The sequence below is a fragment of the Marinobacter halodurans genome, assembly GCF_004327985.1.
GTDB lineage: Bacteria > Pseudomonadota > Gammaproteobacteria > Pseudomonadales > Oleiphilaceae > Marinobacter_A > Marinobacter_A halodurans.
This window is the reverse complement of sequence record NZ_SJDL01000006.1, coordinates 57,672-170,336: the sequence shown is the minus strand read 5'-3', so window position 1 is coordinate 170,336 and position 112,665 is coordinate 57,672. Positions and strand designations below refer to the sequence as shown.

Annotated in this window: 105 protein-coding genes (2 of these 105 running past the window's edge); 41 read left to right on the top strand and 64 right to left on the bottom strand. The window is 63.4% G+C overall.

Features of this window, described 5'->3' with window-relative positions:
- The 5 genes from EZI54_RS05845 to EZI54_RS05825 form a co-directional block, all read right to left on the bottom strand.
- On the bottom strand, window positions 1-2,643 hold the 5' portion of the coding sequence (locus tag EZI54_RS05845) for an efflux RND transporter permease subunit (protein ID WP_131479982.1). 480 nt of this gene lie to the left of the window's left edge; the window shows 2,643 of its 3,123 coding nt (coding positions 1-2,643); it begins with the start codon at window positions 2,641-2,643; the stop codon falls past the left edge of the window.
- Between the two features lie 7 nt (window positions 2,644-2,650).
- On the bottom strand, window positions 2,651-3,814 hold the full coding sequence (locus EZI54_RS05840) for an efflux RND transporter periplasmic adaptor subunit (RefSeq protein WP_131479980.1): 1,164 nt from the start codon (window positions 3,812-3,814) through the stop codon (window positions 2,651-2,653).
- A 226-nt stretch (window positions 3,815-4,040) separates the two neighbouring features.
- Window positions 4,041-4,463, bottom strand: coding sequence for a VOC family protein (locus EZI54_RS05835; protein ID WP_131479979.1), 423 nt, complete (start codon window positions 4,461-4,463; stop codon window positions 4,041-4,043).
- Window positions 4,464-4,519: 56 nt separating this feature from the next.
- Window positions 4,520-5,443, bottom strand: coding sequence for a cation diffusion facilitator family transporter (locus EZI54_RS05830; RefSeq protein WP_131479977.1), 924 nt, complete (start codon window positions 5,441-5,443; stop codon window positions 4,520-4,522).
- A 97-nt stretch (window positions 5,444-5,540) separates the two neighbouring features.
- Entirely contained in the window at window positions 5,541-5,870 is a 330-nt protein-coding gene (locus tag EZI54_RS05825; RefSeq protein ID WP_131479975.1) for a TraR/DksA family transcriptional regulator, read from the bottom strand.
- Window positions 5,871-6,102: 232 nt separating this feature from the next.
- Here EZI54_RS05825 and EZI54_RS05820 point away from each other — a divergent pair, with 232 nt between their 5' ends.
- Window positions 6,103-7,098 carry a ChaN family lipoprotein gene (locus EZI54_RS05820; RefSeq protein ID WP_242674351.1) on the top strand — a complete coding sequence of 332 codons (996 nt, stop codon included), beginning with the start codon at window positions 6,103-6,105 and terminating at the stop codon, window positions 7,096-7,098.
- A gap of 28 nt (window positions 7,099-7,126) precedes the next feature.
- Here EZI54_RS05820 and EZI54_RS05815 read toward each other — a convergent pair whose 3' ends face one another.
- Window positions 7,127-7,795, bottom strand: a complete 669-nt coding sequence (locus EZI54_RS05815) for a glutathione S-transferase family protein (RefSeq protein WP_131479973.1) — start codon at window positions 7,793-7,795, stop codon at window positions 7,127-7,129.
- A gap of 224 nt (window positions 7,796-8,019) precedes the next feature.
- Between EZI54_RS05815 and EZI54_RS05810 the strand changes: the two genes are divergently transcribed.
- Complete coding sequence (locus EZI54_RS05810; protein ID WP_131479971.1) at window positions 8,020-8,442, top strand: DUF4399 domain-containing protein; 423 nt, start codon at window positions 8,020-8,022, stop codon at window positions 8,440-8,442.
- Window positions 8,443-8,464: 22 nt separating this feature from the next.
- On the opposite strand, the gene EZI54_RS05805 is transcribed toward EZI54_RS05810, so the two are convergent.
- Complete coding sequence (locus tag EZI54_RS05805; RefSeq protein ID WP_131479970.1) at window positions 8,465-10,219, bottom strand: alkaline phosphatase D family protein; 1,755 nt, start codon at window positions 10,217-10,219, stop codon at window positions 8,465-8,467.
- Window positions 10,220-10,765: 546 nt separating this feature from the next.
- Between EZI54_RS05805 and EZI54_RS05800 the strand changes: the two genes are divergently transcribed.
- Both EZI54_RS05800 and EZI54_RS05795 read left to right on the top strand, forming a co-directional pair.
- Entirely contained in the window at window positions 10,766-11,647 is an 882-nt protein-coding gene (locus tag EZI54_RS05800) for a substrate-binding periplasmic protein (RefSeq protein ID WP_131479968.1), read from the top strand.
- Between the two features lie 102 nt (window positions 11,648-11,749).
- A complete protein-coding gene (locus tag EZI54_RS05795; protein ID WP_242674350.1) occupies window positions 11,750-14,605 on the top strand; it encodes an HD domain-containing phosphohydrolase in 2,856 nt (951 codons plus the stop codon).
- A 3-nt stretch (window positions 14,606-14,608) separates the two neighbouring features.
- Here the strand turns inward: EZI54_RS05795 and EZI54_RS05790 are convergent, their stop codons facing one another.
- On the bottom strand, window positions 14,609-14,788 hold the full coding sequence (locus EZI54_RS05790; RefSeq protein ID WP_131479966.1) for a hypothetical protein: 180 nt from the start codon (window positions 14,786-14,788) through the stop codon (window positions 14,609-14,611).
- 213 nt (window positions 14,789-15,001) lie between these two features.
- On the opposite strand from EZI54_RS05790, the gene EZI54_RS05785 reads away from it, so the two are divergent.
- Together EZI54_RS05785 and EZI54_RS05780 are read left to right on the top strand one after the other, a co-directional pair.
- Window positions 15,002-15,847 (top strand): substrate-binding periplasmic protein, encoded by an 846-nt coding sequence (locus EZI54_RS05785; protein WP_131479964.1) that lies wholly within the window; start codon window positions 15,002-15,004, stop codon window positions 15,845-15,847.
- 46 nt (window positions 15,848-15,893) lie between these two features.
- Window positions 15,894-16,457, top strand: coding sequence for a gamma-glutamylcyclotransferase (locus tag EZI54_RS05780; RefSeq protein WP_131479962.1), 564 nt, complete (start codon window positions 15,894-15,896; stop codon window positions 16,455-16,457).
- Between the two features lie 41 nt (window positions 16,458-16,498).
- On the opposite strand, the gene EZI54_RS05775 is transcribed toward EZI54_RS05780, so the two are convergent.
- Window positions 16,499-16,954 (bottom strand): DUF4124 domain-containing protein, encoded by a 456-nt coding sequence (locus EZI54_RS05775; protein WP_165495685.1) that lies wholly within the window; start codon window positions 16,952-16,954, stop codon window positions 16,499-16,501.
- 161 nt (window positions 16,955-17,115) lie between these two features.
- Here EZI54_RS05775 and djlA point away from each other — a divergent pair, with 161 nt between their 5' ends.
- Window positions 17,116-17,895, top strand: a complete 780-nt coding sequence (gene djlA, locus EZI54_RS05770) for a co-chaperone DjlA (protein WP_131479958.1) — start codon at window positions 17,116-17,118, stop codon at window positions 17,893-17,895.
- A gap of 33 nt (window positions 17,896-17,928) precedes the next feature.
- Here djlA and EZI54_RS05765 read toward each other — a convergent pair whose 3' ends face one another.
- The 4 genes from EZI54_RS05765 to EZI54_RS05750 all read right to left on the bottom strand — a co-directional run bounded on the left by EZI54_RS05765 (window position 17,929) and on the right by EZI54_RS05750 (window position 20,504).
- Complete coding sequence (locus EZI54_RS05765) at window positions 17,929-18,240, bottom strand: AzlD family protein (protein WP_131479956.1); 312 nt, start codon at window positions 18,238-18,240, stop codon at window positions 17,929-17,931.
- Entirely contained in the window at window positions 18,230-18,952 is a 723-nt protein-coding gene (locus EZI54_RS05760; protein ID WP_131479954.1) for an AzlC family ABC transporter permease, read from the bottom strand. The genes EZI54_RS05765 and EZI54_RS05760 overlap by 11 nt, the downstream gene beginning before the upstream one ends.
- 71 nt (window positions 18,953-19,023) lie before the next feature.
- Window positions 19,024-19,902, bottom strand: a complete 879-nt coding sequence (locus tag EZI54_RS05755) for an Nmad3 family putative nucleotide modification protein (RefSeq protein WP_131479952.1) — start codon at window positions 19,900-19,902, stop codon at window positions 19,024-19,026.
- Window positions 19,899-20,504, bottom strand: a complete 606-nt coding sequence (locus EZI54_RS05750; protein ID WP_131479950.1) for a methyltransferase family protein — start codon at window positions 20,502-20,504, stop codon at window positions 19,899-19,901. The genes EZI54_RS05755 and EZI54_RS05750 overlap by 4 nt, the downstream gene beginning before the upstream one ends.
- Window positions 20,505-20,674: 170 nt before the next feature.
- Between EZI54_RS05750 and EZI54_RS05745 the strand changes: the two genes are divergently transcribed.
- Both EZI54_RS05745 and EZI54_RS05740 read left to right on the top strand, forming a co-directional pair.
- Window positions 20,675-22,141, top strand: a complete 1,467-nt coding sequence (locus EZI54_RS05745; RefSeq protein WP_131479948.1) for an amidase — start codon at window positions 20,675-20,677, stop codon at window positions 22,139-22,141.
- Between the two features lie 199 nt (window positions 22,142-22,340).
- Window positions 22,341-25,325 carry a DUF3857 domain-containing protein gene (locus tag EZI54_RS05740; RefSeq protein ID WP_131479946.1) on the top strand — a complete coding sequence of 995 codons (2,985 nt, stop codon included), beginning with the start codon at window positions 22,341-22,343 and terminating at the stop codon, window positions 25,323-25,325.
- A gap of 20 nt (window positions 25,326-25,345) precedes the next feature.
- Here the strand turns inward: EZI54_RS05740 and EZI54_RS05735 are convergent, their stop codons facing one another.
- Both EZI54_RS05735 and EZI54_RS05730 read right to left on the bottom strand, forming a co-directional pair.
- Window positions 25,346-27,208, bottom strand: coding sequence for a sensor domain-containing diguanylate cyclase (locus EZI54_RS05735; RefSeq protein WP_131479943.1), 1,863 nt, complete (start codon window positions 27,206-27,208; stop codon window positions 25,346-25,348).
- Window positions 27,209-27,372: 164 nt separating this feature from the next.
- A complete protein-coding gene (locus EZI54_RS05730) occupies window positions 27,373-27,795 on the bottom strand; it encodes a secondary thiamine-phosphate synthase enzyme YjbQ (RefSeq protein ID WP_131479942.1) in 423 nt (140 codons plus the stop codon).
- A 118-nt stretch (window positions 27,796-27,913) separates the two neighbouring features.
- Here EZI54_RS05730 and EZI54_RS05725 point away from each other — a divergent pair, with 118 nt between their 5' ends.
- The 5 genes from EZI54_RS05725 (at window position 27,914) to EZI54_RS05705 (ending at window position 32,469) form a co-directional block, all read left to right on the top strand.
- The gene (locus EZI54_RS05725; RefSeq protein ID WP_242674349.1) at window positions 27,914-29,803 is read left to right on the top strand and encodes a putative bifunctional diguanylate cyclase/phosphodiesterase; all 1,890 of its coding nucleotides are present in this window, start codon (window positions 27,914-27,916) and stop codon (window positions 29,801-29,803) included.
- A 121-nt stretch (window positions 29,804-29,924) separates the two neighbouring features.
- A complete protein-coding gene (locus EZI54_RS05720) occupies window positions 29,925-30,521 on the top strand; it encodes a GNAT family N-acetyltransferase (protein ID WP_131479940.1) in 597 nt (198 codons plus the stop codon).
- Window positions 30,522-30,584: 63 nt separating this feature from the next.
- Window positions 30,585-31,037, top strand: a complete 453-nt coding sequence (locus EZI54_RS05715; protein WP_242674348.1) for a transporter substrate-binding domain-containing protein — start codon at window positions 30,585-30,587, stop codon at window positions 31,035-31,037.
- 14 nt (window positions 31,038-31,051) lie between these two features.
- Window positions 31,052-31,726 (top strand): amino acid ABC transporter permease, encoded by a 675-nt coding sequence (locus EZI54_RS05710; RefSeq protein ID WP_131479938.1) that lies wholly within the window; start codon window positions 31,052-31,054, stop codon window positions 31,724-31,726.
- Complete coding sequence (locus EZI54_RS05705; RefSeq protein WP_131479936.1) at window positions 31,723-32,469, top strand: amino acid ABC transporter ATP-binding protein; 747 nt, start codon at window positions 31,723-31,725, stop codon at window positions 32,467-32,469. The genes EZI54_RS05710 and EZI54_RS05705 overlap by 4 nt, the downstream gene beginning before the upstream one ends.
- On the opposite strand, the gene EZI54_RS05700 is transcribed toward EZI54_RS05705, so the two are convergent.
- From EZI54_RS05700 to EZI54_RS05685, 4 genes are all read right to left on the bottom strand, one after another.
- Window positions 32,457-32,912 (bottom strand): hypothetical protein, encoded by a 456-nt coding sequence (locus EZI54_RS05700; RefSeq protein WP_131479934.1) that lies wholly within the window; start codon window positions 32,910-32,912, stop codon window positions 32,457-32,459. The genes EZI54_RS05705 and EZI54_RS05700 overlap by 13 nt on opposite strands.
- Window positions 32,913-32,982: 70 nt before the next feature.
- On the bottom strand, window positions 32,983-33,807 hold the full coding sequence (locus EZI54_RS05695; protein ID WP_131479932.1) for an acyl-CoA thioesterase: 825 nt from the start codon (window positions 33,805-33,807) through the stop codon (window positions 32,983-32,985).
- Window positions 33,808-33,818: 11 nt separating this feature from the next.
- The gene (locus EZI54_RS05690) at window positions 33,819-34,412 is read right to left on the bottom strand and encodes a 2-hydroxychromene-2-carboxylate isomerase (protein WP_131479930.1); all 594 of its coding nucleotides are present in this window, start codon (window positions 34,410-34,412) and stop codon (window positions 33,819-33,821) included.
- 11 nt (window positions 34,413-34,423) lie between these two features.
- The gene (locus EZI54_RS05685) at window positions 34,424-35,176 is read right to left on the bottom strand and encodes an SDR family oxidoreductase (protein ID WP_131479929.1); all 753 of its coding nucleotides are present in this window, start codon (window positions 35,174-35,176) and stop codon (window positions 34,424-34,426) included.
- 129 nt (window positions 35,177-35,305) lie between these two features.
- Here EZI54_RS05685 and EZI54_RS05680 point away from each other — a divergent pair, with 129 nt between their 5' ends.
- Window positions 35,306-35,791, top strand: coding sequence for a winged helix-turn-helix transcriptional regulator (locus EZI54_RS05680; protein ID WP_131479927.1), 486 nt, complete (start codon window positions 35,306-35,308; stop codon window positions 35,789-35,791).
- A 207-nt stretch (window positions 35,792-35,998) separates the two neighbouring features.
- Here the strand turns inward: EZI54_RS05680 and EZI54_RS05675 are convergent, their stop codons facing one another.
- A complete protein-coding gene (locus EZI54_RS05675) occupies window positions 35,999-36,772 on the bottom strand; it encodes a pseudouridine synthase (protein ID WP_131479925.1) in 774 nt (257 codons plus the stop codon).
- Window positions 36,773-36,875: 103 nt separating this feature from the next.
- Between EZI54_RS05675 and EZI54_RS05670 the strand changes: the two genes are divergently transcribed.
- Both EZI54_RS05670 and EZI54_RS05665 read left to right on the top strand, forming a co-directional pair.
- Window positions 36,876-38,780, top strand: a complete 1,905-nt coding sequence (locus EZI54_RS05670; protein ID WP_131479923.1) for a putative nucleotidyltransferase substrate binding domain-containing protein — start codon at window positions 36,876-36,878, stop codon at window positions 38,778-38,780.
- Window positions 38,781-38,794: 14 nt separating this feature from the next.
- Window positions 38,795-39,514 carry a 3'-5' exonuclease gene (locus EZI54_RS05665; protein WP_131479921.1) on the top strand — a complete coding sequence of 240 codons (720 nt, stop codon included), beginning with the start codon at window positions 38,795-38,797 and terminating at the stop codon, window positions 39,512-39,514.
- Window positions 39,515-39,521: 7 nt separating this feature from the next.
- Here the strand turns inward: EZI54_RS05665 and EZI54_RS05660 are convergent, their stop codons facing one another.
- Window positions 39,522-39,929 (bottom strand): thiol-disulfide oxidoreductase DCC family protein, encoded by a 408-nt coding sequence (locus EZI54_RS05660; protein WP_131479919.1) that lies wholly within the window; start codon window positions 39,927-39,929, stop codon window positions 39,522-39,524.
- A 129-nt stretch (window positions 39,930-40,058) separates the two neighbouring features.
- On the opposite strand from EZI54_RS05660, the gene EZI54_RS05655 reads away from it, so the two are divergent.
- Window positions 40,059-41,018, top strand: a complete 960-nt coding sequence (locus EZI54_RS05655) for an alpha/beta fold hydrolase (RefSeq protein WP_131479918.1) — start codon at window positions 40,059-40,061, stop codon at window positions 41,016-41,018.
- 90 nt (window positions 41,019-41,108) lie between these two features.
- Here the strand turns inward: EZI54_RS05655 and EZI54_RS24370 are convergent, their stop codons facing one another.
- The 8 genes from EZI54_RS24370 to EZI54_RS05620 form a co-directional block, all read right to left on the bottom strand.
- Window positions 41,109-41,276: a hypothetical protein gene (locus tag EZI54_RS24370; RefSeq protein ID WP_165495684.1), complete on the bottom strand. Its 168-nt coding sequence runs from the start codon at window positions 41,274-41,276 to the stop codon at window positions 41,109-41,111.
- Window positions 41,277-41,532: 256 nt separating this feature from the next.
- On the bottom strand, window positions 41,533-42,591 hold the full coding sequence (locus tag EZI54_RS05650; protein ID WP_242674347.1) for a proline racemase family protein: 1,059 nt from the start codon (window positions 42,589-42,591) through the stop codon (window positions 41,533-41,535).
- A 324-nt stretch (window positions 42,592-42,915) separates the two neighbouring features.
- Window positions 42,916-44,043, bottom strand: a complete 1,128-nt coding sequence (locus EZI54_RS05645) for an AI-2E family transporter (RefSeq protein ID WP_131479917.1) — start codon at window positions 44,041-44,043, stop codon at window positions 42,916-42,918.
- A 109-nt stretch (window positions 44,044-44,152) separates the two neighbouring features.
- The gene (mmsB, locus tag EZI54_RS05640; RefSeq protein WP_131479916.1) at window positions 44,153-45,043 is read right to left on the bottom strand and encodes a 3-hydroxyisobutyrate dehydrogenase; all 891 of its coding nucleotides are present in this window, start codon (window positions 45,041-45,043) and stop codon (window positions 44,153-44,155) included.
- 184 nt (window positions 45,044-45,227) lie between these two features.
- Window positions 45,228-46,301, bottom strand: a complete 1,074-nt coding sequence (locus tag EZI54_RS05635; RefSeq protein ID WP_131479915.1) for an enoyl-CoA hydratase/isomerase family protein — start codon at window positions 46,299-46,301, stop codon at window positions 45,228-45,230.
- Window positions 46,302-46,315: 14 nt separating this feature from the next.
- Window positions 46,316-47,095, bottom strand: coding sequence for an enoyl-CoA hydratase (locus EZI54_RS05630; protein WP_131479914.1), 780 nt, complete (start codon window positions 47,093-47,095; stop codon window positions 46,316-46,318).
- A gap of 13 nt (window positions 47,096-47,108) precedes the next feature.
- Window positions 47,109-48,275: an acyl-CoA dehydrogenase family protein gene (locus EZI54_RS05625; protein WP_131479913.1), complete on the bottom strand. Its 1,167-nt coding sequence runs from the start codon at window positions 48,273-48,275 to the stop codon at window positions 47,109-47,111.
- A 12-nt stretch (window positions 48,276-48,287) separates the two neighbouring features.
- Window positions 48,288-49,778: a CoA-acylating methylmalonate-semialdehyde dehydrogenase gene (locus EZI54_RS05620; RefSeq protein WP_131479912.1), complete on the bottom strand. Its 1,491-nt coding sequence runs from the start codon at window positions 49,776-49,778 to the stop codon at window positions 48,288-48,290.
- 174 nt (window positions 49,779-49,952) lie between these two features.
- Between EZI54_RS05620 and EZI54_RS05615 the strand changes: the two genes are divergently transcribed.
- The 7 genes from EZI54_RS05615 (at window position 49,953) to EZI54_RS05585 (ending at window position 56,495) form a co-directional block, all read left to right on the top strand.
- The gene (locus EZI54_RS05615) at window positions 49,953-50,828 is read left to right on the top strand and encodes an AraC family transcriptional regulator (RefSeq protein ID WP_131479911.1); all 876 of its coding nucleotides are present in this window, start codon (window positions 49,953-49,955) and stop codon (window positions 50,826-50,828) included.
- Window positions 50,829-50,920: 92 nt separating this feature from the next.
- Window positions 50,921-51,346: an SRPBCC family protein gene (locus tag EZI54_RS05610; protein ID WP_131479909.1), complete on the top strand. Its 426-nt coding sequence runs from the start codon at window positions 50,921-50,923 to the stop codon at window positions 51,344-51,346.
- A 198-nt stretch (window positions 51,347-51,544) separates the two neighbouring features.
- Entirely contained in the window at window positions 51,545-52,462 is a 918-nt protein-coding gene (gene pcaQ, locus EZI54_RS05605; RefSeq protein ID WP_131479907.1) for a pca operon transcription factor PcaQ, read from the top strand.
- 115 nt (window positions 52,463-52,577) lie between these two features.
- Window positions 52,578-53,765 (top strand): bifunctional 3-oxoadipate enol-lactonase/4-carboxymuconolactone decarboxylase PcaDC, encoded by a 1,188-nt coding sequence (pcaDC, locus tag EZI54_RS05600; protein WP_131479905.1) that lies wholly within the window; start codon window positions 52,578-52,580, stop codon window positions 53,763-53,765.
- Window positions 53,762-54,460 carry a protocatechuate 3,4-dioxygenase subunit beta gene (gene pcaH / locus EZI54_RS05595; RefSeq protein WP_131479903.1) on the top strand — a complete coding sequence of 233 codons (699 nt, stop codon included), beginning with the start codon at window positions 53,762-53,764 and terminating at the stop codon, window positions 54,458-54,460. The genes pcaDC and pcaH overlap by 4 nt, the downstream gene beginning before the upstream one ends.
- A 4-nt stretch (window positions 54,461-54,464) precedes the next feature.
- Window positions 54,465-55,064, top strand: a complete 600-nt coding sequence (gene pcaG / locus EZI54_RS05590) for a protocatechuate 3,4-dioxygenase subunit alpha (protein ID WP_131479901.1) — start codon at window positions 54,465-54,467, stop codon at window positions 55,062-55,064.
- Window positions 55,065-55,154: 90 nt separating this feature from the next.
- On the top strand, window positions 55,155-56,495 hold the full coding sequence (locus tag EZI54_RS05585) for a lyase family protein (RefSeq protein ID WP_131479899.1): 1,341 nt from the start codon (window positions 55,155-55,157) through the stop codon (window positions 56,493-56,495).
- A 129-nt stretch (window positions 56,496-56,624) separates the two neighbouring features.
- Here EZI54_RS05585 and EZI54_RS05580 read toward each other — a convergent pair whose 3' ends face one another.
- From EZI54_RS05580 to EZI54_RS05565, 4 genes are all read right to left on the bottom strand, one after another.
- A complete protein-coding gene (locus tag EZI54_RS05580) occupies window positions 56,625-57,290 on the bottom strand; it encodes a class I SAM-dependent methyltransferase (protein ID WP_131479897.1) in 666 nt (221 codons plus the stop codon).
- Between the two features lie 457 nt (window positions 57,291-57,747).
- Window positions 57,748-58,857 (bottom strand): dihydrolipoamide acetyltransferase family protein, encoded by a 1,110-nt coding sequence (locus EZI54_RS05575; RefSeq protein WP_131479895.1) that lies wholly within the window; start codon window positions 58,855-58,857, stop codon window positions 57,748-57,750.
- On the bottom strand, window positions 58,854-59,831 hold the full coding sequence (locus tag EZI54_RS05570) for an alpha-ketoacid dehydrogenase subunit beta (protein WP_131479893.1): 978 nt from the start codon (window positions 59,829-59,831) through the stop codon (window positions 58,854-58,856). Before EZI54_RS05570 ends, EZI54_RS05575 begins: the two co-directional genes overlap by 4 nt.
- The gene (locus EZI54_RS05565) at window positions 59,824-60,900 is read right to left on the bottom strand and encodes a thiamine pyrophosphate-dependent dehydrogenase E1 component subunit alpha (protein WP_131479891.1); all 1,077 of its coding nucleotides are present in this window, start codon (window positions 60,898-60,900) and stop codon (window positions 59,824-59,826) included. The genes EZI54_RS05570 and EZI54_RS05565 overlap by 8 nt, the downstream gene beginning before the upstream one ends.
- Before the next feature lie 322 nt (window positions 60,901-61,222).
- Here EZI54_RS05565 and EZI54_RS05560 point away from each other — a divergent pair, with 322 nt between their 5' ends.
- The gene (locus EZI54_RS05560) at window positions 61,223-61,675 is read left to right on the top strand and encodes a YaiI/YqxD family protein (protein WP_131479889.1); all 453 of its coding nucleotides are present in this window, start codon (window positions 61,223-61,225) and stop codon (window positions 61,673-61,675) included.
- A gap of 127 nt (window positions 61,676-61,802) precedes the next feature.
- Window positions 61,803-63,596 carry an ABC transporter ATP-binding protein gene (locus EZI54_RS05555; protein WP_131479887.1) on the top strand — a complete coding sequence of 598 codons (1,794 nt, stop codon included), beginning with the start codon at window positions 61,803-61,805 and terminating at the stop codon, window positions 63,594-63,596.
- A gap of 61 nt (window positions 63,597-63,657) precedes the next feature.
- On the opposite strand, the gene EZI54_RS05550 is transcribed toward EZI54_RS05555, so the two are convergent.
- Entirely contained in the window at window positions 63,658-63,873 is a 216-nt protein-coding gene (locus EZI54_RS05550) for a dodecin (protein WP_131479885.1), read from the bottom strand.
- 172 nt (window positions 63,874-64,045) lie between these two features.
- On the opposite strand from EZI54_RS05550, the gene EZI54_RS05545 reads away from it, so the two are divergent.
- On the top strand, window positions 64,046-65,182 hold the full coding sequence (locus EZI54_RS05545; protein WP_207389154.1) for a PQQ-dependent sugar dehydrogenase: 1,137 nt from the start codon (window positions 64,046-64,048) through the stop codon (window positions 65,180-65,182).
- Here the strand turns inward: EZI54_RS05545 and EZI54_RS05540 are convergent.
- The 6 genes from EZI54_RS05540 to EZI54_RS05515 all read right to left on the bottom strand — a co-directional run bounded on the left by EZI54_RS05540 (window position 65,171) and on the right by EZI54_RS05515 (window position 71,862).
- Window positions 65,171-66,307, bottom strand: coding sequence for a glycerate kinase (locus EZI54_RS05540; protein ID WP_131479883.1), 1,137 nt, complete (start codon window positions 66,305-66,307; stop codon window positions 65,171-65,173). The genes EZI54_RS05545 and EZI54_RS05540 overlap by 12 nt on opposite strands.
- A gap of 75 nt (window positions 66,308-66,382) precedes the next feature.
- Complete coding sequence (locus EZI54_RS05535) at window positions 66,383-67,477, bottom strand: lipocalin-like domain-containing protein (protein ID WP_131479881.1); 1,095 nt, start codon at window positions 67,475-67,477, stop codon at window positions 66,383-66,385.
- Window positions 67,474-69,729: an ABC transporter permease gene (locus EZI54_RS05530; RefSeq protein ID WP_131479880.1), complete on the bottom strand. Its 2,256-nt coding sequence runs from the start codon at window positions 69,727-69,729 to the stop codon at window positions 67,474-67,476. The genes EZI54_RS05535 and EZI54_RS05530 overlap by 4 nt, the downstream gene beginning before the upstream one ends.
- 1 nt (window position 69,730) lies before the next feature.
- Window positions 69,731-70,438, bottom strand: coding sequence for an ABC transporter ATP-binding protein (locus EZI54_RS05525; protein WP_131479878.1), 708 nt, complete (start codon window positions 70,436-70,438; stop codon window positions 69,731-69,733).
- Window positions 70,404-70,817, bottom strand: a complete 414-nt coding sequence (locus EZI54_RS05520; RefSeq protein WP_131479876.1) for a GFA family protein — start codon at window positions 70,815-70,817, stop codon at window positions 70,404-70,406. The genes EZI54_RS05525 and EZI54_RS05520 overlap by 35 nt, the downstream gene beginning before the upstream one ends.
- A gap of 61 nt (window positions 70,818-70,878) precedes the next feature.
- On the bottom strand, window positions 70,879-71,862 hold the full coding sequence (locus EZI54_RS05515) for a zinc-dependent alcohol dehydrogenase family protein (protein ID WP_131479874.1): 984 nt from the start codon (window positions 71,860-71,862) through the stop codon (window positions 70,879-70,881).
- A 365-nt stretch (window positions 71,863-72,227) separates the two neighbouring features.
- Between EZI54_RS05515 and dkgB the strand changes: the two genes are divergently transcribed.
- A complete protein-coding gene (gene dkgB / locus EZI54_RS05510) occupies window positions 72,228-73,037 on the top strand; it encodes a 2,5-didehydrogluconate reductase DkgB (RefSeq protein WP_131479872.1) in 810 nt (269 codons plus the stop codon).
- Here dkgB and EZI54_RS05505 read toward each other — a convergent pair whose 3' ends face one another.
- The 3 genes from EZI54_RS05505 to EZI54_RS05495 all read right to left on the bottom strand — a co-directional run bounded on the left by EZI54_RS05505 (window position 73,038) and on the right by EZI54_RS05495 (window position 75,467).
- Window positions 73,038-73,691: a hypothetical protein gene (locus EZI54_RS05505; RefSeq protein ID WP_131479870.1), complete on the bottom strand. Its 654-nt coding sequence runs from the start codon at window positions 73,689-73,691 to the stop codon at window positions 73,038-73,040.
- Window positions 73,692-73,696: 5 nt separating this feature from the next.
- Window positions 73,697-74,608 (bottom strand): aldo/keto reductase, encoded by a 912-nt coding sequence (locus tag EZI54_RS05500; RefSeq protein WP_131479868.1) that lies wholly within the window; start codon window positions 74,606-74,608, stop codon window positions 73,697-73,699.
- Between the two features lie 79 nt (window positions 74,609-74,687).
- Entirely contained in the window at window positions 74,688-75,467 is a 780-nt protein-coding gene (locus tag EZI54_RS05495; protein WP_131479866.1) for a glutathione S-transferase N-terminal domain-containing protein, read from the bottom strand.
- Window positions 75,468-75,819: 352 nt separating this feature from the next.
- Here EZI54_RS05495 and dacB point away from each other — a divergent pair, with 352 nt between their 5' ends.
- Complete coding sequence (gene dacB, locus EZI54_RS05490; protein ID WP_131479864.1) at window positions 75,820-77,352, top strand: D-alanyl-D-alanine carboxypeptidase/D-alanyl-D-alanine endopeptidase; 1,533 nt, start codon at window positions 75,820-75,822, stop codon at window positions 77,350-77,352.
- A gap of 128 nt (window positions 77,353-77,480) precedes the next feature.
- On the opposite strand, the gene EZI54_RS05485 is transcribed toward dacB, so the two are convergent.
- From EZI54_RS05485 to EZI54_RS05465, 5 genes are all read right to left on the bottom strand, one after another.
- On the bottom strand, window positions 77,481-78,251 hold the full coding sequence (locus EZI54_RS05485; protein ID WP_131479862.1) for an SDR family oxidoreductase: 771 nt from the start codon (window positions 78,249-78,251) through the stop codon (window positions 77,481-77,483).
- Window positions 78,252-78,287: 36 nt separating this feature from the next.
- Window positions 78,288-78,977, bottom strand: a complete 690-nt coding sequence (locus EZI54_RS05480; protein WP_131479860.1) for a histidine phosphatase family protein — start codon at window positions 78,975-78,977, stop codon at window positions 78,288-78,290.
- On the bottom strand, window positions 78,977-80,041 hold the full coding sequence (locus EZI54_RS05475; protein ID WP_131479859.1) for a phosphotransferase family protein: 1,065 nt from the start codon (window positions 80,039-80,041) through the stop codon (window positions 78,977-78,979). The genes EZI54_RS05480 and EZI54_RS05475 overlap by 1 nt, the downstream gene beginning before the upstream one ends.
- 34 nt (window positions 80,042-80,075) lie before the next feature.
- Window positions 80,076-80,891 (bottom strand): SDR family oxidoreductase, encoded by an 816-nt coding sequence (locus tag EZI54_RS05470; protein ID WP_131479857.1) that lies wholly within the window; start codon window positions 80,889-80,891, stop codon window positions 80,076-80,078.
- An 85-nt stretch (window positions 80,892-80,976) separates the two neighbouring features.
- A complete protein-coding gene (locus tag EZI54_RS05465) occupies window positions 80,977-82,185 on the bottom strand; it encodes an acyl-CoA dehydrogenase family protein (RefSeq protein WP_131479855.1) in 1,209 nt (402 codons plus the stop codon).
- Between the two features lie 197 nt (window positions 82,186-82,382).
- On the opposite strand from EZI54_RS05465, the gene EZI54_RS05460 reads away from it, so the two are divergent.
- Window positions 82,383-83,297, top strand: a complete 915-nt coding sequence (locus EZI54_RS05460; protein ID WP_131479853.1) for a LysR family transcriptional regulator — start codon at window positions 82,383-82,385, stop codon at window positions 83,295-83,297.
- On the opposite strand, the gene EZI54_RS05455 is transcribed toward EZI54_RS05460, so the two are convergent.
- Window positions 83,274-83,630, bottom strand: coding sequence for a hypothetical protein (locus tag EZI54_RS05455; RefSeq protein ID WP_131479851.1), 357 nt, complete (start codon window positions 83,628-83,630; stop codon window positions 83,274-83,276). The two genes, EZI54_RS05460 and EZI54_RS05455, sit on opposite strands and share 24 nt — an antisense overlap.
- 37 nt (window positions 83,631-83,667) lie before the next feature.
- A complete protein-coding gene (locus EZI54_RS05450; RefSeq protein WP_131479850.1) occupies window positions 83,668-84,432 on the bottom strand; it encodes an EAL domain-containing protein in 765 nt (254 codons plus the stop codon).
- A 167-nt stretch (window positions 84,433-84,599) separates the two neighbouring features.
- Between EZI54_RS05450 and EZI54_RS05445 the strand changes: the two genes are divergently transcribed.
- Window positions 84,600-85,754 carry an isocitrate/isopropylmalate dehydrogenase family protein gene (locus EZI54_RS05445; RefSeq protein WP_131479848.1) on the top strand — a complete coding sequence of 385 codons (1,155 nt, stop codon included), beginning with the start codon at window positions 84,600-84,602 and terminating at the stop codon, window positions 85,752-85,754.
- Between the two features lie 28 nt (window positions 85,755-85,782).
- Here EZI54_RS05445 and EZI54_RS05440 read toward each other — a convergent pair whose 3' ends face one another.
- On the bottom strand, window positions 85,783-86,766 hold the full coding sequence (locus EZI54_RS05440; RefSeq protein WP_131479846.1) for a D-2-hydroxyacid dehydrogenase: 984 nt from the start codon (window positions 86,764-86,766) through the stop codon (window positions 85,783-85,785).
- A gap of 307 nt (window positions 86,767-87,073) precedes the next feature.
- Here EZI54_RS05440 and EZI54_RS05435 point away from each other — a divergent pair, with 307 nt between their 5' ends.
- Complete coding sequence (locus tag EZI54_RS05435) at window positions 87,074-88,303, top strand: pyridoxal phosphate-dependent aminotransferase (protein WP_131479844.1); 1,230 nt, start codon at window positions 87,074-87,076, stop codon at window positions 88,301-88,303.
- Window positions 88,304-88,354: 51 nt separating this feature from the next.
- Entirely contained in the window at window positions 88,355-88,540 is a 186-nt protein-coding gene (locus EZI54_RS05430) for a CPXCG motif-containing cysteine-rich protein (RefSeq protein ID WP_123635326.1), read from the top strand.
- 2 nt (window positions 88,541-88,542) lie between these two features.
- On the opposite strand, the gene EZI54_RS05425 is transcribed toward EZI54_RS05430, so the two are convergent.
- Window positions 88,543-89,133 (bottom strand): HAD family hydrolase, encoded by a 591-nt coding sequence (locus tag EZI54_RS05425; protein WP_242674346.1) that lies wholly within the window; start codon window positions 89,131-89,133, stop codon window positions 88,543-88,545.
- A gap of 105 nt (window positions 89,134-89,238) precedes the next feature.
- On the opposite strand from EZI54_RS05425, the gene EZI54_RS05420 reads away from it, so the two are divergent.
- Window positions 89,239-89,808, top strand: a complete 570-nt coding sequence (locus tag EZI54_RS05420; RefSeq protein ID WP_131479841.1) for a YceB family lipoprotein — start codon at window positions 89,239-89,241, stop codon at window positions 89,806-89,808.
- On the top strand, window positions 89,805-90,542 hold the full coding sequence (locus EZI54_RS05415) for a sulfite exporter TauE/SafE family protein (protein ID WP_131479839.1): 738 nt from the start codon (window positions 89,805-89,807) through the stop codon (window positions 90,540-90,542). Before EZI54_RS05420 ends, EZI54_RS05415 begins: the two co-directional genes overlap by 4 nt.
- On the opposite strand, the gene EZI54_RS05410 is transcribed toward EZI54_RS05415, so the two are convergent.
- The 5 genes from EZI54_RS05410 to EZI54_RS05390 form a co-directional block, all read right to left on the bottom strand.
- Entirely contained in the window at window positions 90,528-91,631 is a 1,104-nt protein-coding gene (locus EZI54_RS05410; RefSeq protein ID WP_131479837.1) for a fatty acid desaturase family protein, read from the bottom strand. The genes EZI54_RS05415 and EZI54_RS05410 overlap by 15 nt on opposite strands.
- 727 nt (window positions 91,632-92,358) lie before the next feature.
- Window positions 92,359-93,024, bottom strand: coding sequence for a LuxR C-terminal-related transcriptional regulator (locus EZI54_RS05405; protein ID WP_131479835.1), 666 nt, complete (start codon window positions 93,022-93,024; stop codon window positions 92,359-92,361).
- 205 nt (window positions 93,025-93,229) lie between these two features.
- Window positions 93,230-95,182, bottom strand: coding sequence for an acetate--CoA ligase (acs, locus tag EZI54_RS05400; protein WP_131479833.1), 1,953 nt, complete (start codon window positions 95,180-95,182; stop codon window positions 93,230-93,232).
- A gap of 372 nt (window positions 95,183-95,554) precedes the next feature.
- The gene (locus EZI54_RS05395) at window positions 95,555-97,081 is read right to left on the bottom strand and encodes a fatty acyl-CoA reductase (protein WP_131479831.1); all 1,527 of its coding nucleotides are present in this window, start codon (window positions 97,079-97,081) and stop codon (window positions 95,555-95,557) included.
- 357 nt (window positions 97,082-97,438) lie between these two features.
- Window positions 97,439-98,737: a MinD/ParA family ATP-binding protein gene (locus EZI54_RS05390; protein WP_131479829.1), complete on the bottom strand. Its 1,299-nt coding sequence runs from the start codon at window positions 98,735-98,737 to the stop codon at window positions 97,439-97,441.
- 265 nt (window positions 98,738-99,002) lie between these two features.
- Here EZI54_RS05390 and EZI54_RS05385 point away from each other — a divergent pair, with 265 nt between their 5' ends.
- A complete protein-coding gene (locus tag EZI54_RS05385; RefSeq protein ID WP_207389153.1) occupies window positions 99,003-101,039 on the top strand; it encodes an HDOD domain-containing protein in 2,037 nt (678 codons plus the stop codon).
- A 42-nt stretch (window positions 101,040-101,081) separates the two neighbouring features.
- The gene (locus EZI54_RS05380; protein WP_131479828.1) at window positions 101,082-103,250 is read left to right on the top strand and encodes a putative bifunctional diguanylate cyclase/phosphodiesterase; all 2,169 of its coding nucleotides are present in this window, start codon (window positions 101,082-101,084) and stop codon (window positions 103,248-103,250) included.
- On the opposite strand, the gene EZI54_RS05375 is transcribed toward EZI54_RS05380, so the two are convergent.
- Window positions 103,212-103,961 (bottom strand): substrate-binding periplasmic protein, encoded by a 750-nt coding sequence (locus EZI54_RS05375; RefSeq protein ID WP_165495683.1) that lies wholly within the window; start codon window positions 103,959-103,961, stop codon window positions 103,212-103,214. The two genes, EZI54_RS05380 and EZI54_RS05375, sit on opposite strands and share 39 nt — an antisense overlap.
- Window positions 103,962-104,443: 482 nt before the next feature.
- On the opposite strand from EZI54_RS05375, the gene EZI54_RS05370 reads away from it, so the two are divergent.
- Complete coding sequence (locus tag EZI54_RS05370) at window positions 104,444-105,100, top strand: class I SAM-dependent methyltransferase (RefSeq protein ID WP_131479824.1); 657 nt, start codon at window positions 104,444-104,446, stop codon at window positions 105,098-105,100.
- Window positions 105,101-105,178: 78 nt separating this feature from the next.
- Entirely contained in the window at window positions 105,179-106,189 is a 1,011-nt protein-coding gene (locus EZI54_RS05365; RefSeq protein ID WP_131479822.1) for a DUF2156 domain-containing protein, read from the top strand.
- A gap of 11 nt (window positions 106,190-106,200) precedes the next feature.
- Here EZI54_RS05365 and murI read toward each other — a convergent pair whose 3' ends face one another.
- Window positions 106,201-107,025, bottom strand: a complete 825-nt coding sequence (gene murI / locus EZI54_RS05360; protein ID WP_131479820.1) for a glutamate racemase — start codon at window positions 107,023-107,025, stop codon at window positions 106,201-106,203.
- Window positions 107,022-107,822, bottom strand: coding sequence for an NAD(+) diphosphatase (gene nudC / locus EZI54_RS05355; protein ID WP_131479818.1), 801 nt, complete (start codon window positions 107,820-107,822; stop codon window positions 107,022-107,024). The genes murI and nudC overlap by 4 nt, the downstream gene beginning before the upstream one ends.
- Window positions 107,823-107,977: 155 nt before the next feature.
- On the opposite strand from nudC, the gene plsB reads away from it, so the two are divergent.
- On the top strand, window positions 107,978-110,443 hold the full coding sequence (gene plsB, locus EZI54_RS05350) for a glycerol-3-phosphate 1-O-acyltransferase PlsB (protein ID WP_131479816.1): 2,466 nt from the start codon (window positions 107,978-107,980) through the stop codon (window positions 110,441-110,443).
- A 15-nt stretch (window positions 110,444-110,458) separates the two neighbouring features.
- Here plsB and EZI54_RS05345 read toward each other — a convergent pair whose 3' ends face one another.
- The 4 genes from EZI54_RS05345 to tsaB all read right to left on the bottom strand — a co-directional run.
- The gene (locus EZI54_RS05345) at window positions 110,459-111,250 is read right to left on the bottom strand and encodes a class I SAM-dependent methyltransferase (RefSeq protein ID WP_131479814.1); all 792 of its coding nucleotides are present in this window, start codon (window positions 111,248-111,250) and stop codon (window positions 110,459-110,461) included.
- Window positions 111,251-111,258: 8 nt separating this feature from the next.
- A complete protein-coding gene (locus EZI54_RS05340) occupies window positions 111,259-111,579 on the bottom strand; it encodes a UDP pyrophosphate phosphatase (protein WP_131479812.1) in 321 nt (106 codons plus the stop codon).
- A 40-nt stretch (window positions 111,580-111,619) separates the two neighbouring features.
- Window positions 111,620-112,417 carry an undecaprenyl-diphosphate phosphatase gene (locus EZI54_RS05335; RefSeq protein WP_131479810.1) on the bottom strand — a complete coding sequence of 266 codons (798 nt, stop codon included), beginning with the start codon at window positions 112,415-112,417 and terminating at the stop codon, window positions 111,620-111,622.
- A 96-nt stretch (window positions 112,418-112,513) separates the two neighbouring features.
- On the bottom strand, window positions 112,514-112,665 hold the 3' portion of the coding sequence (tsaB, locus tag EZI54_RS05330) for a tRNA (adenosine(37)-N6)-threonylcarbamoyltransferase complex dimerization subunit type 1 TsaB (protein WP_131479809.1). The gene runs 544 nt beyond the window's last position; only the last 152 of its 696 coding nucleotides appear in the window; its start codon lies off the right edge, out of view; it ends in the stop codon at window positions 112,514-112,516.

Here is a 112,665-nt window from a genome sequence, read left to right as displayed (position 1 = left end):
GATAAAGATCAGCCCCAGGCACACCGGCAGGTTGGCCTGGAGCGCCGCCTGCCCCTCGGCGGACTGCTTGACCACGCCGTCGAACTCGATCCAGTGGCCGGGTGGCAGCTTCGCTTCGATGTCATCCAGCGCAGGCTTCACCCTGGGCACCATGTCCTCCGCGGTCAGGCCGGCATTGCGGCCTTCGATGGTGATGGTGCGCACCAGGTTCTCCCGGTCGATCCGGTAATAGCCATTGCCGAGACTGACGTTGGCCACCTGGTTGAGCGGCACGCCCTGCCCCGGTTTGTCGAGCGGGTAGACGGTCAGCGACTTCAGCCGTTGCAGGCTGGTGCGCTCTTCCTCCTCGTACCGCAGCATGATGGGGATGATGTTGTCGCCCTCGCGATAGTCACTCAGGTGATAGCCGTCGATGGCGCCGCGCAGGGAGCGGGCAATGTCCTCGGACGTCACGCCGGCGCTGCGGGCCTGGGCCTGGTCCACCTGGATATTCAGTGTGGGGATGCGGGCTTCCCAGCTCTGGCGCACGTCGCGGGAACCGGGCAGCGATTTCAGCAGGTCCTCGACCTGCTGGGCGGTGCGGAACAGCACGTCACGGTCCGGCCCCTTGACCTGGATTTCCAGCAGCGTCGAGTCCGAGGGGCCAAGGAACATCTTGGTGATCTGCGGGTATACACCCGGGAATTGCCGGGCCAGCAGCGTGCGGGTCTGGTGGATGACCTGGTCCACGCGGTCGCGGTCCGCCACATTGAGCACCATGAAGCCCTTGTTCGGTGCCGGGTCGATGGGCGTCAGCGACAGCACGAAGCGCGGACCGCCGAAGCCGGCGTATGCCGCCACGCTGGTCACTTCGTGGCTGAGTGCGTCGTCCTTCTTCAAGGCGGCGCTCATGGCCTGGATTTTATCGTCCGCCGCCGACGGCGCAATGTCGGACGGAAAATCCACGTACACCAGTACCTGGTTACGGTCCGAGTCCGGGAAGAATTTCTTGGGCACCACCTGCATCAGGCCCACACCGGCCACCAGCGCCACGGCCATGCCGACCAGGAACAGCGGCCGGTGTTTCAGAACCCGGCGCAGCATGCCCTCGTAGCGTCCCGACATGAACCGGAACAGGCGGTCGGACAGGTTCGCCGCCGGTGGTTTGTTCTCGCCCGGTGCCGGTTCGGGCGGCAGTTTCAGGAAGCGGTAGCACAGCACCGGCGTCACGGTCAGCGACAGGAACCAGGACGCCAGCAGGGAAATGGCGATGACGATGGAAATCGAACGCGTGTACTCGCCGGACACGTGCTCCGCCAGCATCAGTGGCAGGAACACCAGGATGGTGGTGAGGGTCGAGGACAGCAGCGGCACCGCCAGCTCGCCGCCGGTCTGCTTCAACGCCTCGTCGCGGGTGGCTCCGCCCTCGAGCCGGGTCTTGAAGTCCTCGGCGATGACGATGGCGTTGTCCACCAGCAGGCCGAGCGCGATTACCAGCGTGGCCAGGCTCATGCGCTGCAGCGTCATGTCCATGAAGCCCATCACCGCCAGGGTCACCAGCATCACCGTGGGGATGATGGAGCCGACAATCAGTCCGGTACGCACACCCAGGAACAGGATCACCACCGCCAGCACAATCACCAGCGTCTGGATCACGTTGGTGGTGACGCCGTAGACCGCGTTGGCCACCTGGTCCGCCTGGAAGGTCATGATCTGCAGGTGATAGCCCGCCGGCAGTGTCTTGCGCACGTGGTCCAGGGTGCCTTTCACCGCCTGGCCGTAATCCAGCACGCTGTAGCCGTCCAGCATGGAGATGGCGAATACGATGGCCCGTTTGCCGTTGAAGTAGGCGGGCCGCTCGACGGGGTCGACGTAGCCCCGCTCCACCTGGCCCAGGTCGCCGAGGCGGATGGTGCCGCCGTCCGGCAGCTTGATCTCGGCGTCGCGCAGGCTGTCCAGATCCGGGTACTCACCGGAAACCTGGAGGGCAAACCGCTGCTGGCCGGATTCGATCACGCCCGCCGGCGGCATCACATTGCGCGACTGGAGCTGGCCGGCCAGCTCGTTCGGCGTCAGTCCCAGCTCCGCCATGCGGGTTTCCGGCAGGTTGATGAAGATGCGCTGGGGCTGCACCCCCAGCAGCTCCACCTTCTCGGTGCCCTCGATGCCGTAGATCGCCGCGCGGATGTGTTCGGCCATTTCCAGCTGTTCGGCCTGGGTGAAGCTGTCCGAAGTCAGCGCAGCGGTGACAACCGCCACGTCGCCGAAATCATCGTTGAGCGACGGCGTGCCGGTGCCGGCCGGCAGGTCCGCCCCGGCCTGGTCGATCTGCTCGCGCACCTCGTCCCAGATCTGGTCCAGGTTGAAGTAGCGGTCCTGGATTTCCACATGGATGATCGAGCGTCCGCGCATGGACGTGGAGCTGATCTTCTCCACTTCGCCCACCTTCCGCACGCTGGCTTCCAGGGGTTTGGTGATGTTCTCCTCCACCTGCTCCGCCGGCAGGCCGGGATAGGCGGTGGTGATCACCGCCTGGCGGATGGTGATTTCCGGGTCCTCACGGGTCGGCAGCGCGAAGTAGCTGAAGGCGCCGTAGACGACCGCGGCCACCGTCGCCAGGATCAGGACGGGGCGGTAACGATAGGCCAGTTGGGTCAGGTTCATAACCACCTCAGTTGTAGCGCTGGGGCCCCTGCCCCAGCTCCGCCACGACATCCCCCGGTGCCACGAATTCCGCCCCCCGTGCCACGATCCGGTCTCCCGGATCGAGGTTGCCGGTCACCGCCACCTGCTGGCCGCTGATGGCGCCGACGGTCAGGTCGACGGCCTCCAACCGGTTGTCCGCATCCAGGCGCAGTACGTGGGCGCTCCTGTCGCCGTCGTACAGCAGTGCGGTCAACGGGATGCGAACGGCCTTGGAGGCAGCCTCCGCGGCATCCCCCACCTGCAGGTGAACCTGGGCGGTCATGCCGGAGCGCAGGCCCTCCACCGGCTGCTGGAGGGTCAGCACCACCGGGTAGTTGTTGGACGACTGGGGCTGGGTGCCGACGTGCTTGATGGTTGCCGGCACCGGCTGGTTGTCCAGGGCCGGCAGGGTGATGGTCTGCTTGGAATGGGCGCGGAGCTGGCCGATCAGGGTTTCCGGGACGCTGGTCTCCACCTCAAAGCCGTCCCGGTCGGAGATCACGTCCAGCACCGTCTGGTTGGGGCTGACCCGCTCCGACGGCTCCACATAACGCTGGCTGACCGAGCCGGTAAACGGCGCCTTCAGGGCCGTCAGGCGCAGGTCCCGGGCCGCGATGCGCCGGGAGGCCACGGCGGATTCATACCGGGAGCGGGCCGAATCCAGTTGGGCCTGGGCGCTGTCGAGCTGGGACTGGCTGGTGTAGCCCTTCTCCCGCAGGCTGCTCTGGCGGTCGAAAGCGAGTCGGGCCTCGTCCAGTGCGGCCTTGGCTTCCTTCTCCGACGCCACGGCGCGGTCATAGACGAGCTGGTAGCGCGCATCCCCCAGCACGGCCAACGTGTCGCCTGCCTCGAAGCTGTCCCCCACATCCACGGACAGCCGCTCGATCTCGCCGGAAATCTCAAAACTCAGGGAGGTCTGCTCGGCCGCCTTGACCCGTCCGGACAGGGTGACCTGGGAGCCTCCGTCCGCCGGCTGGACCACGGCCGTGTCCACTACCTGGGGCGGGTCGGCCGCTTCCGCCGGTTCCGCCGACGACGAGCACCCGGCCTGCAACAACAGGCTGGCCACCGTCAGCAGTACCGCAACGGATCGCCAGCCAGATGACGTATAACACTCAACGCCCGGCACCAGGGGCTCTGAGAGGACCATATCGGTGTCTCCTGCGCTCGAATCAGGGCCGCCTTGTTGTAAGGCGCGCCGGCTTAATCAATTGATTAGATCATCATATAATCATTTGATTAAATTTCAAGCGCAGTTCCCGAGAACACGGTACCAATACCGATAATGCTGCTCAGGCCACGGCTGCGAGACAGGAAGCGAAGAGCGCCAACGTCCTGTTGGAAATGACTGCGCCGCGGCGCCCCCCCGGATCAAGTCAGCCGCTGGCGCTGTCCGGTGGGCCGATCCAGAAAAACGGGTTGTGGGCCAGTTCCCAGAGGTAGCCGTCCGGGTCCTCGAAGTACCCGGAATAGCCTCCCCAGAAGACTTTTTGCGGCGACTTGATCAGTGTTGCCCCGGCCGCCACTGCTTCCGCCATGACCCGGTCCACGTCGACTTCCGACGGCAGGTTGTGGGCAATGGTAAAACCGGGAAATCCGGCAGGTGTGCTGGCCGGAACACCGACATCCTCGGCCAGCGCATCGCGGCCGTACAGGCCCAGCCAGGTTCCATTCAGGGTAAAAAACGCAACGCTGGGCGGCGAATCCAGTTGCGGGAAGCCAAGGCCGTCGCGGTAGAACGCAATGGATAGCTGCAGGTTGGCCACGCCCAGGGTGACCATGCTCATTCTGGGGTTCATGGGATCGCATCCTTGTATCCGTTACCGGGCCCCCAGTTTCGCTCTCCAGACGCCATTCAGCAACGGTGGGACGCGGGGCAAGCTTCGGTATCCCGTTCCCACTGGATGGTCACGTGGCTGATGTTGAAGTCGTGGCGCAGCCTGTTTTCCATGGTTTCCAGCAGCGCGTCATCGGAGGTCGGATCCGGTTTGACCACATGGGCGGTCAACGCGTTCTCGGTGGTGCTCATCCCCCAGATATGCACGTGGTGCACCCCTTCCACCCCCGGCAGGTCGTTAAGCATGGCATGGACGTCGTCCGGGTCGATACCGGCGGGCACCGCGTCCAGGCTGAGGTTGAGGGATTCCTTGAGCAGGCCCCAGGTGCCGATCAGGATCACGGCAACGATCGCCAGACTGACCACCGGGTCGATCCAGGTCTGCCCGGTCCACAGGATCGCCAGGCCGGCCACGGCAACGCCCAGCGACACGCCGGCATCTGCCGCCATGTGCAGGAAGGCCCCGCGGATGTTCAGGTCCTCTTTCTGGCCGGCCATGAACAGCATCATGGTGGCGGCGTTAATGACCACCCCGATCAGGGCCACCACGATCACCGTCATGCCGGCGACGTCGGTCGGTTCGGAGAAGCGGCGTATGGACTCCCAGGCGATGCCGCCGATGGCAACCATCAACACCAGCGCGTTGATCAGGGCGGCCAGGATGGTCGTTTTCTTCAGGCCGTAGGTGCGCCATTTGGTGGCCTCGCGCTGGGCCAGCCAGGCGGCACCCCAGGCCAATACCAGCCCCAGCACGTCGCTGAGGTTGTGGCCGGCATCCGCCAGCAGGGCCATCGAGTCGGCGAGGATGCCGTACACCACCTCGACGACCACGAAGATCACGTTGAGCAGGATGCCAATCGCGAAGGCGCGGTTGTGTTCCATGCCGTGGGCGTGACCATGGGCGTGGTGGGAATGTCCGTGATGGTGGTGGGCATGTGACATGGGAAAGACGGCTCCTTGAAAAACGATCCCGGGATTAAAAACCCTGTAACCACTTCAAGGTCAAGCCATTCCTCTCACTCAACACCCAACCGGGGCGTCAGCCCGCTCTCTCTTCGGCACATTCGACACAAATGGTGGTCTGGGGAAGGATCTTGAGGCGCTCGGGGTTGATGAACTCACCGCACTGCTCGCAGATGTCGCCCTCCCCCTCCTCGATGCGGTGAAGTGCGCGATCCACCTGTCTCAGCTCTTCCCGGGCCTCGATATCCAGGCCGTCCACCACTTCGTCGTTCTGCCGCTGGATGGCCTGTTCGGCAAAGTCGGCCTCAAGGGGGCCGTTATCGCGGTGCTGATGGGCGGAATACTTGTCGATGCGCGCCTTGAGCTCACGACGCAGATCGGTCAGGAATTCGATGCGATCGGTCATAGGTGTACCTCGCTCAATCGAGAACCGTACTCTGGTAACTATAGGTGCTCAGGCCGGAATTGACCCATATCAGTCATTAGACCGTGATTCCCTCCATTTGTCCCGCAGAAAGCATTTTGACCTTCACGTTCACGCCTCCGGACCGCACCGGCCGAAACTGCGCTAAAGTCATCGTGTGGTCGTACCCATTTTTCACATTCATTGCGCACCCGGACGCCGAAGGAGCGTGACCGTGTTACACCGTTTATGGATGATGGCAGCGCTGGCTCCGCTCCTGCTGGCCGGATGTGCCGCCTGGAGTCCTTCGCCGGAGACACCGGCACCGATGCACTCGATCCTCAACACCCCGGTTATCGACAGCGGGACCGGGCGCCCCACTACCGTGGAAGCGCTGGCCGCACAGTGGCGGGACGTGGATGTGGTGATCATCGGCGAGCTGCACGGCCATAACGGCTCGCACCTGCTGGAAGCCCGCATGCAGGCAGCGCTGTATGCCGAACACCCGGATCAGGTCCTGTCACTGGAACCGTTCAATGTGGACCACCAGTCCGTGCTGGACCGGTATCTGGCTGGCAAGCTGGGTGAAGCCGAGATGATTGACGACGCCGAGGCCTGGAAGAACTACCGCGCCGGTTACCGGCCGTTGGTGGCGTTTGCCGCAGAACTGGGTTTGCCGGTGATCGCCGCCAACGCGCCCGCCCTGGCGGTTCGCTGCGTCGGTCGGGAGGGTCCCGACGCGCTGACCCGGCTAGATCCGGCCCTGCAGGCGCTACTGCCCGAGCAACCTTTCCTGAGTGATCCGGCGTACCGAGAGAGGTTCTTTGAGGCGATGGGCGGGCATGGCCGTGGCAGCGGTGACGACAATCCGCTGGAGAATCGCTACAGGGCGCAGCTGTTGCGCGACAACACCATGGCCAGTCGCATCCTGCACGCCCTGCAGGACCACCCCGGCGCCCAGGTGCTCCACATCACCGGCGTGTTCCACAGCGAGGACCGGCTGGGCACCGTGGCCCTGCTGAAGGCGCGGGACCCGGAGTTGGAGATACGGGTGCTGACACCGGTGACGGTCGACAACCCGACGCACCCGTCCTATAACGCGGACGACTTGAGCGGCGGCGACGCGATCTACCTGCTGGCACCCTTGCCACCGGAGTACCTGGATCAGGCGCGGATGATCGACGCTATTCGCCAGCAATTCTCCGATGCCCGGGACATGACGTGTCCCTGACGCCGGTGCGCCGGTTCCGGCGAATCGATCAGAACCGGGCGCCGGGGATGTCGATGCCGGCTTCGTCCTCAGGCACGATCTCCGTTTCCATCAGGGCGCCGGCCAGCCAACGCTCCATGGATTCGTGATGCCGCAGGCGCGCCGCGTACTGCTGGGCCCCGTCCGACAGCGGCGTGCCATAGGTCAGGAAGCGCCACGCCACCGGCGCATAGAAGCAGTCGGCGATGGAGAAGTCGCCGAACAGCCAGGGGCCATGCTCGCCATAACGGGTGGTGCAGTCGGTCCAGATCCGGTCAACCCGCTCGACGTCCGCCTTGGCGGCATCGGTCAGTTCGATGAGGCGCCGGGCCCGGCAGTTCATGGGCATTTCCGAACGCAGGGCCGACAGACCGGAATGGATTTCGGCGCAAACCGCACGGGCGTGTGCCCGGGCGCGCAGATCGGCCGGCCAGCCCCGACCGTCCAGGTAGGCTTCGGAGACGTATTCGCAAATGGCCAGCGAGTCCCACACGGTCAGACCGCCGTCGATCAGGACGGGCACCCGGCAGGTTGGGGAGTAGCGCCCGAGCCGGACTTTCAGGCCGTCCTGCTGGAGCGATTCCTGGATCTCCTCGAACTCGAGGCCGAAGGCCGACATCAGGAGCCAGGGCCGCAGGGACCAGGATGAATAGTTCTTGTTGCCGATGACCAGTTGCATCAGGTTCTCCTCTTGCTGATGTGCCGGGTGAGGCCCGACAACGACACGGCTCCGGTCCGGAACATCACGTCATCCCTGCTCGTTATCGGAATCGTTCGAATATAGCATCGATCGTCCCCCGAACACATCGCGTCCGGGCCGTCTGTCCATGGAAGCGACCTGTTCAAGGGGCCTGCCGCTCCCTATGCTGACGGTTCAACCCTCAGCGACAAGGAGATTGCATAATGGGCGTTCAATCCAAGTGGTTAGCCGGTCTGACGTTGGTGATGGCAACGGGACTGGCCCACGCCAGACCCGCTCCGGACGATGCGTCGGTTTATTTCATCACGCCCGAGGACGGGGCGACGGTCAGCTCGCCGGTGACGGTACGATTCGGTTTGAAAGGCATGGGCGTGGCGCCGGCCGGCACCGACAAGGCGAACACCGGCCACCACCACCTGCTGATTGACGTGGACAGCCTGCCACCCAAGGGCCAGCCGATCCCGTCCGACGACCATCACAAGCATTTCGGCGGCGGCCAGACCGAAACCGAACTGGACCTGGCCCCGGGCCAGCACACGCTGCAACTCCTGGTGGGGGACCAGAATCACATCCCCTTCGACCCACCGGTGGTCTCGAAGAAGATCACGATTACCGTAACGGAGTGATCCCGGCCCCCGATCCAGTCCGTCAGCTGACGGACTGGATGGTCCGATTCGACGGTGTGGTCTTCAGGGCCTGGTTACTGTCGGCATCGATGGTGTAGCTGCCGGCTTTCACCGTGTCGACAAAGCGCCAGTCGGAACGGGCTTCGTCCTGGGTCAGGGTCAGCTTGAGGTAGCCGCGCTGGCTGGCATTGCTGTATTGCAGGTCATCGATCAGGGTGACCAGCGCCTCTTCAACCTGGGCAATGCTGTCCGGGGGAACCTGCAGGTACGTCTCCAGCCCGGGTGAACTGACAGACGCCGTCGCGAACTCCACGCCCACGGCCGTGCCACCATTACCGGCGTCCAAGTGCAGGTTGTTGGCCCAGGCGTTGTGGGTGTCCCCGGCCAGGACGACCAGGTTTTTGTTGGCCTCATTGAATATCTTGAGCACCTGCTCCCGCTCGTAGTAGTAGCCGTCCCAGGCGTCGAGGTTGTAGGGGAGCACGTCCTTGATCCGCGTTTCTTCGTCGCTGCTCACCGACGAGGGATCGTTATCGTAGCGCTGCTTGATATCCACCAACTCCTGAATCGCCTCTATGATCGCCAGCGTATCGCCACTCTTGTAGGCCACCAGCAGCTCGGCCGGGAACAGCATCCGTCCCATCAGCACCTGCTGCCCGAGTACCTGCCAGCGTGCGGTGGACAGTTGCACCTTGTTGCTCAGCCAACTGAACTGCTCGGCGCCGATCATCTCCCGGTTCGTATCTTCGACGGCCGCTTCGAATGCAGCCTTATCAATGCCGCCGGAACCGTCCAGGTAGTTGTCGTAGTCGAGCTGCTCGTCCCGGGCAATCAGCCGGGTGTCGAGCATGTAGAGGCTGGCCAGGTTGCCGAACTCGAAACTGCGGTAGATGGTTTCGATGTTGTCTTCACTGGCCGGGCGCACCGGCATCCACTCGAAATACGCCTGCAACGCCTGCATCTTGCGTTCCTGGTAATCCCCTTCCGAAGATGGCTGGTGGTTCTCGGCGCCGTTTTCCCAGGCGTCGTTGGCCACTTCGTGGTCGTCCCACACCGCGATGAACGGCCACCGGGCGTGCACCGCCTGGCAATCGCCGTCCGTCCGGTAGAGTGCGTAGCGGGCCCGGTACTCGTCCAGCGTCAGCAGCTCGGTGTTGTTGTCGTCCGGCAGGGCCCGGCCAATGGCCTCGGCACCGTCGGTGCCGTACTGGCCCTCGCCGTATTCGTACAGGTAATCCCCCAGGTGCAGGACGGCGTCCAGATCCGTTTCCTTCGCGATCTCGGCATACACGTTGAAATAGCCGGCCGGGTAGTTGGCGCAGGATACGACGGCAAAGGCCGCCTGCTCCACCGAGCCTTTCGGCAGCGTCTTCGTTTGCCCGACGGGAGAGGTGCCCGCTTCATTGGATTTGAAGCGGTAGTAATAGGTGGTGCCGGCCGAGAGATTGAGCACGTCCACCTTCACGGTAAAGTCGTTGCCGGCCGTCGTGGTGGTGGTGCCGGAATGCACCAACTGGTTGAACCCCTCGTCTTCGGCCACTTCCCAGCCGACCGACATGGCACCGGTGTTGCCATCCATCGGCGTCAGCCGGGTCCAGAGAATCACCCGATCCTGGAGTGGATCGCCGCTGGCCACACCATGGTTGAAACCGATCGCCCGCTCCCGGTCTTCCGAGGTGGAACCGGACAGGCAGCCCGACAGGCCAGTGGATATCGCCAGTGCGCCGGCGCTCAGGGCCGATACGCGCAGGAATTCACGGCGGGTCAAACGCTTCATGACAAGTCCTTTTGCTGTGGAGTCTGTGATGAGGGCCCAGTGTTGCGCCCAACAATGACAATTCCATGGCGACAGCGCCCTGCCATGGTTTTACAAAGCCCAGAGAATACCCAAGGCATCCACCGCAAAAACAGTGCCGTATCCGGCGTCAGTCATCGAATCTGACAGGTTTGGCGCTGCACCAGTAGGGGGAGCCCAGTCACGAAACGCACATAATCAGTGCGGATTTCAGACCGAGCCACCCTGAATGGAGCGACTGGCGTCGAGGTGTAAGGCGGCCTGCGGGGGTTTGGACGAGGTTGGCACCCACTTTGCTCACTTGCCCAGCCGGATGCGGGGCGTCCACGATTCATGACAATCTGGCGGCAACACCAGGAAACAGTGGGTGCCCCGTCTGGTGAGACGATCTATTCAATTGTCTTGCTTAATGTTAAATGATGCAATTGATGCACCGATACAGCGTGCCTTTCCCCAGCGTACCTGATAGCGTCTTTGCCGAGCACTTCTTCACCCACACAAGGACGTTTTACTGAAACGTTCGACTCTATGACGTCATCGCTATCGTTCCGTTGTACCGCGCGGAAAACCGTCCTGGCGTGGATACTCGCAACGCTGCCGTTCCGCTGCGTGGCCATGACGTCGTCAGTGAATATCACCAGCGGCAGCTGGCCGCCCTACCTGGAAGACACCCCGTCACACGGCATCATTGGCCAGATTATCGACGAGGCGTTCGCCGAGGAAGGCATGGCCGTCCGATGGGGTTTCTTCCCCTGGGCCCGATCCTTCCGGCTGGCACAGAAAGGTATCTGGGACGGCTCCGCCGCCTGGGCCTGCACACCGGAGCGCGCGCCGGACTTCTACTTCAGCGACGCCATCATTCCGGTCAGACTGGCCTTCTTTTACCGCCGCAGCGATCCCATTGACTGGACCACCATCGACGACCTGAAGGGCCTGCGCATTGGTCTCTCGCGGGACTACCATTATGGCGACACCATCAACCAGGCCATCGCCAATGGAACCCTGGAATCGGAGATTGCCCGCTCCGACGACATCAACTTCCGCAAACTGCTGGCCGGCCGCATTGACCTCTTTCCCATTGACGTGGCCGTAGGGCGCCGCCTGCTGGCCCGGTCTTTCACCCAGGATGAGATTGCCCGGCTCGCCGTTCATCCCCGGGTTGTGTACGCCACCCAACTGCGCCTGATGCTGTCGCGCCACGTGGCGGGCAACGAAGCACGGTTGCAGCAGTTCAACAAGGGCCTGCAGGCCCTGCGCCTGCGGGGCCGGATCGATGCGATCATGGCGCACGCCGCCAGCGAACTTCCCTATCCGGTCACACTCTACGGTGACGAGCCCGATCCGGCCGAGTGCAACTTCGCCCAGGCCCCCGAGAGCGACGTTCCAGCCCCCGGTACGGGCGCCCAGTAGGGCCAGGCGGCCCCCTGACCGCCGCCGTCTCGCAATGTCGCGCCTACCGACTACCCTTTAGGGAAGAGATCGCCCCCCGCTGTTCCCAGAAGGATCTGACAGATGACACGCACACCCAGGCGCTTTTCCCTGGCGCTGCTGATCTCGCTCGCGATCACCCTCGGCATGCTGGTGCTGACCGTCGCGCTGATCTACCAGGCGCACCGGGGCATGGAGTCCGCCAAGCTCGCGGCCACCTCGGATTCCGCCGAGGAACTGGTCCAGGCCGTCAACGATCGGATCCATGCCATCACCACGCCCCCCATGACGGCGCTGATGGTGCTGCGGGACAGCGCCCTCACGACGGCGCGTACGCTCCATGAGCGTCTGGGACGCCTGTCGGTACTCGCCGACGTCCTGCGGGTAAACCCGATCGTGGATGCCATCTACGTGGGGTATCCGGACGGTGATTTCTTCCTGCTCAGGCGCGTCCCGGAAGACCGCGGCAAACTGCCGGCGCAAACACCAGAGACGACCCGCTACATCCTGCAGACGGTCTCCGTGGACGCGGGCGGCAGACGCACGGCGGATCTGCGCTACTACAACGATCGCCTGCGCCTGTTGGACCAGCGCGCCAATCCGGACCAGGACTACGACCCGCGCACCCGGGGCTGGTACCAGCAGGCCCTGACCGCGGGCGGGATGACCCTGACCCGCCCCTACATGTTCTACACCACACGGGCCGTCGGCATGACCCTGGCGCAGGCCGCTCCCAACGGCGATGCGGTCGTGGGCATCGATGTCACCGTCTCCGCCCTAAGCCATCAGCTCGAGGATCTCAAGCTGACGCCACACACCGAGATCGCCATCGTCGACCAGAAGGGCCAGGTGGTGGCCTACCCCGACCACGACCGCATGATCGCCGGCAGCCAGGAGGCGCCGGACCTGGCCCAGCTCAGCGACCTGGCCGTGCCGGCGCTGGACCGGGTCCAGGCCATGCCGGTCAGTACCCAGGCGCGCCAGTTCACCAGCCATGGCAGCCAGTGGTTCGGCATCTCCGCCGACCTGCGTTCCATCCACACCGCCGGGCTGCGCATGCTGATCGCCATACCGGCGGACGAGCTGATGGCGGACGTGTGGCAGTTGGTCCGCGACCAGTTGCTCATCGCCCTGATCATTGTGCTGATACTGCTGGCCGTGGGCGCCCTGCTGGGACGCCAGTTGGGGCGCCCGTTGCAGCGGCTGGCCAATGAAGTGGAAGCACTGGCCCGTTTCCGGTTCGATACGCCGATCAGCAGCGGTTCCCGGATCCGTGAAGCCCACAAACTCGGCTCGGCCCTGACCGACATGTCCGGCACCATCCGCAGCTTCCAGTCGATCTCGCTGACCCTGAACCGGGCCCGGGACCTGTCCGGTCTGCTGCACGGCATCCTCAACGAGCTGATCAGCATCCTCAATGAGAAGCACGGCCGTATCTTCCTGTACCGGGAGCCCACCCACGAGCTGGAAATGGCCGCCGCCGTAGGCCCGACCGAATGGCAGCGCATCGACAACATCCTGCCCGAGCAGACCGACCACGACATCATTCGCACCCTGCGCCACACGGTGACCGACCACGCCGTCTATGCCGTGCTGCGAAACCGGGAGCAGGCCCTGGTGGGCGTCTTGATGATCGACCTGGACGACGTGCACTTCGAAGCCATGGACGAACACCTGATCCGCTTCGTCCACGAGATTGCCGGCTCCGCCGCCGTGGCCATCGAGACACGCCAGTTGATCGAGAGCCAGCAAAGCCTGATCGAGGGGGTCATCCGCCTGATTGCCGATGCCATCGACGCCAAGTCCCCCTACACCAGCGGCCACTGCGAGCGGGTACCGCAACTGGCGAAAATGCTGGTGGACCAGGCGGAGCGCTCGGACGATCCGACGTTTGCAGGCTTCAGCATGAACGAGCGGGAGAGGTATGAATTCCACATCGGCGCCTGGCTGCACGACTGCGGCAAGATAACCAGCCCCGAATACGTGGTGGACAAGGCCACCAAACTGGAAACCCTCTACAACCGCATCCACGAGATCCGCACCCGCTTTGAAGTGCTGTATCGGGACGCCGAAATCCGTTATCTCGATGCGCGGATCGCCAGCGAGGATGAGGCCGAAGCCCGCCGGCAGCGGGACGCAACCCAGGCGGCCCTGCAGGAGGAATTTGCTTTTATCGCCCAGTGCAACCAGGGGGGCGAGTTCATGGCCGACGCCGATATCGCAAGGCTCGACCACATCGGGGATCGCCGCTGGCAACGGTATTTCAGTGACCGCCTCGGGTTGTCCCACGACGAAGCCCTGCGCTTCGAAGGACGTCCCGAGCCGACACTGCCAACGGAAGAGAAATTGCTGGACGACAAGCCGGAGCACCAACTGCCCTGGGCGGAGGGGCGCCGGCCGCCGGTCACCCGGGACGACCCGCGCAATCGCTGGGGATTCGACATGGTCCTGCCGGATGTGGCCTACGACTACGGCGAACGCTACAATCTCTCAATCCGCCGCGGCACCCTGACGCCGGAGGAGCGCTTCAAGATCAACGAGCACATCGTGCAGACCATCATCATGCTCGACGCCCTGCCGTTGCCGGACCGGCTGGCCCGGGTGCCCCGCTTTGCCGGAACCCACCACGAAAAGATGAACGGCACGGGCTACCCGCGCCGCCTCACCGGCGATGAACTCAGCATTCCGGAAAAAGCCATGAGCATTGCCGACATCTTCGAGGCGCTGACGGCCGTCGACCGCCCTTACAAGGAAGGGAAAACCCTGACCCAGTCCCTCGATATCCTGCATCGAATGGCGCTCGAGGGGCATGTGGATCCGGAGATGTTCAACCTGTTCCTGCGCTCCGGCGTGTATCTGGATTACGCCCGGCGCTTCCTGGCCCCGCAACAGATCGATGAGGTCGATATCGACCGGTACCTGGTCGGGGAAAAGGCGTGACGGTCAGTGACCTTTCACCTTCTGCTTACCACAGCGTTCGCAGCGGTAGACCGTGATCAGCTTGCCCGATTTTACATCGAACTGCTTGCCCTGGCAGATCACCCACTTGTGAATGTCATGCTGGCAAAGACCTATGCGGGACACTTTACCCGCGGGTTTTCGGAATGGAATGACGTCGCCCATGGCTGCTTACTCAGGTTGCCGAATTCTGAGCATATACCTGCCGGACGGGCGCGGGAAGACAGCCGATCCATCTTTGTAAAAAGTTAAATGATGTAACGGTTGTATGCTGCCGGATGCCTTGCCGGTGAAGAGCTGCTATCGTCGGTGCCGGCGGCCTGCGCGGGCGCACTTGCCCCTGTGCAGATTCGATACGGCAAGGAAGCGACAAACGCCATGTTACACCCCGTTTTGCGATCGCATGTCCACCAGAAACTGATCGGCCCGGCCACTCTCCTGGTGATGCTCTGGAGCATCAGCCTCGAGGCTGAAACCGTCCGCCTGACCAACGGCGACTGGCCGCCCTATCTGTCGGAGAAGCCGCCGTACGGTTTCGTCAGCGACATCATCCGCCGCGCCTTCGCGGTTGAAGGTATTGACGTCGAATGGGGCTTCTTCCCCTGGTCGCGCTCCTACATCCTGGCCCGCGACGGTCACTGGGACGGCACGGCCGCCTGGTCCTGCTCGCCGGAGCGTGCCGCCAGCTTTTACTACAGCGCCCCCATCACACCCATCCGCTACGTGTTCTTCCACCGGGTCGATCGCGACTTTGACTGGCATCACGCCGATGACCTGCGAGGGCTGCGTGTGGGCCTGACCCAGGACTATTTCTATGGCGAGGTGATCGAGCAGGCCCGGGCCCAGGGCTGGATCGACGCCGACACCACCACCTCGGACCCGGTGAACTTTCGCAAGCTGCTGGCCGGCCGCATCGACCTGTTTCCCATCGACGCGCGCGCCGGACTCCGGATCCTGCAGCAGAACTTCACACCGGAGGAAGCCCGACAGATTACCTATCACCCCCGCGTGCTCCACGCGGCCTACCTGCACCTGCTGCTGACGCGGGCCCTACCCGCCAACCGCGGTCGCATGGCGGCTTTCAATGACGGCCTTCAGCACCTCCGCGCGGAGGGCCTGGCCGCCCTCCAGCCGGCCCTGGAGCCATTGCCCAGGCCGCTGGAAGAAAACACCGCTGAAGTTCCCCGGCATTGCCCGTTCAACGCCCCCCCCGGACAACCCTGACCGGCATGTTATAGTGATGTCTCCATTCCAGAACTGACATCGCTCCATGTCCGCCAATACCATTGAGATCAACCGCCAGCGGCATCGCTTCGACGGCCGTGAATCCGTCTGGCTGTTCGGCTATGGCTCGCTGATTTTCAAAGCCGATTTCCCCTACCTGGAACGCCGTCCCGCGGCTATCGAAGGCTGGGTGCGCCGCTTCTGGCAGGGTTCCCATGATCATCGCGGAACGCTGGAATCGCCGGGCCGGGTGGTGACCCTGATCGAACAGCCCGGCGCCACCTGCCGTGGCATGGCCTATCGGATTTCGCCGGATGTGTTCGACCATCTCGATGTGCGGGAGAAAAACGGCTACCTGCGCTTCACCACGCCGCTGTATTTCGAGAATGGCGAGCAGGCCGAGGGACTGGTGTATATCGCCACGCCCGACAACACGGCTTTTCTGGGACCGGCCCATGAACGCGACATTGCCCGCCAGATCGCCGGCGCCCACGGCCCCAGCGGCCCCAACGACGAATACCTGCTGCGCCTGGCGGAGGCCCTGCGGGAACTGGCAGACGACGATGCCCATGTTTTCGGCATCGAACGTTACCTGCAACATCCGGAATAAGCGGGCTGTCGGCACCTCACCGCATCATCGAGAAGCCCCGATCAGCGGTCCCCGCAATGCTCTTCGTAGGACTGCCGGTAGTTCCGGCGCAGGCGGTCGCCCTCTTCGCCGCTCAGGAAGACCGTCTCGCCCTGGTCGTTGAGGCGGTAAAAGCGGTTGATGGTTTTCATGTGGCGGAGTTCGGCGAGCATTCTGCGACAGGCTTCATCGCGTTTCTCACTGGCGGCCTCGCGCTTGGCCGCCGCCTGCTCCTCGGCCCTCCGCTCGTCCTGGCGCCGGCGGAAGAACTCGTCGAGCTCCCGGATCCGGGCGGCGCTGTCCTCCCCGGCACCGTTCAGGCGCCGGGGCGACTCGATCTGCCTTTCACGGGCGTCGGCGTTGGCGGGCGGCCGGTCGCCAAAATGGACCTGCCCCTGGGCGTCCGTCCACTGGTACACTTCCGCATGCAGTGGGAGCACGGCCAGTGCCAGCAGGGAGAGGGTCATGAGCTTGCGCATGATCATCATCCTTGAAATGGCCAACACCGGGCCAATATAAGGGCATTCCATTCCGGAATGGCCGGCCACGTGTCAGCCGTCGTTGAACAACCTCTGCGTCTTGCTGCAGATCAATGTATCGTAACGCCCGGCATGGCAAAAAACACGATAGGATTCAGTGCATGTTTTTAGCAATCTTCTTCGGGGCCCTGATCGGCTACCAGATTGGCCGCCTGCCGGGCCTGATCGTTGGTGCCGTCGCCGGCTACTTCATCAGTAATGCCCTGCGCAACAAGCTGCGCTCCGGCATTTTCAACATCCAGTCCCAGTTCCTGGAAAGCACATTCGCCGTTATGGGCGCCCTATGCAAGGCCGACGGCGTCGTCACCGAGGACGAGATCCAGGTGGCGGAGACCCTCTTCAACCGCCTGCACCTCTCCGGCGAGCAACGGGAATCCGCCAAGGTCGCCTTCCGTCGGGGCAAGGAAGCGGATTTCGACCTGGATGCGGAGCTGGAACAACTGCTGCGCGTGACCCGTGGCAACCAGGCCTTGCTGCAGATGTTCCTGCAGGTCCAGGTGTCGGCCGTGGCCGCCGATGGCGCCATCCATCCGGCCGAGCACGAAATGCTGCTGCGCATCGCCCGCAAGCTGGGCCTGCCGGAATCCCAGATCGACCAGCTCGAAGCGATGATGCGCGGCGCCTACAGTGGTGCCGGCAGCTCGGCGGGCGCCGGTCCTTCCAGCGGCCGGAAGCTGGCCGATGCCTATAAGGTGTTGGGGGTATCCGAAGACGCCAGCGATGCCGAGGTGAAACGCGCCTATCGCAAGCTGATGAGCGAGAACCACCCGGACAAGCTGGCCGGACGCGGCCTGCCTGAGAGCATGCGGGAGATGGCCGAAGAGAAGACCCGGGAGATCAGCAACGCCTACGACGTCATCAAGGCAGCCCGGGCGGCCTGACAGCACCTCCCCCTCCCCGGCCCGCCCGGAGCCTCAGAAGAAATAGCGGGCCGCGGCCGCCGCCGCGATCCCCGCAGCGATCGAGGGCAGCGGCTTGTGCAGCACCAGCATCAGTACCGCCGTTGTTCCCAGCGCGGCCCGTGCGCCAATATCGCCGGTGATGGCCATGGGCGTGAGGATGGCGATCAGCACCGAGCTGGCCATGGTGTTGATGAAGCTCTCGATGCGCGGGTTGATGGTCACGTAGGACATCAGGAAAGGCCCGCCCCAACGGGTCGCCAGCGTCACCAAGGCCATAATGGCGATGATGGCAAGGATGCCCTGCGACGAGGTTTCAATGCTCATCGGTCTTGCGCTCCAACCAGAAAAAGCCCACCACGCCACCGGCCAGCGCGCCCACGACCACATGCGTATGCGGCGGTAACCACCAGTAGGCCGCCATCGCAGCCACAGCGGCCACGATCCAGGCCAGCAGGACCCGTGGGTTCTTGCGTCCACCCAGCGCCATGGCCAGCAGGAAGCAGCCCAGCACCATGTCCAGACCGAACTGCTCCGGATGGGCCAGCATGCCGCCGAAATAGACCCCCAGTAACGTGCCGATCAGCCAGGCCAGCCACAACACCATGCCACCACCGAGGATGACCTCCAGGTTGCGGCGGCCATTCTGGTAGTCCTGCGCGGAAATCGCCCAGTTGGCGTCGGTCAGCACCAGCAGGAGTCCGTAGCGCCGGGGCGTTGGCATGTCACGGAGCATGGGATAGAGCGAAGCGCCCATCAGGATGTGGCGGGAGTTGATGGCAAAGGTGATGGCCATCAGCGGCAACAGCGCCACCTGATCGCCCCAGAGCTCGAGGGCGGCAAACTGGGAGGCGCCGGCAAACACCAGCGCGCTCATCAGCGTGGCTTCCAGCGGCAGAATGCCTTTCTGGACGGCAGCCAGGCCAAACGCGGTGCCGAAGGCCACCACAAACAGGGATATGGGCAACAGACGCAGGAACTCCCCACGTACCCGTGCCGGATCCAGTCGGTAAACCACTGAGGGCGATGAACTATTCATCAATGCAAGCTAATGAAACCTGTGTAGCGAACGTATAGGTACTTACCGAAGCCGCCGCACGGCGGGAAGCCTCAGCGGCAGGACGCGCCGGCATTCGAATGGATAATACAGCGGATCCAGGGAAGTGCTTCGGGGTAGTGCGCCGTATCCAGCACGAACTCCTGGCCCCGGGCCACGGCCTGGAGCACCACACGATGGGTCTCGCGCTGCCAGCGCTCGAGCTTGGCATGATAGGTCAACGGCACCTGCCCATCCCGCGGGTGGAACCAGCGTGGCAGCACCCAGATGCCCGGCCGGGTAGCCCGGCGGTCGGTCAGCTGCAGCGACGCCCGGTGCCGTTCAAACCAGCCGGCGCCGGGCAGCACTGGCGGGTCGTCGTCCAGCGTCAGGGCATCCGATGCCAGGTACAGGGTATTGACCGGATCGTCCTGCCACCGGAAATGCGGATGGTAACGGGCCCAGGTCAGCTGATCGCCGGCCAGCGTATCCACCGCGTGCATGGCCCCGACCTGCAGCCATCCCCAGATGACGTGCCGGGCGGGCTCGGTCGGATCGAACCGCCAGCCACCGTCCGCTTCGATGACCGGTCGGAACAGCCCGAAGAAGACAAACAGGTCGCCCTCCGCAACGCCCTGGTTCCTGAGGTGACCCTGGGCTGCGCCACTCTGGCCGAAAAGCGGCCGCCAGCCACTCTGGCGCGGCAATGCCCCGGCGTTGAGGTCCGGATCGATGTGGGCGCCGCTGGCTGCCGACAACCGCTGCCGGGTGAGCTGGTCGACGGCCTCTCCCAACGACAGTCCGTGATGGACGATATCGCCGAAAGACACGGTCGACCGCGCATCCGGAATGGGTAACGACAACAATCGGCCGTCGGGCAGGATGGGGCTGGGACAGCCGCCGGAACTGGAATCGAACCCCTTGCGGCTGAAGATGATGCGCCGCGGGATCATAGCCAGCGCGGCACCCGGGCCTGGTACTCGCGGTAGGCATCGCCGTAGAGCCGGGCCAGCGCCTGTTCCTCGGCCCTGGCCTGACGGACGATCACGACAACCCCTACCATCAGGCAGACCAGCGAGAACACGCTGGGCAGCGCCAGGAAGAACCCCACCTGCCCCAGCATGATGGCCATGAACAGTGGATTGCGGCTGCGCCGGAATGGCCCGCTGGCCAGCAGATGCCCGTGACGCTGGCTGTCGATGCCCGAGCGCCAGTCCTCATGCATGTACGCCTGCACGTAATCGATCAACGAGAACGAGGCCAGTAACAGCACCGCGCCGCTCGCCAGGACGAACGGCTCGAAGAGCGCGGGAAAGACACCGAGCCAGGGATCGATATCGACAAAGATCCGTGCCACGCAGACGACCAGGATCGCCGCCCGGAAAACATTGAAGATGTGCCGGTGCCACCAGGTCCTGCTGCCCCGCGCCCCATAGTTGATGTGGGAAAACCGCATGCGCTCGAACAGCCCCAGGCTGCGGCTCGTGTAGTGCAGTCCGATCATGAGGAAATAGATCCCCAGGAAGTGTTTTACCAGCAACTCGATCGAACTCATCCCGGACGTTTCTCCCACTGACAACGCATGATCTGGACTGACGGAATAGGAGCTTAGCGAGAAACGCGCCGGCCTGAAACCGGAATCCCCCGCGCTGTTTCCCAATATGACATTCAGCCACCTTCGGGGATCGGCTAGAGTTCGACATACACATCATCACGGGACCGAACATGACTGCCCAGGAACGCCCCACGCCGATCCATGCCTTCACCGACGACGCCCTCGGCAAGCACGACGCAACCGCCCTGGCCGCCCTGATCCGCCGGGGCGACATCAGTGCCCGTGAAGCGGTGAATGCCGCCATCCAGAGGGCCCAGGCGGTGGAGCCCCAACTGCATGGCATCGCGACTCCCGACTACGAAAACGCGCGGCGGCAGGCAGCCTGTACCGGAAACGGGGTGTTTGCCGGCGTCCCCACGCTGATCAAGGACAATACGGACGTCCGCGGACTGCCCACCGGACACGGCTCCCTGGCCGTGCGTTCGGGGCCGGCGTCACACACCAATGCGTTTGCGCAACAGTTCCTGGCACAGGGCCTGATCAGCATCGGCAAGAGCACCCTGCCGGAGTTCGGCTTCAATGCATCCACCGAACCGGCCCATACCGAGGCCACGCGTAATCCCTGGAACCCGGCCTATTCCAGTGGCGCCTCCAGCGGTGGGTCGGCGGCCCTGGTGGCTGCGGGCGTCGTGCCCATCGCCCACGCCAACGACGGCGGCGGCTCAATCCGCATTCCGGCGGCCTGCTGCGGGCTGGTAGGGCTGAAGCCCACCCGTGGCCGACTGGTCGACGGCGAGGCGGCGCGGGCGTTGCCGATCAATATCATCGGCGAAGGCGTGGTCACCCGCACGGTCCGGGACACGGCGAATTTCCTGGCCGGCGCCGAGCGCTACCACCAGAACAGACGGTTACCGCCCGTTGGTGAGGTGCTGGGTCCGGGGAAGCGGCGCCTGCGCATCGGCCTGGTGCTGGATTCCGTCACCGGTGAGGCCACCGACCCGCAAACCCGTCAGGCCGTCGAAGCAACGGCCCGTCTGCTCGCCGGACAGGGCCACGCGGTCATGCCGGTCGACGTTCCGGTGGCCGCCAGCTTCGCCGATGACTTCGCCCATTACTGGTCCAGCCTGGCGTTCCTGATGACCCGCTTCGGCCATCGCATCCTGGACCGGAATTTCCAGCCGGAACACGTCGATGGCCTGACCCGCGGCCTGGCGGACCGCTTCCGCCGCCAGCTGCATCGCGCGCCCGGAGTGCTCTGGCGGTTGTATCGCAGCCGGAAGCAGTACGCCGAGGGACTCGAGAGGATGGGCGTGGATGTGGTGCTGTCGCCGGCGCTGGCCCACACCACGCCCAAGCTGGGCTATCTCAGCCCGGACCAGCCATTCGAGACATTGTTTGCGCGCCTGCGCCGCTACGTCGCTTTCACGCCCCTTGCCAACGCCAGCGGGGCACCGGCGATCAGCCTGCCTGGCGGCCGTACCGCCGACAACCTGCCGATTGCCGTTCACCTGTCCGCCCGGCACGGCGGCGAACGCGACCTGCTGGAACTGGCCTTTGAGCTGGAGGCGGTGGCACCCTGGCCATCTCTGGCGACGGCGGAATCGCCTATCCGGTCACAGCTCGACAAACCGGCCTGAACACGGCGCCTCAAGCGTCCGGAAGCCGTGCTACTATGGAGAGGGCACTCGCCCGCTCCCCGGCTGCCCTGCCTATACAGCACCGCGGCCCCGGAGCCGGCGCGCTGCCGCACTGACGTCGTCGGCAGAGTCCGGGCGCTCGCCATTCCGCTCCGCCCTTCTCCTGCCAGGTCCGCTGTCCACAAAAGGTTACCAAGGAATGAATCCCCGATCCCGCTTGCAGGACGCAAGTGCCTTCCCCCTTACCCTACTGCTCGTCCTGATCCTGGGACTGTCTGCATCGACAGCCGGAGCCGCGGAAGTGCCCACCGGACCGGTACCGGACTGGGTTACTCCGATAGACATCCCTGTCGTGGAATCCGACGGTCATGAAGGGTCCGGCAGCACCGACGTCCTGCTTTTCGACGAGCAGCTGAACCTGACAGGTGATACGCCACGACAGTTCTTTCACCTTGCCAATCACATCCGCAACGCCGAAGGGTTGCAGGACAACAGTTCCCTGTCCGTCACCTACGACCCGGATTACGAATCCATCGTGATCCACCGCATCCGCATCCATCGCGACGGGCGTGTCATCGACCGGCTGCCCACGGCCGACTTCCAGATCTACCAGCGGGAATCCAACCTGGAACGCCAGCTCTATAACGGTAACCTCACCGCGCACACGGTGCTGGATGACCTGCGCGTGGGCGATACGGTGGAGTACAGCTATTCCGTCATCGGCAACAATCCCGTTTTCGACGGACGCTACTCGGCGTTCCTGCCCCTGCAGTGGAGCGTTTCCCTGGCCCGACACTCACTGCGCATCCTCGTGCCGGAAACCCAGCCACTGACACTGCAGGCACGCCCCGGTCGGGCCGACTTCGAGCAGACCCGCCAGGATGGCATCATCGAATACCGCCGGCAGCGGGACAATGTGCCGGGCCAGAACGTCGACAGCGAAGCCCCAGGCTGGTACGTCGACAAGCCCACCGTCACACTCAGCGAATTCAGCGGCTGGCCGACGATCCATCAATGGGCATCAAGGCTGTTCCGCATCCCCGACCATCCGGCGCCTTCCGTGCGGGCCCTGGCGGACGACATCCGCGCCAGGACCCAAACACCGGAACAACGTCTGACCGCCGCGCTGTCGTTCGTGCAACAGGACATCCGCTACGTGGGGATTGAGCTGGGTGCCGGGTCGCACCAGCCGTCAGAGCCATCGCAGACGCTGAAGCGCCGGTTCGGGGACTGCAAGGACAAGACCCTGCTGCTCAACACGCTGCTTCAACAACTGGACATCCCGGCGAACGCCGTGCTGGTCAACACCAGCCTGCGCCAGACCATCGTTGACGAACCCGCCAGCCCGCTACTGTTCGACCACGTCATCACGCGGGCGCAGCTCAACGGCCGATCGTACTGGTTGGACGCCACCGACACGCACCAGCGCGGGGCCCTCGAGTTCCGTACGCCGGCTGTGTTTGGCGCCGGCCTGATCCTCGGTGACGGACCGGATACCCCCCAAGTCATCCGACCTGTCATCCCGGACTCCGCATTCCCCAGCCAGACCGTCACTCAGCGGGTCCTGCTGCCGGAGGACGCCTCGCAAGCCGGGGAACTGATCATCATGACCGAGTTTCGGGGCAGCGAGGCCAGCTACATCCGCGGCCGCATTGCCCGCTCGGGGGAGCAGTTCCACAGCGATTACCTGGACTACTACGAGTCGCTGTATCCAGGCGTTAAAACGTACAGCCCTGCCACCTACCACGACTATCCGGAAGAAAACCGGATGGTCATCGAGGAGCATTACGAGGTTCCGTCACTCTGGGAAAAGGATGAAGACGCCAGTCGCCGGGTGGCGTGGCTCGATGGCGATCAGCTCAGCAACTTCCTCAGCGCACCGGCGACCCGCCATCGCACCGCGCCCTACGCGCTGTTTGATCCCATCCGCCTGCGCCAGGACATCAAGGTGGACCTGGGCAGTCAGTGGATGCTGCCGGAAGAACACCAGCGTGTGGACAGCGATTACTTCGACTACCAGCGGGACGTCACCTACACCGGCGGCGTGCTAACGGTCAGTCATCGATTCCGCTCGCAGGCCGATCATGTCCCCGCGACCGACACCGAAGCCTTCATGGCCGACCTGCAGCAGGTGAACGACCTGCGTTACTACGGGCTGCAGGAAACCCTCGACGGCCCCGGCCCGGACGCACCCATCTCACCCTATGGCATCGGCGTGATCGTGGTATCGCTCGTGCTGTTGTTGCTGGTGATCAGCGTGGTGGATTACCTGCGGGACCGCCGCCACGAGAAAACCCTCGACGGCGGCGCCTACTACCCGGTGTCCGTTCCCAAACTCATCCTGCTGAACATCATGTCCCTGGGCCTGTATTCGCTGTTCTGGGGTTACCGGAACTGGGCCTACATCCGGGATCGGGACCAGCGGCCGCTGTGGGCCCCGGTGCGCGCGTTTTTCCTGGGCTTTACACTGTACGGACTGTACGCCGACGCCCGCCGCCAGACCCTGCCGGAAGCGTCACTGCGCTGGCCTACCGCGGCGCTTGCAGTGCCGGCTGTGGCGTATTTTGTCCTGGGCACCCTGACCTCCAGCTCCGTCATATGGGTCTGTTACGGCGCCCTGATCCTGGCCAGCCTTTGCCTGCTGCCGCTGCAGCGTTTCTACAACCAGCTCAACGGGGACAACGACCGCTTCCGCTTCAATTCCCGCTGGCGAGTACGGCATGGGATCCTGGCGCTGTTCTTCGCGGTGATCTTCGCCTTTGAACTGGGCACCACCCTCTACCTGGTGCCGCCCAGTCACGTCATGGCCGGCGACAAGGTTCCCACGAAAGTGCGCCTGTTTCTGGATCGCGAACATCTGCTGACACCCCGCGAAACGCTCATCCAGTTCTATGCGAGCGGTTTCCTGGATTACACGGCCGAGGGCAACGGCCTGACCAGCCAGGGTGTGTTTGCTTACTGGCACGATACCGCATCACGCCTGCAGACCGAGAAGGTCGGGTTCGACGAGATCGCCGATCTCAAGGTGACGCCTGGCAGCCTGAACTCGCCCACACTGGTACAGATCACCCGCACCGACGGGAGCTACTTTACGCTGTTGCTGAGCACGGAAGACAAGGGAGACCAGCGTTTCTCCGATGCCCTGAAGTCACGCTGGCAGGCGCGGGATCAGACGTCCCTGTAGGAGGGGCGCGACGGTCGGCATCACACCGGGTTCAGGGCCGCTTCCTCGTCGGGCCGGAAGACTGACACGCGGTTGCGACCGGCGCCCTTGGCCTCATAGAGTGCCTGGTCGGCACGGGTGAAGATCTGCTTGGTGGCATCGGCCTGGCCAGGGATCAGGGAGCAGACGCCGATGCTTACCGTCAGGCGCAGGATCTCGTCCGACACGCGGAAATCGGTGGCGGCGATGTCCTGGCGGATCTTTTCCGCCACGCGCACGGCGCCCTCCTCCGGAGTGTCCGGCAGCAGGACGACGAACTCCTCGCCGCCATAGCGCGCCGCCAGATCCTGCGGGCGGGTCACGAACTGGCGGATACCCTGGGTGACCATCTGCAGGCAATCGTCCCCCACCAAGTGGCCGTACTTGTCGTTGAACTGCTTGAAGTGGTCGATATCCACCACCAACAGCGAGAGGGGTTGGCCAAACCGATAGGCTTTGACACAGGCCGACTGGAAGGCCCGGTCGAAGTGTCCCCGGTTCTTGAGTCCGGTCAACGCGTCGGTGGCGCTCAGTTCCATCAGTCGTTCGTTGAGGTTCTCCAGGTCCCGGGTACGCTCCTGTACCCGCTCTTCCAGCAACGCGTTGGCTTCCTGCTGGATCTGCAGGCTCTTCTCCTGCGCCAGTCGGGCCTTACGCTCTTCCCGATACAGTTTCTGCTGGGCCTCGAAGTTACGCTTCTTTTCCTTGTTGAGACGATCCGCCAGGGCAATGGACAGCAGGATCACCCCCAGCGCCGATCCGACCTGGGTGGCATTCTCCGTAAACAGGTTCTGCGGCAGCACGGTGAACTTGTTCAGCGCCAGCACCACGCCGCCAAACAGCATGAAGAACCAGGCCACCCCGAAGTAACGGGCCGCGGGATCCTGCTTCAGCCAGCGGACCAGGCCCAGCACCACCATACCGGTGCAGCCGATCGCAGCCAGTATGATCGTCGGGTGAATCATGTATCGGTACGGCACCACCAGGGCCGCCAGGGCAAACACGGCGGACAGCGCCGCGACGATGATCGTCGCCCAGGCCAGCACCGGATGGGTCCGCGGCAGCACCGACAGGAAGCGCATGGCAAAGATGCCGCCAAACGTCACTGTCAGGTTGAGGAAAAAGATGATGGCCTGGTCGTTCCACCAAGTCGCTTCCGGCCAGAGGTACTGGAAGGCCATACCGTGCAGGCTCGCCAGGAACAGCGGCATCGCGGTGATGTAGCCCACGTAGTAGAGGAAGCTGCGTTCGCCCACCGCCAGGAACACGAACAGGTTGTACAGGATCATCACCAGCACGATGCCGTAGTAGGCCCCCTCCAGCAGCAACCGCGGCTGTTCCGAGGCAAAGAACGCCTCCTGGGTCCAGAAGGTCATGGGCAACTGCATCGAACTGGTGGTCTGCACCCGCAGGTACAGGGTGGTGTCCCCCTGCGACGGCACCTCGACCGGGACCAGGAAGTTGCGGTAATGAACGGGCCGAGCGTAGAACGGCTGTTTGTCCCCTAACGACCACGACGTTCTCACCACTTCGTCGACAACCTGGTAAATCTCGATGTTGTCGAGTACCGGATAGGCAATCTCGAGCAGATTATCCACGCGCGTCAGTTGTGGATTCTCGATGCTCAGCCGGAACCAGTAGGCCTGGTCCTGATAGCCCAGGTTGATGTCTTCGCCGGTGTTGCGGGTCCAGTCGGCGGCGTCCAGCTTCAGCACCTGCTGCAACGACACTTCACCATTGCCCTCCGCCCAGTAACTCACGTGGGAGGCCAGGTCCTCCTTCTGGGTAAAGGGCGAGAGAATCAGTGGATCCGCAACAGCGGTACCGGTGACAAGGAGTGCTGTCAGTAAAAACCAACGAACCATAGATCGCCTGTATCGTTCTTGTTATGGGGCTTATTACAGGCTTAGTATGAAACAGTTGATATACCGGAATAGGTCATTTTTGTAATAAGTTGTTTTATTGGACGACAGAAACGTCGACCAAACCACAAAATGTCCGATTTCCAAACGGACATCCCGACGCGTTGTCACTCCCCCTGCAGCGTCGCCACAATCCGGCGGGCACCGCCGTGATCCCGGTGTTCACAAAGGTAGATGCCCTGCCAGGTCCCCAGTACGGGGCGACCGTCGCGAATCGGCAGGGTCAGTGACGGTCCGATCAATACGCTCTTGATGTGGGCCGGCATATCATCGGGCCCTTCCATGGTGTGTTCGTAGTGGGGCGCGTTTTCCGGAACCATCACGTTGAAATGCCGCTCCAGGTCGCCGCGAACGTCCGGGTCGGCGTTTTCGTTGACCGCAAGCGACGCGGAGGTGTGCTGGATAAACAGGTGCAGCAGACCGATCCGGTAGTCCGACAGCACCGTCAGCTGCGACAGGACGTCGCCGGTGACCAGGTGAAAGCCACGCGGCTTAGGATCCAGGGTGATGATCGTCTGATGCCAGGCCATGATACCTCCTGTTGTACTGTGGAATGGAACAACCGCCAAACGGCCGACCGGGTTGGACAGACCGTGAGGGGATTGCCATTATTAAACCCGATCGCCCGGTGTGTCAGCAGATCGCAAAATGACTCCCGATTATGAATCCGGTACTGGTAACGCATTGATGTCCCAGAACAAGACATTCATCGAATTTCACGAAGCACTGCTGAAGCTCAACCATCGTCCGGACTTTATCAACGACAACCGCAGCCGGAAACTGGCGGCGCTCAGCGACCTGGCCGGCCAGTTGTTGCAAGTCGACCGCGTCAGCATCTGGCAGATGAATGCGGCGGGAAACCGTATCGACAGCGAAGTCCTGTTCCAGCTTGAGGGCGGCCACGACTATCAGCCGATCGCCCTGGAGGAACAGGACAACCCGGCCTACTTCCAGGCCCTCCGGACCGCCCGCGTCATCGATGCCAGTGATGCCCGAAGCGACCGGCGCACCGCCCAGTTTACCCAGTCCTACTTCGTGCCGCCCGGCATCCATTCCCTGCTTGATGCCCCGGTCTTCGATGGCGGCCGGCTCAGCGGCGTCATCTGCCTGGAATCGCTGAAACGGCGCGCCTGGACCCTGCCCGAAATCTCCTTCGCCACCGCCATTGCCGACACCATCAGCCTGATCAATACCCACGAGGCCTGGCTCCACTCCCAGAAGCAACTGGACTATGTGACCCATTTCGACAGCCTGACGGGGCTGCCCAACCTGCAGTCGTTCCGCGAAAGGATCTACCACCTGATCCAGAAAATCCGCCAGCGGCCGGAAGAAGGCTTCACCCTGATCTGGATCGACCTGGATCGGCTCAAGAGCGTGAACGACGGCATGGGCGCCGCCGGCGGCAACCGGGTGATCTCCGAAATCGCCAACCGCCTGCGCAGCCTGTATCTGCAGGGCCGGGACAAGGTGGCCCGGATCGGCGGAGACGAGTTTGCCGTCCTGGTCCGCGATGCCGACGGTGACTGCAACCTGGAGCAAATCGTTCACCAGATCCAGCACTGTGTCAGTGATCCCATCGCGATCGATAACCGAACCCTGCGCATGACGGCCAGCGTTGGCGTATGCCGGTACCCGGACGATGGAAAGGACACCGAATCGCTCCTGCGTAGCGCCGAAGCGGCCATGTACTACGCCAAGGAGAATGGCCGGGCACGCATGCAGACCTTCAATTCGGACATCCACTCGACGGCCCGGTCCCGCTTCGTACTCGAGGGCGAATTGCGGCAGGCCATCCTGCGCAACGAACTGGACGTGTTCTACCAGCCGATCGTGAATACGCGGGACCGTCGTATGGTGAGCATTGAGGCCCTGGTCCGCTGGGAGCACCCGGAGCAGGGGTGGATGTCGCCCATCGAATTCCTTGATGTGGCCCGCAATGCCGGCTTGATGCAGGATCTGGGCACCGCTGTCCTGCGCCGGGTGTGCGAGGACCGCCAGCGCACCGCCAGCCAGGGTATTGAATTGCCGGTGATGGCCATCAACCTGTCCGCCGAGCAGGTTATGGACGATCGCCTGCCCAAGCTGGTGGAGGAGATGCTGGAACACTATGGCATCAGCGGCAGTGAACTGCAGTTCGAACTCACCGAGGATGCGATCAAGGACGATTCCAAAAGCATGCAGGCCATCCTCAACGAACTGGGCGCACTGGGATCCAAGCTGTCCATCGACGACTTCGGCACCGGCTACTCGTCGTTGTCACGACTCAAGCACCTCCCCTTCTCCCGATTAAAGATCGACCGCTCCTTCATTCGCGACATCCCTGACAATGCCGACGACAAAGCCATCACCCTGTCGATCCTCGGCCTGGCCCGCGGCCTGGGTATGGAGGTCGTGGCTGAAGGGGTGGAAACGGAAGAACAGCGCCATTGGCTGCTGGAACAGGGTTGCGAACTGCTGCAGGGTTACCTGTTCAGCAAGCCGGTTCCCATCGATCAGTTGCTTGCCCTCGACGCCGTCCCCCGGCGTTCGGCCCTGTGACGAACGGCATGCGGGATGCCCGTGGGTCGATCATGCAGGTTCCTGACGGGTTGAAACCCGAAACCAGCGCAGTCATATCCATAGCCTGACAATGATTCAACTGGACTGAACGGGATCTCCCATGGCCGTGAAAATTGAGAAACTGCAAGGCGCCGCCCTACTGGACCACCTGGATGCGCTGGCCGACCTGCGCATGACCGTGTTCCGCGATTTTCCCTACCTGTACGACGGCAGCGCCGACTACGAGCGCCAGTACCTGCGCACCTATGCCCGCTCCGCCGGCTCCATCTGCGTGATAGCCCGCGACGACGGGCGCATTGTCGGTGCCTCGACCGGCATCCCCATGGCGGACGAAGACGACGCCTTTCGCCAGCCGTTTGTTGATGCCGGCTGGAATCCAGACGATATTTTCTACTATGGCGAATCCGTCCTGCTCGGGGAATACCGTGGGCAGGGCCTGGGCGTGGCCTTCTTCGACGAACGCGAGGCCCACGCCCGCAAGGCGGGGTTTGACCATGCCGTGTTCTGTGCCGTCGTCCGTCCCGCGGACCATCCGGCCAGACCAAACGATTACCAACCGCTGGACAACTTCTGGCGCAAGCGTGGGTATGAACCCGTACCCGGCCTTGAAACCGGCTATTCCTGGACGGATATCGGAGACCACGCCCCCACGGAAAAGCCCATGCAATTCTGGTACAAGGCGCTCAAGCCGTCGTAAGCCTTAAGCGCCAACAACCTGCATACCGGGAGAATACGATGAAAGCACTGTTACTAGAAGTACGTGTTCACCCAGCCCTATGTCTATGACGGCGCCCAAGTGGTGGTCAAGAAAGGCAACGACGAGATCCATGGCGTGGAGGATCTCAAGGGCAAGAGCGTCGCCGTGAACCTGGGCTCCAACTACGAATCCCTGCTGCGCGAGCTGCCCTATGCGGACCAGATCGACATCCGTACCTACGAGAGCAACCTGGAGCAGGACACCGCCCTGGGCCGGGTCGATGCGTTCGTGATGGACCGGATCAGCGCCAGCCAGATCATCAAGGACAAGCCGCTGCCCCTCGCCCTGGCCGGCCCGACGTTTTCCAGCATCAGCAATGCCTATCCGTTCCGCGACACGGAAGAGGGCCGCGCCCTGCGGGACCAGGTGGATCAGGCCATCACCAAACTGCGCGAGAACGGCACCCTGAAATCCATTTCCGAATCCTGGTTCGGCACCGACATCACCACACCCTGAACCGGGGCGGTTGAATGAATGTCCTAGATCTCGACTACATGCTGGGGCTGATACCGGTACTGCTCAAGTATCTGCCCCTGACCCTGGAGATGGCCGCCGCCGGCATGGTGCTGGCGCTGGTCCTCGCCTGCCTGCTGGCGGTGATCCGGGTGCTGAAGGTGCCGGTACTCGACCGGTTCGCCATGCTGTTCATTTCGTTCTTCCGGGGGACACCGCTGCTGGTGCAGCTGTTCCTGTTCTACTACGGTCTGCCCCAACTGATGAGCTCCCTGACCGCCATCAACGGCATCACCGCCACCATTATGGGGCTGACCATGCACTTCTCCGCCTATATGGCGGAATCCATCCGCGCGGCGATCGTCGGCGTGGACCGCAGCCAGACCGAAGCAGCCCTGTCGATCGGCATGACCAACGCCCAGCTCATGCGGCGCATCGTCCTGCCGCAGGCCACCCGCATCGCCGTACCCACGCTGATGAACTACTTCCTCGACATGATCAAGGCCACTTCACTGGCCTTCACCCTGGGGGTGACTGAACTGATGGGGTCCGCCCAGAAAGAAGCCGCCGGCAGCTTCCTGTACTTCGAGGCCTTCATCATTGTGGCGATTATCTACAGGGGGATCGTGGAGTTGCTGTCCTGGCTGCAGCGTTACCTGGAACATCGACTGAACAGGGCCTATAGCCGATGATCCAACTGAAAGGACTGCGCAAGGAGTACGGCAAACAGACGGTACTCGACGGCATTGACCTGGATATCGCCAAGGGCGAGATCGTCGTGGTCATCGGTCCCTCCGGGACCGGCAAGTCGACCCTGCTGCGCTGCATCAACTTCCTGGAAACGCCGACCGCCGGCGAAATCACCGTGGGCGACCTGACCGTCGACGCCTGCTCCACCTCACGCAAGGATATTCTGGCGTTGCGCCGGCGTACCGCCTTCGTGTTCCAGAACTACGCGCTGTTCGCCAACAAGAATGCGCTCGACAATATTGCCGAGCGGCTGATCGTGGTGGACAGGTGGCCCAAGGAGAAGGCCCGCCAGAAAGCCCGCGAGATTCTCCAGCGGATCGGTCTGGCCGACAAGGCCGAGGCCTATCCCGCCTCCCTGTCCGGCGGCCAGCAACAACGGGTGGGCATTGGCCGGGCCATGGCCACCGGTGCCGAGGTGATCCTGTTCGACGAACCCACGTCGTCGCTGGACCCGGAATGGGTCGAGGAAGTGCCGGGGCTGATGAAACAGTTGGCCCGCGAACACCAGACCATGCTGGTGGTTACCCACGAGATGAGTTTTGCCCGGGATGTGGCGGATCGGGTGATCTTCGTCGACGGCGGCCGCATCGTCGAACAGGGCCCGCCGTCGGAGCTGTTCTCCAATCCCCGGGATCCGCGCACCCGGGATTTCCTGCGCAAGGTCCTGCCGGATCAGACCGCCTGACAGACTGCGGTGACCTGGCGGAAGCTGACCCGTTGGATCACCTGCTCGGTCTGGGTAAACGTCAGGGGGGATTGCGCCTGCGCCCCCATACCGCCGTTGTTGCTGATCGGCGTGTTGACGACGCCGGCGGGATAGGACACCGGCACCGGAACATCGCGGGCGAACTCATTCCGGGTCAGGTTCGCCAGATGCAGACGCTCAGGTGGCTGTCCCGTCTCACGGGCACAGGCCGCCAGCGCCTGCATCTCCAGTTCGGACCAGTCACGCCCCGCCCGGTCGGTGTAGCTGACCCGCCATTCACTGCCCCGACTGGCAAAGGTATATCCGACAGCGCCATCAAAAGGGCGCAGACCCGGGCTCTGGCAGCCAGCCAGGAGAACGCCTGCGGCGGCCACAATCACCCACCGGATTCCGGCGCGGTCTCTACCCCACTTGATCTGCATCCTGATTTCCTCCATCTCTGGCAGGTTTGACGTCCCGGCGGTACGTCGGTTCCAGCGCCCGCGCCAGATCTCAGCCCTTGAAATACACCACCTGATGTGTGGTCGCCAGCAACTGCCCATCCGCGCCCCAGAGTTCGGCGCTCTGGTCGAAATAACCCTTGAAGTACCGCTGGGCCCGGGCCTCGGCCAGGACGGGCAGATCACCCTGCCGTGCCAGGGTGTCGCCATCGGCGTGGAAGTAGGTGGTCAGCGACACAGTACCCGCCGGCATCCGCTCCTGGCGACGGATAAAGATCCGCGGGAAGAAGCAGTCACTGATCGCCATCAGCGAGGTGAAATCCAGCGGCCGGGATGGCTTGTCCCTCACCCAGAGGCGGGAGGCACCGTGGGCCTGTTCCGGCGTCCTGCCGGAGGGATCGAAACCGCCATCGATGATGCGCAGGTCGTAATTGGCCACCCACGGCAGGCTACGCCCGACGTCGAACGGCTCCACCTCATCGAACGGCGGCACGTCATCGGGCATGCTGACATCGCTGCCTTCCCAGCTGTCCCGGCGAACACCGGTGAGTACCGTCGCCGTTACCGCCGTCTCGCCACCCTGGGTCAGCTCGATCATCCAGTGCTGGGTGGACCGGTTGGTCCGGCAGGGGCGGGTGGCCACATCGAAGTGATCGTCGGCAATGGGGCCGGCAAAATTGACGGTCATGGAAACCGGGTCGCCCAGGCGCTCGGGATGGTTGAGGACGCCGTTAAGCAGGGTCGCGGCAATCACCCCGCCAAACGGCCCGACCATGTTGGCGTAGGCCGGCGGGAACTGCCCCTGCCAGCTGTTGTCCCCGCTTGGTGTCAGGGCAATGGATTGATCGAAGACGTGTTTTTTCGCTTGTCCAGTCATAAAAGCCCCTTCTATCCGTTGGTCTGGAGTCGCTGTTCGACCTGCCAGAGGCGGTCCTGTCCAAAAAACATTTCGTTCCCGATAAACAGCGTCGGCGCACCAAAGACGCCCTTTTCAACCGCTTCGTCAGTGGTCTCCCGGAGGCGCTGCTTGACGGTCGCCGCGTTGCACTGGTCCATCACGGCCCCGGGATCGAAGCCCGCCTCCGCCCAGACGCTGGCCACCACTTCGGGATCGGCCATGTTTTTCTGATCGACCCACATGGCATTGAACACAGCGGTCAGGTAGTCATCGAACCTCGGTGTGTCGAGAAACGCAACGGCACCACGTATCAGGGTCAGTGTATTGATCGGGAAATGGGGGTTGAACCGGAACGGCACGCCGTAGCTGGCGGCGAACCGATGAAAATCCATGGTCATGTATCGGCCCTTGGCCGGGATCATCACCGGTGACTGGTTGCCGGTTGCCTGGAACACGGCACCCAACAGCATGGGGCGCCAGTTGAGTCGTGCCTGGCAGCGGTCGGCCAGGGCCGGCAGTTGGGTCCAGGCGAGATAGCTGGCCGGGCTGCCGACGTCGAAGTACACATCAATGATGGCGTTCATGGTCAAGCTCCTCAAAAGGTTTCAATCCAGGGGCGCAGATCCAGCTCATGGGTCCAGCAATCCCGGGGCTGGCAGTGCAATTGCCAGTACTGATCCGCGACATGCCCGGGATCGAGAATGCCGCCCTGATCTTTCAGCGCGTAACGGTCCGGGAAATTGTCGCGGATAAAATCCGTGTCGATGGCGCCGTCGATCACGGCATGCGCCACGTGAATGCCCTGCGGCCCCAATTCCCGGGCCATGCTCTGGGCCAGGGCCCGCAGAGCAAACTTCGCCCCGGCAAACGCCGAGAAGCCGACACCACCGCGCAGGGATGCGGTCGCCCCGGTGAAGATGAGGGTTCCCCGGCGGCGCGGCAGCATCACCCGGGCGGCTTCGCGGCCTGTGAGGAATCCGGCAAAGGCCGCCATCTCCCACACTTTGCGATAGACCCGGGCGGTGGTGTCGGTGATCGAATAGCGGACGTTGGCTCCGATGTTGAAGACGACAAGTGCCACCTCACCGATATCGGCCTCGATCCGATCGAACAGTTCGACCATGGCCGCCTCGTCACGGGCATCGCAGCCGTAGCCATGCACCGTCCCGCCGGCTTCCCGGATGTCCGCCATCAACGGTTCCAGCGCCTCGCGATGGCGACGGGTAACGACCACCACCAACCCTTCCCGGGCAAAGCGTTTGGCAATGGCACCGCCGGTGGCCTCTCCGGCGCCAATGACCACAGCCACCTGGGGGTGCGGGTTATCCTGTCCGCTGTTCGTTTCCATAGCGATTTGCCTCCGGGGCATCGTTGTCCGCTTTTGTAGGTTCTTTTTTGGAACTCATTAAACAGTCAGTTCCATTACAGAACTTGTCAAGCTATTCTGGGGATTCATGTCATCAGAGGACGTTACTGGATGCGTTGGGAAGAACTGGATCAGCAGCCCTGCTCACTGGCCCGGACCCTGTCCGTGGTGGGGGATCGCTGGACATTGCTGATCCTGCGGGACTGCTTTCTGGGGGTACGCCGGTTCGAGACCTTCGAACGTCGCCTCGGCATCACCCGGCACGTCCTGACCGACCGGCTGAAGAAACTGGTGGAACACGGGGTCCTGTACAAGTCAGCCTACCAGGAGCGCCCGCGCCGGGAGGAATACCGCCTGACCGGGAAAGGCCTGGACCTGTACACCGTGATCCTGGCGCTGGTGAACTGGGGCGACAAACACATGGCTGATGATCGTGGCGCCCCGGTCAAGCACATTCACAAGGCGTGTGGCCACGCCATGCATCCGCAGATGGTCTGCTCCGAATGCGGCGAGCCGATTACGGCCCGGGATATCCGTGTCGAGGCGGGTGACGGCTGGCAGGACAGAGCCCCACTCGTGGGATCGGATCGGTCCTGACGGCGACGACGGGCGCCGCCCGCGCCCACGATTGCTCGCCCCCCCTATCTCCTATCGGAAACCACCACCGGAGCCCCATCACCACGGCTCAGCCCGCCAGGGACGGTTCAATAGAGCTGTCAGCGCTCCATCTTCCTTACCGGCTCGACCGCGTTCCAGAGCCGTTCGGCATGCCGGGGCGATGACAGTGTTGTCACCTGAGCGTCGTTACAGCGACGAATCCACTGGGTAAAGGGGCAACGGTTCCATGACCAGCACTCCCCAGCCAAGCGCCTCGGCCACCCGGGTAAACCCGGCCTCCGGCGGCGCCTGGAGAACCAGTGATTCACCGGTCAACGGATGGGTCAGGCTCATGCCGACGGAGGCCAGGAACAGCCGGGCTTCGCCGAAGTGCCGTGTAAAGAACCGATTGTGCCGACCGCGACCATGATTGGCATCGCCGATGATCGGGTGGCTGATGTGCTTCATGTGGCGGCGCAGCTGGTGGCGCCGGCCTGTGCGCGGGTACAGGGCCATGAGCGCGTAGCGACTGGTGGGATAACCTTCGACTTCGTAGGGGATCTCGGCGACCCCGAGCCTTACAAAATCCGTGACGGCCTCCTGGACGACCGCCACCTGCCCTTTCAGGCGGCGATCCGTCGCTTCTTCCCGCAGCGGATGATCAATGGTTCCCCGTTCTTGCGGCCAGCCCCGCACGATGGCCAGGTAACTCTTTTGAACCTCATGGGCCATCATCTGTGCACCGAGCAGACGCGCCACCCCGGGATCCTTGGCAAACAGCAGCAGTCCCGACGTCGGCCGGTCCAGACGATGCACCGGATACACGTGCCGGCCCCCGTTCAGGTCCCGGGCATACTGGAGGGCGAATTCGGTTTCGTGCCGGTCGATCGGGCTGCGATGTACCAGCAAACCGGCCGGCTTGTGGACGGCCAGCAGCTCGTCGTCTTCGTAAATCAGGCTGAGAGGATTGGCATAGGTCATAGCAGAAAGGTCGCTCGGAGGTCAGGCCATGACGCCCTGGTTTGAGTCCAATTTAAAAACTCTGCCAAAATGACGACGACAACGACATTGGGAAGAATGCTTCATGGAAGTCGAACAGATCGAGATCAGGGATCATATCAAACGGTTTGCCCCGTTCGATAACCTGCCGGACGAAACCATCGACCGTCTGGCGACACAGGTGGAAGTCGCCTACTACCGGGCAGGCTCGACCATCCTGACCTACGGCGAGAGCATCGGCGATCTCTACTTCATCCGCAGTGGCGCAGTGGAAGTCTATCGGCGCAACGGCGACCTCTACAACCGTCTCAGCGAAGGCGACCTGTTCGGCCAGCTGGGCCTGATGATGAACAAGAAGGTGCGCTATCCGGCTACCGCCATCGAGGATACGCTGATCTATCTGATTCCCGACGCGATCTTTCAGGAACTGTGGGAAGCCGGTGAGCATTTTGCGGATTTCTTCGACATCGAGGACCAGGGGCTCCTGCGTGCCGCGGTGTCCAGGCAGGAAAAGGCCAACCCGCTAATGACATCGCGGGTGCGCAAGCTCATCACCCGCTCACCGGTTACCGCCGAGGCATCCATCAGCATCATCGAGGCCGCCCGGCTGATGACCGAAGAGGGCGTGTCCGCCCTGGTCCTGATGAACCCCGGGATGCAGGTGGACCAGGAATGGCGGCCCGGAGAGACGCCCCTGGTCGCCGGGATCATCACCGACCGGGACCTTCGCACCCGGGCAGTGGCCGAGGGGCTCGACTACAGCACGCCGGTCAGTGAATTCATGTCCACCGACCTGGTCTACATCCGGTCCGACCAGTTCGTGTTCGAGGCCATGCTCTCCATGTTGAAGCACAACGTGCATCATCTGCCGGTGCTGCACCGCAACAAGCCGATCGGGGTGGTGGCGTTGTCGGATCTGGTGAAGTATGAATCCCAGAGCAGCCTCTACCTGGTCAGCAACATCCACCACCAGGTTGATGTCCGTGGTCTCAAGCGCCTGAGCCGGGATACCGCGGCCACGTTTGTGCGGATGGTCAACGAGGATGCCAACTCGCACATGATCGGCAGTGCCATGGCCGGCATCGGCCGGGCCATATCCCAGCGCCTGCTGGAGCTGGCCGAGGAAAAGCTGGGACCGCCGCCGATCCCCTACTGCTTCATGGCCCTGGGATCCATGGCCCGGGACGAGCAACTGATCGTGACGGATCAGGACAACGCGCTGGTCCTGGACGACAGCTTCGTGCCGGAAGAGCACGACGAGTACTTCAAGGCGCTGGCCAAGTTCGTCAGTGACGGCCTGGCGGAGTGCGGCTACGCCTACTGCAGCGGCGACATCATGGCAACCAACCAGGCCTGGCGCCAGCCGCTTCGGGTCTGGAAGGAATACTTCACCGACTGGATCGAGAAACCCGATGCCAAGTCCTTGCTCAACAGCGCCATCTTCTTCGATCTGGACGGTATCGCCGGAGAAACCCAGTTCGCCGAAGATCTGAAGGCCCTGATCGCCACCAAGGCCCAGCGCGCACCGCGATTCCTGGCGTACCTGGCTCATGCGGCACTGAATCGCAAACCGCCGCTGGGGTTCTTCCGCGACTTTGTCATGGAGAACGACGGCAAGCACAACAACTCGATCAATCTCAAACGCCGCGGCACCGCGCCGCTGTCGGACCTGGTGCGGGTCCACGCGCTGGCCTGCGGCTCCCGGGCGCAGAACACCTTCAACCGGATCAATGCGATCGAGGAAACCCAACTGCTGGCCGAAGGCGTGGCCAACAACCTGCGGGATGCGCTGGAGCTGATTGCCATCGTCCGCATCCGCCACCAGGCACTGGATATCGAAGCCGGCCGCGAGCCGGACAACAACATCGAACCGGAGAACCTGACCCGCTTCGAGCGCCGTAATCTCAAGGAGGCGTTCCAGGTGATCAGCAACGCGCAGAAGTTCCTGCGCCACCGTTATCATGCCAGCGGCGGCGGGTCGATCAACTGATGGGAAATTCAGCCATGCCCGCTTCGTCAGCCGCCGCCCGGGCCCTGGACTGGCCAACCCGTTTCGAGACGCTCGCCGCCACCGCGAAGTCGCCGGCGTTGCAACGCTATTACGCCGGCGGTACACCGTCCGGCGATACACCGATTAGCGACGTCCCGATGGTCGCCATGGATTTCGAGACCACCGGGCTGGATCCCGACATCCACTCCATCGTCAGCATCGGCGTGGTGCCTTTCAACACCCAACGCATCTATTGCCGGAATGCCCGTCACTGGGTGGTCCGCCCGGTGCTGCCGCTGCATCGGGAGTCGGTCACCTTCCACGGGATCACCCATTCGGAAGTCCGGGCGGCGCCGGATCTACGGGAGATTCTGGACGACCTGCTGGATGCCCTGGCCGGACGCATCGTGGTCGTCCACTATCGTTCGATCGAGCGGGCCTTCCTGGATGCCGCCCTGCGCTGGCGACTGGAGGAAGGCATCGAATTCCCGGTCATCGACACCATGGAACTGGAGGCCCGCTGGCACCGCCAGAAGCCGCCCAGTCTCTGGGACCGGCTGCGCCGCCGTAAACCCGAATCGATCCGGCTGGCGGACAGCCGCACCCGCTACGGCCTGCCCTATTATGCGCCGCATCACGCCCTGACCGACGCGCTGGCCACGGCGGAACTGCTGATGGCGCAGCTCCAGCACCGGTTCTCGCCCGACACACCGCTCAGGGAGCTCTGGCAATAAAGCGGCATCACCGGTCTATAAACCGCGCCCGGTCTTCCGGCGCGGGGACGGGGCAGGTCTCGTAGCGCCCAAACCACCGGTAGCGATGGCGTCCGATCCAGTCGTATAGGCCGTCGCGCAGGGGCCGGGGCACCCAGCGCAGCAGCGCGAGCCAGCGCCAGGGCCGCGGCAACCCGGCCACGATGCGCAGGATCGCCTCGCTACGCAGATACGCCCGATCGCCCTCAATCAGAACCACACTCTCCATCGCGTCGACCGGCACGCCCACCTCGCGACACAGTGCCTGCCCCTTGTCCGATTGCAGCGTGCCCAGCTGAAAGCGGTGGGCGCGATCGTGGCGCAGCACGAAACGGCCCCAGAACTGGCAGAAGACGCAGACACCATCAAAGAGAATGATCGGCTGAGTCCGGTCCATATGTCCTCCTGGTCATGGGCAGCGGTTGGCCCTGGCGGTCAATAACACGGCCCCTGCGGCCATCCATGAATAGCGATGTGGCGGCTAGAGTAGGTTGTCATCCATCCAGCCGCACGCAGGGAGTGACCCATGGCCACACCACAACACATCCAGGGATGCGGGGTACAGCTTTTCACCACCACCCGGGGCCATCCCGAGGCGCCCGCCGTTGTCCTGGTGCATGGCTATCCGGATAACCAGCAGGTATGGGACGGCGTGGCCGAACGCTTGGCCAGGAACTGGTATGTGGTGACCTACGATGTCCGCGGTGCCGGCCTTTCCGACCGACCGGCCCGTACCCGGGACTATCGCCTGTCGCTGCTGGCGCGGGACCTGGAGGCCGTTGTCGATGCGCTGCTGCCCGGTCGCCGTTTCCACCTGGTGGCCCACGACTGGGGATCAATCCAGGGCTGGGAATCGGTGACCGGCCGGCCGTTGCAGGATCGCATCGCCTCCTACACCACCCTGTCCGGCCCTTGCCTCGATCACGTCGGTTACTGGATGCGCGACCGCGTGAAGTCCCTTTCCCCAGACCGGGCCGGCCAACTGCTGAAACAGCTGGGGAGTTCATGGTACATCTTTGCCTTCCAGTTGCCCTGGCTGGCACCCACCTTATGGGACACCCTGTTGGGCACCCGTTGGCCCGCCTACCTGAAGGCCAGCGAGGGCATCACCGAAGCCAGCCCCAATCCCCACCGGGGCGCCGATGGCCGGGACGGCATCCGCCTGTACCGGGCCAACATGCTGCCACGCCTGCTCAGCCCCCGGGTCCGCTACGCCCGCTGTCCGGTGCAGTTGATCGTGCCCACGCAGGACCGCTACGTGGGCGCCCAGCTGTTCGAGGACCTGCACGAGTGGGTGCCGGCCCTGTACCGGCGTGAGATCGATGCCGGCCACTGGGTGCCACTGAGCCAACCGGATACCCTCGCCCGCTTTATCGACGAGTTTGCCCGCGGCATGGAGAGCGGCCAGCCGGATGCCAGCCTCGCGTCACTGCGGGTCACCACTCTCAACGCCCCAACAGGCCAGTCTGCCCCGGCGGGCGCCTGAAAGCCGGGGATTGAACGGCGGGAAAGAATACACAAGACGGTGGACGACCGGAAAGCAGCCGAACGGACTCGACTCCCATTCAAGCCGGCATCAGAGCATACGGCCGGTCGCTGATAGCAGACCGGCGACCAACGCCACGCCCAGGGCGATACCGGCCACCTTGAGACCTTCAAGCAATTCCCGGTCGCGCGGTTCGGTTTTATCCAGCGGTGCCCCGGGATTCCCGGCAAAACTGTTCTTCCTTAACAGTAGCTGCATGGTCAGCCCCTCTTTGGACAGGATCGATCAACGCCATTGGCATTTACAATATGAGAATAATTCTCATTTGTAAACCATTTTCCTATAGCACTTCTTGATACCGATTCACATCCTGATTGAGCGGGCCATACCCGTTAACCGGAAAAGGCCCGGTCCGTCGTCGTGCCAGGGAGAGGTTGCAAATGATGCGCCACGACGACACGGAGAGAGCAGAAAGCAGCGGCGGCCACTGGAGGGCCGCCGGTGGTGGGGGTATTCAGTCAGGCCAGGTATCCAGCACGTCTTCCAGATCCGAGCTGTCCACCAGCGGATCATCGAGATCCACGACGATTTCCGAACGGGCCAGCGTCCAGGCCCGGCCTGTGATATCGCTGTGCACCGCGCGATGCCCAGCGACAGTGGCTTCTCCCAATACCTTACCGACGAAGGAACTTCCCCGGGGAGAGACCGTTTCGATCCACTGGCCGTCACGGATGTCGCCGGCGTCATACATCAACGCCAGACGGGCCGAGGTGCCGGTACCGGTCGGGCTGCGGCATATGACCCCGGGATGCACGTAGGTGGCCGAAGGCGTTCGATAGCCGTCATCGCCGACGGGCTCCAACGGCCCCATGAAATGCGCAAATGGCAACGGCCCCACTTCCCCTAATTCAGGATGCTGAGAGGTCACCTGGGGTCGTGCCGCCGTGACCAGCGCATCACCGAAGGCGGCCAGCGCCGTCGTCTCGTCAGCCGTCAGGTGGAATCCGTATTGGGCTGCGTCCACCAGCGCGAAATAGGCGCCACTCCAGACCAGGTCATAGCGAACCCGCCCGTAGCGCGGAACATCCACCTCCTGGTCACGTGCCTCCACATAGGCAGGCTCTCCCTGGGTGGTGATCGACTGGACCCGGCCATTCTCGTTGTAAGCCTTGATATGGGCCAGACCGGCCGGCGATTCCAGCACGATGGACTGCTCGCCCTCCACCATTGGTATGATGCCGCTCTGCAGGACCGCGGTCGCCGTGCAGATGGTGTTCGACCCGGAATACAGCGGGTAGCCCATCGCCTCCATGATGATATAACCCGCCTGCGCCTTGGGATTGGAAGGTTCCACGATCAGGTCCAGGGACATGTAAGGGTCGCCGTAGGGCTCGGACAGCAACAGGCGCCGGAATCCGTCACCGTGCTGCTGGATATAGCGCATTTTTCCCAGCACCGAATCGCCGGGCAGATGCCCCACGCCGTAGGTGATGATGCGGCTGACATCGCCGCCTGACTGCATATCGATCAGACCGATGGACCGCATCCGGTGCTGTGTGCCGTCTTTTTGCATGGCAAGCTCCCACTCCGTCCCGCTTGCGGCCGGCTAACGCAACCTGCTCGCGGATGTATTGCCCGAACATGAACGCAATCAGCGTCACGTCGGTGTTTCCAGATAGTGCGACCGTCTGGCGACCTGACCCCGCTCAAGGTTGTGCCGGGCCATCCACGTGACAACGGCGCCGTGAACAGTTCTTCTCAGGTTAGGTTATTTTCCAGCCGGAGGCATAGAGGATAGGCACAATCCGAAACGCGGATACGGCCCACCAGGGCCGCATTCCCATGCCCCGGAACCGGTACTGCCAACATAGGCTCACGATCGCGACGCGAAGTCCCCCTAACGGGCAATGACGCGGTAGACCGGCCGAAGTTTGGGAATCTGCCTGAGCACCACCTGCAGGACGGTCATCAACGGCACGGCCATCACGACACCGATCGCGCCCCAGAGCCAGCCCCAGAAGAAGATCGACAGGAAGATCACCACCGGGTTGATCGACATCCGGAAGCCGTGAATGTAGGGCTCGATGAAAAAGCCGACAATGGAGGTCAGGGCCAGGTAGCCCAGCGGCGCAATCGCCATCATCCACAGCTGGTCGAGGGTGGTCAGTGAGATGACGGCCAGCAGGCCGACGGTACCGATGACCCCGAGGTAGGGAACGAACCGTGCCAGCCCCGCAATCAGCCCCCAGACCGCCGGCGACGGCAGCCCCACGGCCCAACACATGAACCCGGTCAGCACCCCAACCAGCAGGTTACTGGTGCTGATCACCATCAGGTACTGGGCAATCTGGTGCTGGGAATCCCGCACCACTCGCAACACCATGCGCCGATCGCGACGCGGGAGCTGGCGCACGAAATTGCGTATCAGGCTGTCGCCACTGACCAGCAGGAAGTAGCTCAATGCCAGGGCCAGGGCCAACCCCATCACGCCGTTACGCAACTTGGTGAATATCGTCTGCTGCCAGGAATTGGATTGCACGACCACCTTGGTGGGCTCATCCCCCTTGGACAGCTCGTCCATTTTCTTTTCGACCTTGCGGGCCGATTCCGTGACCCGCTCCAGACTGGCGGTAATGCCCTTGCCCCCTACCAGCAGTCGGGAGAGCCCCTGCGGTGCCTTCTCAATCCATTCCATAATGGGCGAAGACACGGCCCAGCCCACGCCGACCATACCGGCCAATAACCCCAGGATCAGGACCAGCGCAGTCACGCCCTGGGGAATCCTCCAGCGCTTGCGGGCGCCACGAACGGCCGGGGCCATCAGCAGGCTGGCGAGCAACGCCAGGGTAATCGGCAGGATAATCTGGTGCGCGACATAGAGGGTGTAGAGAATGCCCAGGGTAAAGAGGCCATAGATGGGCGTGGCCAGGTTGGCAGGAATCGTCAGTCCAGCCAGGGTTCTCGTGTCAGGCGTCACGTCAGGCTGATCGCGACCCGGACTGGAACGTGGCGACTCGTCGGTCATGCAGGCGGACTCCTTGTTGGCGGCTGCGCCTTCCGTAGACATCGCGACAGTCTAGCGGAGTCGACCACCGCGAATCCATGCGGATGACGCGGTGGCCATGTTCACGGGCCTATTCCTCACCGCGGTAGAAGCGCTGGATGCTGGAGAAATCCAGACGGCCATTACCCTGCTGGCCATGCAGCGCGTACAGGTTGCGCGCCAGTGACCCCATGGGAATCGGCGCCTTGTTCTTCACCGCATTGTCGAACGCCAGGCCCAGGTCCTTGTTCATCAGGTCCACCAGGAAGCCGCCCTGGTAGTCGTTGGAGGCGGGCACCCCCTCCATCACTCCCGGCCAGGGGTTGTAGACGTTCAGTGCCCAGTTGCCGCCGGAACTCTGACGCATGATCTCGGACAGAACCGCCGGATCCAGGCCGTTCTTCACCCCCAACGCCAGGGCCTCGCAGGTGCCGTTCATGAGGATTGCCAGCAGCATGTTGTTGCAGATCTTGGCCACCTGGCCGGCACCGTGGGGACCGGCGTGGAAGATGTTCTTGCCCATGTCCTCGAGAACCGGCCTGGCCTGTTCGAATGCCGCGTCCTCGCCGCCGCAGATGAAGGTCAGCGTGCCGGCTTTGGCCCCGCCGACACCGCCCGAGACCGGCGCATCCAGGAACGCGATGCCTTTCTCGGTCGCCTTCTCGGCCACGCCCCGGGCGGTTTCCGGCGCGATGGTGGAGGAATCGATGACCAGCGTGGATGACGTCAGGGTGTTGAGCAGCCCCTCGTCACCCAGGTAGACCGCTTCCACATGCTCGCCGGCCGGCAGCATGGTGATCAGGACCTCCGCGCCCTCAGCGGCAGCATGCACGGTATCGGCGGTGCGGGCACCGTCGTCCACCAGCACCTTGACCGCATCGGCGGAGAGGTCGAAGACCGTGACCGTATGGCCGGCCTTGATGAGATTGTGGGCCATGGGGCCGCCCATGTTGCCCAGTCCGATAAAGGTGATGTTGGCCATGTTTCGTTCTCCTGTTGTTTTTGTTCGGGAATCGCCCGTTGGGTGGTCAACGTCCCGGCTGCCCTGCGGGCAGCTCCGAAGCTAAAGCGTCGGCTACATTGCCCAGCTATCTCGAGCATGTAGCAGATGCTTCAGCTTCTGAGGCGCCGCAGGCGCCCGATCACGCTCCACCACCGTCGCGGTGCTACTCGAAAAAACTCTCTACCCAAGCCGGATCCATGCTCTCCAGCGATGGATACCGCCAGCGGGGCTGCTTATCCTTGTCGATCAACAAGGCCCGGATGCCCTCGGCAAACTCGCCCTTCTCAAGGCAGCGGGTCGACAGCTTCAGCTCTTTGTCGAACACTGCCTTGAGCCCATCCAGCCGGGTCTCCCGCAACTGACGCTCCAGGATCGCCATGGTCGTAGGCGAGCCGGTCTTCGCGACTTTCGCGGCCTTCTGGAGCCAGACATCGTCACCGTCATAGTCCGCAATGCGCCGCACCTGGGTGACCAGATCGTCCGCGTCCATCAGGGCATTAATCGCGTCCAGCCGTTCGCGCACGGCCGACGTCGGCATGACCGCGACGGATTCCCTTTCAAAGGTACGCAGCACGCTGTTCACCGCCGTTTCGGCGGATTCCGGCAGCTGTTCCGCCTGCGCCAGTGCTTCGAGTACCGCGTCCTTGTGATCGTGGGCGATCCGCCGATCCGCCATCCTCAGGAAGCAGGCGTCCGCCGCGTTCAGGTGGACGCCAGTCAGGCCGATGAACAGCCCCAGGTGCCCGGGCATGTGATTGAGGAACCAACTGGCGCCGACATCCGGATAGAGACCAATGGTCACTTCCGGCATGGCCACCCGAGACTGCTCGGTGACCACCCGATGCGAGGCCCCGGCCAGCAGGCCGACACCGCCGCCCATGACGAAGCCATGCCCCCAGGCCACGACGGGCTTGGGGAAGGTGTGGATCTGGTAGTCCAGGGCGTACTCCTCGGTGAAGAACGCCACGCCCTCATCCGGCCCGGACGCCCCCTCGGTCATGGACCGGTACAGGGAGACGATGTCACCGCCGGCGCAGAACGCCTTGTCGCCCGCACCTTCCAGCCAGACCGCAGCAATCCCGTCGTCCTTCACCCACTGGTCGAGCTGGTCTTCCAGCGCCCGGATCATGGGCAGGGACAGGGAATTCAGTGCCTTGGGCTGATTCAGGGTGGCCACGCCGATGCGCTTGCCACCGGCGGCCGCCTTCTCGTCGAAAAGGATGGCTTGTTCTGACATGCTGACTCCAACCGTTACCGGTTCTTCCATTCGGGTTTGCGTTTTTCCAGGAAGGCGTTGACGCCCTCGCGCTGATCTTCGGTGGCGAACAGTTCCACGAACAGCTCGCGTTCCATGCGCCAGCCATCGTCGTGGGACCGGCCGTCACGGGCACTCATCACCAGCGATTTGCAGCGGGCGATGGACGACGGGCTCTGCTTGCACGCCATCTCCGCCAGCTCGATGGCCTTATCCAGCGACTGCCCGGTCGGCACCACTTCTTCCACCAAACCGATGTCCAGGGCCTTGTCCGCCTTCACACGTTCGCCGCACAGGATCATGCGCTTGGCCCAGCCCTCGCCCACCAGCCAGGGCAGGTTCTGGGTGCCGCCGGCGCAGGGCAGCAGGCCAACACCCGCTTCCGGCAGGGCCATCTGGGCGTGTTCCTCGGCAATACGGATATCGCAGGCCATGGCGCATTCCAGGCCACCACCCATGGCGTAACCGTTCACCGCGGCAATCGACACGCCACGGAACCGGCTCAGGGTCGCAAAGGCGTGGCCGAATGCCTGGGCCATGCGGTTGGCACGGCCTTCGTCCCCGTCGGCAAAGGTTTTCAGGTCGGCGCCGGCGGAAAAGAACTTCTCCCCCTGCCCGGTCACCACCAGGGCAAAGATACTGCGGTCGGCGTTCAGGGCTTCAATCGTCTCTGCCAGGGCCCCGAGGGACTCTTCGGTCCAGGTATTGGCCGGCGGGTTGTTGATGGTCAGGATGGCTACATGCCCGCGATTTTCGAGCTGGATCAGATCGCTCATTGCCTTGTTCTCCTTATTGAATCGCTTCGACGACGCCAGACTCGAGCACCCGGCGGGCGACGATCAGCCGCATGATTTCGTTGGTACCTTCCAGGATCTGGTGCACCCGCAGGTCGCGCACGTAACGCTCCAGCGGGTATTCGCGGATGTAGCCGTAGCCCCCATGCAGTTGCAGGGCCTGGTTGCAGACCTCGAAGCAGGCATCGGTGGCGAACCGCTTGGCCATGGCACAGTGCAGGGTGGCCTCGGCGTCGCCGTGATCCAGCTTCCAGGCCGCCAGCCGCACCATCTGCCGGGACGCCACCAGGTCGGTGGCCATGTCCGCCAGTTTGAACTGCAACGCCTGGAAATCGGCCAAGTGACGGCCGAACTGGCTGCGTTCGTGCATGTAGTCCCGCGTGCGCGACAACGCGGCCTGGGCACCGCCGAGCGAGCAGGTGGCGATGTTCAGGCGACCGCCGTCCAGCCCTTTCATGGCGAAGCGGAAGCCCTCTCCCTCTTCACCCAGCCGGTTTTCCAGGGGCACGTAGACGTTGTCAAAGCTGACCTGACGGGTCGGCTGACTGTGCCAGCCCATCTTGTCTTCCGACTTGCCGTAGTGAATGCCCTCGCTGTTCGCCGGGACGACGAACGCGGAAATGCCCTTGGCGCCGCTGTCCGGCGCCCCGGTGCGGGCCATCACCACCAGCACTTGCGTGGCGCCAGCCCCGGAGATAAACACCTTGGAGCCGGTCAGGCGATAGCCGTCGCCCTCTCGTACCGCCTTGGTCTGCAGGTTGGCGGCGTCCGATCCGGCGCCGGGTTCGGTCAGACAGTAGGAGCCCAACCATTCACCGCTGGCCATGCGCGGTGCGACATCCTGCTTCATGGCGTCGCTGCCGAAGCAGGCCACCATCCAGGTGGCCATATTGTGAATGGTGATATAGGCCGCCGTGGACGGACAGGCCGCCGCCAGTTCCTCGACGATGACCGAGGTATCCAGCCGCGACAGTCCCATGCCACCGCAGTCTTCCGGCGTGTAGAGGCCACAGAAGCCGAGTTCCCCGGCCTCGCGGATCACTTCCAGCGGAAAGGTGTGGTCGATGTCCCAACCGGCCGCGTGCGGGGCCATCGCCTTCTCGGCGAAGGCCCTGGCGGCATCACGATAGGCCAGTTGGTCTTCGTTCAGCGCGAAATCCATAACCGGCCACCCTCAGTGCATGCGGATGGAGAAGTTCGTTCCGGCCACCGCGTCGCTGGAGAACCAGCGGGCCGTGATGGTCTTGGTCTCGGTGTAGAATTTCACCGCCTGTTTGCCATAGGCGTGCTGGTCGCCGTAGAACGAGCCTTTCCAGCCGGTGAAGGAGAAGAACGGCAGGGGCACCGGAATGGGAATGTTGATCCCCACCTGACCCACTTCGATCTCGTGCTGGAAGCGACGGGCGGCGCCACCGGAGTTGGTGAAGATCGAGGTGCCGTTACCGTACGGGCTGTTGTTGATCAGTTCGATGGCCTCGCCCAGGTTGTCGACTTCCATGCAACTGAGGACCGGGCCGAAGATTTCTTCCTTGTAGATGTCCATCTCCGGCTTCACGCCGGCAAACAGCGTCGGGCCGACCCAGTTGCCGTCCGGCAGGCCATCGACGGTGCAGCCGCGACCGTCCAGCAACAGGCGCGCGCCTTCCTGCTCGCCACGGCCGATCAACTGCTCGATACGGTCCTTGGCCTTGGCGCTGATGACCGGGCCGTAGCTGGCACCGGAATCGTTCCAGGCACCCGGACGCACTTTCGCCAGGGCGTCCTTCACTTCCGGAATCCACTCCTGGGCCTCGCCCACGAACACCGCCACGGAAATGGCCATGCAACGCTGACCGGCGGCACCGACGGAGGCGCCGACCAGGGCACTGATCACCTGGTCCTTGTCCGCGTCCGGCAGGATCACCATGTGGTTCTTGGCACCGGCGAAGCTCTGCACGCGCTTCATGTTCTTCGTACCGGTCTCGTAAATGTAGCGGCCGACCGGGACGGAACCGACGAAGGACACGGCCTTGATCGCAGGATCGGTCAGCAGCTTGTCCACCTGCGGCTTGGCACCGTGGATCACCTGCAGGACACCCTTGGGTGCTCCGGCTTCAACGAACAGTTCCGCCAGGCGGGTCGGGGTCAGCGGGTCCTGCTCGGACGGCTTCAGGACGAAGGTGTTCCCCGCGGCAATCGCCATCGGGAACATCCACAGCGGGATCATGGCCGGGAAGTTGAACGGGGTGATACCGGCGCAGACGCCCAGCGGCTGGGTGTAGGAATAGGTGTCGATTTCCCGGGCCACGTTCTCGACGGTCTCGCCCATCATCAGGGACGGGATGTTGGCCGCGTGCTCCACGACTTCGATGCCGCGCCAGACATCGCCCTTGGCGTCCTCGAAGGTCTTGCCGGTTTCCTGGGACAGGATTTCGGCGATTTCGTCGTGGTGCTCCTTCAGCAGGGCCTGGTAGCGCATCATCAGACGGGCGCGCTCGGAGACCGGGGTTTCCTTCCAGGTTTTGAAGGCTTCGCCGGCGTGGTGGATCGCCCGCTGCATCTCGTCTTCGGTGGCGCACGGGACCTGCGCGATCACTTCGTTGGTGGCGGGATTGGTCACATCAATCCAGTCGTTGGTCGCGCTCTGGCAGAACTCGCCCTCGATAAAAAGTGGCACTTTTTTCATACGGATTCCCCTGTTGTTCTTGTCGGCAAGGAGGAGGTACTCAAGCGACACAAGGCGCTTCAGCACCGGCTTTGAAATGATCCTAGCACAGCATAATAGATGATTAGATTGACTAAATTTCGCTCGTAATGGATTATTTTTCGGAAACAACCTCATCGAAGACCAAAACAGAACATGACCCGTACGTCACAATGGCCGCTACCCCCGGACAGCATTCGCTACGTGGTGCCGTCGCGCATGGTGCAGTTGCTCGACAACCACCCCCTGACCCGGGACCTGTACCCGCTGGCCTTTGGCCACTACCGGCAGGCACGGGGTCACCATATGCACCGCCAGCATCATGACGACAACCTGCTGATCTACTGCACCGACGGTCTGGCGCACCTGAATGTGGAGGGGGAAGGTCACCGGGTGCAGGCGGGCGACCTGCTGTTGCTGCCCAGGGGCGCCGCCCATCGCTACAGTGCGGATACCGACCAGCCCTGGTCGCTGCACTGGGTGCATTTCGCCGGCTCGCTCGCTTCGGCCTTTTGCGAACACATGGGATTTTCCCGCCAGACGCTGATCCGGCATGTGGGCCAGCAGCCGCGGTTACTGGTGGATTTCAACGGCCTGCTCTCGGTGCAGCAGACCGGCTTTCGCCCGTCCGGGCTGATCCATGCGGCCAATCGGCTGCGCCAGCTGCTGACCGCGGTTCCACTGTGCGCCGAGCCTCTGGCCCATCGCCAGCCGCTGGACCTGGACAGCCTGCACGGCTTCATGAAGGAACACCTGGACGAGCGCCTGACCCTGGAGAACCTGGCGGAACTGTCCGGCCTGTCACCGGCCCACTTCGCCACCCGCTACCGCTCGCTGACCGGCGTGGCGCCGATCCAGCACTTCCTGCACCTGAAGGTAGAACGGGCCTGCCAGTTGCTGGACAACTCGGACCTGTCGTTCCGGGCGATCAGCGACAGCCTCGGCTACGAGGACAGCTACTACTTCTCGCGCCTGTTCAAGAAGGTGATGGGGGTGTCGCCGCGGGATTACCGGCATACCCGACGGCACTGAGGGCCAATTCATGCTCAGGAGCAGACCGCCCTCTTCAGTTGGCGGGAAAAACTGATAGTCTGGACCACCTGACAACAAGAACGGACCCACGTATGGCCAGCTATACCATTGAAATCCAGGAACAATACGATTTGCCGAAGGACAGGGTCTTTGCCCTGTTCTCCGATCACAACCGCCTGGGCGGCGTCCTCGGCGCCCCCATCAAGCGCATCAAGGACAGCAACCAGGCCGATCCCAACGGCGTCGGGTCGGTCCGCCGCATCGGCATCGGTCCGCTGGGGCTGGAGGAAACCGTCATTGCCTTCGAGCAGGATGCGCTGATCGAGTACACAGTGACCAGCGCCAGCCCCATCCGCAATCACCTGGGCCGCATCCGCTTCAACGACGTTGCCGGCAAGACCGTGGTCAACTACACCATCCGCTTTGACGACTTCATCCCCTTCAGCGGCAAGGTCATCAGCGCCGGTCTGGAACAGGCCATCCGGCGCGGCATGAAGAAGGTGCCGAAGCTGGCCTGAGCCTGCCCCGATCATCGGGCGTCCCTGACTTCTGAGCCGGTCAACGTCGCCCGACACACCTCCCGTTCATCAACGCGCCTATCGCAAACACGCTTTCACGCTTGCCATACATATCACTTTTGATATGTCATGATAGGCCTGATGCCTGTTTTCATCCTGAACAGGCATATGATGTCCTGACAGACTGGAGCAACACCTGTGCTGGAAAACCGAATCAAGTACCGCCACCTCCAGTGCTTCCTGGAAGTGGCGCGCCAGGGCAGTGTCGGCGGTGCGGCGGATGTGCTCGCCCTGACCCAGCCGGCCGTCTCCAAGAAACTGAAAGAGCTGGAAGAAATGCTGGGTGTACGGCTGATGGAGCGCAGCAGGAAAGGCGTGGAGCTCACCCAGTTCGGCGAGGTGTTCCTGCGCTATGCCGGTGCCAGCGTGGCGGCATTGCGGGAAGGTACCAACAGCATCCTGCAGGCCCAGCAGGGTGGCAAGACCCAGTTGATTATCGGCGTTCTGCCCACCGTCGCCGCCAGTGTGCTGCCCCAGTCGGTGAGGCGTTTCCGCCAGGGCGGGCTGGATGTGACGCTGAAACTGGTGGCCGGTCCCAATACCCTGCTGCTCAGCCAGTTGCGCGTCGGCGAGCTGGACCTGGTGGTGGGCCGACTGGCAGAGCCGGACCTGATGTCGGGCCTGTCCTTCCAGCACCTGTACTCCGAGCGCGTGACCTTTGTGGTACGGCCGGATCACCCCCTGCTGAAAACACCGTCACTCGACCTGAAGGCGATCAGCGACTACACCGTCCTGTATCCACCCAAGGACTCCATCATTGCCACACCGGTCGAGCGTTTCCTGCTCGCCCACGGTATCGGCACCCTGCCCGACCGGATCGAGACCATTTCCGATGCCTTCGGCAAGGAGTACATCCGCCAGACCGACGCGGTGTGGATTATTTCCCGGGGCGTGGCGGCCCGGGAAATTGAGGCGGGCGAGTTTGCGGAGTTGCCGCTGGAGACCACCGAGACCCTCGGGCAAGTGGGCCTGACTACCCGCGCCGACACCCAGCCCACGCCGGCCCTGCAACTGTTCATGAATGCGGTACGGGACTGCGCCCGGACATCGGGCTAAGTGCCCAGACTCATATCAGATTCGATATATAAAAACGACAAACGATCATTTTACATAACGAAAGCACTGTATAAGAGTTGAGCCAAAGCCGCCAAGACACGATAGGCCCTGATTCATGCAAACCCTTTCCGTCAACGGGCAGACGCTCCATTACCAGTTGGACGGCCCGGCCCACCTGCCGCTGATCGTCTTTTCCAACTCGCTGGGCACCGACCTGCGGGTCTGGGAACCGCTGCTGCCTTACCTGCGCGACCAGTTCCGCTTCCTGCGCTATGACAAGCGGGGCCACGGGCTCTCGTCCTGCCCGCCGGCGCCCTACCAGCCGGACGATCACATCGATGACCTGATCGGTCTGCTGGACGCACTGGAACTGACACAGGTCAACCTGTGCGGCCTGTCCGTCGGCGGTCAGATTGCCCAGGGCGTGGCGGCAAAGCGGCCCGACCTGGTGAAAAACCTGATCCTGTGCGATACCGCCCATCGCATCGGCACCGCCGACATGTGGAACACCCGCATCGAGGGCATCCGCGAACAGGGACTGGAGGCGATTGCCGACGGCATCCTGGAGCGCTGGTTCAGTCCGCGTTTCCATGCCGTCCAGGGTGACGCCATCGGTTTGTGGCGTAACATGCTGGTGCGCACGCCGGTGGAGGGCTACCTGGGCACCTGCGCCGCGATCCGCGATACCGACCTGCAAGCCAGTACCCGGGAGCTCAAGCAGCCCACCCTGTGCGTGGTCGGCTCCGAAGACGGCTCCACGCCGCCGGATCGCGTGCGCAGCATGGCCGAGCTGATCCCGGACAGTCGTTTTGAAGTAATTGAAGGTGCCGGTCACCTGCCCTGCGTCGAGCAGCCGAAGGCACTGGCGGGGCTGATCGTGGATTTCCTGAGCCGACACACTCCCGCCTCCAGCCGCTACGAGCTGGGCATGGGCGTGCGCCGCTCGGTGCTCGGCAACGCCCATGTCGATCGGGCCGAAGCCAACAAGACCTCCTTTGACGAACCGTTCCAGCGCTTCATTACCGAAAGCGCCTGGGGTTCGGTCTGGAGCCGCCCGACCCTGAGCCGGCGCGACCGCAGCCTGATCACCATCGCCCTGATGGCCGCCCTGGGCCATGAGGACGAACTGGCCATGCACATCCGGGCCACCCAGCAGACCGGCGCCTCCCTGGAAGAAGTCCGCGAAACGCTGCTGCACCTGGGCGTCTACGCCGGCGTCCCGGCCTCCAACACGGCCATCCGCATTGCCAAAGAAGCCTACAGAAGCAAAGGCGTCGCTATTGATGGAGAGAGTGAACAATGAGCCAAAACACGCCTCGTGACTGGGCCAGCCATCCCAGGTACATCAGCCCCGACTACAAGTCCTCACGCCTGCGCGGCGTGTCCCGCAACCTGGTGGAAATCGATCCGGAGCTGGCCGAGCTGACCGGCCCCGCCTTCGGCGAGGAAGTGGTGGGGCCGCTGGACTACGACCTGACCCGCAATGGCCGTGTCAATGGCGAGCCCCTGGGCGAACGTATCATCGTCACCGGTCGCGTGCTGGGCGAAAACGGCGATCCGGTACCCAACACGCTGGTGGAAGTCTGGCAGGCCAATGCCGCCGGTCGTTACGTGCATATCCGTGACCAGCACGACGCGCCGCTGGACCCGAACTTCCTGGGCGCCGGCCGCTGCGTGACCGACGACAACGGCGAGTACCGGTTCATCACCATTAAGCCCGGCGCCTACCCATGGGGCAACCACCCCAACGCCTGGCGGCCCAACCACATCCACTTCTCGCTGTACGGGCCGACGATCGCCACCCGGCTGGTGACCCAGATGTACTTTCCGGGCGATCCCCTGCTGGAACTGGACCCGATCTACCAGTCAGTGCCGGCCGAGTCCCGTGAGCGCCTTGTCAGTCGCTTCTCCATCGACGTCACGGAAGAGAGCTATGCGCTCGGTTACGTCTTCGATATTGTCCTGCGTGGCGTCAATGCCACTCCTGTGGAGGCCTGATCCCATGGCAATGAAGCAAACCCCCTCCCAGACAGTCGGGCCCTACTTCGCCTATGGCCTGACGGCCCAGCAGTACCACTACCCGCATTCCCAGTACGCCGGCGGCTGCCTGGTCAGTGAGCGGACGAAGGGCGAACGTATCCGTATCGTCGGCCGCGTCCTCGACGGCAACGGCGACGCGGTGGATGACGCGATGATCGAGATCTGGCAGGCCAACGCCGCCGGCCGTTTCGACCACCCCAACGATGCCCGGGAAGCGCGTCCGCTGGACCCGGCCTTCAAGGGCTTTGGCCGTTTCGGGACCGGCACCATGCCGGACAACAGCTTCCGCTTCGAGACCATCAAGCCCGGTGCAATCCGTGACGGCGTGGCGCCGTTCATTAGCGTGACCGTGTTCGGCCGCGGCATGATGAACCACGCCTACACGCGCCTGTACTTCAGCGACGAGGGGGACGCCAATGCCAGCGATCCGGTGCTGGAAAGAGTGCCTGCCGACCGCCGTGACACGCTGATTGCCACACGCAACGAAACCGCCACCGGTGTTGAGTACCGCTTCGACATCCGGATGCAGGGTGACGGCGAGACCGTCTTCTTCGATTTCTGATCGTTCTGCCTGATGCCCGCTAAACCGCTATGATGGGTTTAGCGGGGCCCTGCCCTTCCCGATTCAATCGCCAAGGACGCCGACTTACCGATGTTTCAGGTATCGCCATTCGACTCCAAGCTCTACCGCCAACTGCTGTCCGATGCCGCGACCGCTGACCGCCTGGGGGACGCCGCCCAGATCCGGACGATGCTGAGGGTCGAAGGGGAGCTGGCGCTGGCCCAGGCCGAAGCGGGGCTGATCCCTGGGGACGCCGCCGAAGCCATCGCCCAGGCGGCAGCTTCCCTGACACCGGAACCCACCAGCCTGGCCGACGGCGTCGCCTCCGCCGGCGTGCCGGTGCCGGCACTGGTGAAAGCGCTGAAAGCAGCGCTGCCCGGGGAGCACGCCCGCTGGGTGCATTACGGCGCCACCAGCCAGGACATCGTCGACACCGCGCTGGTCCTGAATATCCGCGAGATCCTGATCGACCAGCAGGCGCGCCTGGCTGCCGTCATCCGCGCCCTGGCCGACCTGGCTGAAGCGCATCGCAACACCCTGATCGCCGGCCGCACCCGAACCCAGCAGGCGGTGCCCATGAGTTTCGGGCTGAAAGTGGCCCAGTGGCTGGCACCGCTGCTGAATCATGTGGACCGGCTGGAAGCACTGCGCCCGCGCCTGCTGCGGCTCCAACTGGGCGGCGCTGTCGGCACCCTGGCGGCGATGGGCGGCAAGGCCGTGGACATCAATGAGCGCCTGGCCCATCGCCTTGACCTGGTGGCCGGCCCCTGCTGGCATACCCAGCGGGACTCCCTGGTGGAACTGTCCGGCTGGCTCAGCCTGACCACCGGCACCCTGGGCAAGATGGCCCAGGACTGGCTCTGGCTGGCGCAGTCGGAAGTGGGCGAGATCCGCTTCAGCAACGGAGGCGGTTCCTCCACCATGCCGCAGAAATGCAATCCGGTGGACGCGGAGATCATCGTCGCCATGGCGCGCACCAGTGCAGCAGCCGTCGGCCAGATGCACCAGACCCTGATGCAGGAACACGAACGCAGCGGCAGCGCCTGGACCCAGGAATGGTTCCAGTTGCCCCAGCAACTCATGGCTTCGAGTGTCGCGCTCAACCATGCGCAAAGCGGGCTCCGGTTTATCGAGATTCACGATCAGCGCATGCGCGCCAACCTGGATGCCTGCAACGGCGTGATCTATGCCGAAGCAGCGACCTTTGAACTGGCCCACGCCATGGGTAGGGACAAGGCTTCGGAACTGGTCACACAGTGCGTCAGGGAAGCCATGCAAGGCGATCGCCACCTGCTGCAACTGATCGAAGACCGTACCGGCGAGCACATCGATGTGGACCAGCTTGCCCGGCAGTTGGTCGCAGGCGGCGCGACCGGTCGCTGGCTCACTGATATTCTGGAACAGGCCCGGCTCAAGACGGCCACCCCGTAACGCACCCACGACTTTGCACGTTTGAAACCTTCCCCATCCTGCGGGAGCGTTAGCGACGTGTGTGCAAGGAGCGCCTTTATCTCGACTGCCCTGGCCGTGCTGTTCTGAACGGCCAGGAGCGCCCCGGAATCAGGCCGCCGCCGGTTTACGGAACAACGCCACATCCTTGGCCGGCACCTCCAGCTCCCAGCCCAGCGATCCGGCCACCCAGCGCAGGGTGGACTCCCGGTAGAACACGATGTGGGTCGGATCGCGCCGGTAGTGCCAGTTGGCGAACCGGGCATCGTCCGTCTGGAAGCAGGTCATCACCCCCAGCCAGCCGCCGGGTTTGAGCAGGCTGTCCAACTGACGGAAGACGGTATTCGGATCCTGCAGGTGCTCCACCACTTCGGTGCAGGTGATGAAATCGTAGGTCTGCTCCAGGGTTTCCGGATTCGGCGCGTAGAAGGGATCGTAGAGCGACACTTCCATGCCTTTGGCGGCCAGCATCTTCGCCAGCGCCGGGCCCGGTCCACAGCCGAAATCCAGCCCGTGAGCCTCATCCGGCGCCAGGGCCAGGATCGGGTCCGCCAGTTTGGCCAGGAAGCGCTGGTAACCTTCATCCTCGGGATCGTTGTCGTGCAGGTCGTAGACGCGCTGTTCCGCGTCCCGGTCCAGCCAGTGCTCCGGCGCCATCAACGTGGCCTCACAGCAACCACAGCGCCAGTAAGGCACCTCGCCGACCACCTCAAGCAAACGCAGGTCCTCGCTGTGACAGACGGAACAGCGGGCGGGTGCGATCAGTTTTTCGGACATTATGACGCTCCTTGGCTCCTCTGGCTGAGAGAAACCCGGTTGCTCGGTATGTGGAATGCCAGGAAGACAGGCAGTGTCCATACTTACCCGCCCCCCTGCAATACGCCCTGACCACGATATGTCCAATGCCCGATTCAGTTAGGGCAGGCGGCCTCCCGGAAGCCGGGCGCCGTCATCCCGACCCGCCCATTGGGGGCAACACGGAGCCGCGACGGTGCTCAGGCAGCTAAAGAGGATCTTGCAAAGGCCTGATCGAAACCCATGGAGGCCATCGCTGGAGCAGAGGACAGGATGTCCTCATCGCATAAGCGGCCATGGACGGCCCTCTTAGGCGACGGAAGCGATGGCCTCCATGGGTTTCAGGCGCCCAAGGTCTCTTTCAAAGCATCTCTTGTCGTCGTCCAGCCTCTGGGAACAGCGGAGGTTTACGTCCCGGCTACATGCCTCGATCAAGCGCTCAGGCCTCTACCAGTGCCTCAATCATCGCCTTCAGGAACCGGGCCGCCTCGCCTCCGGTACAGGCCCGGTGATCAAACGTCAGCGACAACGGCAGTATCCGGTGTACCGCCGGCTTGCCGTCGTAGGGCACCACCTTCTCGCGGATGGTCCCGGCGCCGACGATGGCCACCTGGGGCGGCGTGACCACGGGGTTGGCGTACTGGCCGGTCAGGGTGCCGAAATTGGACAGCGTGATCGTCGCCCCCTGCATCTCCTGCGGCGGGATCTTGCGCTCCATGACGGCCTTGCGCAGGTTCTCCAGGCCCTTGCGCAGGTCCTTCTGGGTGCGGTGGTTGATGTCCCGCAGCACCGGCACGAACAGGCCGTCCGGCGTGTCCACGGCGATCCCCACATGAACCTCGTCCAGCAGGCGACGGCTCAGGCCGTCGCCATCGAACCAGGCGTTGAGCGCCGGCGACGCCTCGCAGGCGTGGGCCATGGCCTGCACCAACCGCATGGTGATGTCCGTACCCCGCTTCCAGCGGTTGATATCGGCATCCTCGAAAATCGACACCGGCACCACCTGCGCGTGGGACACTGCCATGTTGCGGGCCATGGTGCGACGCACGCCCCGCAGCGACTCGGCATCGCCCAGCGCCTTGTGGTGGCTGGCCTTGGCGTGCACGTCGTCGGTCGTAATCAGTCCACCCGGCCCGCTGCCCTTGATGGATTCCAGGTTCACCCCCATCCGTTCGGCCAGGGCTCGCACGCCCGGCGTGGCTTTCTGGTGACGGGCCTGGCGGCTGGAGGTGGCGGCGCCGATGATAAAGTCGTCCTTCGCCTGGCTGTCGCGGGCGCGTTTCAGCTCACCCACCACGGTGCCGCTGTCCTCATCTTCCCCTTCGAAGGCCAGCAGCGGTTCACCGGTGTGGATGATGTCGCCCGGCTCGCCGAACAGCTTGGCCACCACCCCATCGAACGGCGACGGCACCTCCACGATCGCCTTGGCGGTTTCGACGGACACCAGCACCTGATCGACCGTGACCGTGTCGCCCACCTGCACCTGCCATTCCACGATTTCCGCTTCCGGCAGGCCTTCTCCCAGATCCGGTAATTTGAAATGTTTCATAGCGCGATCACCTGTTCCACGGCTTCGACGATATCCGCCACCTGGGGCAGATAGGCCATTTCATTGCGGGCATAGGGCATGATGGTGTCGTACCCCGTGACCCGGACCACCGGCGCCTGCAGGTCCAGGAAGGCGGCCTCGGCGATGCTCGCGGCGATCTCGGCGCCAACGCCCACATTGCGGCAGGCCTCGTGGACGATGACGCAGCGCCCCGTCTTGGCCACCGAGCACAGCAGCGTTTCCCGGTCGAGCGGGCTGATGGTGGCCACGTCGATCACTTCCGCCGACACGCCCTGCTCCGCCAGGGCATCCGCCGCCTCCAGGGTCTCGGCGATGGACGCGCCCCAACTGATCAGGGTGACGTCGCTGCCTTCGCGCAGGGTAAAGCAGGTATCCAGCGGCAGGGCTTCACCATCGTCCTCCACCGACTGGGTGACGGCCCGGTAGAGGCGCTTGGGCTCCAGGAACACCACCGGGTCGTTGTTGCGGATCGAAGCCAGCAGCAGGCCATAGGCCCGTTTGGGAGAACTGGGGATCACCACCCGCAGGCCGGGGATATGAGCGAACAGCGCCTCCGTGCTTTCGGAGTGGTGCTCCGGCGCGTGGATGCCGCCGCCGAATGGGGCGCGGAAGACCACCGGGCAGGACAGCCGGCCGCGGGTACGGTTACGCATGCGTGCGGCGTGGCTGATGATCTGCTCCATGCCCGCATAGATAAAGCCCATGAACTGGAATTCGGCCACCGGGCGCAGGCCCTGCGTGGCCATACCGACGGCCGTTCCGGCAATGAGGTTCTCCGCCAGCGGCGTGTCCATCACCCGCTTGAAACCAAACCTGTCCTTGAGGCCGACCGTGGCCCGGAACACGCCGCCGTTGGTGGCGATATCCTCACCCAGGACGACCACGTCCTCGTTGGCCGCCATCTCGTGGGCCAGCGCCATGTTGACCGCTTCCACCAGCGTGACATCAGCCATGTTTCACCTCCCGGCGCTGGAGGCGCTCGTACTGGCCGGCCAGGGCGGCGGGCAGGGTTTCGAACAGGTGGTCGAACATCGCCGTCGGCGGTTGGGGGCCTGTTGCCAGGTAGGCTTCCACCGCCTTGTCCACCTGGTTCCTGCAACTGACCTGCAAAGCCTGCTCCCTGTCGGAATCCCATAATCCCTGATGGTGCAGCCAGCTCTGCAACCGCTTGACGCCTTCCCGCTCCCAGGCCTGCTTGAGCTCCTCGGCCGGGCGATAGCGGGTGGCGTCGTCTGCGGTGGTGTGGTCCCCGAGCCGATAGGTCACCGCCTCGATGACCGAGCCGCCCTTGCCGGTACGCGCCCGTTCCAGGGCATGCATCAGGGCGTGGCGTACCGCAAAGTAGTCGTTGCCGTCACAGATAATGCCGGGCAGCCCGCCGCTGATGGCTTTCTGGGCAATGGTTTCGGCGCCGGTCTGCAGATGCCGGGGCGTGGAAATGGCCCACTGGTTGTTGGTCACGATGAACACGACTGGCAGGTGCCAGGCCCCCGCCAGGTTGACGCTTTCCAGGAAATCGCCCTTGGACGTCGCGCCGTCGCCCAGCGAACAGAGCACCGCCCGTTTCTGGTCGCGGATGCGGAACGACGCGCCGACGCCCACGGCGTGGCAGCACTGGGTGGATATCGGCACCGCCACCGGCAGGTCTTCCGGGCAATGGGCATAGGCACTGCCCCGCTCGTCCCCGCCCCAGTAGAGCAGCATTTCGGTGAGTGTCACCCCACGCAGCAACTGGGCGGCATGATCCCGGTAGTAAGGCACCAGTACGTCATCTTTCGCCAGGGTCTGGCCGATGGCGGTGCCGATGGTTTCGTGGCCGAGGACCGAGGGATAGGTACCACACTGTCCGGTTCGCTGGAGGGCGATGGTCTTGTTGTCGAAGGTCCGGGTCAGGACCATGTGTCGGTAGGCATCGAGAATCGTATCGCGGTCGTCAGACCACTCGGGCAGGTCGCCGAGGGCATCCCCGCTTTCATCCAGGTAGGCGATGCTGTCGACATGAAACGCATATCGGTCTTTCATTGGCTCCACTCCTTCCGCACCCACGATCAGTGTCCGCTTGTGGCGAAACCTTTCCTGGGGACTTGGGCTGTTTTATCGTGGCGCGCCGGCGGTCCGGATCAGATCCATGGCGCGGGAACCTTCCCTTTATTTTTAGACCCCGATCACGGCGCGGACAAGTACCGGGAGTGGTCAATCTTTGGCCGGCTCGGGGCCACACGGGCAAGTACCTGATTGTTCTCGCCCGGCGGCATCGCCAGGATCAGGCCCCCGGCAGAACCTGACCGTTCACCCCGGCCATCGTTTTGGCGTATCCTTGGCGCGACTGACTGGAGAACTCATTATGGCCATCTGGGTCGACGCCGACGCCTGCCCCATCCCGGTTAAGGAAATCCTCTGCCGCGCTGCCAACCGCTGGAAAGTGAACGTGACATTCGTCGCCAACCAGCGCATCAATGTGCCGCCGTCACCGTTTATCAGGACACGCCAGGTGCCGCAGGGTTTCGATGTGGCGGACAACGAGATCGTCGAGCTGCTGTCCGAGAACGACCTGGTGGTGACCCAGGATATCCCGCTGGCCGCGGAGGCGATCGAACGGGGCGCCCGCGCACTCAATCCACGCGGTCAGGTCTACACTCCGGACAACATTCGCCAGCGCCTGGCGATGCGCAATTTCATGGAGGAGATGCGCAATGCCGGCCAGATGACCGGCGGGCCATCCGGCTACTCCCAGACCGATCGCAAGGCCTTTGCCGATCAGCTCGACCGCTGGCTGCAGAAGCACATCCGGCGCTGATTGCGGGCACCCGGGCCTGATAATGATTCGCTTTTAACACCGGGCGAATTCAGCTAGTCTGTGCGCCTTCCCGACCCCGTTAACTCCCTGTTTCGTCTGACGGGTCTGCCCGATTCGGAGAGTCTTCATGTCCAGCTCCAACACCAGCAGTTTCCAGGCCCTCGGCCGGCTGCTGCGATACGCCCGCGGCTATCGCCGTCACATCATCGCGGCCAGCACCTGCTCGATCATCAACAAGCTGTTCGACATCGCGCCGGAAATCCTGATCGGTATCGCCATCGACGTGGTGGTGAACAAGGAATCCAGCTTCGTCGCGTCCCTCGGCTTCACCTCCGCCCAGTCGCAGATCCTGGTACTGGGGCTGCTGACGTTCCTCATCTGGGCGGGGGAATCGATCTTCGAGTACCTGTACCAGATCCTTTGGCGCAACCTCTCACAGGCCCTGCAGGCGGACCTGCGCCAGGATGCCTACGAGCACGCCCAGCGGCTGGACATGCACTTCTTCGAATCGCGCAGCTCCGGCCAACTGGTGGCCACCATGAACGACGACGTGAACCAGTTGGAGCGCTTCCTCGACGGCGGCGCCAACGCCATGATCCAGGTGGTGGTGACGATTCTCACCGTGGGCCTGGTGTTCTTCGTGATCTCGCCGCTGATCGCCCTGCTGGCGTTCACGCCGATTCCCGTCATCGTCTGGGGCGCGTTCTACTTCCAGAAGAAGGCCGGGCCACTGTACGCCGATGTGCGCGAGAAGGTGGGCAACCTGTCCACCCGCCTGGCCAACAACCTGGGCGGCATCGCCACCATCAAGAGTTTCACCTCCGAAGCCCGCGAGGCGGAGCGCCTGCGCCAGGCCAGCGAGGAGTATGTCCAGGCCAACCGTAAGGCCATCCGCATCAGTTCCGCGTTTATTCCGCTGATCCGGATGGCGATCCTGTTCGGCTTCCTGGCGACGTTCATGATCGGCGGCATGATGGCCCTGGACGGCGAGCTGAACGTGGGGGCCTACGGCGTGCTGGTCTTCCTGACCCAGCGCCTGCTGTGGCCGATGACCGGGCTGGCGGCAGTGGTCGACCAGTTCGAACGGGCCATGGCCAGCACCCGCCGTATCCTGGACCTGATCGCAGAGCCGGTGCATGTGCGGGACAACGTCACCACGCCTTTGCCCCAGCCGGTTCTCGGCGCGGTGAGCTTCGACAACGTGCAGTTCCGCTATGGCAACAGCGGCGCGGGCGTCAAGGGCATCAGCCTGGAGGTACCGGCCGGCCACACCCTCGCCCTGGTGGGCGCCACCGGCTCCGGCAAGTCCACCCTGATCAAGCTGCTGCTGCGCTTCTACGATGTCCAGCACGGCACGATCCGCATCGACGACCACCCTATCCAGGAGGTCAGCCTGAACTCGGTGCGCCAGGCCATTGGTCTGGTGAGCCAGGATGTCTACCTGTTCGACGGCACGATCCGCGACAACATCGCCTACGGGCGTCCGGAAGCCACCGACGACGACATCATCGAGGCGGCAAGGACGGCCGAAGCCTGGGGCTTTATCGAAGCCCTGCCGGAGGGCCTGGATACGGCGGTGGGCGAGCGCGGCGTGCGCCTGTCCGGTGGCCAGCGCCAGCGCCTGTCACTGGCCCGGGCGCTGCTCAAGGATCCGCCGATCCTGGTGCTGGACGAAGCCACCAGCGCCGTGGACAACGAGACCGAAGCCGCGATCCAGCGTTCGCTGCGGCGCATCGGCCACAATCGCACCGTCATCATGATCGCCCACCGCCTGTCGACCATCGTGCACGCCGACCAGATCGCCGTGGTCCAGGACGGCGAGGTCACCGAGCAAGGCACCCACGACCAGTTGATCGCGCGGGACGGCCACTATGCGGCGCAGTGGCGGGTCCAGACAGGCGCGGCGGCGGATACGGTCTAGGCGTCTGCGCCGTATCCGGTTTCAGGCCGGATGCACCGGGACAGGGGCCGTTTGCCGGCCCCTAACTCCCCTGGATACGAAACCCGACCTTCAGGACGACCTGGTAATGCGCCACCTTGCCGTCCACCACATGGCCGCGGGTTTCGGTCACTTCAAACCACTCGACGTTGTCCACGCTTTTGCTGCACTCCGCCAACGCGTTCTCGATGGCGTCTTCGATGCCGGTCCTGGAGGAACCCACAATCTCGACTTTCTTGTAGACATGATGATCAGACATTCAGTGTCTCCTTGTGTCGGACCAGGTTCTGGGCCGAACCCGGTTCAAAAGCGTTGCAGGGTCAGTATGGCACACGGGGGGCGGTCGATTTCAAAAGGTTGCGATGAACCTTTGTCCATTGGAACCATCCAAGCAACCAGGGCATTCCCATCGTCTGCAGGAGGCAACCCCGATGATCCCCTCCCCGTTGCACCACTCGCTTCGCGGCTTCTTCTCGCTGCTGGCCGCCGTGCTGCTGTCCGGCATGGCGGAAGCCGATGTCTATGAATCCCGCTATCACGACTTCCGGGTCGATACCCTGGCCGCCCGGCTTGAATATCCCTGGGGGCTGGCGTTCCTGCCGGGTGGCGATGTGCTGGTGACCGAGCGGGCTGGCCGCCTGCGGATCCTGCGCGACGGCGAGCTGCTGGAAACGCCGGTCAGCGGCGTGCCGGAAGTCGCGGTGGGCGGCCAGGGCGGCCTGCTGGACGTGATCCTGCACCCGCAGTTCGACGACAACCGCCTGCTTTTCCTGAGCTACGCCCACCAGACCGGCGAGGGTCGCACCACCCGGGTCGCCCGCGCCGAATACCGGGATGGCGCCCTGGAGAACGTCAACGTCATCTTCGAGGCCCTGCCCCGCTCCAACACCACCCGCCACTTTGCCGGGCGCCTGGCCTTCGACCGGGACGGCTACCTGTACGTGCCGGTGGGCGACCGGGGTGACAAACCACGCGCCCAGGACCTGTCCGACGATGCCGGCGGCGTCCATCGCATCACCATTGATGGCCAACCGGCACCGGGCAACCCCTTCCTGGACAAGGACGGCGCCCGCAAGACCTTCTTCACCTACGGCAACCGCAATATCCAGGGCATGGCCCGCCATCCGGTCACCGGGGAAATCTGGAGTCACGAACACGGGCCCCGGGGCGGCGACGAGGTCAACATCATCCGCGCCGGCACCAACTATGGCTGGCCGGAAATCACCTACGGTATCGATTACAGCGGCCTGCCGATCACCGACCGGACCCGGGCACCGGGCATGGCCCAGCCGCTGCACTACTGGGATCCGTCGATTGCCCCGTCGGGGCTGGCCATCTACGACGGCGAGATGTTCCCGAAATGGCGCGGCGACCTGTTCGTCGGCGCCCTGAAGTTCCAGAAAGTGGTCCGGCTGCGGGTCAATGACCGGGAGCAGGTGGTGGAAGAGGAAGACCTGCTAACCGATTTGGGCAAGCGCATCCGGGAGGTCAAGCAGGCGCCGGATGGTTCCATCTGGCTGCTGACCGATGCCCACGACGGCGAGATCCTGCGCCTGTCAGCACCCTAACCGGTAGAGCGCCGCCACATTCCGCGCCACCCGGCGCAGGTTGTCGGCGGCCCCGGCCAGGGCCTCGGACAGATCCATGGGCGATGGCGTGATGCCGAACACGGCCGCCAGTCCGCACGCCAGCACCTCGTCGTAGTCTTCGCCCACGCTGCCGGCCAGCGCCACTACGGGCACGCCGGCCTGGCCGGCCTCCCGCGCCAGCCCCGCCAGGGTTTTGCCGCGGGCGGTCTGCCCGTCGATCCGGCCCTCACCGGTGATCACCAGATCCGCCTTCTTCAGATGCTCGCGCAGCCTGACCGCATCCATGACCACATCCACGCCGGGCTCCAGGCGGCCGCCGAGATAACCGCACGCGGCCATCCCCATGCCGCCGGCGGCTCCGGCACCGGGCATCTCCGCCAATTTGCGGCCGACGACCTGTTCCAGCAGGGTTCCGTAACGGGCCATCCCCTGGTCCAGGGCAACCAGCATGTCCTCCGTTGCCCCTTTTTGGGGCCCGAACACATAGGTTGCCCCGTTGGGGCCGGTCAGCGGATTGTCGACGTCGCAGATGATGCGGAAACGGGTGGCGGGCACCCGGGTGTCCAGCCCGTGCAGGTTCAGCGATGCCACGTCCAACAGCCCCTGCCCGCCCGGACCGATGGGATTGCCGGCAGCATCCAGCGCCTTGACCCCCAGCGCCTGCGCCATGCCCAGTCCGCCATCGTTGGTGGCGCTGCCACCCAGGGTCAGGATGACCTGTTCCACCCCCAGGTCCAGCGCATCGACGATCAGCTCCCCGGTGCCCCGGGTGGTGGTTTTCATCGGGTTGCGCCGGGCTTTCGGCAGGCGCTGCAGACCGCTGGCCTCGGCCATCTCGATCACCGCCGTGCGGTCGTCATGGATCAGGCCAAACCGGGCCTTCACGGGATTGCCGTCGGGCCCGGTCACCTCTGTGGTTTCGTACCGGCCGCCCGCCGCCGTTACCAGCGCCTCCAGGGTCCCTTCACCGCCATCCGCCAACGGCAATTCGGTGAACGTCGCCTCGGGCAGGGCCTGGGCCACGCCCTCGCGGATGGCCTCAGCCACCTCCGTGGCCGACAGGCTTTCCTTGAACGAATCCGGGGCAATCAGGATGTGGGTCACGGGCGATCCTCGCGGGTTGTGTTGATACCGGTCTCCATTCCATTAAAGCAATAAATGCGCCCGTCACCGTCCGCTTCACTCGGCGTAGCCGGTCAGTTCCAGGTAACCGCGCCCGCTGTGCGAGCCCGACACTGTGACCGGGCTCTCCCAATAAGGGTAAAGACCGGTGTTCCAGAAATTGCCGGCCATGGCGTCCACTTCGATCTCCACCTCACGGCTGGGAATCGTCAGCCGCCAGCGCGACGGCACGGTCCCCGTGGCGAAGGACTGCTGTTCGAGCGGTTGCAGGGTAAAGTCGTCGCCGGTCAGGGGTACCACCTCGCCGAAGGCGCTGATCCAGGTCCCGGCCAGGAAGGCTCCTTGTTCCTCCCGCAACCGGAACGCCATGACCCGTTCGCCGGAGTCCAGTTGCAGTGCCATCCAGTCCCAGCCCTGCTGGTCGGACCGCAGGAACTGGCTGCTCCACTCCCGATCGAACCAGCCGCTGCCCTGCACATCCAGCGTTTCGCCGTTGACGGTCACCGTGCCGTGGATGGTCAGGTCCACGAAGCTGAAATACATGGACCCCTCGCCACTGGACGACTTCGCGCTGAAGCCGTGATCGCCATGGTGTATCGCCTCGCTCCGCGGGGTCAGGGTCAGGTCGTATCCCCAGTCGCCGGCCTGGACGTGGAGCCGCCAATCGCCGTCTTCCGTGGCCGTCAGGGACCAGTCGTCCAGCCACACGGCAAACGGCGCCGCCGTGGCGCCGGCATGGCCGATACCGCCGCGGGCGAGTCGCTCGGTGAAGTGGTGGTCGTTGGGGCGCGACACCGCCGCATGGGCCATCCAGACCGACTGCATTGGCCAGGTCTCCGGAGGTGGTGGATCGGCATCCGGCGGGTGCGGTTTCAGCCCCTGACGGAATTGGGTCCACTGCAACCCCAATGGATCGCCCCCGGCGGTGGTCAGGTTGGCGGTGAGATACCACCATTCAATGCGATAGCGGGGGTGCGGCCCGAGGTCCCGGGGTAACTGGATGCGATCGCCCGGCGCCGGCTGGGCAAAGCCCGCCTGGCCCGCCTGGGCGTCGAAGGACTGTCCCAGACCGGCAAAGCCCTGTGGTGCGTCTTCCTGGGGCTCGCAGCCCACCAGCAGCAAGGCCGCCAGCGCTCCAACCAGCCATTTCATCGCTCCGCCCCCTGCAGTTGCCCCACCGTCACCGGTTCCGGTGGCCGCTCGCCCAGACGACGCTGGATCAGCCAGGCAATCGCCAACCCGATCACGCCCGCCACAACCACCAGTTGCAGCCAGAACAACGGGTAGATCGCCATGGGCAGCGACCAGCCAAAGGCCAGCGGGTTGATCCGGGCCACCAGCACCCAGGTCAGCAGGATACCCAACGGCAAAGCTGCCAGACAGGCCATCAGGGTGACCGAGACGGACAGACCGCTGATGCGCCCGCGCAGTTCCCGTCGACCGATACCCCAGACCCGCAGCAGATGGAAATACCAGCGCCGGGTGCCAAAGAACACCCAGCCCAGCACCAGCAGCGACACAGCAGCCAGCACCAGGGTCAGCATGCTGATGGCCCGGGTCAGCAGGAAGGTCTGCTCGAAGATCCGCGTCGCCAGCTCACGAACCGAGGCGGTATCCCGCTGGTCCAGGGCCATATCCGGCAGGGTGCGGGCCAGTGCGGCGCCCAACGCCTCGGGCGAGGCGCCGTCGGCCAGTTCGACCGTGATACTGGTGAAGCCCGCCCGGAACCCAGCGGGCAGGGACGATTCCGCCACCAGCAGTTCGCCGCTGGGTCGGCCGTAGTCGGCATAGACCGCGGCCACCGTGGCCGAGACATCCTGGCCTGCGATGCGATAGCAGAGGCGGTCCCCGGTCTCCAGCTCCAGACGCCGGGCCAGTTGTTCATTGACCATAACCTGCCCCTCGCTGAGCCGGGCCCAGGGATCGGCAGCGGCGCCCAGGAACGACCAGTGGTGCAGCAGCAGCGAGTCGGACGGCAGTGCCAGCAAATCCACGGACTGGGTCTGCGGCTGTATCAGTTCGGCCCGGTCCCGCTGCACGGTGTACCAGTGATCGACGAGATCCAGGCGGCCCAGGGCATCGGTGAGGGCAGACCGTTCGGCGGTATCCCGGATCTCGAGGTAGACGTCCCCCTGCAGGCGCTGGTCCAGCCACTGGTAGAACGTCGCCTCGAACGTGCTGACCAGCGCCTGGATCGCGATCACCGTGGCGGCGGCGAACTGCAACGCAACCACCGGCAGGCCGAGGCGCCGGATCATCACGGACAGCTCTCGCAACGACCATTGACGCATGGGTCGGCTGGTCGAGCCAGCCGCCCGGTCCAGTCCCCGGCTCAGCAACGCTGGCGTCAGCAGCCCCACACCGAGGAAAACCAGGGCCAGCGCGAGGAAGACCAGGACCAGCGTATCGGCCAGGAGCAAGCCGGCAACCCCCAGCAGCAGGACGGCGGCAGCACAACCCCAGCGACAGGACCCTAACCGGTGCCTGCCTTCGCCTTCGGGCCGGTCAAACCAACACCAGACGAGGACCAGGCCAATCATCACCGGAACCGGCAGGCAGGCCATCCAGGACACCGCATCGGCCACCAGGGTGACGTCGAACAGGCCGCTCATGACCCGCGCGAACCCCTGGGCAAACAGCTGCGCCATCAGCAAGCCCAGCAGGGTGCCCGGAACGGCGCCCAGCAGCGAGACGACCACCAGTTCCACCAGCCGCAGGCCACGCAGCCGGGCGGGCGTCACGCCGAACCGGATCAGCAGCAGCGTCCCCGCGCGACGCTGGGACAATCCCAGCAGGTAGACGCTGCGTACCAGCAGCCCGGTGATCAACAGCACCAGGATGCAGAGCGCGTCCAGGTTCAACAGGAAACTGTCGGCCAGTTCCCCGGTCGCCAACCGCGGCTCGGCCGGTACCGCCCGATAGCCGGCTGGCAGGGAGTCCAGCGCCGACGGCGCCATCAGGCGCAGTCCGGCCACGGCGGTTGGCGCCGGCGCCTGATCGATCACCTTGCCGATATCCTCGAACGGGCCGTCCTGCAGGCGTTGCGACAGCCGCGGCATGCCGGCGTCGGCAAAACAGCCCAGCGACAGCGGATCGATACCGATGACGCGCCCCTGCCCGGTTGGTGGCGTCGATTCGAGCCAGGGCAACACACAGACGCCGGAACGACGCAGGTGCACGAAATCGGCCACCGTGAGCGCCGCGCCATCCTCCCGGCGGATTTCCTGCAATCCCTCCAGCATGCCGGTGCCCTGCTGCAGGCTCTGGCGGGCCTGGCGCGTCAGGTCCCAGACGCCCGACCAGAGCGCCGTCGCCAGGATGATGATCAGCAGCAGGGCACCCCCTTGCAGCGGATGGCGGCGGTAATGGCTGGCGCTCGCAAGCCAGAGACTGCGCCGGGTCATGTCAGCCTCCCAGGCTCACGGTGTGGTCACAGCGTTTGGCCAGGGCCGGGTCGTGGGTCGCCAGGATCATCGGGCATCCCTGGGCCCGCTGGAACTCGAACAGCACGTCCGCCACGTCGGCGGCGGTATGCCCGTCCAGGCTGCCGGTGGGTTCGTCGGCCAGCAGCAGACGCGGCTGCATGCCAAAGACCATGGCCAGGGCCGCGCGCTGACGCTGGCCACCCGAGACCTGGTCGGGATAACGCGCAGCCAGGGAGCCGATGCCCAGGCGGTCCAGCCAGTCCTTCGCATCCGCGCCGTCCCGGCCGGCAATGTCGGCACGCAGCCGGACGTTCTCCAGCAGCGTCAGGGCCGGCATCAGGTTGGCTTCCTGGAACACGGTGGCAATCGCACAACGCCGCAGTTCACTCCAGCGCGCCGATGCCGCCGCCAGGGACTCGCCAAACAGTGTTATCGACCCGGCCGACCAGCCTTCCAGCCCACTCAGCATGTTGAGCAGCGTGCTCTTGCCCGATCCCGAGCGCCCTACCAGGGCCAGCGACTGCCCCGACGCCAGGGTCAGGCCGAAGTTGTCGAACACGGCGATGTCCTCGCCGCCCGAGCGGAAATGCTTGCGCAGACCGTCGATTTGAACCACCGGGGATTCGGCATGGTCGCCCCGGGGCCTGACGGGGTCAGTGGGGATCGTTGGTGCGCTCGGTTTTTTCATATTGGGGAAGGTCATCGGTGATCGTGTACCAGTCTGCCTTGGAGCCAACGTACACATGGTACGCCGGAGACTGGTTCACCGGACCATCCAGGGTGCCCACCCGCAATCGGAGGATCCCCGGGATAGCATCGACCCGGCTGTAGAGCGGGCTGCCGCACTCGCGGCAAAACGCCCGGTACTTGCCCGGGCGCGACTCGAATTCCTTGACGAGCTCGTCGCCCCGGGTCACGCGAAAGTGGACTTTCTGCACCGGGCTATTGGCGGCGAAAGCGCTGCCCTGCGCCCGCCGGCATTGACTGCAGTGGCACAGGGCGATTGGGCCGAGGCGACCCGCGTATTCATAGTGGATGCCACCGCACAGGCATTGACCGGTCATCATCGAGTTGTCTCCGACTGGGTTGCGCGGTGGCCTGGCGCCCACGGGCGCCCTCCAGGGTGCCTCAGGCCGGCACGACCAGGATCTTCCCGTTGCGCTCCCCGGCCGCGGCGGCCGCCACCGCTTCCTTGATTTGCGAGACATCATACTCGCCTGCAATCTTCGCCTGAAGCTTGCCGGTGGCAATCAGCTTGGTGAGCTGGCCAAAGACCTTCATCTGGTCCTCGCGGGACGCCTGTTCGAACCATTTCGCCAGCCAAAAGCCGCGGGCGGTGATGTTGCGGAACACCAGGTTGCGCGGTGTGAGCTGGCACGGCTCGCCGCTCATCATGCCGTAGTTGACCAGGGTGCCGCCCTCTTGCAGGCAGTCGGCGATGTGGTCCGTGGACGCGCCGCCAACGGCATCGATGGCCAGCTTGATGGCGCCGTCCCCGACGGCTTCCTTCACCCGTTTGTGCAGGTCCGGGCCATCCACCAGCACCACGTCCGCACCCTGGGCGGTAACGCCCTCGACCGCCGATTCCCGGCGCACCACGTTGACAGTCTTCAACCCGCGGATCTTCGCCAGTTGGATCAGGTAGCCGCCGACACCGGAGTTGGCCGCATTCTGGATCACCCAGTCGCCTTCCTGCAGATCGACGAATTCGCTCAGCATCAACAGTGCCGTGGGCGGGTTGATGGTCATCATCGCCATCTGGCGCGGGTCGGCCTCCTTGGGCAGGGCCACCAGTTTGCGGGCGTCGACCACGGCGTGGGAGACCCAGGTGCCGATACCAACCGGCAGCAGCACCGTCTGGCCGACATCCACACCCTGGGCATCGGGCCCCAGGGCCACGACTTCGGCCACACCTTCATTGCCACCCACGGCGGGCAGCGGCGGCAGTATGCCGTACTCGCCGGTCAGGGTCAGCACGTCGGATGGGTTGATCGGTGCTGCCAGGACCTTGACCAATGCCTGGCCGGGTCCCGGCTCGGGAGTGTCCGCTTCCACCGCTTCGATCACATCCTGTGGGACGGGACCGCGATGGTCGTATTTGGCCTGCAACATGGGGGGGGGTCTCCTGTTATTTTGATCGAATCCCCAGGGTAGGCGGCGGCTGGGGCTTTGCACAGGGGCGTATCCGCCAGTTCGGTGGTGAGTCCGGCCAATTGCCCGCAAAAAATATCGACAGCCGCGAAAAAGGACTTGAAGACCGAAGCAATTGGTCCCAACGTAGGAAGTAGTTCAGGAGCATCCGGTCGGCGCCGGGTCGTCATCTGCTCTCTTGCCCATCCGGCACTATCGATCGTGAAGCCGCCCTCCGGAGACTCCCGGGAATAAGGCTGCGCGAAGGCGCGCCATCGCCTTCCGTTTGGTGCGTAGCGCGGTGCGTTACGTCGCCATATTGACCGATTTTGCAGAGGGGAGTTGCCATGGCCCTGGATACCTTGCCGCCCATCGGGATGGGGACCTATCGTCTTACCGGCGATACGGCACGGGACGCCGTTCGCAGTGCCTTGTCACTGGGCTACCGCCACATCGATACGGCCCGGATGTACGACAACGAATCCGAGGTGGGAGACGGCATCACGTCCAGTGGTATCCCGCGCCGCGACATTTTCCTGACCACCAAGATCTGGCACGACAGGCTGCATTACAGCGACCTGATGAACAGCCTCAAGGACAGCCTGCAGCGCCTGAAGACGGACCACGTCGATCTCACGCTGATCCACTGGCCCTCCCCCGGAGATGAGGTGCCGATGGAGGAATACCTCGACGCCCTGCGGGATGCCCAGCGCGAGGGACTGACACGGTTTGTCGGGGTGTCCAACTTTACCAACGCGCAACTGGACAACGCGCGGGTGATCCTCGGCGATACCCCCATTCTGACCAACCAGGTGGAAGTGCATCCGTTCCTGGCCAACCGCAAGGTGGTCAGTCACGTGCAGGAACTGGGGATCAAGGTGACCGGCTACATGCCGCTGGCGGTCGGCCGGGTCATGGACGATGAGACCCTGCAAGGCATCGCCCACCAGCACAACGCGACGCCGGCCCAGATCGCCATTGCCTGGGTCGCGTCCCGTGGCATTGTGCCGATTCCCTCCTCCACCCGACCGGAACACCAGAAATCCAACCTCGAGGCACTGGATATCGAGTTGTCGATCGACGACATCGATGCCATCGACAAACTGGATCGCAACGAACGCATCGCCAACCCCGACATCGCCCCGGACTGGGACTGATCAGGGTCTCCGCCGGGAGCGCCTGCGGCTGCCTGGCCACAGCCCCAGGAGGGCCACACCGAGACCGACCACGGGCGGCAGCAGCGTCGCCCGCAGCTCCAGGGCCCATTGTGTCAGGGCGCTGGTTAACAACCACAGGACAGGCACCACCAGCAACACGCAGCGCGGTTTCCAGGGCACGGCCAGCAGGGCCATCACCGTGAGCAGTACAGTGGCGTCCGGCGTCAGTCCGGGCCATCCCATGGCTTCCGGCGTTCCGGCACTGAGCGCGCTCGCCGTGGAGAGCCCCATCACGGCAACCGCGCCCAGCAGGCCGACACCCAGCGGAATCCGGTTGGGCGTCACGCGCCACGCCAGCAGGGCCAGCAGTACCGCCTGCCCCAGGAACCCCCAGACCGCATAGGTCATGCCCCAGTGAATCGGCTGGTAGTAGCGCTGCAGGAAAAGCAGGGCCGTCAGCACCCAGCCGACCGCCAGCAACGACAGGCCCAGCCGGCGCGCCCGTCCCTGCGGCAGCGACAGCAAGCCGGCCAGTGCGGCCAGCGCCACCGGGAAAACCAGCGGCCAGGGCCAGAGGGCTTCGTTGAAGCGAATGAAAAGACGCAGGTACACCTCGGGGGTGAACATCAGGAAATCGCGCAGCGCGTAATCCATGGAGGCTAACCCAGGTACTCGACCATGCGGCGGCGCAGGACCGGATCCGGCAGTCGACCGTGGAGGGCGCCCATGTTTTCCTGCATGTGCTCCACTTGCGTGGTGGCCGGAATGGCGCAGGTGATATCCGGATGGGAGATGATGAACTTAAGGAAGTATTCGGCCCAGTTCGTGACACCGGCCTCGCCGGCCCACTCAGGCAGCGGCCGGGATTCAAACCGGTCAAAGAGGCGCCCGCCCCGGAAGGGTCGGTTGGCAATCACGGCAATGCCCTTCTCCCGTGCCAGCGGCAGCAGGCGCTGTTCCGCAGTCCGGTCCAGGACGTTGTAGGTGAGCTGGACGAAATCCAGCGACTCGCGCGTCATCAGCCGCTCCAGGTCGTCGTGGCGCCGCCCGTGGGAAGTGGTGACGCCCAGGTAACGGATGCGGCCCTCCGCCTTCATCGCCCGCAGGGTGGGCAGATGACCGTCCACCCCGAGCAGGTTATGGACCTGCAACAGGTCGAACCGATCGATCCCCCAGAGTTCACGGGAATGGGCGGCCTCCTCGCGGGTCGCGTCCCCGTCGCCGGTCCAGATCTTGGTGGCGGCGAAGACGGTGCCCTCACGCTGCAGGCGTTCCAGCAGTCGCCCCATCACGGCTTCCGCCGAACCGTACATGGAGGAAGAGTCCACCAGGGTACCGCCCGCCCGGAAAAAGCGCTCCAGGACCTCGGCACGCTGGTCGAGCAGACGGAGGTCGGAACCGACATTGAACGTCCGCCAGGTCCCCATGCCAATCGCCGGCACGCGTTCTCCCGTGGACGGGATCGGGCGCCGGATAGGTGCGGCTTGGGCTCCCAGTGCGGGCGCCAGGGACAGCAGCACCAGGGCGGTCAGACCACCCAGAAAGCGGCGACGGCTGAACGGAATCGTCATGACGCGTCCTCCTGTTGCCCGGCTGCCTGCGGCCGGCATGCCCGTTACAGGGGATTGTACGTCAGCCATCGCGATCCGGTCATGACGCTTTTGCAGCGTAGTGCCGGTCCAGGTAGCGCAGGATATCCGCCGATTCGAAAAGGCCTTCACCGGTGTTGGGATCTTCGAGGTAAGGCACCTGCACCCGTCGGTGGTGGCTGAAGAACACCTCGCGCTTGCCCCCGGGCAGCGGCGTGTAGGGACCGGGCTTGATGCGCTGGACGGCCGGGCCGATCTCGGTCCAGTGTTCCTTGGCCAGGTTGTGTAGCCGGTAGGGAATCTCCAGCTCACACAGCCGCTCGCGCACGGGGCGCGAATAAGGGCTGCCCTCGAAACTCCACAGCGACAGCGCCTTTTCCGGGCGCCGCGATGCCTTCACCCGGATTCCCCGCAACCCACGCACCGCGCTGGCCAGGCTGCCCAGGGCCGGCTGGTAAGGCCGTGAACGGTAATAAGCGGGAACCGGACGACCGCCGTAAGTCTGGAAAAGATAGGCCACGATATCGGCGGATTCATACATGACGGTACCGGTGTTGTCGTCCACCAGCAGCGGAAACAGCTGCCTTCCGCCCACCTGCTCGGCCTCGGGCCGGAAGCGGCGGCCGCCTTTCGGGCAGGGTCGGATGTCCACATCCAGTTGCAGGGCCGACAGGGCTTCCCGGACCCGGCGACAGAAGGGGCAGCCCTCCATGTCGTAGAGCACCAGGGGCAAGGCCGGCTGCTCCGCCTGGCGGACCACCATACAGCCGCGCCAGGCGGTCAGGGTGGAGGTCAGCGCCGACCCGAGAATGTCGAGATGAAATGTCAATGGATTCCCCATGAGTCCGATCCTTTGTCGTCTGTGCATCGGCCGACGCCGCGCAGGCATCGCCGATTGCCATGAATAATCGCAATTTCAACACATTACCCGGGCCCTGCCGTTGGCTGGATTGCCTGAACGCTCCAGCCGGCCCTGCCGCAACCTTTACAACTCACAACAATTTCGAGCCAAAAGATGCATTTACTGGCCAGAATTAACGTTATGTATAAAAATCAGTCATAGGCGAAACCAGGCCATCTGGGCTATTTTATAAGGCGAGTCTGGGAAAAGCCGCGACAATAACCGGCCTCCCGCAGTGTCTCCCAAACGCTTTGTGCTGATACTCGACGCTACACCACAAGGGTGAACAAACATGCCAGCCACAACCGCTTTCCAACGGAAACGTGGTCGGGTCCGCCCCCTGTCCCTTGCTTTGACACTGCTTGCCGGTCTGTCTGCGGGTTCTGCCCTGGCCGACGGTCCCCGACTGTCGCCGTGGTCCGAGAACATCGTGGACGCCACGGTACGGGCCATGGATACCGAACAGGCCATCAGCGTGGCCGCCGTGCCGCTCAACGGTCCGGGTCTGCCGCAATACATCAATGCCGATGCGCCCATGAGTCCGGGCTCGATCATGAAGCTGGTCACCACCTTCGGCGCGCTGGAGATCCTCGGCCCCACCTACCGCTGGGAAACCCGGTTCTCCACCGATGGCCAACTGGTCGGCCATACGCTGCAGGGCAACCTCTATGTGACGCTTTCCGGCGATCCGCACCTGGGACTCGAGCGGCTGTGGTCCGCGTTTTCCGAGTTGCGCGGCATGGGCATCGACACCATCGACGGCGACCTGGTGCTGGACGGCACGGTGTTCAACCTGCCCAACGGCCTGCCGACATTCGATGACAACGGCGACAACGACCATGCGCCGTTCCTGGTGCAACCCTCGCCCTACCTGACCAACTTCAACCTGATGCATTTCCAGGTCCGGTCCGACGAGCGGGGCACCACCGCCTGGACGACTCCGGCCCTGAATGCGGTCATCATCGACAACGACGTGAAAATGCTGCCGGCCGGCCGCTGTCCGTCGCACCATCACTTCGACTGGACCCCGACGTACCACGACGACGGCACGGTCACGGTTCATGTGACCGGCCGTCTGCCACAGGGCTGCCGGACCACCAAATACATGTCGCTGCTGCCGGCGGCCGACTACACCGCCGCCACCATCCGCACCGTGTGGTCGCAGATGGGCGGGCTGATGACCGGCCGCTGGCGCACGGGCGAAACCCCGGACGATACCCGCCTGCTGATGACGTCCGACTCGCCGGACCTGGTCACCACGGTCCGCGACATCAACAAGTGGAGCAACAACGTCATGGCCCGCCAGTTGCTGTTGGCCATTGGCGCGGAAAACCGGTTGCCGACGGATGATGACGACCGCGAGGCGGGGATCCGGAAAATCAAGTCCTGGCTCTCCGGCAAGGGCGTGGATACGGACGGTCTGGTGATCGACAACGGTTCCGGTCTGTCCCGGGACAGCCGTATCAGCGCCCGCCAGGGTGCGCAGATCCTGCAGGCGGCCTGGAAGAGCCCCTATGCCGCCGACCTGATGTCCTCGATGCCGCTGATTGCGATGGACGGTACCATGCATCGCCGGCTGCGCAACACCGGTATGGCCGGTCTGGGCCGGATCAAGACGGGCTATCTGGAAAACGTGCGGTCGATCGCCGGTTTCACGCGGGACACCAACGACACCACCTGGGCGGTGGTCGGCCTGGTGAATCATGCGCCGGCCTGGAACGGGCAGGCGCTGCTGGACAAGGTGCTCTACTCGCTCTATCTGCAACCGCCGGTGGGCACGGCCTTTTCCAAGGCCCAGATGGATTCGTCGACCGAGGTTCGCTGAGGCGAACCTCGGTTTCCTGAACGGATCGGTATGAAACTCGTGCAGGGAAGCAAATGGATACCCTTGCCTTCGCTTCCCGATCAAATCACGAGTTAACGCTACCTTCGAAACAGGTCATCCGGTCCACCTCAAACCGTCAGGTATCCCCCATCCACATTGATCGCCGTCCCCGTAGTGTAAGTGGACGCATCGGACACCAGATACAGCACGGTGCCCGCCATTTCGTCCGGATTGGCCATGCGGTTCATGGGGATGTGCATCAGCGCCTGCTTCCTGATGGCGTCGTTGGTGGTCAGGGCGCTGGCAAACCTGGTGTCGGTCAGCCCCGGCAGCAGCGCGTTGACGCGGATATTCTGCTGCCCCAGTTCCTTGGCATAGGCCTTGGTCATGGAGATGACCGCCGCCTTGGTGATGGAGTAGATGCCCTGGAAATGCCCGGGGGCCACGCCATTGACCGACGCCACGTTGACAATGGCGCCGCCGCCCTGCTCTTTCATCAGTTTGGCCGCCTCGGCACACATGAAGAAGTAACCGCGGATATTTACGTCGACGGTTTTCTGGAAGGCCGCCAGCTCGGTGGTCTCGATCGGGCCGAAATGCGGGTTGGTGGCGGCGTTGTTCACCAGGATATCCAGCTTGCCGTAGGTCTCGCGGATGTGGGCCCAGAGGCCTTCGATCTGCTCCATTTCGCCGATGTGGCAGGCGTAGGCCTCGGCCTTGCCGCCGTTGTCGCGGATGCTGCCGGCCACGGCCTCGCAGCCTTCCAGCTTGCGGCTGCTGACGATCACGTGGGCGCCGTTGTCCGCCAGCAAGCGGGCGATGCTTTCGCCGATGCCACGGCTGGCACCGGTGACCAGGGCAATTTTGCCGGACAGGTCAAACAGGTTGTTCTGACTCATGGGATCTCCCGTTAAAGACTGAAAAAGCCGCCGCGTTCAGCGGAACGTCACCAGTTCCGGAGCGGCGTCTTCGAGATGGGCGTAGTTGTTGAAGACGGCCAGGTTGCGGCGCCGGCCGGAGAACAGGATGCGGGTGACGCTGGTGTTGGTGATGACTTCGTTCAGGGCCAGGGCACGGCGGTCATCCAGGCCCAGCAGCGACTGGACGGCCACGGAAATCGGCCCGCCGGAACTGGCGACCAGCACATCGCCGCCACCCGCGTTGGCGATGGCGTCGTCCAGTGCCGCCAGCACCCGGGTCTGGAAATCCGCCCAGCTTTCCGCGTACTCCGATGCATAATCTCCACTGACCCAGCGCTGGACGGCCTCGACAAACGCCAGTTGGAAGGCCCTGGCCGGTTTGGGATGCTGTGCCAGGTCGCGGGCCATCACCTCACGGTCGGCCCACTCCGGTTTGAAGGCGTGCACCACGGCTTCGTGGTCGAACTCGTTGAATCCGGCGTTCATCTGCAGGTCCGGCAATGCCTGACCGTAACCCTCGGTGATTGCCGCCACGGTTTCCTGGTGGCGTTGCAGATCGCCGCTGAACACCGCCGTGGGTGTCACCTTGTCCGCCAGCCAGCGCCCCAGCACGCGGCCCTGCTCCCAGCCCGTGTCGGACAGCTGGTCGTAGTTCGCCTTGCCGAAGCTGGCCTGGCCGTGACGGATCAGGTAGAGCGTCGCCATTACAGGTCACTCGCTTCGATCCGCCGCAGGCAGCGCTTCTCCAGATAGTTGGCCGCTTGGCCGAACATGGCAAAGCGCTTGTCCTGGGTCTGGCCGTGGTAGAAGCGGTAGTAGATCTGCTGGATGATCACCGCCAGCCGGAACAGGCCATAGATTTCGTAGAAGTCGAAACGCTCGGCCCGGTAGCCCGAACGGTCCATGTAGTACTCGACCACTTCGTCGCGGGTCAGCATGCCCGGACGGTGGGTGGGCTGGCGTCGCAGGATCTGGAATGGCTGCTCGTCGTCCGCCTGGATCCAGTAGGCCAGGCTGTTGCCCAGGTCCATCAGCGGATCGCCGATGGTGGCCATTTCCCAGTCCAGGACGCCGGTGACTTCGAACGGGTTGTCCGGGTTCAAGACCACGTTGTCGAAGCGGAAATCATTGTGGATGACGCATTGGGCGATGTCGTCCGGCATCTTGTCGTCGAGCCAGCCCATGACCGCCTCGAAGTCGCCTATGTCTTCGGTGCGCGCCTTGCGGAAACGGTTGCTCCAGCCACCGATCTGGCGCTGCACGTAGCCGGGGCCCTTGCCCAGCCTGTCCAGTCCGGTCGCCACCGGATCGACGGTATGGAGATCCACCAGTTTGTCGATCACGTTCAGGCACAGGCGCCGGGTGTCCTCCGGCGACAGGTCGAAACCCTCCGGGAAATCCTGGCGCAGGATGATGCCCCTGAAGCGCTCCATCACGTAAAAATCGCAACCCAGCACGTCATGGTCTTCGCAGATCGCGATGATCTCCGGGACATAGGGATAGACCGGTTTGAGGGCCTTCATGACCCGGGCTTCCCGCAGCATGTCGTGGGCCGATTTGGCGATGTGCCCAAACGGCGGGCGACGCAGTACGAACGAGCGGTCGCCGTAATCCACCTGGTAGGTCAGGTTGGAGGCCCCGCCCGGGTACTGGCGGATGTCGGGCTGGCCGTCCAGTTCCGGCAACGCCTGCTTCATGAAACGGTCCACCGCCGCCGCATCGAGTTCTTCGCCTGCGCGGATGTCGACCGCCTGGTCAATCTGTGTCATGTGATTCACGTCCTCCCCAACGCGGAAGTGTCTGTTATGCGGCACCGCCGAACTTGCGCATCCAGCGTTTGCTTTCCTGGTGCATCAGCCAGTCGAACGCCCAGGGCGCGTGGCGCTTGATCATCCACAGGCGGCGCTCCTTCACGTGGGGCAGCACCCAGAAATCACCGTTGGACTCGGCCCGGTAAATGTCTTCCGCCACATCGTCCGCGGTAATGCCGGAACGCTTCATCAGCTTCTTGACGTTGTCGTCCATGCCCGCCTTTTCCGAGCGCATGGAGTCGGTCAGGTTGGTTGGGAAGAAGGCCGGGCACACGCAGCTCACGCGGATGCCGTCGTCACGAAGTTCCATGCTCAACGTTTCGGACAGCGCGATCACGCCAGCCTTGGAGACGTTGTAGCTGCTCATCAGCGGCGCCAGCATCAGGCCCGCCATGGACGCGATGTTGATGAAGGTTCCCTGCTGCTGCTTCTTGAACAGCGGCGTGAAGGCCTTGCAGCCACGCACCACGCCCATGATGTTGATGTCCAGGATCCACTCCCAGTCGGTCAGCGTCGTCCCCTCGATACTGCCGCTGGATGCCACCCCGGCGTTGTTGACCACAATGTCCACGCCGCCCCACTGCGTTTCCAACTGGTCCCGCACCTGGTCCAGGTCGGCAATACGGCGTACGTCGCAGGTCACGAACAGGCCTTCGCCCCCCGCCTGTCGGATCTCTTCCTCAACCACAGCGCCCTGCTCGGGATTGATATCGCCGATACAGACGCGGGCGCCTTCGCGGGCGTAACGCAGGGCGATGGCGCGCCCCAGACCGCTGGCTCCGCCGGTGATAAAAACGCGTTTTGTCATGCTGGTGTCCTGTTGTTGTGCTGAAGCGCTGAAAGGCCCCGTACCACGATTATGGCCGGGGCTTCTTGTGGATCCGGATCAGGCTTCAGGCGTATTTCTTGAGTTCCAGTTTGGCCACCGTACCACGGTGTACTTCATCCGGCCCGTCCGCCAGACGCAGCACCCGGGCATAGGCAAACAGCTGGGTCAGCGGGAAATCGTCGTCGCTGACACCGGCGCCGCCGTGGATCTGGATGGCGTTGTCGACGATGGTCTGCAGCATCTGCGGGATCACCGCCTTGATCATGGCGACTTCGCTCAGCGCGCCCATGATGCCTTTGGTATCCAGCAGCCACGCACATTTGAGCGTCAGCAACCGGGCCTGCTCGATCGACATGCGGGCGTTGGCAATGATGTCCGGGTTGCCGCCGAGCCTGGCCAGCGGCTTGCCAAAGGCTTCCCGGCTCATGGCCCGTTTGATCAGCAACTCCAGGGTGCGTTCCGCGGCACCGATGGCCCGCATGCAATGATGCACCCGGCCCGGCCCCAGTCGGCCCTGGGCGATCTCGAACCCGCGGCCCGGTCCGGCAATGATGGCGCTCTTGGGCAGGCGCACGTTGTCGAAGCTGACTTCACCGTGGCCGTAGGGCTCGTCGTAGGACCCAAACACCGGCAGCATGCGCTCGACTTTGACGCCCGGCGTGTTCTTCGGTACCAGGACCATGGAGTGCTGGCGATGCTTGGGCGCTTCCGGATCGCTCAGCCCCATAAAGATGATCATCTCGCACTTAGGATGACCGATGCCGGTGCTCCACCACTTGCGACCGTTGAGGACCACCTCGTCCCCTTCCACAACCGCCGTTGCCGACATGTTGGTGGCATCGGACGACGCCACGGCCGGCTCGGTCATACAGAAGGCGGAGCGGATCTCGCCGCTGAGCAGGCGCGGCAGCCACTGTGCTTTCTGCTCCTCGGACCCGTAGTGGATCAGCACTTCCATGTTGCCGGTATCCGGCGCGTTGCAGTTGAAGATCTCCGGGGCGATAAAACTTTTACCGGTCTCTTCGGCAATCAGGGCATAGTCAGAGTTGAGCAGGCCACAGCCGTGCTCCTCGTCCGGGAAGAACAGATTCCACAGGCCCTGCTCGCGGGCCTTGGCTTTCAGCTCGGCAATGACCGGCAGTTCCACCCAGCGGTTGTCGAGCCTGGCCATCTCGGCGTGGTAATCCGCCTCGATAGGCTGGATCTCATCGCGGATGAACGCCTTGACGCGGTTCAGGTAGTCCTGGCCTTTCTCTGAAGGGGTAAAGTCCATAGCGATCACTCCCGGGCGACACGTGACAATCGAAAGAAGGCCATCCAGAAGGCCTCCCGGAACGACCGGCCCCCATCGGGGTCCCACCGTTCCTCTCAAGCGTAGCCGCAGTCTACTTTTGGAACACCGAATTAGACCACTGAATTATTCTTATCATTTAATATAAACTGCATTTATATCTTTTTACCGTCCGGGACATTGCAATGAACCGCCTCGACCTGAACCTGCTCCACGTGTTCGACACCATCTTCCGGGAAGGCAGCCTGACCCGTGCCGCCCGCGCGCTGCACCTGACCCAGCCGGCGGTGAGCCACTCGCTGTCGCGCCTGCGGGATCATTTCAACGATCCGCTGTTCACCCGCCAGGGCAACCAGATGGTGCCCACGCCACTGGCCCGGCGCTTTGCCGAAACCATGCGGCCGGGGCTGACCCAGATCCAGAGCGCGGTGAACCAGTTCCACGCCTTCGACCCGGCGCGCCAGCACAAGACGTTTTCCCTGGGACTGCGGGACATCCTGGAATCTACCTTCCTGCCCCAACTGATGAAGAACCTGACAAGCTATCCGGAAATCGAGGTGGTCAGCCAGCGTATCGCCCGCCGGGAAATGGAGACGCAACTGGCCTCGGGCAAACTGGATTTCGCGGTGGACGTGCTGCTGCCGGTGAGTAACCAGACGTCCCACGAGCTGCTGCGCAAGGACCAACTGGTGGTGATCGCCGGGGAGCACCATCCGGGCATTGAAAACGGGCTGACGATGGAACAGTACCTGGCCGCCCGCCATGTGCTGGTGTCGTCACGCACCGAAGGCCCGGGTATCGAGGACTTCGAGCTCTCGCGCCAGGGTGTCCATCGTCGCATCGCCCTGCGCTGCCAGCACTACTACGCCGCCTGCCGGGTGGCCGAGAATACCGATCTGCTGGTGACCATGCCGGAGACCTATGCCCGCATGATCGAACAGCAGGCCAAGGTCCGGGTACTGCCCCTGCCGACCGACATGCCGGCGCTCAATGTACACCTTTACTGGCACACGGCCTACGAGAAGGAGCCCTCGCTGCTGTGGTTCCGCGAGCAACTGCACCGGGTGGCGTCAAACCGCCCCGACCGACCATAGCAGCACGAACAGGCCACCAGCTGCCAGCACCAGGCTCACGGCCACGACCAGCAACCCCCAGCCAACAGCGGCAGCGTCGGACACCGCCACCCCATGCGCCCGTGCCGTCCGGTAAAAGGCCCAGGGGCCCAGCACAAAGGCTCCGAATACGGCGAAGACCAGCCCGACCGCCACGCCCGCGAAGGTCCAGGTGGCCAGCACGGTGCTGCGATCGGCCAGTTCGGCCTCGACGCCGTGACGACGCAGGAAATGCCGGGACAACAGCCAGATCAGACCATAGAGCGCGGCCACCAGGACGAGGCCAACCAGCACGACAACGGCGCGATAGATCATGTGAAACAGAACCTTACTGTGGGGAAGCGAACCCAGGTTAGTCCGGGAAGTGAGGCTCCGGCAAACTTTCGAAGCCGGGGCGGGCAAACAGGTAGCCCTGGAACAGGTCGATACCGAGTGTCCGCAGCCACCGATACTCGGCTTCGGTTTCCACACCCTCGGCGATGACTCGCCCACCCAGTCGCTGCATCATGGTGACGACGCCGGCGACCACGGCCTGTTTATTGGGTTCGCGGTCGATGTTGCGAATCAGGCCCATGTCCAGCTTGAGAAGGTCGGGCGGGCTGGCAATCAGCAGATCGTAGCGGGGATAACCGGCCCCGAAGTCATCCAGCGCCGTCTGGAAGCCCATATCCTGATAGGTGCGGATGATGTCGGCCAGGTGATCCGGCGAGGACAGGGATTCGTTTTCGACCACCTCAAAGATAATCTGGCGCGTATCGAACCGGTAGGTCTTCGCCGCCGCCAGGGTGGTGCGGATACAGTACTCGGCCTGGTACACCGCATTGGGCATGAAGTTGATACTCAGCCGCGCCTGCATCTCCAGCCGCGAGGCCAGCTTGACGGCCTTCACCCGGCAAATCTGGTCGAAGGCATAGCGGTTGCGTTCGTTCACCCGGGCCAGGACGTCGCCGGCGCCTTCGCCGGAGGCGCCACGCACCAGCGCCTCATAGGCATAGACGGATCGATTGCTGACATCAACGATGGGCTGGAACGCAAAACTGATCTCGAAATCGAGCCCTTCGCCACAGGCGCACTGCCCGCAATGGGATTCGTCAAAGAGTACTGCTGGCTGATTCACTGGCCGCTCCGTTCACCGATTATCCTATTTTTACCTGCTACAGACTCTAGCACGCCCGGGGTTGATTGCGAGGGATGGCATCATAGACCGGTAACGCTACACTGAGGGCATTCAGTGCGGGCCAACAGCCCATCGATTCCCCGTCACGTCATCAGAAGGGAGCCCCTATGACAGCCACCAAGCGGATCGCGGTTACACCCGGAGACGGCATCGGGCCGGAGGTCGTCGAACAGGCCGTACGCTGCCTCGATGTCCTGCGCGAGCGTTACGATCTCGACCTGGAGTGGGAAACCTTCGACTGGCCGTCGCATCGCTGGCACCAGGCGCATGGCGACGTCATGCCGGCCAACGCCCTGGAGCAGCTCCGTGACTTCGACGCGATCCTGCTGGGCGCCCTGGGGGACCCCGGCCCGATAACGGATCCGAACCGTTACCTGCTGCCGGACAGCATCTCCCTGGCGCCGTTGCTGCAGATGCGCAAGGGCTTCGACCAATGGGTCTGCGAGCGGCCCGCCCGCCTGCTGCCGGGCGCCCGCCAGTACCTGGCTGACGAACGGGCGCGGGATGTGGACATGCTGGTCATCCGGGAAAACAGCGAAGGCGAATACGTGGCCCAGGGCGGTCGGCTGCGACCCGGCAGTGAGGACGAGGTCGCCACCCAGATGGAAGTGTTCACCCGACGCGCCACGAACCGGATCATCCGTCACGGCTTCGAGCAGGCCCGATCACGCGCCCGGGCGCGCCAGGAATCCGGCCAGACGCGGCAGTTCAAGACACTCGACGGGCGCACTTGCGAGAGCCAGGTCTGCATCATCACCAAGCGCAATGCCCTGCGTTACTGGGGCGACATGTATACCGAAGCCTTCGCAGAGATCGCCACGGAATATCCGGACGTCGCCACCCATCACGAGCTGGTCGATGCCGCCTGCATGAAGTTCGTACAGTGTCCCTGGGCGTTCGACGTGGTGGTGGCGAGCAACCTGCAGGGAGACATCCTGACGGACCTGGCGGCGGTGTTGTCCGGCGGCATGGGCGTGGCACCCTCCTGCAACCTGAACCCGGATGACCGCTCCATGCCGTCGATGTTCGAACCGACCCACGGCAGCGCACCGGATATTGCCGGGCAGGGCCTGGCCGATCCCACCGCCATGCTGTTTACCACCGCACGGATGCTGACCTGGCTGGCCGAGGAGACCGGCCCGATGCAGGAAGCGGCCGAGGCCCTTCACGATGCGGTGGCCGCCGACCTCGCCGAGCACAGCGGCCGGCGGCGCAAGACCCGGGAGATCGGCGATGCGGTGATCACCCGCCTGGGCCAGTGATCCTGTTCGGGTTGATGGGTTGCACCGCCTATTTCGCGGCGTAACCCAGTTTCTTGTCGACGATGTTGAAAAGGCTCTCGCCCGCCTTCCAGCGATCGAAATTGTCGACGAACTGGTCGGTCAGGGCGCCCTTCCAGCCGATGAAGTCGCCCGCCATGTGCGCGGTGATCAGCACATCCTCACGATCCCAGAGCGGGTGTTTCTCAGGCAGGGGTTCCTCCTCGAACACGTCCAGCCCGGCGCCGGCAATCTCGCCGGCTTCGAGCGCGGCGACCAGGTCGTCGGTCCGGACGATCGGGCCCCGGCCGATGTTGATGAAGCGTGCTGTCGATTTCATGGCCTGGAACGCCTTCCGGTCGAACAGGCCCTCGGTCTGCGGAGTCAGTGGCGCGGCCACCACCACAAAATCCGCCTGCCCGAGCTGCTCCATCAGGTCATCGTTCCCGTGTACGGCCTCGAAATCCGGATCGCTGTCGCGTGCGGAGCGGGCCGTGCCATGGACCTTCAGTCCGACGCCGCTGCACAGGCGCGCAATCTGGCGGCCGATGGAGCCGGCCCCCACCACCAGGACCCGTTGCCCCTGGACCCTTTCAGTTTCCCGGTGCTGCCATTGATGCGCCTGTTGCAGGCGGATTGAATTCGGGAAATCCTTGCAATACATCAGGATGGTACAGAGCACGTACTCGGCAATGGAACGGTCGAAAATGCCCTGCGCGTTGGTGACAGTCACGTCGCTGTCGATGAGAGCCTGGAACATCAGCGCATCGACACCGGCACTGGTGGCGTGGATCCATTCCAGGCTATCGGCCGCCGGCCAGGCGGCTTCCAGCGCCTCGGTCCGGAAATCCGTCACCATCATCACGCCGGCCCCCGGCAGCGACTCACGCAGGCTTGCCTCATCCGAGGCGAAACGCACCTCGGCCCGTTCACGGACCGCGTCCATACCGGGCGGTTCCTTCTCTCCGGGAGCGGTCAGGACTGTCACGATCGGTTTATCGGCTTGAGATGTCATGGGCGGCCTCGTCGTTGGTTTGGCATTCCTTTGGAAACACTGCGGACTCCCTGAGTGTGTCGGTGCTCTTTGCCCCGGTCAACCTGACAGGGCATTACGCAGGAATACTCATACCCAGGGTCTTGCCCCCCCTTCGTATAAAAACTAATCTGCCTAGGTAAGGGAGCCACTGATTGACTCCCAAGCCTTCGTCAAGGCGTCTCTCACGAGCCGGGTCACCGGCGTGACGCCGTTTCGGCAAAAGCAGGCCTGATCCACGGATCCGGGCTTTATTGTCCATCTTTTCCTACTCTGCCAGGAGATGCTTATGGCCGATGGAGCAAAGCTCAATAAAGCCAGCGACACCGCACCGCGCAAGATGAAGTACCGCAAGACCAAGGCCCGTTGGCATCCGTCGATGCAGGCCATTCCCGTGCCGGGCATCCGCCGCATGGTGAACATGGCGGCAAGCATGAAGGACGTGATCCACCTGTCGATCGGCCAGCCCGACCTGCCCACGCCGAAGCACGTGGTGGACGCCTACATCGATGCCCTCAACGCTGGCCAGACCGGCTATACCATGGACGCCGGCCTGCCTGAGCTTCTGGTGGCTCTACGCGACTACTATGGCAAGCGCTACGACCGTAAGCTGACCCGCGACAACATCCTGGTGACCTCCGGCGCGACCGAGGCGATGTACCTGGCCCTGTCCGCAACCGCAGCGCCGGGCCGGCAGTTCATCGTGACCGATCCCTCGTTCCTGCTCTACGCCCCGTTGATCCGCATGAACGGCGGCGAGGTGAAATTCATCCAGACCCACATCGAGAACAACCACCAGCTCGATCCCGACGAGGTGATCGCAGCCATGGGGTCGCGCACCTTTGCGGTGGTCCTGAACTCCCCCAACAACCCGACCGGGGCGGTGTACCCCCGCAGCACCATCGAAACCATCGTGGAAGAATGCGCCTACCGGGGCATCCAGATTTTCAGTGACGAGGTCTACGACCACCTGATCCTGGACGACCAGGAATACGCCAGCGTGCTGCGCTGCAGCGTCGACCTGGACAACATCATGTGCATCAGCAGCTTCTCGAAGACCTACAGCATGGCGGGCCTGCGGGTGGGCTGGATCATTTCCAGCCAGGCCACGATCAAGTCGCTGCGGCGCTATCACATGTTCACCACCTCGGTCGCCAACACGCCATCCCAGTTCGCCGGTGTGGCCGCACTGACCGGTGACCAGCAATGCATCCGGGACATGGTGTCGATCTATCGGGAGCGGCGCGACCGGGTCGTGGACCTGGTGGCCCAGACCCCGCACATGACCGGCTACCATCCGGGCGGCGCCTTCTTCATCTTCCCGGACCTGCCCAAGCATGTGGACGGGTCGGATCTGGCCCTGCGAATGCTGAAGGAAACCGGTGTGTGCGTGGTGCCCGGCGATGCGTTCGGGGAGAACACCGCCAACGCCCTTCGCATCAGCTTCTCGGCGCCGCTGGAAACGATCGAAGAGGCCTTCGACCGGATGATTCCGTGGATGGCCAAGCAGCAATTCTGATTCAAACTGGAGCAAGCCGGCCCGGCGAACGGGCCGGCCTCACCAAACGTGATACTTGAACCCGCCCACATCCAGTGCCCCTATTGCTGGGAAACCCTGGAAGTCAGCGTCGACCCGTCCGTGCCGGAGCAGGACTACGTGGAGGACTGCCAGGTCTGCTGCCAGCCCATCCTGATTCACGTGCGTTTTGGTGAAGACGGCGAATTGAGCATCGACGCCGAAGCCGAAAACGACTGACCTCAATCGCTCCAGGCCCGACGCAGATCGTCGAAGTGCTCGATGACGTAATCGGCGCGGTCGACGTACGCCGCATTCCGCGCATTGCGGTACAGGCCGCCGGCCATACCGGCCCGAAGGGCGGTGGTCAGGTCATCGATAAAATCGCCGATGTAGGTCATGCGATTCGGAGCAACGCCAAAGGTGTCGGCAATCTGTAGCAGGCCGGCGGGATCCGGCTTGGGAGGCGCATCGTCACGGGTCAGGACCAGATCGATGCCCAGGGAAAGCGCCGCATCGGTCGCCGCCACCGCCTCACGGCTGTTGCGGGTCAGCACGGCGACCGGGACAGACCGCTGGTGGAGATGCCGCACCAGGGCCTCGGCACCCGGCATCCAGCTTGCGCCTTCGGCTCCGGCCATTTCGAACCGATGAATAATCGCATGGGCCCGGGCGGCCTCCGCCTCCGACAAGGTGGCCATGTGCTCCAACAGGCCGACCCCTTCGGGGAATCCCAGCTCCCGGCGGATCGCCCGGAAATCGAGCCCGGAATCCACCAGTGTGCCATCGAGATCAAATACCACGGCGTCGTAGCGCGCCACTGTCGTCGTCATGGTTGTGCCCATTGCTCCGGCTTGTGTCGACTCCCGGCATCCGGCAGGATAAAAGTCGCTGGCCATGGCCAGACATCCCTACCGAACTGAAACGGAGTCCCGTTCATGCCACTTTTCCAGCGTGCAGTCGGCCCTGTCCTGGCCTTCGCTGCAGCCCTGACCCTGTCCGGTTGTGCTTCCCTGTCGCCCTATTCGGTGAGTGAAAATACGCTCGAAGGCTACCTTCAGAACGCCGTCGCCGATTTCGACCGGCAGCAGCTCAAGGCCGGGTCGCCATTGAGCGTATCACTGGACCAGGCGGATATCACCCTGGGCCCGGACGGCCGCGAGGTGGCGGTGCTGGATATTGCCGGTCAGGTGGCCGTCAATGCCTTCATGACCAAGCTGCCGGTCGACCTGAAGCTCAAGGTGGAAGGTGCACCGGTCTATGACCGGGAGGAGCGGGCGGTCTACATCCGCCGGCTGAAGCTGCTGGACAGCAGCATCGACTCCCAGTTTTTCAGGGGTGACCTGAAACCGGTGACGGACAACGTCATGCGCCTGGTCGCCCAATGGCTGGAGACGGTACCGGTCTATCGGCTGGATGAGAACAGCTTCGCCGAACGCATGATCGGCATGGCGCCGGTGGACGTGAAGGTGGTCCCCGGCAAGCTGGTGCTGGTACCGGCGGAATGATCCCCGACAGCATCACGCTGGCCGACCTGATCCTCGCCAATCTGTTCCTGATGGCCGGTGCCTGCCTGCAGGGCGTCGCCGGCTATGGTATCGGCACGCTCTCAGCACCCCTGCTGTTCCTGCTGAGCCCGCTGTTCGTGCCCGGGCCGCTGGTGGTCAATGCGGTGGTGCTGGCGATTCTGCTGCTGCTTCGCAACCGGGCCAGTATCCGCTTCCGGGAAGTGCGCTATGCCATAGGCGGCAGCATCGTCGGTACGACCCTGGCCGGCTTGACGCTCGCCGTAATCACCGGGACTGCCTTTGACCTGATGTTCGGCGTGCTGATCCTGCTGGGCGTCCTGGTCAGCGTGGCTGGCCTCCGGCCCGCACTGAATCCGCGTAACAGCGCCGTTGCCGGTGCCGCCAGTGGTTATATGGGGACAGTGGTCGCCGTGGGCGGACCGCCTATTGCGATGATCTACCAGAACGAAAAAGGCCCGCTGGTGCGGGCCAATATGTCGGCGTTTTTCCTGTTTACCAGCTGCGCCAGCATCGTCGCGCTGTTCTTTGCCGGGCGCCTGGGCCTGCCAGAGATGAAACTTTTCCTGCTCACCCTGCCCGGTGTGGTGACCGGCTTCCTGCTGTCGGCCACGCTGGTGCAACGCCTGCCATTTTCCGCCATGCGCCCCCTGATCCTGGGGATCGCCGCCGTCGCCGGCATCGGTGCCATGGTACGTGGCCTAACCGGCGGCTGACACCTTGTAGGTCGCCGCACTCATCTCTTTCTGCAACGGCAGCAGATCAAACACGCGCCTGGGATTGCTGGGATCGACCAGCGTCGTCGGCGTCAGGTAGACCCGCGGCGTCTTGTATAGCAGCTTGATCGCCTGCCAGTGGGTCGGCGCCACGTAGCGCTCCGGATAGTGCGTTTCCAACCACTCGCGCAGACGCGGCGCCTTGTTGGAGGACATCTTCGGGAAGAAATGATGCTCCACATGGTGGCTGAAGCGGTAGTGCAGCCGATCCAGGATCGGGTTGGTCCGCAGGCTCATGGAGTTGTCCAGCGGGTTGTTGGTCTCGGTCTGGGGCCGCAGGAAGTGGTTGGTCAGGATATAGCCCTGCCCCAGCGCATTGGCCACCATGAACGGGACCACCACGGTAAAGACCGCCAGCGGCCCGGAAACCACCGCCAGCACCAGCCAGGCCGCCACACACAGGAGCGACTGGATAATCGCCCGGCGCCGGTTGAAGCCCTTGAACTGCTTGCGGCGCTTGGCCTGCAGCCACAGCACTATCTGGGCGTGCATGGTGAAGGAATAGGTCAGGAACAGCAGGCTGTACCAGGTGCCGGATCCCGGCGCCAGCCTGGGAAACTTGCGCTGCTTGGGATCCGCCTTGTAGCGACGGATGGTGCCGAAGCTGTCCGGATCGGTATCGCCCATGTTGGTGTGGGCGTGGTGGATCGAGTTGTGCCACTTGCGCCAGAACTCCGGCGGCGCGACCAGCGGCCCGAAGCCCAGCCAGCCAAAGAAATTCTGCCAGCGGCGACTCATCCCGAGCGCCCCGTGCAACACCTCATGCGCCAGCAACGCCTGACAGCCAACGGTATGGCCCAGCACCAGCGCCAGTCCCAGGTTGGCGTACCAGGGCAATCCCGCCATCAGGATCGTCAGCACGCAGCCCCAGATCACCAGTTGCAACGGCAGGAACCAGATCACCCGCCAGCTTTGGGGCTGGAAGGTGTCGGCAGGCAGGTCGCGACGCATCTGGTCGCGCAACGCACGTTCGTCCTGTTCGCCAAAGGTCTGGCCGGGGATGGATTCAGGTTTTACAGCCGCATTCACGGGAGCACCTCTGTATTTCAGCGTACATGTGTGCGCTGAATTTACCGAAGGTGTCAGACCTTGGCAATAGCCTTTGGATTATTTTTTGAGCATTTTCGGCCATTACTGATCTATATCAATAAATTAGATGACAACGATATGACAGGGATGAAATCAAGAAAAAGTACAGGCGTACGTTAAATATGAAACTCCAGGGACGGGACTACCAGCCAGGCTTCGGCGGCGTCAATGACGGCCAAATCAGACGCCGCGAGCCTGAAACCAATGGACCTCTCTACCGCGCCCTCAGAGACTGGCAGGCAACGCGAATATTTGAAGCAACTGGAGTATGTAGCAGATGCTTCAGCTTCTGAGGCGCCGAAGGCGCCCGGTGACGGCTATGAGTTTGCCGGTTTGGCATGGGTGACCAACGCATCAATCTTAGTCCGAAGCCCGGCAGCCCTACAGGCTGCTCCGAAGCTAAAGAGGGTGTTGTAAAAGCGACTGCGCTCAGCCATACGGCGTTGAAAATCGCCTCGTGCGCGAGTCCGATCAAGATGCTCATTTACAACCCGTAAACTGCGCTCTTTCGTTGATTTTCGCCTTGTTTGGCTATCGCTCGCGACGCTTTTGCAACACCCTCTAAAGCGTCGGCTACGCGCTCGAGTTGACTGACGCTTCAAGATAAATCGGCACCCATAAAAAAGCCGCTCTCCAGGGAGCGGCTTTTTCGGATCCGGGCAACCGGTCAACTGCCGGAAAGCGAAGTATCGGACGGATCGATTTCCATCTGCTGGATGGCGATGACCGCCTGGGTCCGGTTGCGCACACCCAGCTTGCGGAACACCGCCGTGATGTGCGCCTTGACCGTGGCCTCGGACACGTCCAGGTCATAGGCGATCTGCTTGTTCAGGAGCCCCTCGGCCAGCATACCCAGCACCCGGAACTGCTGCGGCGTCAGGGACGCCAGCTTGTCGGAGAAGTCGGTGACGTCCGCCTGCATGCGCTCCAGCTTTTCCGCAACGCCGGCCGGCAGCCACACTTCGCCGTCGAGGACGTCGCGGATCGCTTCGGTGATTTCCGGCAAGGGCGCGGATTTGGGAATGAAACCGGAAGCGCCGTAGTCGATGGACCGACGCATGACCTGCAATTCCTCGGAACCGGAGACCACCACCACCGGCAGGCCGGGATACTGCCCGCGCATGAACACCAGGCCGGAAAAACCGTGGGCTCCCGGCATGTTCAGGTCCAGCAGAACCAGGTCGGCGTCAGGATGTTCTTCCACCGCAGCCTGCAATGTCTTGATACTGTCGACCTCCACCATCCGGGCATCCGGCACGGCCTCGGATACGGCCTGGCGCAGAGCCGCCCGGAAGAGCGGGTGATCATCGGCAATAATTATCTGCTGAACCATCGGGCGTTTGGCCTCCTTGACGTCTTCTTTTGCGGAAACAGACACGCTTCATGCCGTTCCCGGGCATTTAGGGAATGATAGCACGCACAGGGAACACTCTGACCAATTCCCCGGACAGACAAAAGCCAGCAGGCGCCGAAAACGCCTGCTGGCCAAAGATGAAACGTGGCCGCCGACCGCAGGGCCGGCGACAGAACCCGTCCGTTTACTTGAACTCGCGATGCTGGATCAGCTCGTCCACCACACCCGGGTCGGCGAGGGTCGACGTATCGCCCAACTGATCGTGCTCGTTGGAGGCGATCTTGCGCAGGATACGACGCATGATCTTGCCGGAGCGGGTCTTGGGCAGGCCCGGCGCCCACTGGATCACGTCCGGTGACGCGATGGGCCCGATTTCCTGGCGCACCCACTGGATCAACTCCTTGCGCAGCTCATCCGATGGCTGCTCGCCCTGGATCAGGGTGACGTAGACATAGATGCCCTGCCCCTTGATCTCGTGCGGATACCCAACCACGGCGGCTTCCGCCACCTTGTCATGGGACACCAGCGCACTTTCCACTTCCGCGGTCCCCAGACGGTGGCCGGATACGTTGAGCACGTCATCCACGCGGCCGGTGATCCAGTAGTAACCGTCTTCATCGCGACGGACACCGTCACCGGTGAAGTAGCGCCCCTTGTAGGTGCTGAAGTAGGTCTGCTTGAAGCGCTCGTGATCGCCGTAGATCGTGCGCATCTGGCCGGGCCAGCTGTCGAGCATCACCAGGTTGCCTTCGGTGGCACCTTCCAGGACGTTGCCGTCGTTGTCGACAACGGCCGGCTGTATGCCGAAGAATGGCAGCGTCGCCGAGCCCGGCTTCAGGTCGATGGCGCCGGGCAGCGGCGAAATCAGGATACCGCCGGTCTCGGTCTGCCACCAGGTGTCCACGATCGGGCACTTGGAGTTGCCGATCACACGGTAGTACCACTCCCAGGCTTCCGGGTTGATCGGCTCGCCGACCGAGCCCAGCAGGTGCAGACTCTCGCGGCTGGTGTTGGCCATACAGTCATCGCCCTTGGCCATCAGCGCCCGGATCGCGGTCGGTGCGGTATAGAGCACGTTGATCTTGTGCTTGTCCACGACCTGGCCCATGCGCGACGCGTCCGGATAGTTGGGCACACCTTCGAACAGTACCGTGATGGCGCCGTTAGCCAGCGGACCGTAGAGAATGTAGCTGTGGCCGGTGATCCAGCCGAAGTCGGCGGTACACCAGTAGACATCGCCCTCGTGATAGTCGAAGACGTACTCGTGGGTCATCGCCGCGTACACCAGGTAGCCGCCGGTGGTGTGCAACACCCCCTTGGGCGCGCCGGTCGAGCCGGAGGTATACAGCATGAACAGCGGGTCTTCCGCGTTCATCGGCTCCGGCGGGCAATCCGCCGAGGCGCTTTTCATCAGATCCTCATAGCGGGCGTCCCGGTCTTCGTTCCAGGGCACGTCCGAGCCGGTGCGGGTGACGACGATCACGCGCTCCACGTCCGGCACCCTGTCGCTCTGCAGCGCCTTGTCGACGTTCTTCTTGAGCGGGATGGTCCGGCCACCGCGCACGCCCTCATCGGCGGTAATCACGAAACGCGACTGGCCGTTCTGGATCCGGGCGCCGAGCGCTTCCGGTGAAAAGCCACCGAAAACCACCGAGTGGATCGCACCGATTCGTGCACAGGCCAGCATGGCCACGGCGGTTTCCACGATCATGGGCATGTAGATGGTCACCACATCGCCCTTGCTGACACCCAGTGTCTTGAGGACATTGGCAAACTTGCAGGTTTCAGCGTGCAGTTCGCGGTAGGTGACGTGACGGGAGACGGAAGGCTCGTCCCCTTCGAAGATGATGGCGGTCTTGTCGCCACGCTTTTCCAGGTGACGATCCAGGCAGTTCGCACTGGCGTTCAGTTCGCCGTCTTCGAACCACTTGATGGACAGGTTGTCGTAGTCGTAGGTGGTGTTCTTGACCTTGGTGTACGGCTTGATCCAGTCGATGCGTTTGCCGTGCTCTCCCCAGAAGGTTTCCGGGTCCTTGACCGACTGCTCGTACATTTCATCGTACTTGGCTCGGTCAATGAGGGCGCGCTTCTTGAACGCCTCACTTACCGGATACACAGATTTATGTTGTTCTGTCATCGTGCTCCCCTTACTTATGGATCGGATTTATCGTTATTGGAATTGTCGGAACCATCAGGCGCCTGCGCGAGGCCCTGCCGGGTGTTGGGTCGCCCCGGTCCATGAATCTGCATGCCGTTTTCCGGCGCTCTGGGCAGCGTTGCGCAGACCCTCTCCATTTTCGTTTAGTTCAACACGGTGCAACTCACGGGTTGAATTAGACTAACGTACTATTAGCACAAAACTTTATAGGCTATCCAAAGGGTTACCAACCACCCTCCGGGATAGTGGGACAGAAGTTTGGACAGTCCCTCAGAGCATAGTTCCTGACGGTACAGGCCACAAAAAACCCCGGGCACTGGACCGGGGTTGAAAGAAGACGCGGCGAAGGATTCAGGCGGCTTTACGTTGCTTGCGGGTCTTGAGCCGATACAGCTTACGCTCGCTCAGCGCGTACTTGTTCAGCCCCGCCAGGTGGATCTTGCGCAGGTAGGTCGACCAGTCGATGCGGCGGGCATCCACCGGGAACAGGTTGCGGTCCAGCTCGCCCATGCGCTGGGCCAGATCCAGCAGTTGGCTGTTGTCGAACACATAGTCCGGCGCGGTGTAGAAGCCGAAAATGGTCGCCAGCGACAAGGTGGTGTCGATGTTGCGCAGCGCCTTCAGCTCGCGCTCGCTGCCCGCCAGCTTCAGGGCCTGGTTGAAGGCCTTCAGCGGCAGCCGCGCACCACTCATTACGGTGTCGAACAGACGTCGGTTTACAGCAATAAACGGCTTGCGCGGCTGGCGATAGAACAGCTTGTCGTAGGTGGCGTAGTTTTCCTTAGCTTCGGCCATCAAATGATCGATGAACTCGCCCAGGGTAATCGGGTTGCCGGTACCACTGCAGCACTGGTAGATACGATGGGTCGACGGCGTACCCAGGCTTTCCGCCAGCGACAGGATAATGCTGTTGCCCACCAGATCCGCGGGAATCACATCGATGATCCCGCTGCGTCTGCCCGGGAACAGGGCCACCTTTTCGCGAGCGTAAGCCAGGATGATGGCGTCGGCCACCTTGACCCCTTCGATCCAGCCCGGTGCCGGCTCTTCCAGTGCACTTTCGATAATGGATGGACGCAGGATGGTCAGTGACGACCCTTTCAGGCCGCGGAACAGGATCTGCTCGCCCAACCACTTGGTGAAGGTGTAGGTATCGCTCCAGCCATAGTGGTTGGCTTCGCGGATACCCAGCTCCACCAGTTTTTTCTCCAGTACCTGGCCGGAATAGCGGGCCTTCACGTCGGCAATCTTGTCCTGCAGCAGATGGACCAGCTCGTCCACATCGTAGACGCCATCGTCGTTGCGCTGGATGTCGCCATGGGCCGGGCTGACAATCGCCTCGCGGGCCAGACCGGCATTCATGCCATTGACGTAACAGGTCGACACCTGCACCACCGGCAGCTCACCGCCCGCGCGTGACAGCTCGATCACGTTGTTCAGGCACAGGGCATTGATCTGGAGGGCCTTGTCCAGTTCCTCGCGGAAATTCACGCTGGCGGCGGAATTGATGATGGCATCCAGACGACCGGCCAACTCCTGGAAACGCGCCTCGGGCAGGCCGAAGTGCGGCGCGGTCACCTCCCCGGTGACACAGTGAACCCTCTCTTCCAGGAACAGGTCAAAGGCGTCCGGATCATCCATTTTCAGGCGCTCGAAAACGGAGGAACAGGCAATTTCATTAACGAAACGATCCTCTGCATCGGGGTAGCGGCGATTGCCGCGGATCAGCAGGTGGATCCCCCCGATGTCCGGGACCGCACGGATCAGCTTTTCCAGTACAACTTTCCCCAGGAAGCCGGTTGTTCCGGTAATCAGCACATGCTTCCCTCTCAGTGCCTGCAGAACATTTGAACCGCTTTTTTCAACGGTATATGGCATCACGAAGCTCCTTCTCGATATCACAAGCTAATGTCAAACGAATAACTTGATGGATGCATCAACCAGGCCAAGAGCCTGAAATTGAGGCACGGATAACTGCCATACTTCCTAAGTTGCTGAATCGGGAGTTAAAGGACTTCCAGGCAAGACATTCATATGTCGAGGCACCCGCTATCATTCAGTCAACGCCATTGGCCTTTGCGGCCATTTTACGGTGCACGCCGTTACAAATTGGTGACCTGAAGCAAGAAACTGCATCAGGTTGGAACACATTACTAGAAATGTGACATCGCGTCAGTGAAAGCTCGGCAATCTTCGCCTATGCCCTGAAACCAATTTGAAATAAGGAAAGACGGACTACTTCTTACGCCGATCTGAGGAGGAGATTGAATCCAGCCAGGCGTCCAGGGAGACGTCGCTGGGCTGGTCCCTGAGCGCCCGTAACAGGGCATCCTGGCTGCCGAAACGGATTTCGTCGTAACGCGGCTCCTGACGCTCCCGGGATACCATGGGCGCTGGCGTCGACGGCTGCGGCTCGATTTCTCCGGCAAGATGGCGCAGGTGGGCGGCAAAGTGTGCGCGCTGCGCCTCCGGCAGGCGCTCCCAGGCCATGGCGGCCAGCCCGGTCTGGATAATCTCGATGGTGTCTTCGTCCATCGTGCGTCCGAATTGCGCAAAGCAACTGGTCAACGCCTCGTAGCGCTGAATCGGCGATGTTTCCGATGCACTGAGCAGCTCGTCCAGCTCCCGGGTCCACTCGCGCCAGCGGGTCGGTACATCCGCCGGCTGCCTGGGGGCCGGTTCCGCCTTCGCGGAAACCGGATTGCGACGCTCCGCCAGACGGTTCCAGTAAGCCGAAAAACCGGAGCGGCGTGGCTCGATCCGCTCGAAACGCACCTTGACCATATCCGCCAGGACACGGAACTGGCGACAGGACGGGTCTGACTCCGGCAGGGTGGCCACCGGCCGCTGTGTGGCGACGGCATGCCTCAGGGTCTCATCCCGCCAGATCGCCCCCATATAATGAGGGGAGATATCCAGGTGACGCTGGGCCGCGGCATAGAAACGCTGGAAGATCGACTGGGCCTGGCTCGCCCCCCGCGCCATATTGATGAGGATGCTAGGGGTACGCCGATAGCCTCGCCGCTTGAGCACCTTGAGCAGCGAAAAGGCGTCGGTCAGCGATGTGGGATCCGGTGTGACCACCACGCAGGCCAGCGAGGCGCTGGCGATCATGTGCATGACATTGGCCTGCAGGCCCGCAGCGGTGTCGATCAGGATATAGTCGTAGCGCTTTTCGAGCGACGCCAGCCCGCGGAAGATCGCCAAGCGGTCAGACGGTGCGATACCGATACACCGCTCCACCCCCGAAGCGCCCGGCAGGATATGCAGGCCAAAAGGCGCCTCGAAGATGGCCTCCTCCAACGTGCACTCGTTGGCCAACACATGCTCCAGGGTTTTCCCCGGAGACTGCCCCAGCATAATGGTCACATTGGCCAGGTCGGTATCACCGTCCAGCAACAGGACGCGGCTACCCTGTCGCGCCAGGATCAGGGCCAGGTTCAGCGCTACCGACGTTTTGCCCACCCCCCCCTTGCCGCCGGTAACAGCAAGGATGCGCGGAGACGCTGTGGAGGATTCCGTGTGTCCAGCCATGGATCGACAATCCATCTCGCCAACGATGACCCGGCCCTGAACGCGACCGGCCCGGGAAGCTCAAACTGGGATTGTACCGTCCTGCACTGCGGGGACGACAGGCTTTAAGCACATAACTTGACGAAGAAAGCCCAGGATTTACGCGATTTTACAAGCAAGACCCCTTGAATTGGGTCAAAATGTGTACAATTTGCCGTTGATATTCCCCTTGGAACGGCTAAGCTCCATCGTCAATAACGATATAATTATTAAAGCGTCATAAACTATGGCCCGGGCTCAAATCGAATTACCAGCCGACGGCGAGCTGCCCAGCCTGCCGCAGGTTGTCCTGCGTGCGCTGGAGGCCTGTCGCGGCGATGCCGATTACCGTGATATCGGTCGGATTATCAGTGCCGATACCGCATTGTGCGTCCGGGTTCTTGCGCTCGCCAACTCAGCGCTTTACGGACGCCCGGGCGAAATCAACTCGATCGATCAGGCGCTGCAGCGTCTGGGTACGAACCAGATACAGGCCCTGATCATCACGGCGTCGTTACGCCAGCTACTGTTTGACCTTGGCGCCGACCGCTGGCAGCAGCTTCGCGACTTCTGGCGCCACTCCCTCACCACCGCCCTCACCGCCCGTGCCCTGGGCCGGCTGACGGGCTACCCCAACAACGAAGAAGCCTTCATGTTGGGCCTTCTCCACAACGTCGGTGAGCTGATCGCCCTGCGCCAGCCGACCGGCGAAAACCAGCAAGCGCTGCTCGACAACCAGACCGAGATGGGCGCCCGCCTGGCCGAACACTGGGGGCTCGGCCAGATGGCTGTCGATGCCATTCGCTACCAGCATGCACCGGCCCGGGAGATTCGCGACGCCGGCCACCTGGTCAAGCTGATCAACCTCTCCACCCGCCTGGCCCTGGCCGATTCCAGCGGGATCGAGGCCGCCCAGACCATCTTCGGCCTGACCAGCGCCCTCACCCGGGAGATTTGCGCCCGTATCGAGCGGGAAGTGTCCTCCGTCGCACAAAGCCTGGAGATTCCCCTGGATGGCCCGTTCGATGGCGAGTCCGCCCATCGGCGACTGTTCAACCGGGTGGTCCGTACCGCGTTGGTGGAGCAGGCCATGCAGACCCTGCCGGCGCAATCGACCGACACCGAACTGCTGGTGACCGCCCTGCGCAACCTGGTGACCCTCACCGGTCGGCCGGGCCTGGTGTTCCAGGAACAGGATGGCGTGCTGCGGTTGCTGGCGGCCACCCGCACCAGCCCGCCCCATATCGAAGTACCGCTGGACAATCCCCGCAGCCTCGTCACCCGGGTGGCGACCCTGCACGAGACCGAGGCGCTGGCAGCGGACAACCGGACCATCCTGGACCAGCAACTGCTGGACCTGCTCGACTGCGCTTCGATGATGTGCGTCGCGGTCAATGGCGCCCTTCACTGCCACGGCGTTTATGTCATCGGCCTGGATGCCTCCGGTGATGCCGAAGACAGCCAAGTCCTGCTCGATCTCTTTGCCCGGCGTGTCGCCGACCTGGCCGACACGCTGGAGCTGGATACCCGCGCCCATAGCGATGAAATGCTGGAGCACCTGGCACGGCGCATCGAGCTGCGCAAGCGCGTCCATGAAATCAGCAACCCACTGACCATCGTGCGCCAGTACATCCACCAGTTGCAGGGCAAGCTGGCGTCGCTGGAAGGCAGTGAGAGCCTCAAGCCGGATCTGCAGATCCTGCGCGAGGAGATGGATCGCGCTGCGGGCCTGCTGGAGCGGATCAGCGAGTCGGATTCCACCGACGATCACGCCGGGGCCCCGCCTCTGGACCTGAACTCGGAACTCACCCTGCTCTGCGAACTTTTCGAGGATGCCCTGTTTGCGCCGGCACACATAGATTGCCAACCAACGCTCACGTCCGCCGACACTCATGTCCGGGCAACACGGGGGCCGGTGCGGCAGTTGGTCATGAACCTGGTGCGCAACGCGGTTGAAGCCATGGACAAGGGGGGCCAGTTGCACCTGCAGACGGCGGCCCCGGTCTGGCAGGACGGCCGCCAGTGGGTGGAACTGGTTATCGAGGATTCGGGAGAGGGAATCCCCGAATCGGTCAGGAACCGCCTGTTCAAGCCGGTGCGTTCCACCAAGGGTCCGACCCACAGCGGGTTGGGACTGAGTATCGTGAAACAGCTCATGGATGACATGGAAGGTATCGTCAGCTGCAAGACAAGTGACCGAGGTACCAGCTTCCGACTCTTGTTGCCAGCGGCTCCAGACTCTGGAAAATACGACCGGGAAGCCCATGAAGAACCAGGGCAGTAATACGAACGGCTTCCGGTTGCCCCAACAGGATGAGCTTAGGCCATGATTTCGGACGCACTGCTAGAAACCAGTACTGTCGAGGCGCGCATTCTCGTTGTGGATGACGAGCCCAGACTCCTGCGCAGCCTGGTCGACCTGCTCGAAGAACAGGGCTTCATTGCCGTGCCTGCGCTGGGCGGCCGCGCCGCCTGCGAGCTGCTTACCCGGGAAGCCTTCCAGTTGGTGATGCTGGACCTGCGAATGCCGGAGGTGGACGGCCATCAGGTCATGCAGTTCATCCAGGACCGGAAAATCGAAACCCCGGTGATCGTGGTCAGCGGCGAGTCCTCCTTTACCGCCGTCAGCCGGGCCCTGCGCCGCGGCGCCGAAGACTACATCAAGAAGCCGTTCGATCCGGAGGAGCTGCTGGCGACGGTCGGCAATGTGCTGCAGAAGCAGGCCCTGGCCTGGGCCCACCGCAACGTGCAGATGCGACTGGAGAAGTCCGAGGAACTGCACCGCTACATCGTCAACACCTCGCCCGACATCGTTTTCATGCTCGACCGGGAGGGACGGGTCTGCTTCGTCAACCGGAAGATCGAGGCCCTGCTGGGCTACAAACCCAGCGAATTGATCGGACGGCACTTCCGCCACCTCATCGATGAGCAGGACGTTGCCCGAGGCACCTACGCCCTCCAGGATCCGGCCATCAGCGCGGAAAACCCGCGCACCTTCGAGATTCGCCTGAAAACCCGCGGCAGCCGCAAGGCCAATCGCTATTTCGAGATCACGGCGTTCCCTATCGGTGACGACAGTGGCCAGTTCCTTCCCCATGAGATCCATCGCTCCAACACCAGCGATCCGTGTATTTACGGCTCGGCCCGCGACATTACCGAGCGCAAGGAGGCCGAGGCCTTCATCAATTTCCAGGCCTACCATGACCTGCTGACGCGGCTCCCCAACCGGGCCCTGTTCAAGGATCGCCTGATGCTGGCCATCACCCAGGCCCAGCGCAACCGGCAGAAACTGGCGGTCATGTTCCTGGATCTGGACCGCTTCAAGGTGGTCAACGACACCCTGGGCCACGCCATGGGCGACCGACTCCTGCAGGCGGTGACCCAGCGCCTGGAAAGCTGCCTGCGCAAGGGCGATACGCTGTCCCGGTTCGGCGGCGACGAATTCACCTTGCTGCTGCCCGCCATCTCCACCCACAACGACGCCCGCAAGATCGCCCGCAAACTGATCAGCGTGCTGAAGGAACCCTTCCAGTTGGGCGAGCATGAGGTGTTTGTCGGCGTCAGCGTGGGGATCGCCATCTTCCCGGATGCCGGCCAGACCATGGATCAGTTGATCCAGTGCGCCGACATTGCCATGTACCACGTCAAGGCCGGTGGCAAGGACGGTTATCGCTTCTACAGCGAAACCATGAGCATCGGCACGGCCAATCGGCTGAGCCTCGAGCGGGACTTGCGCCAGGCCCTGGTGAACAAGGAACTCTGTGTCCATTACCAGCCCCAGGTCGCCTCCGACACCGGCCAGGTGGTCGGTCTGGAAGCACTGGTTCGCTGGCAGCACCCCGAGCGCGGCCTGCTCTACCCCAGGGATTTCCTGCCCCTGGCCGAGGAAACCAAGCTGATCACCGAGCTCAGCGAATGCGTCCTGGACACCGCCTGCCAGCAGATGAAGCAATGGATCGACGGCGGCCATCGCACCCTGCGACTGGCCGTGAACCTCTCGCCGCTCCAGGTGGACCATCCCCGCTTCGTGCAGAACCTGATTGCCCAGCTCAGGGCAATCAACTTCCCACCGGAGAACCTGGAAATCGAGATCACCGAGAACGTGATCATGAACGATCTGGAGCAGATCAGCCGCAAGCTCCAGGAGTTGGCCGAGCATGGCATCCGCATCGCCATCGACGATTTCGGCACCGGCTACTCGTCGCTGAATTACCTGCACCGACTGCCCATCCACACCCTCAAGGTGGACCAGTCGTTCGTACGGGGCATCCGCAGTGGGGAGGACGGCGCCTGCATCGTCAACGCCATCGTGGCCATGGCCCATGGCCTGCGGCTGGACATCGTGGCCGAAGGGGTGGAAACGGATATCCAGTTGGCCTATCTGCGCAACCTGGGTTGCCAGCAGGTCCAGGGATTCTTCTATGGGCCGGCGCGACCGGCCAGTGAAATCAACGAATTACTCGGCACCCGAGCCCCGATCCAGGCCGTCGTCTGAAGACAGGTAACGGGCCTTGATCCTCGCCAGCTCGCCCGACTGGCGCAGCTCGACAATCCGCTTGAGGACGAATTCCCGGAAGTCGGAAGGCCAATCGATGTCGATCGCCAGATAGATCGGAAAATCGGGAATGATCGCGCTGAAATCCAGCCAACGCAGACAGGCGGCTCCGGCCTCCGGCATCGACTTGATGTGATAGCGCAACCGGGACTCCATCTCCACGAAACCGTCAGCCCGGCCCAGACTCACCAGCTTGATGCCGGCCTCGTAACGATCGATTGGAATCTGGCGGAGGCGCCCATGGGAGGCCGCCACGTCCAGCGTCTGGTAATCGAAGTTACGCAGCGTCACGATACTCAGACCCTGCAGGTCGGCGACATTGCGGATGTCGCCGTCCATGTCCTGGCGGCACGTCAGCAGGACGTGATGGGTCTGGAGGATGGGCTCCTCCACGTACAGCCCCTGATTGCCGAACGTCCGCCAGGGCAGCGCGTCATAGGCGATCCAGTGCTGCACCTCGTTGTCTGACACCACATGACGCAGGCGGTTGACCGGGTAAACCAGGTGATTGACGGTGTAATCGGAGCCCGCGAATATCCTATCGACAATATCCGACACGACCCCGCCACGGCTTTCGCCGTTCTTGACGATCTGGAACGGACGCGCCTTGTCCTCCACCACCAGGTAGTTGACAACGGTCTGAGCGCACACAGGCCCCGCAGCCAGAATGACTGCGACCAAACAACCAACCAGTGATCCCCGCCAGCGCACCCGGCAATCGGACATAACTATCACCCTGACCCGTACAGACTGTGTAGACAGCGGGTCGGCGACGGTGTGGCCATCCTGTGCAACCGGACCGACCTTGTTTTTACCAGTCTTGCATCAAATCCGGTGGGGCGCTACCGCCGCTGGTAAACCGTTCCGTCGTGGACAGGAAATTTGATCCAACTCAAAAATGATTGTCGGACATTCCAATAAAAAATCTTGATTCGGTTAGCAAAGCGCAGCTTCGTGTTAATTTTTGTATCGTGAAATGAGGGCTGCTGCACAAAACTTGTCCGGGGAGTCTCCTACTCTCTTTGCAGCAACAACAAAACAGCCCGACCGCGGGCCCCGACGTCCGAACAACAAGAGCCGCCCGATCGGCCGGGACTCCGGTTTTTTTCAGACTTGGACAGGCAGTGACGACAATGCGAGACAAATACAGATACATCGGCCCGGTCTACGACTTCCTCAGCAACCTCTATAGCGGCAAGAGCATCCATCGTTGCAAGACCGCCATGCTGGATGTGGAAACCATCCAACCGGGCACCCGCGTACTGTTCGCCGGTGTGGGCCATGGCCGGGATGCGATCCGGGCAGCGGAACTGGGCGCCGAGGTGACCGTGGTCGACCTTTCGGAAACGATGCTGCGCAAGTTCAACGAAGCCAAGCAGAAAGAGGCGCCCGATCTGACCATTCGCACCCTCCACAGCGACATCATGCAGATCGACGAAACCGGCCAGTACGACATGGTCATCGCCAACTTTTTCCTCAACGTGTTCGACGAGGACATGATGGTCAAGGTGCTCGAGCACCTGATCAGTCTGGCCCGGGCTGAAGGCAACGTCGTGGTGGGCGACTTCAGCTACCCGACGGGCAACCTCCTGGCCCGCCTGTTCAAGAAGCTCTACTGGTATGGCGCCGTCTTTACCTTCTGGCTGCTCGCCAACAACGCGTTCCACAAGATCTACAACTACCCGGAACACATGCAGCGGCTGGGTCTGAAGATCACCGACAAAAAGCACTTCAAGCTGCTGAACATGAACTGCTACTGGTCGATCCTGGGCCAGAAGCAGGCCAGATAACAACAACACGGACACGCCGCCCCCAATAACAGAACAACCGGGCCGGCGGGAACAGTGGTTTTTCGGGAGACACACAACATGACTGACCAGATCCTTACCCTGGACCGGTTGGCCGGTCAGCAGGAAGAAGGGCGCCTGACCTTCTCCCAGCGGGTGGACTACCTCAAGCAGCACGGAGCCCACTCCCAGTCGTTTTCAACCCTCCAGCCCCACATGGACTATTTTGACCTGCCGGGTGTCGGCTACATTGCCTACATGCGCAAGTGGGGTATGACCTTTGTGCTGTCGGATCCCGTTGCGGCGCCGGAGCATTTCGAGCTGATCATCGAGCAGTTCCATGCGCGCCACCCCAACGCCAGCTACATCCAGGTGTCCAAGCCGGTGGTGGATATCCTGCATCGGCGCTATGGCCTGTATGGCACCCAGTTCGGTAGCGAATCCCGCATCGACCTGCAGAAATGGTCACTCAAGGGCAAGAAGAAGCAGACCATCCGCACGGCGGTAAACCAGGCCGAGCGCAACGGCGTGACGGTTATGGAGCGTTTCAGCGACGATCACACGCGGGAGATCTCCGAGGCCTGGATTCGCACCCGCAAGGTGAAGAGCAATGAGATCCGCTTCCTGATCCGGCCGATGGAAATGGATTACCGGGAAAACGAACGCCATTTCTACGCCTACGAGAACGGTAAAGCGGTGGGCTTCATCTATTTCGATCCCATCTACCGGAACAACCGGATCATCAGCTACGTACCGAACATTTCCCGGGCGAACGCCGCCTTCCGCCAGGGTCTGTTCTATACCCTGATGGCCCATGCCATGGAGGTGTTCCAGAGTGAAGGCGTGCCCTACCTGGACCTGGGCCTGATTCCGCTGTCGCTGGACAAAACGGCCGAACCCCAGGAAGCGAAGCTGCTGAAGAAGATCCTCCACGGTCTCTACGCCAGGGGCAACTTCCTCTATAACTTCAAGGGGCTGGAATTCACCAAGTCACGTTTCCGCGGGGAATCGTTCAAGACCTACTGCTGCCATCAACGGGTCCTGCCCACGCTGGAATTCCTGGCCATGCTCAAGCTAACCCGGGTGGTGTAAACCGCCACCCGTCATGGGGCCGCTGTAGAACCCGGCCACTGGTCCCGGACCGGGCCGGGTTCCAGGCCCAACCGGGGCAGGAAAACCTCAAGCGCCGCGGGCGCGGCCCCGGAAAATCGAGCCGTCATACCCATCTCGCACCCTTTGAGAGAGCCGGCCGCATCGAGGCCGGCTTCTTGCAGCAGGAACGCCACCCGCCGGGCGATGGCCTCGCCCGAATCCACCCAGTGACGCACCTCCGGCAGCACGATCGCCAGCTCATCGCGAATCAGCGGGTAGTGCGTGCAGCCCAGGACCACCGTGTCCACACCGGCATCGCCGAGTGGCCTGACGGCCTCACGCAGCGCTTCCAGGGGCACCGGCTGTCCGGCCACCTTGTCTTCCGCCCAGCGCACCAGGCCGGGATGACCCACCCGCGTGACATCGCAGTGCGCGGCGAACCGGAGGATCAGGTCGTCGGTATAGGGGCGCCGCACCGTTGCCGGCGTCGCCAGGACACCCAGCCGCCCGTTCATCGACAGCGCGGCAGCGGGTTTTATCGCCGGTACGACCCCCACCACCGGGATACCCAGGCGCTCGCGCAGGGCCGGCAACACGACCGTACTGGCCGTATTGCACGCCACAACCACTAGGTCAACAGGGACATCGGCCATCAGCCGCTCGACTAGATTGACGCACCGATGAATCACGGTCGCCTCGGGCTGGTCACCATAGGGAAAGCCCGCCGTGTCGGCCAGGTAGGACAACCGCACGCCGGGGAGACGGGTACGAAGGCAGGCCGCGATGCTTAACCCGCCCACGCCGGAATCGAAAACCAGGACATGGGGCGCACTCACGACCGGCTGCGCCCCTCCGCCAGGGCCCGCTCAATCAGGCGACCGGCGATGGTATAGCCGGGAGGAACCGGAGGCAGCTGATCCGGCGCAAACCAGTCGGCTGTGGCCAGTTCATCCGCCTGCAGTTGCAGGTCGCCGCCGTCGTAATCGGCGAAGTAGCCCAGCATCAACTGATGGGGAAACGGCCAGGGCTGGGAGGCCTGGTAGCGAATGTTGGTCACCTTGAGCCCGGTCTCCTCCATGACCTCCCGCTGCACCGCCTCCTCGGCACTTTCACCGGGCTCGATAAAGCCGGCGATCAGGCTGTAGAAGCCATGGGTATGGCGACTTGAGCGCGCCAGGAACAGTCGATCGCCGTCACGGATCAGCACGATCACACAGGGGGCCAGGCGGGGGTAGAACGGAATATGGCAGTGATCGCACCACTTCGCCCGTTCCCGGTCGTGCATCCGGGTCGGGTTGCCACAGCGGCCACAAAAACGGTGATCCCGCTGCCACTGCAAAACCTGGCTGGCGGTACTGAGCAGCGACGCCTGGGCCTCGTCGACGCTGAACAGCGCCTCGCGCAAGCCACAGGTGCGGTCTTCGCCGGTCTTCCCGGCCAGCGCCACAAAGATACGCCGCCCATCCAGGTGTCCGAGAAACACCGGCTCTTCACCCGCCAGCGGTGCTTCCGGAGAGGTCGCGTCATGAATCCAGCCATCCGCCGCACGGATCACGGTTTGCCCCCGGGCCAGGACCAACCCATCGCCCGCTTCGGGCGGCTTTTCCGACCAGCCGGGAGTCCAGACTGCCATACGCCACTCTCTCTCGCTGCAAGAAAAAACAATCCCGCAAAGGTACCACAGAGTCGGTCATGCCGGGACATTTTGCGGGTGTTCCGGGGCGGCCCTTTGCGCTATCGGAGTGACCAAGTAAACTTAGCCCACCTACTGGCTGTACTGGAGTCTGCATGCGACTTTTCCCGGGTCTTAGCGACCTGTTCTTTACGCTTTTACGAAAGATCCTGTTTTTATGGGTACGCACCAATGTCATGGGTGCCAGCCGTGAGCAGCTCGGTCTGGATCCGGACAGGAACGTCTGCTATGTGCTGCAGTACAGCTCCCTGTCGAGCCGGCTGGTCCTGGAGCAGGAGATCCTGCGGGCCGAACTGCCCTCTTCCCAGGCCCCATTCCCTGCCGAAAAAGGCCCGCGTCGCTCGTTCTTCTTTCTGTACCAGCGTGCTGGCGGACTGTTCCGGCGCCGGCACTCGCCGGCGTTGACGCCGCGCATCAAGCAGATCACCGCCATGGCGCTGCACGATCCCTCACTGGACATCCAGATCGTGCCGGTCACCCTGTTCTGGGGGCGCTCGCCCGACAAGGAAAAATCTCTGTTCAAACTGCTGCTGTCGGACACCTGGTCCGTTGCTGGCCGCCTGCAGAAATTCCTGATCATCCTGGTCCACGGCCGCAACACCTACGTCCAGTTCAACCGCCCGATTTCCATCCAGCAGGTGGTCAACGAGTTCCGCGATAACGAGGAACGGGCCACCCGCAAGCTGGCACGGATCCTGCGCACTCATTTCCGGCGTGTCCGCCAGGCGGTACTGGGACCGGACCTGTCCCACCGTCGCACCCTGGTGGCCGAGCTGGTCAAGACACCGGCCGTGAAAGAAGCCATCCGTGAAACCGCCCGGGACAAGGACCTGCCGCCGGAGAAAGTCCGCGCCAAGGCGCTGAAGTACGCCGACGAGATCGCCGCCAGCATGTCCATCGCCGCCATCCGTTTCCTGGAGGTGGTGCTGTCCTGGCTGTGGAACCGCATCTACAACGGCGTGGCGGTGAACAACATCGAAGTCGCCCAGGACGTGGCCAAGGACTACGCGGTGGTCTACGTGCCCTGCCACCGCTCGCACATCGATTACCTGCTGCTGTCCTACGTGCTCTATCGCAACGGCCTGATGCCCCCGCATATCGCGGCCGGAATCAACCTGAACATGCCGATCGTGGGGCCGATCCTGCGTCGGGGCGGGGCCTTCTTCATGCGCCGCAGTTTCAAGGACAACCCGCTCTACGCGACGGTTTTCAACGAGTACATGCACGTCATGTTCTCCCGCGGCTATTCGGTGGAGTATTTCGTCGAGGGCGGTCGCAGCCGGACAGGGCGCACCCTGCAGCCCCGCCCGGGCATGCTGTCGATGACGGTGCGCAGCTACCTGCGGGATCATCGCAAGCCGATCGTCTTCGTGCCGGTCTACATCGGCTACGAGAAGGTGATGGAAGGCCGCAGCTACCTGGGGGAACTGCGCGGCAGGAAGAAGCAGAAGGAAAGTATCTTTTCCCTGGCCAAGACCGCCCGCAAGCTGACCAATTCCTTTGGCCGTGTCTCGGTCAACTTCGGCGACCCGATCCGCCTCAGCCAGGTTCTGGATGACGTGCATCCTGCATGGCGGGACGAAGCCTACGACGCCGATTACCGTCCGCGCTGGCTGAACCAGGCCGTGGAGACATTGTCCGATCGCGTGGCCGAGCACATCAATGCCGCCGTGGCCGTCAACCCCATCGGCATGCTGGCGACCGTGCTCCTGTCGGCCCAGCGACTGGCCATGGACGAACGTCTGCTGATCCGCCTGATGGACGAGTTCTGCGACCTGATCCGGTCAGCGCCCTACTCGCCGTACGTCACCTATCCGGAAGGAACCGGCAGGGACTGGGTGGCTTATGGCGAGAAAATGGGACTGATCACCCGCTATAACCAGGACCTGGGCGACATCATCGCCCTGGAAGGCAACAACGCCATCCTGATGACTTACTACCGCAACAATATTCAGCACCTGTTTGCGCTGCCGGCCCTGATTGCCTGCCTGTTCGAAAACTTTTCGACCCTAAAACGCGAGCGGGTGGTGTTCCTGGCCAGTTCCGTCTACCCCTACATCAAGTCCGAACTGTTCCTGCAGTACCCGGATGAGGCGGTCGACCCGGTGATCGAGCACTGGATCGACGTCCTGGTCGAGCGCCAGTTACTGACCCTGGATGGCGAACGCGTCTGCCGACCGGCCGACGGTACCGAGGCGGCGTTGCGGCTGCGGGCCCTGTCCCGCTTCATCATCCAGACGCTGGAGCGTTATCACATCTCCATCGCCATCCTGCGCAAATACGGCTCCGGACGGATTTCAGCCAGGGAGCTGGAGGAACAGAGCACGCAAATGGCCCAGCGGATGTCGATCCTGTTCGGGGTGAACGCACCGGAATTCTTCGACAAGATGCTGTTCCGCAATTTCATCAACAACCTGCAGGCCAACGACATCCTCACCACCGACGAAAACGATCTGCTCTGCTACACGGAAGGGCTGGACGAGGTGGCGGAAGACGCCCGGCTGGTGCTGAACCTGGAGAAACGCCAGGCCATCCAGCAGGTGACGATGCTGGGGGCGTGACTCCTGCCAAGGCCGTTACGGCAGTGCCTTCAGGGCATAGATGTCGTAGCGGCTGCTCTTGCCTTCCAGTTGCGTGGACGGCGCCGGCCCCTCGATCGTCGGCGCCTTGCGCGGACGTTTGACCACCACCCGGTAACGCGCCTTTTCCAGCGCGGCAGCCAGTAAGGCCGGCGCATCGTCATCGTCGCCCACGATCGGCCGGAACAGCGCCATTTCCTTTTTCACGAGGGCCGTCTTGTCGCGATGTGGAAACATGGGGTCCAGGTAGATCACGTCCGCCAGGGGCCCTGGCCGGCCGCGCAGCCAGTCGATGCTGTTGCCCGACTCGAGGTGCATGCGTGCCACGAGGGCCGCGGCATGTACATCTTCAGCCGCCCGCGCCAGCCCGTCAGCCAGTAATGCATGGATGATGGGCGAGCGCTCCAGCAGGGTCAGGTCACACCCGAGCCCAGCCAGCACGTAGGCGTCCTGTCCGAGACCGGCCGTCGCATCCACGACGTGCAGCGGTTCGCTGGCCCGCTTGAGGCCCACCGCCTTTGCCACCAGTTGCCCCGCGCCACCCCCGTGTTCACGGCGGTAGCCGGCCTTGCCGGAGACGAACTCCGCCCGTACCGGGCCGGGCACTTTACGCCCGGTCATCTGCAGCGCCAACCCGGCATCGTCCAGCCAGAGCACGACCGGTACGTCGGTCACCCGACGCGGATCGACCTGTCCCAGACAGGGTAATGCAAGGTGCTGCGCCAGCTGTTGGGCACGCTCCAGGAATGTATAGCCGCTGCAGGCGACCGCCAGGGAGGAAGAGGTCATCGAAGTGCTTACACGTGGATATCGATACCCGCCAACTCGACATCGCCGTCATCACGCTGGCTGGCGACACCGTTGAAGACGTCGAGCGCACGGGCATTGCGCGCGGGAATATCGCCGGCACGGAACTGCTCCAGCTTGACGTCCTCGGACGCCTGCCGGGCCTGGACCCGCCGCTCCAGCTGTTCCGCATCCACCGTGTCGCGTCGGGGCGACTGCTCCGATACGACACTGTTCCGGCTGTGGTCACGCGCCTGAACCTCCGTTTCCCGCTGGACAGCGCGATCGGACGGCAAAGGCGTGTAGACGTTGGAAGGGATACCGCCAATCATGGACTGGTGTTACCTGAGAATGTGACCGGTTCAGATTTGATCACAATACCACCAAAAGCAACACCACGCCCAGTAACAGTCGGTAAATGACGTACGGCAGGAAGCCCAGTTTCTCGAGGAAGCGCAGGAACAGGTGGATGCACAGCAGCGCGCTGACAAACGACACGCCGGCGCCGATCATGACGTCCGCCCATTGCGACTCGGTGCCGGTCTGGGCCAGCTCGATGGACTTGAGCAGACCCGCGGCAATGATCAGCGGGATCGAGAGAAGAAACGAGAAGCGCGCCGCAGCTTCACGCTGGTACCCCAGGAATAAGGCCGCCGTCATGGTGATGCCGGAGCGCGACGTGCCCGGAATCAACGCCAGCGCCTGGGCCAGGCCGATCAGCACGGCATCCCGCCAGCTCAGTTTGGGCAACCCTTTCTCCCGCTTGCCGGCAACGTCGGCCCACCAGAGCACCAGGCCGAAGCCAATGGTGGCGATGGCAATCACCAGCGCCGATCTCAGCTGGGTCTCGATCACGTGTTCGAAGGCGAGACCCGCAACGCCGGCGGGTATGGTCGCGACAATAATCGCCCAGGCCAGACGGCTGTCTTCCGTCAAACGCCGGTGGGCCGTGTCGCTGATCCAGGCTCCGGTCAGGCGCATCACGTCCTGGCGGAAATACCAGACCACGGCAAGGAGTGTTCCAACATGGACGGCCACATCGAAGCCCAGTCCCTGGTCACTCCAGCCAAGGACTTGCGAGGGAAGGATCAGATGGGCAGAGCTGCTGATGGGGAGAAATTCGGTCAGGCCTTGAATGATGGCCAGGGCAAACGTATGCCAGAGTTCCATGAAAACGGCTTCCTGCTAGAGATGGACAGCACCGGGCCCCAGACGCGCGAAAACCTTCGGATACCGGCCAGCAGCATCCGGGGTGGCCCGTCGTGGCTATCGTCCCGGCAGTTTCTTCCAGGTTATTTCGTCCCGAACATAAACCGGAGCCGCCTGCTCTGCAGACACGGTCGGACCGTCGGGCCAGTCGGCCACCGCCAGGGTGGCGATGTCCGAGGCCAGAGGATACCAGTCCGGATGGGTCGCCA

What these genes read in the sequence shown, in the direction of transcription:
- EZI54_RS05630 (WP_131479914.1), bottom strand. Translation starts at nt 47,095, where the DNA reads ATGAGCGATCTGATCCAGCTCGAAAATCGCGGGCATGTAGCCATCCTG.
- EZI54_RS24370 (WP_165495684.1), bottom strand. Translation starts at nt 41,276, where the DNA reads ATGCAGCTACTGTTAAGGAAGAACAGTTTTGCCGGGAATCCCGGGGCA.
- EZI54_RS05385 (WP_207389153.1), top strand. Translation starts at nt 99,003, where the DNA reads ATGGCCCGGGCTCAAATCGAATTACCAGCCGACGGCGAGCTGCCCAGC.
- EZI54_RS05505 (WP_131479870.1), bottom strand. Translation starts at nt 73,691, where the DNA reads ATGGATTACGCGCTGCGCGATTTCCTGATGTTCACCCCCGAGGTGTAC.
- plsB (WP_131479816.1), top strand. Translation starts at nt 107,978, where the DNA reads ATGCGACTTTTCCCGGGTCTTAGCGACCTGTTCTTTACGCTTTTACGA.
- EZI54_RS05415 (WP_131479839.1), top strand. Translation starts at nt 89,805, where the DNA reads ATGATCCCCGACAGCATCACGCTGGCCGACCTGATCCTCGCCAATCTG.
- EZI54_RS05800 (WP_131479968.1), top strand. Translation starts at nt 10,766, where the DNA reads ATGACGTCATCGCTATCGTTCCGTTGTACCGCGCGGAAAACCGTCCTG.
- EZI54_RS05685 (WP_131479929.1), bottom strand. Translation starts at nt 35,176, where the DNA reads ATGGAAACGAACAGCGGACAGGATAACCCGCACCCCCAGGTGGCTGTG.
- pcaH (WP_131479903.1), top strand. Translation starts at nt 53,762, where the DNA reads ATGAGCCAAAACACGCCTCGTGACTGGGCCAGCCATCCCAGGTACATC.
- EZI54_RS05690 (WP_131479930.1), bottom strand. Translation starts at nt 34,412, where the DNA reads ATGAACGCCATCATTGATGTGTACTTCGACGTCGGCAGCCCGGCCAGC.
- EZI54_RS05660 (WP_131479919.1), bottom strand. Translation starts at nt 39,929, where the DNA reads ATGGACCGGACTCAGCCGATCATTCTCTTTGATGGTGTCTGCGTCTTC.
- EZI54_RS05830 (WP_131479977.1), bottom strand. Translation starts at nt 5,443, where the DNA reads ATGTCACATGCCCACCACCATCACGGACATTCCCACCACGCCCATGGT.
- EZI54_RS05720 (WP_131479940.1), top strand. Translation starts at nt 29,925, where the DNA reads ATGGCCGTGAAAATTGAGAAACTGCAAGGCGCCGCCCTACTGGACCAC.
- dacB (WP_131479864.1), top strand. Translation starts at nt 75,820, where the DNA reads ATGCCAGCCACAACCGCTTTCCAACGGAAACGTGGTCGGGTCCGCCCC.
- EZI54_RS05610 (WP_131479909.1), top strand. Translation starts at nt 50,921, where the DNA reads ATGGCCAGCTATACCATTGAAATCCAGGAACAATACGATTTGCCGAAG.
- EZI54_RS05705 (WP_131479936.1), top strand. Translation starts at nt 31,723, where the DNA reads ATGATCCAACTGAAAGGACTGCGCAAGGAGTACGGCAAACAGACGGTA.
- EZI54_RS05465 (WP_131479855.1), bottom strand. Translation starts at nt 82,185, where the DNA reads ATGGACTTTACCCCTTCAGAGAAAGGCCAGGACTACCTGAACCGCGTC.
- EZI54_RS05775 (WP_165495685.1), bottom strand. Translation starts at nt 16,954, where the DNA reads ATGCGCAAGCTCATGACCCTCTCCCTGCTGGCACTGGCCGTGCTCCCA.
- EZI54_RS05835 (WP_131479979.1), bottom strand. Translation starts at nt 4,463, where the DNA reads ATGAACCCCAGAATGAGCATGGTCACCCTGGGCGTGGCCAACCTGCAG.
- EZI54_RS05425 (WP_242674346.1), bottom strand. Translation starts at nt 89,133, where the DNA reads ATGACGACGACAGTGGCGCGCTACGACGCCGTGGTATTTGATCTCGAT.
- EZI54_RS05815 (WP_131479973.1), bottom strand. Translation starts at nt 7,795, where the DNA reads ATGCAACTGGTCATCGGCAACAAGAACTATTCATCCTGGTCCCTGCGG.
- EZI54_RS05650 (WP_242674347.1), bottom strand. Translation starts at nt 42,591, where the DNA reads ATGCAAAAAGACGGCACACAGCACCGGATGCGGTCCATCGGTCTGATC.
- EZI54_RS05445 (WP_131479848.1), top strand. Translation starts at nt 84,600, where the DNA reads ATGACAGCCACCAAGCGGATCGCGGTTACACCCGGAGACGGCATCGGG.
- mmsB (WP_131479916.1), bottom strand. Translation starts at nt 45,043, where the DNA reads ATGGCCAACATCACCTTTATCGGACTGGGCAACATGGGCGGCCCCATG.
- EZI54_RS05785 (WP_131479964.1), top strand. Translation starts at nt 15,002, where the DNA reads ATGTTACACCCCGTTTTGCGATCGCATGTCCACCAGAAACTGATCGGC.
- EZI54_RS05495 (WP_131479866.1), bottom strand. Translation starts at nt 75,467, where the DNA reads ATGGGGAATCCATTGACATTTCATCTCGACATTCTCGGGTCGGCGCTG.
- EZI54_RS05790 (WP_131479966.1), bottom strand. Translation starts at nt 14,788, where the DNA reads ATGGGCGACGTCATTCCATTCCGAAAACCCGCGGGTAAAGTGTCCCGC.
- EZI54_RS05500 (WP_131479868.1), bottom strand. Translation starts at nt 74,608, where the DNA reads ATGACGATTCCGTTCAGCCGTCGCCGCTTTCTGGGTGGTCTGACCGCC.
- pcaDC (WP_131479905.1), top strand. Translation starts at nt 52,578, where the DNA reads ATGCAAACCCTTTCCGTCAACGGGCAGACGCTCCATTACCAGTTGGAC.
- pcaG (WP_131479901.1), top strand. Translation starts at nt 54,465, where the DNA reads ATGGCAATGAAGCAAACCCCCTCCCAGACAGTCGGGCCCTACTTCGCC.
- EZI54_RS05760 (WP_131479954.1), bottom strand. Translation starts at nt 18,952, where the DNA reads ATGAATAGTTCATCGCCCTCAGTGGTTTACCGACTGGATCCGGCACGG.
- EZI54_RS05515 (WP_131479874.1), bottom strand. Translation starts at nt 71,862, where the DNA reads ATGTTGCAGGCCAAATACGACCATCGCGGTCCCGTCCCACAGGATGTG.
- EZI54_RS05455 (WP_131479851.1), bottom strand. Translation starts at nt 83,630, where the DNA reads ATGATCTATCGCGCCGTTGTCGTGCTGGTTGGCCTCGTCCTGGTGGCC.
- EZI54_RS05740 (WP_131479946.1), top strand. Translation starts at nt 22,341, where the DNA reads ATGAATCCCCGATCCCGCTTGCAGGACGCAAGTGCCTTCCCCCTTACC.
- EZI54_RS05345 (WP_131479814.1), bottom strand. Translation starts at nt 111,250, where the DNA reads ATGACCTCTTCCTCCCTGGCGGTCGCCTGCAGCGGCTATACATTCCTG.
- EZI54_RS05635 (WP_131479915.1), bottom strand. Translation starts at nt 46,301, where the DNA reads ATGTCAGAACAAGCCATCCTTTTCGACGAGAAGGCGGCCGCCGGTGGC.
- EZI54_RS05710 (WP_131479938.1), top strand. Translation starts at nt 31,052, where the DNA reads ATGAATGTCCTAGATCTCGACTACATGCTGGGGCTGATACCGGTACTG.
- EZI54_RS05485 (WP_131479862.1), bottom strand. Translation starts at nt 78,251, where the DNA reads ATGAGTCAGAACAACCTGTTTGACCTGTCCGGCAAAATTGCCCTGGTC.
- EZI54_RS05625 (WP_131479913.1), bottom strand. Translation starts at nt 48,275, where the DNA reads ATGGATTTCGCGCTGAACGAAGACCAACTGGCCTATCGTGATGCCGCC.
- EZI54_RS05780 (WP_131479962.1), top strand. Translation starts at nt 15,894, where the DNA reads ATGTCCGCCAATACCATTGAGATCAACCGCCAGCGGCATCGCTTCGAC.
- EZI54_RS05645 (WP_131479917.1), bottom strand. Translation starts at nt 44,043, where the DNA reads ATGACCGACGAGTCGCCACGTTCCAGTCCGGGTCGCGATCAGCCTGAC.
- EZI54_RS05480 (WP_131479860.1), bottom strand. Translation starts at nt 78,977, where the DNA reads ATGGCGACGCTCTACCTGATCCGTCACGGCCAGGCCAGCTTCGGCAAG.
- EZI54_RS05675 (WP_131479925.1), bottom strand. Translation starts at nt 36,772, where the DNA reads ATGACCTATGCCAATCCTCTCAGCCTGATTTACGAAGACGACGAGCTG.
- EZI54_RS05615 (WP_131479911.1), top strand. Translation starts at nt 49,953, where the DNA reads ATGACCCGTACGTCACAATGGCCGCTACCCCCGGACAGCATTCGCTAC.
- EZI54_RS05525 (WP_131479878.1), bottom strand. Translation starts at nt 70,438, where the DNA reads ATGAAAAAACCGAGCGCACCAACGATCCCCACTGACCCCGTCAGGCCC.
- EZI54_RS05435 (WP_131479844.1), top strand. Translation starts at nt 87,074, where the DNA reads ATGGCCGATGGAGCAAAGCTCAATAAAGCCAGCGACACCGCACCGCGC.
- EZI54_RS05665 (WP_131479921.1), top strand. Translation starts at nt 38,795, where the DNA reads ATGCCCGCTTCGTCAGCCGCCGCCCGGGCCCTGGACTGGCCAACCCGT.
- EZI54_RS05530 (WP_131479880.1), bottom strand. Translation starts at nt 69,729, where the DNA reads ATGACCCGGCGCAGTCTCTGGCTTGCGAGCGCCAGCCATTACCGCCGC.
- EZI54_RS05545 (WP_207389154.1), top strand. Translation starts at nt 64,046, where the DNA reads ATGATCCCCTCCCCGTTGCACCACTCGCTTCGCGGCTTCTTCTCGCTG.
- EZI54_RS05550 (WP_131479885.1), bottom strand. Translation starts at nt 63,873, where the DNA reads ATGTCTGATCATCATGTCTACAAGAAAGTCGAGATTGTGGGTTCCTCC.
- EZI54_RS05755 (WP_131479952.1), bottom strand. Translation starts at nt 19,902, where the DNA reads ATGATCCCGCGGCGCATCATCTTCAGCCGCAAGGGGTTCGATTCCAGT.
- EZI54_RS05680 (WP_131479927.1), top strand. Translation starts at nt 35,306, where the DNA reads ATGCGTTGGGAAGAACTGGATCAGCAGCCCTGCTCACTGGCCCGGACC.
- EZI54_RS05535 (WP_131479881.1), bottom strand. Translation starts at nt 67,477, where the DNA reads ATGAAATGGCTGGTTGGAGCGCTGGCGGCCTTGCTGCTGGTGGGCTGC.
- EZI54_RS05805 (WP_131479970.1), bottom strand. Translation starts at nt 10,219, where the DNA reads ATGAAGCGTTTGACCCGCCGTGAATTCCTGCGCGTATCGGCCCTGAGC.
- nudC (WP_131479818.1), bottom strand. Translation starts at nt 107,822, where the DNA reads ATGGCAGTCTGGACTCCCGGCTGGTCGGAAAAGCCGCCCGAAGCGGGC.
- EZI54_RS05395 (WP_131479831.1), bottom strand. Translation starts at nt 97,081, where the DNA reads ATGCCATATACCGTTGAAAAAAGCGGTTCAAATGTTCTGCAGGCACTG.
- EZI54_RS05695 (WP_131479932.1), bottom strand. Translation starts at nt 33,807, where the DNA reads ATGACTGGACAAGCGAAAAAACACGTCTTCGATCAATCCATTGCCCTG.
- EZI54_RS05560 (WP_131479889.1), top strand. Translation starts at nt 61,223, where the DNA reads ATGGCCATCTGGGTCGACGCCGACGCCTGCCCCATCCCGGTTAAGGAA.
- EZI54_RS05700 (WP_131479934.1), bottom strand. Translation starts at nt 32,912, where the DNA reads ATGCAGATCAAGTGGGGTAGAGACCGCGCCGGAATCCGGTGGGTGATT.
- EZI54_RS05390 (WP_131479829.1), bottom strand. Translation starts at nt 98,737, where the DNA reads ATGGCTGGACACACGGAATCCTCCACAGCGTCTCCGCGCATCCTTGCT.
- EZI54_RS05840 (WP_131479980.1), bottom strand. Translation starts at nt 3,814, where the DNA reads ATGGTCCTCTCAGAGCCCCTGGTGCCGGGCGTTGAGTGTTATACGTCA.
- EZI54_RS05340 (WP_131479812.1), bottom strand. Translation starts at nt 111,579, where the DNA reads ATGATTGGCGGTATCCCTTCCAACGTCTACACGCCTTTGCCGTCCGAT.
- EZI54_RS05380 (WP_131479828.1), top strand. Translation starts at nt 101,082, where the DNA reads ATGATTTCGGACGCACTGCTAGAAACCAGTACTGTCGAGGCGCGCATT.
- EZI54_RS05555 (WP_131479887.1), top strand. Translation starts at nt 61,803, where the DNA reads ATGTCCAGCTCCAACACCAGCAGTTTCCAGGCCCTCGGCCGGCTGCTG.
- EZI54_RS05405 (WP_131479835.1), bottom strand. Translation starts at nt 93,024, where the DNA reads ATGGTTCAGCAGATAATTATTGCCGATGATCACCCGCTCTTCCGGGCG.
- EZI54_RS05365 (WP_131479822.1), top strand. Translation starts at nt 105,179, where the DNA reads ATGACTGACCAGATCCTTACCCTGGACCGGTTGGCCGGTCAGCAGGAA.
- EZI54_RS05670 (WP_131479923.1), top strand. Translation starts at nt 36,876, where the DNA reads ATGGAAGTCGAACAGATCGAGATCAGGGATCATATCAAACGGTTTGCC.
- EZI54_RS05475 (WP_131479859.1), bottom strand. Translation starts at nt 80,041, where the DNA reads ATGACACAGATTGACCAGGCGGTCGACATCCGCGCAGGCGAAGAACTC.
- EZI54_RS05745 (WP_131479948.1), top strand. Translation starts at nt 20,675, where the DNA reads ATGACTGCCCAGGAACGCCCCACGCCGATCCATGCCTTCACCGACGAC.
- EZI54_RS05580 (WP_131479897.1), bottom strand. Translation starts at nt 57,290, where the DNA reads ATGTCCGAAAAACTGATCGCACCCGCCCGCTGTTCCGTCTGTCACAGC.
- EZI54_RS05765 (WP_131479956.1), bottom strand. Translation starts at nt 18,240, where the DNA reads ATGAGCATTGAAACCTCGTCGCAGGGCATCCTTGCCATCATCGCCATT.
- EZI54_RS05725 (WP_242674349.1), top strand. Translation starts at nt 27,914, where the DNA reads ATGACTCCCGATTATGAATCCGGTACTGGTAACGCATTGATGTCCCAG.
- EZI54_RS05420 (WP_131479841.1), top strand. Translation starts at nt 89,239, where the DNA reads ATGCCACTTTTCCAGCGTGCAGTCGGCCCTGTCCTGGCCTTCGCTGCA.
- EZI54_RS05570 (WP_131479893.1), bottom strand. Translation starts at nt 59,831, where the DNA reads ATGGCTGATGTCACGCTGGTGGAAGCGGTCAACATGGCGCTGGCCCAC.
- EZI54_RS05750 (WP_131479950.1), bottom strand. Translation starts at nt 20,504, where the DNA reads ATGAGTTCGATCGAGTTGCTGGTAAAACACTTCCTGGGGATCTATTTC.
- dkgB (WP_131479872.1), top strand. Translation starts at nt 72,228, where the DNA reads ATGGCCCTGGATACCTTGCCGCCCATCGGGATGGGGACCTATCGTCTT.
- EZI54_RS05735 (WP_131479943.1), bottom strand. Translation starts at nt 27,208, where the DNA reads ATGGTTCGTTGGTTTTTACTGACAGCACTCCTTGTCACCGGTACCGCT.
- EZI54_RS05440 (WP_131479846.1), bottom strand. Translation starts at nt 86,766, where the DNA reads ATGACATCTCAAGCCGATAAACCGATCGTGACAGTCCTGACCGCTCCC.
- EZI54_RS05470 (WP_131479857.1), bottom strand. Translation starts at nt 80,891, where the DNA reads ATGACAAAACGCGTTTTTATCACCGGCGGAGCCAGCGGTCTGGGGCGC.
- EZI54_RS05575 (WP_131479895.1), bottom strand. Translation starts at nt 58,857, where the DNA reads ATGAAACATTTCAAATTACCGGATCTGGGAGAAGGCCTGCCGGAAGCG.
- EZI54_RS05520 (WP_131479876.1), bottom strand. Translation starts at nt 70,817, where the DNA reads ATGATGACCGGTCAATGCCTGTGCGGTGGCATCCACTATGAATACGCG.
- EZI54_RS05335 (WP_131479810.1), bottom strand. Translation starts at nt 112,417, where the DNA reads ATGGAACTCTGGCATACGTTTGCCCTGGCCATCATTCAAGGCCTGACC.
- EZI54_RS05565 (WP_131479891.1), bottom strand. Translation starts at nt 60,900, where the DNA reads ATGAAAGACCGATATGCGTTTCATGTCGACAGCATCGCCTACCTGGAT.
- EZI54_RS05370 (WP_131479824.1), top strand. Translation starts at nt 104,444, where the DNA reads ATGCGAGACAAATACAGATACATCGGCCCGGTCTACGACTTCCTCAGC.
- EZI54_RS05810 (WP_131479971.1), top strand. Translation starts at nt 8,020, where the DNA reads ATGGGCGTTCAATCCAAGTGGTTAGCCGGTCTGACGTTGGTGATGGCA.
- EZI54_RS05585 (WP_131479899.1), top strand. Translation starts at nt 55,155, where the DNA reads ATGTTTCAGGTATCGCCATTCGACTCCAAGCTCTACCGCCAACTGCTG.
- EZI54_RS05825 (WP_131479975.1), bottom strand. Translation starts at nt 5,870, where the DNA reads ATGACCGATCGCATCGAATTCCTGACCGATCTGCGTCGTGAGCTCAAG.
- EZI54_RS05730 (WP_131479942.1), bottom strand. Translation starts at nt 27,795, where the DNA reads ATGGCCTGGCATCAGACGATCATCACCCTGGATCCTAAGCCGCGTGGC.
- EZI54_RS05795 (WP_242674350.1), top strand. Translation starts at nt 11,750, where the DNA reads ATGACACGCACACCCAGGCGCTTTTCCCTGGCGCTGCTGATCTCGCTC.
- acs (WP_131479833.1), bottom strand. Translation starts at nt 95,182, where the DNA reads ATGACAGAACAACATAAATCTGTGTATCCGGTAAGTGAGGCGTTCAAG.
- djlA (WP_131479958.1), top strand. Translation starts at nt 17,116, where the DNA reads ATGTTTTTAGCAATCTTCTTCGGGGCCCTGATCGGCTACCAGATTGGC.
- EZI54_RS05655 (WP_131479918.1), top strand. Translation starts at nt 40,059, where the DNA reads ATGGCCACACCACAACACATCCAGGGATGCGGGGTACAGCTTTTCACC.
- EZI54_RS05620 (WP_131479912.1), bottom strand. Translation starts at nt 49,778, where the DNA reads ATGAAAAAAGTGCCACTTTTTATCGAGGGCGAGTTCTGCCAGAGCGCG.